This window comes from Clostridium carboxidivorans P7 (assembly GCF_001038625.1).
Taxonomy (GTDB): Bacteria; Bacillota; Clostridia; order Clostridiales; family Clostridiaceae; genus Clostridium_AM; species Clostridium_AM carboxidivorans.
On the sequence record NZ_CP011803.1, the window covers coordinates 5,418,924 to 5,534,266 of the forward strand.

The following is a 115,343-nucleotide window of genomic DNA, read 5'->3' on the forward strand; positions in this document are numbered from 1 at the left end:
CTCATGCGCTGCAGTAAATGCTTGACGTTCTCTTGTATTATTTGTGTTAATAAACACAAATTGCTCCATCTTACCGTTTACAGGCTTTTCTATATGACAACCACTACAACCATCATTTTCTTCACCTTCTAGCGGGTAGTACAAAACTATACAGTCTAATGCTTGCAATATTGAAAATACATCATCACGAATAATTTCATTTTTTATATTTTTTTCTTGTTTAATTTCTTGAACTAGCTGTTCAATACCATTAATGATATTTTCGCTTAACAATATACTACACCTCTCCATACAAAAAAATACCTAAAAATATATTACATATTTTTAGATATTTAAAATATATACTAATCAGCCAATGCTTCTTTAATATTGCAATACATATCGAATATATCAAGTATTTTTTCTCTATTCTCTGGTTGGTTAAATTTGCCCATACAATGCATAAAACCCTCACCTGTATATGCATTATCATCTCTATAAGTAAATAGTTCATCAGTAGTTACATTAAAATAATCAGCAATATCTTTTATATCCTCTTCTGTAGTTAAAAGCCTAGCATCACAAAGTTTTTGAACATCAAAACAAGAGTATCCTAATGCCTTGGCAAATGCTTCTTTAGAGATACCTTTTTGATTGAGTAATAAAGTAATGTTATTCCCCAAAACTCTTGCATTCTCCATAAAAATTCCTCCCCTTGCAATATTTTCAAGCCGATTACACATTATATCATATATCAATATTGTAGTCAACTCGAAATATCTATATTTATATTATACGTTTATTCTTCTATATTGACAAGAAAAATTATACTTAATATTACTAAAATTATGATTCAAATATGATAATATCCCAAATATAAAACTTGTATTATATATACAAATTTGAAAAAAATTTCATAAAATCCACTTCACTTTCTAAATTTTACGTGTATATTAGTAAGTGGGGGTGTTTTTGATGGATAAAAATCTTAAGGATACTATAAGTGCAGCAAAAAATTTACAGAAGGAAGGATTAATATATTTAAATGATAGTATAGATCTTGAGGTAGAGCCTAATTATCAGATACTTGCTATGATTATACATAACTTAAATGACATGATAGATAGAGAAAAATATGAATTAGTTAAGAATGATGAAAAAAAACTAATACATGAGCTTGCTTTATTGAATTTCAATGAAAACGATTTAATTTGTGATGATGATGTGGAGATTATGGAAAATATGACAAGAGAATATATTGATATTTTAGATCCAATACTATATGAAGATGTTTGTGTTTTTTTTCCTAAGGCGGGCAAATTAGCTGAAATTTATGGAAAAGCTTCCACGCAGATTGAAGAAGGGAAGTTTAAAAATATTATATTTTAGAAATTTACATAAAAAAATAATAAGTCTTAATGTTTCAAAAAAATTAACATAGATACTTGGCATTGGAAACTGCTTCCTATACAATAATGTTAACAGATATACAAACATGCTGTTTTATTTAGAAGGGGATTAAAATAAATGATATATTAGGTTTTGGAAAATTTATTGCAGATAAATAGAAAAGTTAAACACAAAGCAGCAGCAGCTTTAATTTTAAGCCAACTGCTGTTTTTTTACTAAAAGGGAATATCGCCATCATCAATAGGAACAGGTTCTGGAGCAACAGGATAAAAATCCTGAAGTGCTGCGATTTTAATATCATTAACTGCAATTTTAAATTGAGACTTAGCCATTGACGTTAGAATTCCAACATTTTTACAATTTAAAATTCTATCTTTTATGTAAGTGTCTTTAACATATACAACAAGAGTTTCACCACATTGTTTTGCAGTAGAATTTTCTAAAAGAGTACTTAATAAAGTATAGCCTTCAAGGAATAATGTAAATCCCATTGTATCCCAATCCTTAATATCTTCAGCAGTATTTGATGTGCCACTCAGGTTTTCTTCAAATTCCATTTTATTTAGTAGAGCTTCACGTGTTGGCTCCCAGTCATGCAGTAAATTGCTATTATAAAAAGTAGTTACGTTTCCACATTTAGGACAATACCTGGCATTACCAGGAGCTGTTGTGTGGCAGCCACCGCAATCATTTGTACATTCGTTAAATAAATATTGTCCACATATAGGGCAATATTCATCAGATTCCCCAATAACACTGTTAGCGCATTTAGGGCAAACAGAAACTTTCATAGTATTTTCACTTATTTTAAAACCGTCATCATATTTCATAGTAGTTACCCCCCTAGTACCATTTTTCAAAAACATTCCACAAATTTTACAATAGAAATCCTTTGGATTTATTTCTGCATTTTCACAGTTTTCACAAACTAAAAAGGTTTTAGAAAATCTTAAATGAGAACACTTAAGGTTACTTAACCTTTTTAATACAGCCCATTCTGAAACATTAAAATGTTCTGCCACATTTTCTAAAGATGTAAAATTGCAGGTAGATATTTTACTTTCAGGCATAAGTATTCTACCTGCAAATTCATCAGCTTCTAGTTCCTCTATATATAAATCATCTTCTGTTTTATACTCATCTGGAAGTTCATAATGTTTTAGATAAATATGAGCTATTTCATGAGCTAAAGTGAAATTAAGTCTTCGATGCTTGGACATTTCAAAAGGATAATGAATTTTATTTTTGTTAACAATTATTAAAAAATTGTCCAATTCCCTTGAATACACTGTTGCTGCATCTGTTTTATTAGATAAGTTTGGAATTGATTTTATATGAATAGGTAGACATTGCTCTTCCTGAATTTTTAATATAAGTTTAACACAATCTAAGGGCCAATATTTTAATTCAAAATCTTTTATAAAGTCTTTTACCCTTTTAGTAATATATTCAATCCTATGCTGGGGTATTTTATCTAATGTATAATAACTGTCTTTACTAGAATGACACATATAATCCCTCCACATCATAAAATAGAACAAATGTTCTGTAAGTTAATTATAATATGAAATTATTACCAAGTAAAGAAAAAACAAGAATAAATTTATTTATTCTTGTTTTTATTTAAATAAAAGTTTGCAAATTCTTTTATGGCGGTTATGTCTTCCTTAGGTAGTTCAGAAGTAACTCTATTCATAATAGTTAAAAGTTCAGAATCTTTATTATGAATATTTTTTGCCATTTTTAGAGTATCTGCAAATTCACCGTCTTCAGTTCTAAAAATGAGCTCAGTGTATTTTTCATGATCGATTGTTTCTTCAATATAACCTGCTTTAGTCATTAATTCACCATAGCTTATTTCAAGGTGGGGTGCTATTGCCTTTAGTATATTTGGAGATGGCTTTTGTCTTTCTCCAGATTCTATACGTGAAATTTCTGTATTGCTAATATTGCAAAGATCAGCAAGCTGTCTTTGAGACAGTCCTTTTTCTTTTCTAAGATTTTTTAAAAATTCACCAAATTTCATGATAGACAATCCCTCCTAAATTTAATTATATAATAAGTGTTGCCATTTGGCAATGAAAATATTTCAATATATTTGACAAACGGTTACACAATTTAGTACAATTTTATTGTAACCTAATGGAAACAATATGGAGGGATAAAAAGTGCAACCTAATAAAAAATATATCATAGATCTCATTCATAAAAGTAATTGGTCACAAAATAAATTTGCCATGAAGGCTGGAGTTTCAAAGACTACAATAAGTAGGTGGGTTAATGGAAAGAGGGGAGCAGGGGCAGAATTAATAGCTGGTATAATTAGGGCTTTTCCTAATGAACCAATAGATAAGCTATTTTTTTTATAAAGTATGTTGCTAAGTGGTGACACTGGTTGATAAATAGAAACAGAACTAAATATAGTCAACGGCAAAAAGGAGGACAAATCATATATGAAAGTTAGAAATGAAGTTTTAAAGGAAAAACTAAAGAAAAATTTATGGAGTCAAAATGAGCTGGCAATAAGAGTAGGTGTTACCAGGGGGACAATAAGTAGAGTTATGAATAACAAAAGAGGGGCTGGTAGAAAAGTTATAGAAGGACTTCTTAGAACTTTTCCAGAGGAAACAATGGATACTTTATTTTATACAAAGAAAAATTAAGAAAGAGGTGTTGTATATATGGATATTAATATAAACGTAAGGATTGATTCTCCAGACATTATGAATTCCTTATTGGCTTTATCAGAAGCATTAGCACAAATAAAAACAGCAGCTGAAATAAAAGGTCAAACTCAGATAAAGCCTGAAGAAGTACAAGCACCAAAAGAAAAAAACAAGGTAGTAACTTTAGAAGAAGTAAGAGGACTTCTTGCAAAGCTTTCACAAGCTGGAAAACAGCAGAAGGTAAAAGCACTTATAGAAAAATTTGGTGGTAAAAGATTATCAGATATTCCAAAGCAAAAATATGGTGAACTTTTAAAAGAGGCTGAGGCGATTTAGAAATGCTTGAACATATGCAGATTTTAAAAATTAGGAGGAACTATCTATGAAAGTTATAACGGGAAAAGTAAGATTCAGTTATGCAAATGTGTGGGAGCCTAAAAGCATTAATGGAGGTGACCCAAAATATTCAGTAAGCTTAATCATACCTAAAGCTGATAAAGTTACCATAAATAAAGTGAAAGAAGCAATTGAATCTGCTAAAAAAGAGGGAATATCTAAATTAGGGGGCAGTATACCAGATAACTTAAAAATGCCCCTTAGGGATGGGGATGTTGATAGAGCAGAGGAAGAAGCATATAAAGACAGCTATTTTATAAATGCAAACAGCAGTACAAAGCCTGGAATAGTGGATAAAAATGTACAAACCATAACAGATAAAAGTGAATTTTACAGCGGCTGCTATGGGAGAGCTAGTATTACATTTTATGCTTACAATGTTGATGGAAACAAAGGTATAGCCTGCGGACTTGAAAATCTTCAAAAGTTAGAGGATGGAGAGGCACTTGGCGGACACAGTAGGGCTGAAGATGATTTTGATGCAGCAGCAGACAACTTTTTAGATTGATTTTTAGTTCTTAGCTAAAATTGCCAATAATCTTTTTTCATAAGTAAGAGGTAAGAGTGAAGAACTAAGAGTTATGGATGATTTCCTTCCGCTGTGGCTCCCGAAAATCTAAAATATATTTAAAGATTTTTCTTTGAAAAATCCTCCTTAACTCTTACTTCTTAGTTTTTAGTTCTTACCTAAAAAGTTAACTTATAGGGAGATGATTATTTGCTATCCATTGATATAGAAACCTATTCAAGTGTTGACATCACAAAATCTGGAGTTTATGCATATACAGAGGCAGAGGATTTTGAAATATTATTATTTGCCTATGCTTATGAGGATAAAGAAATAAATATTATAGATTTAGCTTTTGGTGAAAAGTTACCACAAGGTATAATAGAAGATTTAACTAATCCAAAGCTTATAAAAACAGCTTTTAATGCTAACTTTGAAAGAACCTGTCTAGCAAAATATTTAAATAAACCTATGCCGCCAGAGCAGTGGAGATGCAGTGCTGTTCATGCATTAGCTTTAGGATTTGGAGGAAGCCTTGAAGGAGCTGCTAAAAGTTTAAATTTACAGCAGCAGAAAATGAAGGAAGGGAAGGCTCTTATAAGGTACTTTTCTATGCCCTGCAAACGTGGTGAAAGGAGCCGGAACTTACCCCAGCATAATATAGAAAAATGGAAGGTATTTAAAACTTATTGCAAGCAGGATGTGGAAGTTGAAAGAGCTGTAAGAAAGAAGTTAGAAAAATATCCAGTAACAAAAAAGGAATGGGAACTTTGGGCTCTGGATCAAAAAATAAATGATAGTGGAGTTAAGATAGATAAAGTATTGGTGCATAGTGCCATAGAATGTGATAAAACCTGTCAAAGTAAAAAAACAGAAGAAGCTGCAGCTTTAACAGGTCTTGAAAATCCTAATAGTCAGGTGCAGTTAAAAGGCTGGCTTGAAACTAAGGGTGTAAAAGCTGAAAGTTTATCAAAGGAAAAGGTAAGAGAATTATTAAAAGAAGTAGAAGATGAAAAGGTTAAAAGAGTACTTAAGCTTAGGCAGGAGTTATCTAAGACTTCTGTTAAAAAATATGAAGCTATAAAAAGAGCTGTGTGCAAAGATGAAAGAGTAAGGGGACTTTTGAAATTTTATGGAGCAAATCGTACTGGCAGATGGTCAGGAAAATTAGTTCAGACTCAAAATTTACCAAGAAACACTATGGATAATTTAGAAGCTGCACGTATGCTTCTTAAATCAGGAAATTATGAAATGCTGGAGGTTTTATTTTATAGTGTGCCGGAGGTTTTATCCCAGCTTATAAGAACAGCCTTTATTCCAGCTTTTAATTCAAGATTTATAGTATCAGATTTTAGTGCCATTGAAGCTAGAGTTATAGCTTGGCTTGCAGGAGAAAAATGGGTTATAGATACTTTTAAAGGCAGTGGAAAAGTTTATGAAATGGCAGCAAGTAGGATGTTTGGGGTGCCAATTGAAAAGATAGTTAAAGGTAATATGGAATACTCATTAAGGCAGAAAGGAAAAGTGGCAACCCTTGCTTGTGGTTATCAAGGAAGTACAGGTGCGCTTATAGCAATGGGAGCTGTAAAGATGGGATTGAAAGAAGAGGAACTTTCAGGCATTGTTGCAGCCTGGAGAAAATCAAATTCTAACATAGTAAAGCTGTGGAGAAAAATTGAGGATGCAGCAATAAAAGCAGTAAGAGAAAAGAAAGTAGTGAAAATGCAGTATGGACTTGAGTTTTTTGGAAGTGAAGAATTTTTATTTATCAAGCTTCCTTCAGGAAGAAGTCTTTCTTATGTGAGACCTAGAATTGAAAAGGATTTTAGGTTCAATAAACTAAAACTTACTTATGAAGGAATAGAGCAGGGAACTAAAGCATGGGGAAGACTTAATACTTATGGAGGAAAACTTACAGAAAATATAGTTCAAGCAATTGCCAGAGATTGTTTAGCTTATGCAATGCTAAGGCTGGATAGGGCGGGTTATAAAATAGTGTTTCATGTTCATGATGAAGTTATATTGGATGTGCCAAATGGATTTGGTTCTTTAAAGGAAGTAAATGAAATCATGGGTAAACCTATTGAATGGGCAAAAGGACTTCCATTAAAAGCTGATGGTTTTGAAACTGATTATTATAAGAAGGATTAACCAGACACTCAGTTATCTTCTACGAGAATTTTGGAGGTGGATCACATTGAAAAATGATGGTGTTATTACAATTGCGGTAGGTAGAAATCGTAGGGAAGTAAAGTGGAAAAATAAAGAGATGAAGTGGTCCGAATTTTTAGATAAGGTAAGTAAAACTGTAAGAACACCAGAAACTTATGAACAATACAATAAGCTGCCTAAAAATGATCAGGATGATATAAAAGATGTGGGTGGTTTTGTTGGTGGAGCTTTAAGATCTGGAAGGAGAAAAGGTGATGCTGTTTTAAGCAGAAGTATTCTTACTTTAGATGTTGATTATGGACAAGAAGGCTTATGGGATACTATAGAAATGCTATTTAACTTTGGCTGTTGTATGTATACAACCCATAAACACAGTAAAGATAAACCAAGGTTCAGATTAGTTATTCCATTAAGCAGGACTGTAACTTCTGAAGAATATGGAGCAGTAGCAAGGAAAGTTGCAGAGGATATAGGAATTGATTATTTTGATGATACAACTTATGAACCTTCAAGACTTATGTATTGGCCATCCACATCACAAGATGGAGAATTTATTTTTAAATATCAAGATGAAGCATGGTTAAATCCTGATTATATTTTAAGTAGATATGAAAATTGGCAGGAGGTTTCTTTGTGGCCTGAGTCTTCAAGAAACATAAAAATTAGAGAAAAGTCAGTAGATAAACAAGGAAATCCAAGGGAGAAAGATGGAATTGTAGGTGCATTTTGCAGAACTTATTCTGTAGTGGAGGTTATTGAAAAGTTTTTAAGTGATATATATGTACCTTGTGCTGATAAAAATAGATATACATATGCCAAGGGTTCAACAAGTGGAGGCTTAGTTATTTATGAAAAGGGTGATTTTGCTTATTCACATCATGGAACAGACCCAGTATCAGGTAAACTTTGCAATGCCTTTGACTTAGTAAGAATTCATAAGTTTGGACATTTAGATGAAGAGGTTAAAGAAGGAACAGCAGCTGGAAAGCTGCCTTCTTATGAAGCTATGATGGATTTTAGTAGAAGGGATGAAGAAGTAAAGCGCACCATTGGACAAGAAAGGTTAAAAGCAGCAAAAGAAGATTTTACAGACATGGAAGCTTTAGAATACATGGATACAGAGTGGTTGAAGCTTCTTGAGGTTGATAAAAGAGGCTTTTATAGACCAACCATAGATAATTTAGTTTTAATTCTTGAAAATGATCCATATTTAAAAGAAAAAATAGCTTTAAATGAGTTTTCACACAGAACAATGATAAGAGGGAATCTTCCATGGCATAAGCTAAATAATACAGAAGAGGGTGATCCTTGGAAAGATAGTGATGATGCTGCATTAAGGTATTACAGTGAAAAAGTATATGGAATAACTTCACCTACAAAAATAGATGATGCACTTTTAATTGTGGAAGAAAAAAATAAATATCATCCAATAAGGGATTATCTTAAAGAAACTGTATGGGATGGAACAAGGAGAGTTGAGACCTTGTTTATTGATTATCTTGGTGCAGAAGATAGTTCTTATACAAGAACGGTGACAAGAAAAGCTGTGGCTGCAGCAGTTGCCCGTGTGTTTGTACCTGGAATAAAGTTTGATTATATGCTTGTTTTAGTTGGCAGACAGGGAATAGGAAAAAGTCATATTATAAGCTTGCTAGGTAAAAATTGGTATTCAGATTCTTTTAGTACAGTGCAGGGAAAGGAAGCTTATGAACAGCTTCAAGATGCATGGATTATTGAAATGGCAGAGCTTTCTGCTACTAAAAGAGCAGAAACGGAAGCTGTAAAACATTTTATATCTAAAAGAGAGGATATTTACAGAGTTGCATATGGCAAGCGTGTAACAAAATTTCCAAGGCAGTGTGTATTTTTTGGAACTACTAATGATAATGATTTCTTAAGAGATAAGACAGGAAATAGACGTTACTGGCCTGTACTTGTAGGAATAAATAAAATTAATAAAAATTTGTGGAAAGAAATGAATCAATATGAAATAGATCAAATATGGGCAGAAGCTTTGAAGCTTTGGGAGGATGGGGAGGATTTATTCCTTGCACCTGATATAGAAAAAGAAGCTGTTAAGGTTCAAGCACAACATACGGAAGAAAGTTCTAAGGAAGGCTTAATTAGAGAATATCTTAATAGGCTGCTGCCTGAAAATTGGAAAGATCTCGATATTGGAGCACGCAGACTTTTTATTCATGGTACTGATTTTGGAGAAGCTAAAGAAGGTACTGTTCAAAGGGATAAGGTATGTGCGATGGAAATATGGGTAGAGCTTTTTCAAGCAGATCCAAAACAGATGACACCTGTTCAAGCAAGAGAAATTAATGATATTTTAAGAAAAATTGAAGGATGGAAACCTTATTGTAAAGGAACAGGAAAACTTAAATTTGGAAAAACCTACGGATTGCAAAGAGCATTTACAAGAACGTATCCATAAAGAAAAATATAGTATCCATAAAATGCAGCATGGATACGGTTAAGGATACGGCTGAAAGTTAGTAAATATAAGGGTTTGGGTTTATTGGTATCCTATATATCCTTATTATTATTATATAGAGATATGTGAAATATAGAAATAGGTATATACCTTATATCTATATAGGGGTAAGGGTAATAGGTAAGGAGTTTTATGGATATGTGGATACCATTTGGTAGAGGAAAGTATACAGAATACAGAGGACAGTGAAGGAGGATTTTTCTCCGCTTTGCTGCGAAAAATCTTTAATTAAATTTTTGAAGGCTCGTTTTGCTAGAGCAAAACATTGCTGATTTATATAAGTTTAAAGATTATTTTGCGTTAGCAAAACAAGCTTTAAAATAAATTAGTTTTCCGACGTAAGGAGGAAAACTTACCTTCATTGTCCTCTGAAAAGTTGCTTGGCAATATGAATATTATATGTATTAATCTATAAATCTAAATATATGAATGTTCTTTGAAAATGAAATAATGCGGTGTTTGAAAAAAAGAAGTACTTATTCCTTTATTGCAAACTGTTGTGTAATAATATTACAAATATGTTATAATTTCTATATACTTAGGTCAAAGTTGTAATCTAATGCGAAGTAACGGTACTTTTGGTATAATATAGATAAACGAGAATTTGCGGAGGTAATTATCATGAAACAGAAAAGAGTTTTGATTATAGAAGGGAGCCCACGTAAAAGAGGCAATTCACAGTTGCTTTGTGAAGCATTTAGAGACGGAGCAGAAAAGAGTGGTCATCACGTAGATTTGATTCGAATTCAAGATAAAAGAATTGGATTTTGTATGGCCTGTGATGGTTGTATGAGAAATGGTGGTACCTGTGTTCTGAAAGATGATATGGCGGATATCTTAAAGCTGTATCAGGAAGCAGATGTACTTGTGCTTGCTACACCGATTTATTTTTACGGCATTTCAGCACAAATGAAAACATTTATTGATCGAACATATCCTATATGGCAGAACCTCGGACAAAAAGAAGTTTATTATATTGTTTCGGCAGGACTGGGCGAAGACATTGTGAATCGTTCACTGAGTGATCTGGATGGTTTTGTAGAGCACCTGGAAAAATATGAAATCAAGAGAAGACTTTTTGCTACCAATGTAATGGGGGCAGGACTTGTAAAAGATACTGAATTGATGGTTAAAGCACATCAGATGGGCGAAAATATATAATAGATGAAGGTCAGAAATCATAGCATGAGAGTGACAAACTTCAATTTGTAAGGTAAATATGGTGAATAATTTTCATATTTACTGACTTAACTATAAAAATCAAATAATCTACTGGAACACCGCATTATTCATGCTTGAATTTTGGGGTGCTTTTAGTTATTTTTTAAAAATTATATTTTAATATCTATATATAAAAATAAATAGATAAAAGCGTATTACAAAAATAAAGTGTACTTATTGTAAATTTTAAATTTTCTTCCGATTAATTAATAGAGCTTAAAAAAAATTATATTATTGAGGTTTATTTATCAAAGTTAAGAAAGCTTTGGGCAAATTTATTAGCTGCAGTCATGGAGTATTCCTCCAGGGTCACATCCAATAAGATTGTCCAAAGCAAAAATAATAATTTGTTAAAAGACAATCCTTGTGTATTAAAGGCATTACTTAAAAAAATCAGTAGCTGGATGTGGTATAAATTATAGAAAGGCTATTAAGTTAGAAAATGCTTAAATAATTTATGAGTAATTTGAAAAACTGTGAAAGTTGCGTTAAAAAATAAAGTTAGAGATTGGGGGATGAGAGTGTGGAAACTAGAGAATATGTGGAGTATCTTTTGAAAAATTATAATGAAATATTGAAAGACATAGATCAATTAAAGTTTGAGTATGAAGCCTTTAAGGATTTTGAATCAGAGGAGGTTATAGAAGTTCTTAATTTTTCATCAGCAAGTGGTGATAGGGTTATAACAAGTAATATTTCAGATAAAACCTGTAAGATAGCTTTAGTATATAATGAGGTTACAAAGAGGATGAGTAAAGAAAGCAGGGAAGAAATTTCTAAGATGATGAAGGCTGCAGAGTTTGAGATTACAAGATTGAATTATTGTATAGAGAGATTAGAACCTAAGGTTAAAGAGGTTTTAAAGAAAATATTTATAGAAAAGCTTTCCTGGAATAGTGTTTGTGAAAAATGTTCAATTAGTGAAAAAACTTTAAACAAGTATAAAAATAAAGGTATTGATGAAATTACAGCTATGTTTAATTTGAGTAGGCTGGTGAGTTAATTACCAGCCTTTTTATTTTCTGTGAATTTTCTTTTAGACTAAAATCTACTTTGAAAGGTTTTTTATATTCAGGATTATTTACTGGATAAGCATTATAAATATAAGTCTTTTTAAACACATCTTTTGACATATGCTTTGACAATTCATCCCTTAACCGTATTATAGATATTAATAAAATTTCGTCAGATGAGATGTTATCTTTTATATGATCTATGATTGGATCTGTTGCTACAGAAATATCTATATTAATAACAATAAGAATGAACAATAAACAAATAGAACAGCAAAAGATACAATCAATTAGACCATATCATGACGCGTTAAAAAAGTCGCCTCCAAGTTATGACAGTATTATGACGTAATTTGACTATTTGGATGAAGAATATGATATAATTGTTTACATGTTTTTTAGTAATAGCTATTGATAGCTTTATAAAGGAGGATGCAAATTGAATACTCATCAATTGGAATGTTTTATTTTGTTGGCAAAGTCTTTGAATTTTACAAAAGCTTCTAAAGCAATGTATATTACACAACCAGCTTATAGTAGAATTATATCTAATCTGGAAGAGGATATTGGAGCAAAACTTTTTATAAGAGATAAACGATCTGTAAAGCTTACGGCAGCAGGAAAGACATTTTTAGAAGAAGCAGAGAAGATGATATATCACTACAATAATAGTCTAATAAAGGTAAGGCAATCAGAAGAAGGATACCTTGGTAGTTTGAAAATAGGTTTTTTAGAAGCTTCACTACATGATTTTTTACCAGATTTCGTTAATTTTTTTAGAAAAAAGTATCCTAATATAAGTTTAGTGATGGCAGACAATAGACATACTGCATTGTTAAATGAGCTTTATAATGATAAGGTTGATATAGCCTTTACAAATACAGCTGGATTTATTGAGACAAATGATTTGGTTTTTAAGACGATTTATGAAGATTATTATTGTGCTGTATTGCCAGTAGATCATCCAAAGGCAAAGGATGATACTATAGAATTATTAAATTTAAGGGACGATCATTTCATTTTAATGAATCCTAATGTCTCAGCACAAAGTAATAACCGTATAAAAAATATATGTTTAAGTCATGGATTTATACCTAAGGTTAGTGGTAATGCAAATACTGTTACAGCATTATTGACTCTGGTAAGTTGTGGAATGGGGGTTAGTGTTTTATTACATAGTCTGGAATATCTTGCTCAAAACAATATTAAGTTTTTGAGAATTAAAAGGAACAATGATCCTATACGAGTGGTAGCAGCTTATAAGAAAGTTAATGATAATCCCTGTATACCTATATTTACAAAGGCGTTAGATGAGTATAATTCTGTAAAAAATTTGTAATGGATTAAAGCTCATTCAATTCTACGTTCTTCCAACAGATATTAGATGGAAAGCCTTGCCCAAGGAGAAATTTGGAGCAGCCAGCTCAATACATCGGTATTTTATATATAGTATCAAATGAAATTAAAACTTTTAAGAGATATAGATATTTATTGTGATGAAAATAAGAATAGTAAAAGAAAGGGTATGCCAATTATGGTATACCCTAATTGTAATGCGGATTTTTATTATAGTAGTAAAAAAAAGAAGAGAAACATTCATATCTAACAGAAGATGATGACTGTATATATTTATCCGATGGCTACCATCCGTAACACTCCCATCACACTCTGTGAAAGCGACTATCACCAAATCACAGATTTGGGATATCTGCTTTTCTTAGGTGGGAGATAACGGCTGACACGCCCCTGGATAAGTTCTTCTAAGACTCAGATGGGTAAAATACCTAAATGGTATTTTACGAGCTTTGCTCCGGCAATAAATACCTAAATGGCATTTAACGGGCTTGCCCAGGTAAGAGGTATTCCTCTTAAGCAAACTCCACCTGAGTCTAAGAATCACTTGATAAATATACTTCTCAAAATGGGATTCTATATATTTCTATTATTTCATTTATAAAAAAGTAATAGAATTTTGTAATGACTGTAATACATTTTATGCATTTTACGGTTGAAAATTAGGATGTTATTATTAACGTGTAAGGACAAGCTGTGTATCTAATCGATTAATTACCAGTGTAAACGAAAAACATTTTAGCTAAAATTTCTATGGAGGAATGGAACTATGAAAACAATAAGCAAAGAAGAAATTAAAGCATTATTTCCAGAATTAGATTTGGTAAATAACAAAGAGCTGGTTGATAAAGCATGTGCAATATGGAAGGAGGCATTTGAGGCAGGAGCTTGGGATGATATTATGAAACCTCAATTTGCTACATTAGCACCAAATGTTTCTCTTGTGAATCATACAAGAACAATTATTAGAAACTCTGTTAATATGGCGGAGAATGTAAAAGAAGCATATGGATACAAAGTGGATATGGATGTATTAATTATCAGTATTCTTTTACATGATGTATGCAAAATAGTAGAAAATGATCCAGGAGAAGTTGAAGGCACATGTGTAAAGAATAATATGGGTAAAACATATCAACATGGATTTATGAGTGGGTACTATGCACAAAAATATGATTTTCCAGAAGAAATTGTTGCAACTGTAATAGCTCATGCAGGAGCATCAAAAGTTATACCAAGAACAATAGAAGGACTGATTTTATATTACAATGATGTGGCAGATGCAGATATACATTTCTTAATATCAGGGGCAAAACTTATATTAGATACTAGAAAATAAAGATTACATTAAATTTTTAAGTTAATTATATAGTTTGAGTAATATATTTACATTTAATTAAAAATGTATATAAAAAAGGAGAAACATTATGGATAAGAAAACGTTCTTAAGGCTTTTGCCAGTCATTTTTTTAGGCTTAATAGTTTGGATTATACCAACACCGCAAGGCTTAATAGATATAACCTTATCAAGTAAATTAGCTAAAAATCCAGCAGGGGCAGCTAAGTTCGCAGCAAATACATGGCATATGTTTGGTATTTATGCAGCAATACTTTGTGGTTTAATACTTAAACCTTTCGCTGAACCAATTATAGTAATGATTATTTTAGCTGTTGCGTCACTTTTCATGGATCCTACTAAAGTATATGCAGGCTATGGATCACCATCAGTAGTGTTTTTGCTATCAGTAGTACTTGCATGTGGAGCATTTACAAAGACAGGTCTAGGAAAACGTATAGCCTTTGTACTGTTGGAGAAATTAGGAAAGACTAAATTCGGTGGAACATCAATAGGATTAGCTTATATATTGTTAATTTGTGACTTGATTTTAAGTCCAGCAACTGGATCAAATACATCACGTTCAGCAATTGTATTTCCAATTTTTAAAGGTGTTTGTGAGTCTTTAGGTTCTACACCAACAGAAAATCCTAAAAAGCTAGGTGCTTATCTTGAATTGACATATCATATGATATCAATGGGTACAGCAGTTTTATTCTTAACAGGTATGGCTTCAAATGCAGTTATTGCCTCAACAATTCAAAGTTCAGGAGGAGCTGTTCTTTCTTGGATGTTTTGGTTTAAGGCAGCAATTGTTCCTGGAGCAATAGTATTATTTATCATACCACTTGTCATGTACAAATTGTATAAACCAGAAATAAAAGAATTAGGAGACATAGATCATCTAATTGTAAAGGCTAAATCAGAGATGGGTCCAATGAAAAGCAAAGAGAAGATTTTACTTGGAATATTTATATTTTCAATTTTAGGATGGATGTTTGGACCTCAAATAGCTATCGGACCAATCAAGGGTGTTGATATGCAAGTAGTAGCATTCTTATTCATAGGACTTGAATTATTATTTGGTATCATGAATTGGGATGATCTTTTAAAAGAAAAAATGGCTTGGAGCATGTATATGTGGTACGGTGGTTTCTTTGGAAGTGCAGCCATATTGGCAAATGGAAAATTCTATCCTTTTTTAGCATCACTTCTTAAGAAATACTTAAATTTAGCTCATGTTAATGGATGGCTAGTTATACTTATATTACTTATTATGGCGTTTGCTGTAAAATACTTCTTCGTATCAAATTCTGCTTATATTGGAGCAATATATCCTATAATACTTACACTAGCACTTACAACCCAAGCGAATATAACAGTACTATCTTTATTGTTGGCTTTCTTTGGTGGATATAGCTGCTGGTTAACAAACTACGGAAATGGTGCAAGTATATATATATATTCACAGGGTTATGTTGATCAAAAGGACTGGTATAGAGTAGGAACCATAATGGTAGGTATAGTTATGTTAATATACGTAGTAGTAGCTTTACCTTATTGGAAAATCCTTGGAATTTACTAGGATTTATAAGAATTGATTATAAATATTACAGCAGTGCAACTAGGTTCTGCAAAATATTTTATAAAATAAAGTATTAGATTAAAAAAAATTTAGGAGGAATAAAAATGGGATATAAAATATTATTACCACAAGAAATAACACAACCAGCAAGAGATTATCTTGAGAATTTAGGCTATGAATTAGTAGATGGAAGGGGAAAAGAAGTCGAAGATGTAATTAAAGATATACCTGACTGTGATGCAATAATTGTTAGATTGACTAAAATGACAGCTGATGTTTTCAATGCAGCACCTAAACTTAAAGCTGTTGCAAGGCATGGTGTTGGTTTTGATACTGTAGATCTTGAAGCTGCTAGAAAAAATGGTGTTCAAGTTGTATATGCACCAAAATCTAACTGTATGTCAGTTGCAGAGTGTGCAATTTTCTATATACTTTATTGTGCAAGAAACTTTACAAAGGTTAAAGAAAACATAAAAAAAGATTACTATTATGCAAAATTAAAAGTAAATAAAATTGAGCTAGATGGTAAAACATTAGGTATTATTGGATGTGGTAACATCGGTTCACTTGTTGCTAAGAAAGCAATGTATGGATTTAACATGAAGGTTATGGTTTATGATCCATATAAAACACAAGAACAGCTTCCAGAAGGTGTTGAGAAAGTTAAAGATAGAGATAGAATTTTTAAAGAATGTGATATTGTTTCAATGCATTGTCCAGCAAATACTGAAACAGTTGATTCAGTTGGAGAAAGAGAATTTGAAATGATGAAGGAAACAGCATTCTTCATTAATACAGCTAGAGGTAAACTTGTTGTTGAAGGAGATTTATATAAAGCTTTAACAACTGGAAAAATTGCAGCAGCAGGTCTAGACGTTCTTAGAGAAGAACCATGTAGCCCAGATCATCCATTATTATCATTAGAAAATTGTGTTGTTGGACCACATATTGGAGCAGCTACTAATGAAGCAACTAACAGAGCATCACTACACTCAGCACAAGGTATTCATGAAGTATTATCTGGTCAAAAGCCAACATGGCCAGTAGTTGAATTTGATTATACAAAAAAAGTAGATTAGTATTAGGAGGAAAATAATATGCCAGTAGGAAATAGAGTATTTTTAAAAAGGGAACTTCCAGATAAAGAATTAGTGAAAGCATTTAGTGAACTTCCAGCAGCAAATGTTGCAGATGCTATGGGACGTCTATGTGCACTTCATTCAGATATAAAGCTAATGTCAAGTCCAACAAAAAAGATGTGTGGAGTAGCTATAACTGTAAAGTCTCGTCCTGGTGATAACCTTACTTTACATAAAGCACTTAATATAGCTGAAGAAGGCGATGTAATAGTAGTTTCAAATGAAGGAGATAGAAGCCAATCAATAATGGGTGAAATCATGTATAAATATCTTTCTGAATACAAAAAGATTAAAGGTATTGTAATTGATGGGCCTATACGTGATATTGATGTAATATCTAAGTGTGAAATGCCAATATATGCAACTGGGACAACTCCTGGTGGTCCTTATAAAGAAGGTCCTGGTGAAGTAAATGTACCAATTGCTTGTGGACGTATAGCTGTTAACCCCGGAGATATAATTCTTGGAGATCATGATGGAGTAATCGTAATTCCTAAAAATGATGCAGCATTAATATTAGATAAAGCACAGACTATTGCAGCAGGAGATGCAGCAAAGGTTGCAGCTTCAGCATCAGGAACAGTTAATAGACAATGGGTAGATGATTTGCTTGAGAAAAAAGGTTATGAAGTCATAGATGATGTATATAGACCTTAATAGAATCTAAGCTAAGATAGATTTGAGTTTGTTTAAGCTCAAATCTATCTATTTTGATATTTAATTTTAAATAAGAGCAAAGTATTTTAATGATGAAAAGATGGATAGATTGTATGAAGAAAATAGGGATAATATTTTAGAACTAAAAATTAGACAAAGTGAAGAATTAGCTGAATCTCTTTTAGAACTCGCTCTGACCGAAAAAACAGAGATAAGCTTTGAAGAACTGGCTGATCCTTATTCTCGCCATCTTTGTGAGCATCTGAAGACTGCACCAAAGCAGGTGACGAGCAGAAGCAGCCAGTTTCTTGATGCCTGTACTAAATTTAGTAAAGGTGAGATCTTGCATGATGAACTAATCAGTGTTACGGTTGAAAAAGGGTTTAATAACGTTATTGATGCATTTCACGTTGAAGCCATAATATTGACCATTAAAGCTGACGAGGAGAAGTACCATAATACCGTTTAAAGGCCTTATAGAAATTGCTGCTATTGCTGTATCCGAGCATATCAGCAATTTTTTCAATGGAAAGATCCGTATGATCCAATAATAGCTTGGCTCTTCGCATACGTGATTCAGCTAGCAAAGCAGAAAAGGTCTTCCCTGTCTTTTCCGGCAAAAGACGGGAAATATAGACGGGGTGATATCCGAAATGGGATGCAATGTCATTCAATGTTACAGAATCAGAGTGTGATTCGATATATTCCATAATCCGGTCAATTAATGTCGTGCCAGTAGGTAGATGCTGACGCTTGTACTCATAGGAAAGATACATTGCAAGGGACATGACCATAGGTTTTAAAATTTTCTGTGAGTCCTCTGTTTTATGAGCATATTCAAGAATCATGACATTCAGCAGCTGCCAGATTGGTGAAGAAGCTGGAATTTCCAGATGAACGAACTCTTCTGCATATTTGTTTTTATGTGGTTCCAGAAAAAAATTAAGCATGGAGTTATCTGCTGAGAGCGCACTCAGGTATTCCCGGAAAAAGGTTTCTTTACGAATCAGTACTCCGAGAATAATAAATTCGTGATCAGAATCCCGCTTAACAGCATAGCCGCTGTAGGGCTGACCGATATAGCAGTCTCCTTCTTTTACCGTGATCCGATTGTTATAGTTGGCGCTTAATGCATCATAATCTCCGTGGTAAGCAAAATGAATGAAAAAAAAGTCCTGGCGGTGAAAATGCTCCTCAATTTTTTTCCCTTTAAATGCACACACCATAACTTCCTCGGATTTCTCTCCCAACCAATGCGAAATCAGTTCGTTATTTCCTGAGGACGGATCCGGGCTAAAGTCCCAATTGAGGTGCGGAAAGTCCTGACCGAGTTTTTCTAATGCGTGATCGATTTCGGTATCGCAATTCCAAGACATAACAACATTCCTTTCTTCAGATTTCTGAGCAATTCTTTCAAGCATTGCAACGTTTTTTGGTAAATCAGAAAATCTTATATCTAATTATAGGTTAAAATATGCCATGATTCAAGTTAATATTTAGCGCTGATTTGGAAGGTGAAAATCTATATGATGGAGTAGTAGCAAGAAAGTTCAAATTAAAAGGAATAGAACACATCAGGAAAACATATCGTTAAGAGCATAATGCATGGGATAACTGTAATTTATTACATAATTTAAGGAGGATAAATATGTCTAGAAAAAATATCGGAGCAAAGCCATACATCACACCGATGCCGGTTTTGATGATTTCATCTTATGATGAGGCTGAAAAGCCCACTGCCATGTTAGCAGTATGGGGAGGAATCACGAATGAGACAGAAATTACTATTACCGTAGCATCTAAGAGAAACACGTTAAAGGGAATTCTTGCCAGAGGTTCCTTTGTTGTAAGTATGGCGGATGTGGAAAATGAAGTTGCCTGTGATTACCTTGGTATAACAACAGGAAATAAAGTGGAAGATAAGTTTGAGAAGTCCGGATTCCATACAACAAAGTCCGAATTCGTAGATGCACCGATTATCGATGAGCTTCCTTTTGCCGTTGAGTGCAGAGTGAAGAGCTATGATGAGGAAACCTGGAGACTGGTAGGGGAAATCGTCAATGTAAGTCTGGATGAACGGATTCTTGGAGAAGATGGCAAGGTATCATTTGAAAAATTCCATCCGATCACTTTCGATTGGATGAATAAGTCATATCTGTCCGTTGGTGAAAAGGTCGGTGATGCTTATCGCGACGGACTTCAGTTAAGAGAGAAGAACTAAGAGGAGGTTGTTTATTATGATGAAAAATTTAGGTCCAAACGTTTTTTCGTATGGTTATCCAGTGCCGGTTTTAATGGTTGGCACTTATAATGATGATGGAACAGTCAACGTGATGAATTTGCATGAGTGTACAAGGACGAATGCCGGTGATCTCGCATTATGTATTGGTCCACGTAGTAAGACACATGAGAACATTGAAAAGAGACGAGCATTTACTGTTGCACTGGTTAATCAGAATTTGATAAAGGAAGTGGATTACTTTGGAATTGTAACCGGCCATAGAGTTCCTGATAAATTTGCAAAAACAGGCTTGAAGGCTGTAAAGAGTGAACGCGTCAATGCCCCTATCATCGAAGGCAGTCCACTAGTCATCGAATGCGAACTCATAGAGGTTGTAAGAGGAAATAATTTCACTACTGTACTTGCCAGGATTGTCAATGTAGCGGCAGATGAGTCAGTGTTAGATAAAACCGGCATAATTGATGCCAAGAAAACAGGAATGTTATTTTTTGATTCGTTCAGCAACAGCTATTTTTCATTAGGTGAGAAAGTCGGAAATGCATGGGGCGAAGGAAAAAAGTATATGTAAATTCTTGCCATACCTGCACACTGGTACACACACGGAATATAAGTCGATGTTAGATATAACAAAAAATCGATGCCAGGAAAATCAGTTTGTAGGGATATAATGGATATTGTTTTGATATGTTTCCTAAACGAGGAAATCTAAAAACATCAACGCTGTTATGTCGAGCCAAATAGTAATGAATTTTATGGTATTTTTGCGACATTCCCTGCAAAGGTATTGATGCAATCACATATATGTTTAATTTAAGTAGGTTGGTGAGTTAATTACTAGCCTTTTTATTTATATACAAATTTTAAAAATGAGCTCTGTTTTAAATAAGTGTTAATATTATGTATAATAAGAATATATGGTATTAAACAATCGTTTTAAATTGTAATATATAGGAGGTGCAATTGAAAAAGTGATAGGTAGATGGGATCAAAAACAAACAGATGAGAAAGTTCTGTATGTACTTAGCAGTATTTGTTCTATAAGCATAATAGTATTGGTATGTATGCAGATTTTAGGTGTTTGGAAAACTGCAATAAATGTATTTGAGCCATTGCTGGGTGTGTTAATGCTAATTCAAACTATTCAGAATTGGAAGAAAAATAAATCGGTTGCTAAAATTAGTTTATGTGCTGCAATAATTATTTTTGGATTTTCAATTTTTGTATTTGTGATAAGATAAAGTCAAGTACCCCTAGCTTGGCTGGTGGTACTTGACTTTAAGGCTATGTTAAAGAATAGTGTTCATAATAAAACATTTTTTAAGTGAACTTATTAAAAAATTCTCTTATTTCCATTTCGTGAATATTATTACCAATTAAAAATCTATCTTGTGATTTATGCCGGTTCATGTTTATCAATGATATACCATCCAGTTTCCGTTTTCTTAACAGTAAATGTTATTGGTACATTCCAGGAACCTCCGACTGCTTTATTTTGAGAATCCTTTATGCTAACTGAATATGTCATTTTCACATAAATTATATCTTTTTTTACACTTTGTGAATCTTCCTTTAGACTAAAGTCTACCTTGAAAGGCTTTTTATATTCAGGATTATTTACTGGATAAGCATTATAAATATTAGTCCTTTTAAAAACATCTTCTGACATATGCTTTGACAATTCATCAGAATATCCTTTATCAGTAAGAAATGCTTCCTTGACCGTATTATAGATGTCAATTTTTTTATTGCTGCTGCTTGTTTTGCTTATTCCGCAAGATGTAAGTATAAGCATGAATGCAATTAACATAATTAAATATCTTATACACGACTTTTTAATAACAATCACATCCTTTAACTTATGAATAAATATATTTGTAATTTTATACAAATTAATCATTTATTTAATTATACATAAAATGAATACAAAATTACAAACACTTTACATAAGTTAAACATAAATTGCCTTTCTAACACTATAATCCTTTAATTTTGTATCAATATGGGATGTGTGAGATCGTACCAAGAGGTTTTTGCTTTTTATAGTATCCTTTTCTATGTTAAAGATTTCAAGCCACTTAAACCAATATATTAAGTGTTACTAAAAACTGTAATCTAATGAACAATAGTAAATTATGACGACGTAACTAGATTACAGTATTAGAATTAAGAATGCTGAAATGTACCATAAGTAAATAATATTATTACTAAAGTTAGATAACAAAACACTTCATTTTACTATTAAAAATAATGTAGATATACTGATAGTGTGTTTATCTAGTTGAACTACCTAAATATAGAGTTTTATTTAGGTGGTTTTTTGTATATACTCAATAGTTTTTCTATTCTTTTTATAATCTCAACTCTAACATGCTCAGGTTCTAAGCATTCACATTTATCACCAAAGCGAAGAATTATATTATAAAAATAATCGTCTTCAACAAAAGGAAAATAAGCTATATATTTATTATCTTTATAAAGAGTAATATTATCTTTACCACAGAATTCAAGCATAATATCTAAAAGTGATTCGTGAATAAGAAGTTTAAGAGTAATAGTTTCTCTATCAGTTTTAAAATAGATGTCCTGTGAATCGTAATCAAACTCTCTGGGAATAAAGGTTTCTTCAAGAACTTTAAGTGAAGATATGTTAGAAACTTCAAAAATTCTAAAATCTTCTCTCAAGGTACAGTAGCCTTGTATATACCAGCTTGAATTTTTTAATACCAACCTATAGGGTTCTATTTTTCTTTCGCTCTTTTGTCCTAGACGATCAAAGTATTTAAAAGAAATAAAACTATTTTTATTGATGGCAGTTTTGATTTTTTTTAGGCTTAACTGTATTCTTTTATTGCCAAACCAAGGTGTATGATCAATTTTAATTCGATTTGTTTTTTTCTCAACTTGTTGAAGTTCATCTTTAGGAACTAATCCCTTAAGTTTTGCCATAGTATTAAGAAGCTCTTGATTAGAAATAGTTGAATGAATACTTTTAAGACCAATCAATAATTCAGTAATGTCTGAAAGAGTAAAAAGTTTTTTCTCTATTTTATATTTTTCCATTATACCAATACCACCATTTGCACCACGATAAGTAATTATAGGAATACCAGCTTGATTTATCGTGTCTATATCTCTATAAATTGTTCTAAGATTTACTTCAAACATTTTTGCTAGTTCAGGTGCACTAATTTTTTTTCGTTCAAGCAATATCATAATAATGGATACTAATCTATCTATTTTCAAAATTATTCACCTCAAAATTTATTTTATTTAATAATATAATCATGACATAATGTTGTCAACATTAGTGGGTTAAAATAAGTTTATAAAAAAGAAAGGAGAAATTTAAAATGATAGAAATAAGCAAAGATTTATATCAATCTTCTGCACATATTCCATTTATGCACTTTACACTTCATCAATATTTACTTTTAACAGAGGAGCCAGTACTAGTATCTACAGGTACTATGCAGCAGGCGGAACAAGTATTACCAGAAATTAAGAAATTATTAAATGGGAAAGAACTAAAATATATTCTTTTTCCACATATAGAATCTGATGAATGTGGTGGATTACCAGTATTTCTTAAGGAATATCCAAATGTAATCACAGTATGTTCAGAACTTAGTGCTCGTGAATTATCAGGATTTGGTTATAAAGGAGAAATTCAATCAAAAAAACACGGAGAATTATTAACTGGAAATGGTTTTTTATTTAAATTTATTGACTATCCATCTGAAGTACATCTTCAAAATGGTGTTGTTTTTTATGAAGAAACTAGGAAAATATTTTTCAGCAGTGATTTAATGTTGAGATTCGGTGATGCCATTGGTCAAACAATTGATAGTAGCTGGAAAGAAGAAGTAGGAGCAATAAACATTGAGCGAATTCCAAATGAAAATCAGTTAGAAACATTAAAAAATAGTTTATTAGAAATAGAACCTAAGTTTATAGCTGTAGGGCATGGATTTTGTGTAAACTGTAAATGATGTATAAAAAATTATAATAGATATGGATTTAGAAAGGGTATGTTATGGATAAAAATAGTTTTAAGTTTAGTGAACCTCTTGTAGAAGGTGTAATTGTAAAAAGAAAAGGTCAATTTACTATGATTTGTGAGATTAATGGGGAAATTAACAATTGCCATTGTCCAACAACAGGAAGAGTGGGTAATCTAGATCTAAGTGGTCTGCCATGTTTACTTTCAAAAAGCAGTGATCCTAAACGAAAAACACCATACACAGTGGAGGCAGTATCTTTGAATCGTCTAGAAGACTTTAATAAGTCATGGATTGGTATTAATCAAAATGCAGCAAATCGTTATGTAGAGCACTATCTTGTAAATGGAGGCTTTAAAGATATGGTTGGAGCAGGAAATGAGGTATTAAGAGAACAAGTTCTTGGTATATCTAAACTTGATTTTCTTGTAGGAAACACCTACCTTGAAGTAAAGACTCCTCTTCAACATTTGCAGGTTGAATATCCAGATTATATAAAAACAAAAAAAGCTACTCCATTTAGTTCAACTGATAGATTCGTAAAACACATAACAGAATTGGGAAAGAGCCTTCAAAACCACCAAAGAGCTATCCTTTTAACATGCTTTATTTATAATAATCCTGGTTTTGAGATAATTGAAAAAAGTACTAACTATGAAGAAGTAAGAGCAGCAGTAGATAAAAGTATTACATTAGGTGTTGAGATGTGGCAGGCTAATTTTGAAATTCAGCCAGAAGGTGTTCGATTAGTACGATATTTTAAGAGAGAAGTTTAAAATAAACAAAAAATAATTTTCTGTTTTTTTCATAAGACTGACTATTCTGTTGAAATGAAGTACTTTTTTATGTATCTAACCTGAAGCAAAGTTAATTCGGAATTTTCTTATATTGAGCATTATAGGTGTGCAATCCTATCTACAATTTTTTAGGTTATATTTCAACACTATATTAAAACAGAGCCTAAAAATAAAAAGTTAGTAGTGTGTAGGCAGCGGTTAGAAGAAAGACCGAGGTTGTCTATTGAATGTATCGTAAAAACAATGCTATAATGTAAACTGTAGAAAGTTATAAATAGAGAAAAACAGCCTTGAGAGATAAAACTCTCGAGGCTTTTTTAGTACAAAAAATTAAGGCTTCAGACTTATGTTCTGAGGCTTTTGCTATTGTTGGAGGAATTAAATACTCTTATTAATCTGATTTTTGACTATATGAAAAAACTTGCCGAAGTAAATTCTTTTGAAATTATAGAACAAAATACTTTTGTTAGTTTGTTAAATAATCTTTTTTCATAAAAAGTTATGGATTCTTATTCTAAATTGCACTCTCCCCATTCATACATACTTTGAAGGATTGGCACAAACTGCTGACCAAGATTTGTTAAAGAATATTCTACTCTTGGTGGAACCTCCTTATAAACTTCACGATGTAATAATCCATCACTTTCTAATTCCCTGAGTTGTTTTGTTAGCATGGACTGTGTAATATCCGGAAAAATACGTTTTATCTCTCCAAATCTTCTTGTTTCTGCGGAAATATACCATAAAAGTGACAATTTCCACTTTCCACCAACAATTCTTTGTACTTTGTTTAGTCCACAATTACACGAAAATTTCTTGCTTTGGTTCATATTTTTATCTCCTTAAATATATATTATGCTCTTAAAAGACTGTAAAACCCCATTAGTATTATTTTTGATAGTATGTTCTAAAAATAATAGTACTTGTTTAAAATAAGATATTCCAATAAACTAAGTATAGCAGATTTAGAAAGAACAATCATTACAAAATTTTGAAAAGGGAGATATAAAGATGAAAGAATTAATAATGAAATCATTAAATAAAATTAGACCAATGCTGCAAAGAGATGGTGGAGATGTTGAACTAGTTGATGTTAGCAGTGATGGAATTGTAAGTGTAAAAATGCAAGGTGCTTGTGGAAATTGTCCAGGAGCAATGATGACAATAAAAGGAGTTATAGAAGCAACATTAAAGGAAGAGGTTCCGGGGGTTAAGGAAGTTATAGGAGTTTAAAAATAAATAAATTTAATGCATTGGTATAAGTAAAAGAAAAGAATATTAATATAATTTTAAACAGTTATGTGAAGAAAAATAATAATAAAACTAAGAAAACAATATGAGAAGGAGATATTTAATTATGAAAGCAATTGCGATAAATGGCAGCCCTAGAAAGGGTTGGAATACGGAAAAATTATTAAAAGAGGCTTTGAGAGGTGCTGAATCTGTTGGTGCTGAAACTAAATTAGTGCAGTTATATGATTTAAAATACACTGGTTGTAAAAGTTGTTTTGGATGCAAAAGAAAGGGTATGGAATCTTTCCACTGCAGCTTAAAAGATGAACTTACTCCTGTATTAGAAGAAATCTTTGAGGCAGATGCAGTATTCTTAGGATCACCAATTTATTTTGGAGATCTCACAGGGCAAATGGTAAGTTTTTTAGAAAGACTGGAATTTCCACTTTGTTCGTATGATGATTACAGCAAACAATTATTTGATGGAAAAGTCAATGTTGCATTCTTCCATACAATGAATGCACCAAAAGAATATTATAAAAATGCCATGGAAAAACCTTTAGAAATGCGTTCTTCTGAACTGTTGAAGCGCCTTGGAGGAAGCGTAGAAGTTTATGCAAGCTGTGACACATATCAGTTTAATGATTATTCAAAATATCATTCTGGTATGTTTGATGAGGCACACAAGAGAAAAGTTAGAGAAAATCAGTTTCCTAAAGATATGGAAGCAGCATATGAAATTGGTCGTAAGCTTATGAGCAAATAGGAAGGTTTAAAATCCAGCAAAACGATTTAGGCATTTGATGAACAAGTTAACATTAAAATCATGGGTTAATAGCCTAAATTTGCAAGGAGAATTTTTAAGATGAAAGTATTAGTATTAACAGGTAGTCCACATAAGAAGGGAACGTCATCTTTGCTAGCTGATGAATTTATTCGTGGAGCAAAGGAAAGTGGAAATGAAGTGAGCAGATTTGATGCAGCATTTGAGGATGTACATCCTTGTATTGGCTGTGGGAAATGTGAGAATGGAAAGAATTCTTGTGTATTTAAGGATGATATTAACAAATTAAACCCGCTGCTTTTGGAAGCAGACAGAATTGTGTTTGTTTCGCCAGTCTATAGTTGGGGATTAACAGCGCAGTTAAAGGCTGTTATTGATCGAGCATTCATGCTAAATGCATTTTCTATTCAGAAGAATAAAAAAGCAATGTTGATGGTCACATGCGCATCAGGAGAAGAATGGATAACAGATCCCGTTGAGGCACAATATAACAATATTTTGAAGTTCATGGAATGGGAAGATGCCGGAAGAATTTTAGCAAGAGGTTGCGCTGCAAGACCAGATATTGAAGTTACAGATTTCCCAAGACTTGCTTATGAAGCAGGAAAAAATATTGCAAAGTAGATGGAGGTAAGGGCATATTTTAGCTTTAAATCAATGGATCTGAGTCAAAGTTAATTCGGAATTTTCTTATATTGAGCATTATAGCTGGACAATCCTATCTGTAATTTTTTAAGTTATATTTCAACACTATATTAAAACAGAGCCTAAAAATGAAAAGTCAGTAGTGTGTAAGGCAACGGTTAGAAGAAGGACTAAGGGTCTCCATTGAATGTATCATAAAAAACATGTTATAACGTAAACTGTAGAAAGTTATAAATAGAGAAAAACAGCCTTGAGAGATAAAACTCTTGGGGCTTTTTTAGTACAAAAAATTAAAGCTTCAGACTTATGTTCTGGGACTTTTGATTATTGTTGGAGGAAAACTCACCTTCATTGTCCTCTGTCAAATGTCCTCTCAAATAAGATTATATTATTACTTTTATAGTATGGATACACTTTATTTTTTATTGCAATAAAATAAAGTTTGATATTTTTAAGTATGTTATAATTTACTAAAAGATAAATAATAATTTGAAAGGAAAAAAAACATGAAAATAGTCGATGGAAGAATATATTTACCAGAAATCAAAGGTTTAATTGTTGAATATACAAAATCACTTAATCGAGATTTGACTTTTCAACATTTGAAAGAAGAATTAAATGATTTGGAAGCCAAATATACGAAGCCTAATGGAGAAGTTTTAGCAGCTATTTCTGATGAAGGAAATGTAGTTGGTTGTGTTGCATTTCATAAGCATACTAATAAGCGTTGCGAAATGAAAAGATTATATGTGAAACCAAATTATAGAAAATTAGAAATTGGTCGGGAGCTAATAAAAGATATAATTGAATTAGCTTCCAAAGATGGCTTTGAAGAAATGGTATTAGATACTCTAAAGCCCTTAAAGAGTGCTATTCATTTATATAAAAAATTCGGCTTTCAAGAAATTCCAGCATATTATGATAATCCAATGGATGATGTTATATATATGAGATTAGTTTTATAAATTCCAATTTAAAGTTAAGTATTATAAATAGTAAATTTAGTGGTAATGATTAAGGAAGCTTTGGACAAACTTATTAGATGTAGTCATGGAGTATTCCTCTAGGTTCACAGTCGATAATCTTTCCAAAGCAAAAATAATAATTGATTAAAAAGCAATTCTAGGGAAGTGGGGCGCATTATGCCAAAAAATGATAATATGCTAGCAATTTTATGGATGCTAAATTCAGGTGCAAAAATAACTGCAAAGCAAATATCCGAAAGGTTAGAAATAAACATAAGGTCAGTTTATCGTTATATGGATGCATTGTGTGCTAGTGGAGTGCCAATAATATCGGAGCCTGGTCATAACGGCGGATATAGTTTGCTTAACAATTTTATCCGAGCACCCCTGTTTTTTGATCTTGAAGAGAAGAAATCACTTTTGCATGCTGCCACTTTTGCAATGGAAGCAGGATATCCTTTTATGGAAGCACTAAATAGTGCAACATCAAAGTTAAAGATGTTCTCGAATCAAGAACAAGAAAAAGTTCTCAATCGTCATTTAGTCGGATTTGAAGTAGTGAGCCGTATTTGTGATCCAGCTGTCAAATCTATATTAATGGAAATTGAGCAAGCTGTTGCTAATGAATGTTCTGTGGAAATTGAATACTGTACAGGTTATGAAGGGCATCCTAAGCATAGGGTTGTTGCCCCCTATGGGATGCTTTACTGGAACGATAAATGGTATGCTATTGCATTTTGCCATCTTAGGAATGAAATTCGCAGCTTTAGGGTAGATAGAATAGTAAATATTATAAGCACTAAAAATACATTTAAGCGTCCTGAAGCTTTTTCGGCACGTGAGTTTTTTACAAAAAACTTATTATCCAATGTGGAAAGCAAAGTAGAACTTTGCACTTTAGTAATTGAGGGCAAGTCAGAAGCATTAAACGACCTTTGTGCACATTGGTTTTTAGGATATCACCTGATAGAACGAACTGAATGCAGAGCTAATTTTTTAATGGATGAAAACTCAATCCTCACCTATGTTCCTAATATTCTACTTCCATATGGTAAATCAATAAAGGTGCTTGAACCAAATAGTTTTAAAGATGCTATGGCAGCAATTCTTAAAGATTTGATGGACCATTATCTTCACTGACTGAGTTTGTCAGTGAAGATAATATATAATAGATCGAGATGGAATTTGAGACCATTCTGTAACAAATAGCAACAATCAAGTGAATGTGGAGGGTGAATAACAGTTAATAAAGCATTATAGAAGTTTATATAACATTTTTGGATTTATATAATGTTTATATCATAATAAATTCAAGAGGTGGTATAAATGAAATATTATTCAGTAGGAGAATTTGCAAAACTTATAGGTAAAAATTCTCAAACATTAAGAGAATGGGATAAAAAAGATATATTAAAAACACACCATGTTGCTCCAACAGGGTATAGATATTATTCTCAAGAACAACTTAATCATTTTTTAGGAATTAAAGGTATTGAAACTAAAACTAAAAAAGTAATAGGATATTGTAGAGTTAGTTCCCATAAACAAAAAGATGACCTTGAAAGGCAAGTAGAAAATGTTAAAACATATATGATTGCTAAAGGATATTCTTTTGATGTTATTACTGACATAGGAAGTGGAATTAACTATAACAAAAAGGGATTGAATCAATTAATCGACATGATAACTAATTCAGAAATTGAAAAGATAGTGATTTTATACAAAGATAGATTATTAAGATTTGGATTTGAAATTATAGAAAATCTATGTAATAAGTATGGAACTACTGTTGAAATTATAGATAATACTGAAAAGACAGAAGAACATGAGTTAGTTGAGGATTTAATTCAAATTGTTACAGTTTTTAGTTGTAGACTTCAAGGAAAAAGAGCAAATAAAGCTAAAAAGATGATTAAGGAGTTGTTAGAGAATGATACTGGCGAAGAAGATTAGAATTATACCTACTACAGAGCAAGAACAACAACTTTGGAAGTCTGCTGGAACTGCAAGATTTATCTATAATTGGACACTTGCAAGACAAGAAGAAAATTATAAAAATGGTGGTAAGTTTATTAATGATGGTGATTTGAGAAAAGAAATTACTTTAATGAAGCAAACAGAAGAATATAAATGGCTTAATGATGTATCTAACAATGTAGCCAAACAGGCTGTGAAAGATGGTTGTAATGCTTATAAAAGACTCTTTAAAGGATTAGCACATAAACCAAGGTTTAAAAGAAAAAGAAAAAGTAAGCCATCATTTTATAATGACAATATAAAATTTAAAGTTAAGTCTAACATGGTTTTAATTGAAAAAGTAGGTTGGATTAAAACATCAGAGCAAATACCAATTGATGTTAAGTACACCAATCCAAGAGTAAGTTTTGACGGAAAGTATTGGTATGTATCTGTAGGTGTTGAAAAAGAAAATCCAATAGTAAAACTAACTGATGAAAGTATAGGCATAGATGTTGGGATAAAAGACCTTGCCATATGCTCTAATGGAATGACTTTTAAAAATATGAATAAAACACGATTAGTTAAGAAATTAGAAAAAAGATTACGTAGGTTGCAACGTAAAATATCAAGAAAATATGATTTAAATAAAGAAGGGAGGAAGTTTGTCAAAACAAGCAATATTGTAAAACTTGAAAAGCAGATTAGATTACTTCATAGAAAGTTATCTAACATTCGGAATAACCATTTACATCAAGCAACTACAAAGATAGTGAAAACCAAGCCATCAAGAGTAGTTATGGAAACACTTAATATTAAAGGTATGATGAAGAATAAGCATTTATCCAAAGCTATAGCACAGCAAGGGTTATATGAGTTTAAAAGACAGCTTCAATACAAATGTGAATTTTATGGAATTGAATTTGTTGAAGCTGATAAATGGTATCCATCATCAAAAACCTGTAGTGAGTGTGGTCATGTAAAAACTAAATTATCACTATCAGAAAGAACTTATATCTGCGAAGAATGTGGTTGTGTTATAGATAGAGATTATAATGCTTCAATTAATTTAAGCAGATATTCAGCATAATTACATGAACAGTTATGTTTGAGGTGTAGGATTCGTTGTATCCGAAGTTAAGCCCTTGGAGTGTTATATCAAACGAAAGTAGTATATTCTTTTAGAATTACAAAATCGGACACATTGAACAGGGAATTAAACAAGCTTTATAGAGTTCTATAAGGTTTTGGCAACGGAATAGAAAATGAAGAATACAGTATATCTTTATGTATTTGATACAATGGCAGATTGGGAAATAGGTTATTTAACCGCTGAAATCAATTCAGGAAGGTACTACAAAAAGGGATTAATGCCGCTAAAAGTAGTAACTGTAGGAATTACTAAGACCCCTATTACTACAATGGGAGGTCTTACAATATTGCCAGAAATTGAGATTAAGGAATGTAATGCTCATGATGCTGCTGCTTTGATTCTAGCTGGTGGGAATACATGGACAGAAGCAATTCATGCTCCCATTATAAGAATGGCTGAAAAATATTTAGAGAAAGGTATTGTTGTAGGGGCAATTTGTGGTGCTACAATAGGACTTGCTATGGGGGGAGTACTGGATAAACGAGATCATACAAGCAATGACCTAGGGTATCTTAAAACGGTCTGTCCAAACTATGATGGAGAGATGTATTATAAGCAGGAATGTGTAGTAACTGATGGAAGTTTGATTACTGCTTCTGGAATAGCTCCTCTTGAATTTGCTTTGCATGTATTGAAAATTCTGGATGTATTCTTACCAGAAACCCTAGATTCCTGGTACAATCTTTATAAAACCCAAGAGCCAAAATATTTCTTTAAGCTTATGAACTCAATTCAATAAAATGGCTTAAAGTGGGTAAGATAGCTACTATATTAAAACAGAACCTAAAAATAAAAAGTTAGTAGTGCGTAAGGCAGCGGTTAGAAGAAAGACCGAGGGTGTCCATTGAATATATCGTAAAAACCATGTTATAATGTAAACTGTAGAAAGTTATAAATAGAGAAAAACAGCCTTGAGAGATAAAACTCTTGGGGCTTTTTTAGTACAAAAAATTATGCGATGTAAGGATGCAGTGGAAGTTTGAATTTTAACTTTCATTCCGTGATATATGATAAGGGTGTCATCACGGCTAAATGTTTTAATTATTCTAAAGCTCAAAATTTTTGAAAGCCTAAGAACTTTGTCAAACTCGGTTCCCTCAGACAGGACTAAAGTTCTAAGGCTTTCAAAAATTTTGAGCTAAGAATAATACTAAAACAATTTAGCTAATGTGATGACACCCTTATCATATATCACGGAATGAAAGTTAAAATTCAAACTAGCAACTTCCAAGTGTACACACCTAATTACATTGTTATAGGTAATTTTAGTAAGCCACAATTATATTTATAACTATAATTTATAACACTTAAAATTAAGGTCTAGCCTGATATTTGGCTAATATATTCAATGCGGACTTCACCTAAAAAGTTGTGTTGCAATATTCTTTCATTAAGTCAAAGTTTTGTATGTTCCTAATACTTTTTAAAAATATTATTTTTAGCCATGACCATTTTCTGAAGTAAGGTATATATATTAAGTGAAAGGGGTTGATATATATGGCTGCAAAATCAACAAAGCTTGAAAGTTCAATGGTTCTTAAGTACAAAGATGGAACAGACAAAAATGGAAAGGACAAAATTAAGAAACTAAATTTTTCAAAGGTTAAGACTTCAGCAGTGGATCAGGACGTTTTTGATGTGGCAAAATCAATTGAAACTCTTCTTGGCAAAACTTTGAATGAGCTTATAAGAGTTGATCAAAACGGAATAACAAACGCTTAAAAATCAAGTGCTGCAATTGAAAATTAAAAGGAGGGGATGTTTAAATGGCAAAATCATTATCAATGAGTTTTTTAACTGATGAAGGGAAGAAAGCTTCCATAACCGTAAATAATGTAAAGGAAGATTTAACAGATGCCGAGGTTAAAGCTGCTATGGGGGTAATAATAGCTAAGAATATATTTTTCTCATCAGGCGGAGATTTAAAAGCAATAGATTCTGCACATATAATTGACAAAAATAAAACTAGTTTATCAGTTAAATAGTTAGGGTTAATCGTAAAAATAACTAATCAGCAGGTTATTTTATATATACTTAAAACTTAAAGTTTGCTGTTGTAGATGGACAATTGATGTTGATTTTTATAATGAAAATCAACATTGATTGTCCATTGTATATTAAAGAATATGGAGGTAATAGTTTTGGGAGATTTGGTAAATTTAATTGGAAATGTGGGTTTTCCTATTGCAGTATCTATATACCTTCTAGTAAGAATTGAAGGTAAAATGGAAATACTTACCCAGAGTATAAATAATCTTTCTAATGTTATCAATGACGTTAAGAAGAATAGTAATAGTAAATAAAGGTGGTGTTTATCATAGAGGAACTTGTTAAAAAAGCTAAGAGTGGAGACAGAGCTGCAGTGGATGAAATCATAGGAAAGTTTAAGTATTTTGTAATTAAGCAGGCATCTAAGTACAGCATACCATCTTATGACTTTGAGGATTTAGTTCAGCATGGATATCTTTCTATAATAAAATCAGTACATCTTTATAATACTGGCAGAGGATCCTTTACTACATACTGCACAAATGCAGTTATAAATAATTTCAAGGCACTTTTAAAAGGACAGATAAAACACTATAGAGAAATTCAAGATGAAAATGCTATTAATCTCGAAGCCTATGATTTTACTCTTGAAGATGAAGTAATTGCATATGAGGAATCAGCAAAACTTAAAGAAGCTTTGTACAAGCTTCAAGGTACGGAGAAAAGTATTATTGAAAGTGTATATATAAAAGGTACTACTCTGAGGAAAGCTGCAGCAGACTATGGAATAAATTACAGGAGGGCTATTAAGCTGAGAAGAGAAGCACTTAGAAAGTTGAGAAAATACTTAAATAATTTATGATTAATTTTAAAATTTTACCACGTAACTGTTAAAACTGAAAATACGAATAATGTTCTTTGAAAATTGAATAACACGGTGTTAAAAAGTAAAAAAACATTTTATACTTATTATGAAATAAACAATCTGAAACGATGCAAATATGGTATAATTATCATTAATTTAGTCAAAATAATGATTTATTGTGTAGTGATAATATGTGTGTTATTATAATCTAATAAGTTATTTTGTTAATTATGAAAATTAAAGTTTATTGAGAGGAGCGTTAATATGTTAAAAGAATTTAAAGAATTTGCAGTAAAAGGCAATGTAGTAGATTTGGCTGTTGGTGTTGTTATCGGTGGTGCTTTTGGTAAAATAGTTACCTCTATGGTAAATGATATAATTATGCCACTAGTAGGTGCTTTAACAGGCGGAATTAATTTTACATATTTAAAATTTGTTATTAAAGGAGCTCATGGTAAAGTGCCTGAAGTTACTCTCAATTATGGAAATTTCATCCAAAATAGTATTGATTTTTTAATTGTTTCATTTTCTATTTTCTTGTTTATAAAATTAATAAATAAACTTAAAAGAGAAAAGAAAGCTGAAATTGTTGAAATAGAATTAAAATCATCTGAGGAAGTTTTATTGCTTCAGGAAATCAGAGACTTATTGAAGAAATAAAAAAAGAGTAAAATAAAACACCATATTATTCAACTTGATATGCTCCCCTTGAGGTAGATAGATTAAAAAATAAAAAAATCTATCACTAGAAGGGGGAGCATTTTCATGTCTAGAAGAACTAAATATACAGTAGAGGAAAAATACAAGATTTTAATAGAATATAAAAATGGAAGTAGATCAATATAAGAAATCTACGCTAAGTAGCTGAATGTGGTATAAGTTACAGAAAAGCTATTAAGCTGAGAAAAGAAGCACTTAGAAAGTTGGGAAAATACTTAAATAATTTATGAGTAATTTGAATAATTTGCAACATAACCTTTGAAATAGAAAATACAAACAATGATCTTTGAAAATTGAATAATGCGGTGAAAAAATAGTATGAAAACTTTTATTAACTTGTAGAATTAGTTAACTTCATATAGTATAATTACCCTTAATTTAGTCAAGACTGTAATTTGTTGTGAATTAGGAAATTTATATTTTTAGGAGGAGTAAGATGATTTGCAAGTTTGGAAAAGTAATGATTTATGTTAAAGACCCTAGAGCAGTTGCAGATTTTTGGATAGATAAGATAGGTTTTACTGAAATTAAAGTTGATACATATGAAACGGGTATTCTATCAGTTGAACTTACCTGCAACAACATGTCGGATGCCAGCATTGTTTTGTTTGATAGAAGTATTGTTGAAAAAATGTCACCAGAACTAAATTTGGGTGCACCATCTATTTTATTTTCTAGTTACGATGTAATGGATATGCGTAAGAGACTTATCAGTAATGGAGTAAATGTAGGCGAAATTGTGGAAATGGGAGATTCAATAACTTTCAATTTCTCGGACATTGAGGGCAACTACGTTGCAGTACAAGAAGTAAAAAGAAATTAAATCGTTGTTTGTATTTTGCACAAAATTCATATTTAATGTCATAATAATAAAAACCGAATATTCATTTGAAACACCTCATTATTCAGAATTGAATTTTGCGGATTTTTTCGTCACATTTCAAAGATAAAGTGTACTTATTGTAAATTTTAAATTTTCTTCCGATTAATTAGTAGAGCTTAAAAGAAATTATATTATTGAGGTTTATTTATCAAAGTTAAGGAAGCTTGGGACAAACTTATTAGCTGTAGTCATGGAGTATTCCTCTAGGGTCACAGCCGATAATCTTTCCAAAGCAAAAATAATAATTAATTAAAAAGCAATTTATCCAATATGTTATAATTGATATATGGAAATTCTTAGGTGAAAATTATCTGTATAGGAGATACGGATAAATGAAAATTTGGGGGTAAATTCTATGGATAAATTGCTTTTTATTGGATATGAATTTTTGACAGGGTTTGTTCCTTTTATTTAATAAATTTGGACTTGCAAAATTACTTTATGGATTTTAAATGATTAGACAAATTTATTTTTGTAGGTGAGGTATGAAGATGGAAGATTATAATGTTGTTAAAAATGATTTTAATGAAATTTCACAACTTGATGAGTTAAAATGGAATCATAACAACTGTTATTTCAAGCAGCTCATGAAACTTGTACCTAATACAGTTGAAACCTGCCTTGAAATAGGTTGTGGCAAAGGTGAACTTTCATTTATGTTGTCAAAGAAATCCCAAAAAGTAATTGCCGTTGACCTGTCAGATAAGATGATTGAAAGGGCAAGAGTTTTATATCCTAATAAGAATATTGATTATATTTGTGGAAATATTCTCGATATGAAATTTGAAAATAATAGTCTTGACGTTATTATAACAACAGCAACAGCACATCATTTGCCTTATGAGTGGCTTCTATGTTTTGCAAAAAATAAACTTAAAAAGGGTGGTAAACTTATTATATTAGATCTTGTAAAAGCAAAGTCATTCAGTGATTATATAATATGGGGGAGTGCTTTTATCCCCAATATAATAATGAACTTATTAAAAAATGGCAGGCTGCAAAAGGATGATGCCCATTCAAAAGAAGTTTGGGAGAGGCATGGTAAACATGACACGTACATGACAATGGATGAGATAAAAGCATTAGCACAAAAACATATCCATACAGCAAAAGTTAAACGTAAACTTTTCTGGAGATATTCATTAGTATGGCAAAAATAGTTGTAATCTGAAAATTGATTAAGTTGGAATGTTCTTGTTTAATCAAACAACTGAAGAAATTAACTATTTGCAAAAACACTGTATTATTCAAAGATAAAGTGTATCTATTGAGAATTTAAAATGGATACGCTTTATTTTTTATTGCAATAAAGTAAAGTTTGATATTTGTAAACTATGTTATAATTTAGTAAAAGATAAGTAGTAATTTGTAGGTAAATTTTATGGCAGGATAAAAATAATTAATCTTTTCAAGAAATAAATAAGAAAGGACTTATGCTCACATTTTAAAATTTACACTAGTGTTTAAGCACAGGCAAAATTACAATTTAAGTTTAGTAATATTTGTAGAGGTGATCTTATGGTGTATAGAAAAACTACTTTAGAGGATTGTAGAGCTGTTTATGATCTAATATGTAATATGGAAAATAAGAAACTTCCATATGACAAATTTGAAAAAATCTATCATAATCAAATTAATGACTTCAATTATTATTGCCTTGTCTGCGAACATGAGGATATGGTAATTGGTGCTTTGAACATGCGATTTGAAGATCAACTGCATCATTCAGAGAGGATAGCCGAAATTCTTGAATTTGCAGTTGCCACTGCATATAGAAACATGGGAATAGGAAAAGAAATGCTTTCTCAAAGTTGTCAGATTGCAAAAGATAACGGCTGTTCACAAATCGAAGTGGACTGCAATCAACTGCGCAAGGATACACATCGTTTTTATATTAGAGAAGGTATGCATAACTTTCATTTCAAGTTTTCAAAGCAGTTAATTGGTGATAATGTACAGGAAAATGCTTTATGCAGATAAATTCCAATTTAAAGTTAAGTAATGTAAAGAGTAAATTTATGAGGTGATGAATATGAAACTTACATTGGTTCCACTTAAATCAGAAAACATTGCAGTGTTTAAACGAGACATGCAAGAGGCATTTCAATATGGATATGAAACAGAATGTGGTCCATCCGATGAATTAATTTTGCCAGAAAAAGACATAGATGATTCGCTCAATGCCAATGGTGCTGAAGCGTATCAGGCAATTATTAACGGTGAGGTTTCTGGTGGAACAGTCATAAATGTTGATAAGGAAACACATCATAATCATTTAGATTTTCTTTTTATTAAAGTTGGTTGTCAAGGAACTGGCGTTGGACAGGCATTTTGGAAGGCAATAGAAAATTTACACCCTGAAACAAAGGTATGGGAAACATGTACACCATATTTTGAAAAAAGGAACATTCATTTTTATGTCAATAAATGTGGTTTTCACATTGTTGAGTTTTACAACCCACTCCACCGAGATCCCAATATGCCAGAGACTGTAGGCGGAATGCCAGCTGATGAAGGTGATTATTTTTTTAGATTTGAAAAAAATATGAACATAACGCTTCTATAATTTAAGTTTGAGTAATGTAAGTAATTTAAGGAGATCATTTAATGGAAAAAGTATATGAAACTGAAAGACTTATGTTAAATGTATTAACCAAGTCCTATGCGGAATTGGTTATAGATTATTATTTAAGAAATAAGTCTTTTTTAGAAGATTGGGAAGCAGTGAAGAGTGAAGAATTTTATACAAAGCAATATCAGCAAGAACAATTAGACAATGAGTTATCAAATATAAAAAATAAAAGGTCTTTCAGGTTATGGGTTTTCAAAAAGGAAGACAGTAATAGAATAATAGGTTCTGTTGGCTTTAATAACATTGTATGGGGAGCATTTCTATCTTGTCATCTTGGTTACAAATTAGACAAAGATGAAATCAATAAAGGTTATATAACCGAGGCAATTCAAAAGGGAATTGAAGTTATGTTTAATGAATTTGGATTACATAGAATTGAAGCTAATATTATGCCTAAAAATAAACGCTCATTAAGGGTAGTTGAGAAATTAGGATTTTATAAGGAAGGTTTAGCATATAAATATTTAAAAATAAATGATAAATGGGAAGACCATATACACATGGTTTTATTAAACGATAATGTATAGCAAAGATTCTTCGCATTATTCTTTTTAAGTGTCACATTAGTAAATAATAAATTACCAAGGATAATTTATCGTGAATGATTGCAATGTTACTTAATGTTTTATGCATACGGAAGCGAGGTTGTGTAAGGTGAATGGTAGAAAGTTAAAGACAAGAAGGGGTACTGTTTATTATTGGATTAGTCGCAACAAAAATCCAAACACAAAATGTATTGTTTTTACGCATGGGGTAACCGCCGACCACTCCATGTTTGAAAAACAGGTGGAATACTTTAAACAAGAATATACAGTAATTACATGGGATGTTCCTCTTCATGGTCTTTCACGCCCATATTCAAATTTTACATATGAGAATTGTGCACATGATTTGATGAGAATATTGGATCAAGAAAAAATTGATAAGGTAATATTGGTCGGTATGTCTATGGGTGGTTATCCTAGTCAGGAGTTCGCATTTCATTATGCTGAAAAAGTAGAAGGTTTTATAGCACTTGATACCACACCTTTTGGCATTAGTTATTACTCAGGATTAGATATTTGGTTGTTAAAATATGTTGATTTAATAGCAAAATGTTTTTCGGCAAATGCTTTGCGAAAAAGCATGGCAAAATCTGTTTCCAAGACGAAGTATTCATATGACAAGATGATAGAAATGCTTGCAACATTTACAAAATCCGAAATCATTGAACAAATGGATATTGCTTATGGTACCTTTATAAAGGAAAATAAAGATGTTAGCTTTTCTTTTCCAGTACTGATTTTGCTTGGTGAATTCGATAGAATTGGAAAAGTAAATCAATATTGTAAAGCATGGTCAAAGAAAGAGGGATATCCACTTCATATAATAAGCAATGCATCACATTTTTCAAACGGAGACAATCCAGAACAGGTAAATTCTGAGATACAGGAATTTATAAATGGATTAAGCAAGTATAATGTGTAGAACTGATAAGTTCCAATTTAAGATTGAGTAATGTAAATAGGAATTTATGGATGAGATTAAATATGGATAGTGTATATGTAAGTTGCCCCGAATTTGAAAATAAACGGTTCAATTTAAGATTAGTTGATTGGTCATGATGGGACGGAATATTCATCATATTATTTTAAAAAGAGGTAAATTCCAATTTAACATTGAGTATTACAAATAGTAATTTGTTTAAAAAGGGGGAAATGAAGTGACTGAACTAATAACGTTACAATTATTGTTTGAAATGGGAGAAATGAAATTTTATATTTATCCAGTTGTAATTAAAAACAATGATGATTTAATTTTAATTGACACAGGATTTCCTATGTTTTTGCCAATAATAGAAAAAGCTTTTGAGAAAAAAGGGTTAGATATCAGAAATCTTCAACAAGTTATTTTAACTCACCACGACCATGACCATATGGGAGCAGTAAAGGAACTTGTAAAAAAATATCCTTCTGTAAAGGTGAAGTGTTCTGCAGAGCAAATTCCATATATTTTAGGAAAAAAGAAATCACTTCGGTTAGAACAGGCAGAAAAATTAGGGGCAGAGGCTGGATTTATACAAATGATAAAAAGTGTAGAGCATTTGGATTCTGCTTTAGCAGTAACAGATAATGAAATTATCTGTAATGGAGTAAAAGTTATTGAAACATCAGGGCATATGCCAGGACATATTTCTATTTATATTGAACCAATGAAAACCTTAATAAGTGGAGACATGTTAATTTTAGAAGATGGTGTATTAGGTATTGCTGATGAACAATTTGTGTTAGATAAAGTGGCAGAAATAAATTCACTAAAGAAAATTGTTAATCTGGATATTGAAAAAATTATATGTTTCCATGGTGGAGAGTATAAAAGCAATAATTTAAAAGAAGATTTGAAAAAAATTATTGCAAAGGGGTATAAAAGCTAAGCAATAAATTCCAATTTAAAGTTAAGTATTACAAATAGTAATTTGTAGAACAACTAAACAGAGATTTAAGGCAACTAAGGGATAGGACAATAAGGCATAATTTACATTATATATTTAGGAGGATAATATGTTTCCAAGTAGGGAAATGGCTGAAAAGGAATTGGAAATAGCAGGACAATTAAACCATGGACTATGGACAGAACATTCTATCAATGTAGGGGTATCGGCTCAAATAATTGCTGAAAAATGTACTAATCTTAACCCAGACAAAGCATATGCGTTAGGACTTCTTCATGATATAGGTAGAAGATATGGTATAAGTGCAAGAAGACATGTTCTATATATGATATTCTTCCCAATATAAAAGAGACTACATTTATAGATGTACCACTGTAGAAATATTTCGTAGTAAATTATTAGATTTTTGGAGGATTATAATATGAATAATTTAAATGAAGACAAAGAATTATTGGAAAAGATATATTCTGAACTTGAGAGTGGTAAAACATTAACAGAAGAAAGAAAAGAAGAATTGATACAGATAATTGATAGTTCAGAGGATAGACTTAATAATGATGTAACAAAAAAGAATACACTTATTGAAACAAAGAATAAGTTAAAAAGTATAGATATTGGTAAAGATGAAATTAATATAAAGAAAGTTATTCTTGATTCAATAAAAGGAGTAATAAATCTGTTAACATCCTTTCCTTGGATTCAACTATAAGATTGAGAACTCAAAATAAAAGCTCTCTTAATTTTTTAAATTAAAACTAATATTTTTACATAGTGTGGAGGATGTAACTTGTAGAAAGTTTTACAAAAATTATATATAATTATAAAATAAGTTTTTAATATCCAATAAAATCAAATTGTTTTATTTTTTAACATCATATATGAAGAGAGGGATATGTATGGATAAAAGTAGACCTTTAGGAATGACACTAATAGGATATTGCTGTATTTTCAATGCAATTGTAACAATGTTAATGCCATTTAATACTGTTATGGAGCTATTTGGATTACAAAGTGTTCCAGAAAACTTAGTAAAAATATTAGTATCAATTACTATTTTTATAATTGCATATGGATACTTAAGTTTAAAAAAATGGAGTTATTGGCTTATGATAGCTTATAATGTATACTTTTTAACAGTAAATATTTTAGCATATCAACAATACCAAAATCAGCAATTTTGTGTAAGTGTTATATTTTCAATTATTGCATTGTCATATATTTTAATGAAAAAAAGATGCTTTTATAATAGAAGACTTTCCTTTTAAATTATGTCATAATTTTTTATTTAACAGAGCAATTGAAAACAGAAAAATTAATTCGACACCATATTATTCAAGCTTGAATTGTATGGTGTTTTTCATTGTATTACAAATATACAACATAACTATTAATATTGAAAATAAAAACGATACACTTTATTTTTTATTGTAATAAAGTAAAGTTTGATATTTGTAAACTATGTTATAATTTAGTAAAACGCAAGTAGTAATATTTGTAGAGGTGATTTTATGGTGTATAGGAAAAGTACTTTAGAGGATTGTAGAGCCGTTTATGATCTGATATGTGACATGGAAAATAAGAAACTTCCATATGACAAATTTGAAAAAATCTATCATAATCAAATTAATGACTTAAATTATTATTGCCTTGTCTTGGAACATGATGATATGGTAATTGGTGCTTTGAACATGCGATTTGAAGATCAACTACATCACTCAGAGAGGATAGCCGAAATTCTTGAATTTGCAGTTGCCACTACATATAGAAACATGGGAATTGGCAAAGAAATGCTTTCTCAAAGTTGCCAGATTGCAAAAGATAACGGCTGTTCACAAATCGAAGTGGACTGCAATCAACTGCGCAAGGATACACATCGTTTTTATATTAGAGAAGGTATGCATAACTTTCATTTCAAATTTTCAAAGCAGTTAATTGGTGATAATGTACAGGAAAATGCTTTAGGTAGATAAATTCCAATTTAAAGTTAAGTAATGTAAATAGTAAATTTATGAGGTGATGAATATGAAAATTACATTGGTTCCACTTAAATCAGAAAACATTGCAGTGTTTAAACGAGACATGCAAGAGGCATTTCAATATGGATATGAAACGGAATGTGGGCCATCCGATGAATTAATTTTGCCAGAAGAAGACATAGATGATTCACTCAATGCCAATGGTGCTGAAGCGTATCAGGCAATTATTAACGGTGAGGTTTCTGGTGGAACAGTCATAAATGTTGATAAGGAAACACATCATAATCATTTGGATTTTCTTTTTATTAAAGTTGGTTGTCAAGGAACTGGTGTTGGACAGGCACTTTGGAAGGCAATAGAAAATTTACATCCTGAAACAAAGGTATGGGAAACATGTACGCCATATTTTGAAAAGAGGAACATTCATTTCTATGTCAATAAATGTGGCTTTCACATTGTTGAGTTTTATAACCCACTCCACAGAGATCCAAATATGCCAGAAACCGTAGGCGGAATGCCAGCTGATGAAGGTGATTATTTCTTTAGATTTGAAAAAAATATGAACGGAACACTTATATAACATAATTTTAGATTCAGTTGTGCCATATCTTTCTTTTCAGACGAATCACGGACTTACTGATGAGTAGTAAGTCCATTTTTGCTAAGCTTATAATAATGGTAAAGGTAAAGTGTATCTATTGAGAATTTAAGATAGACACACTTTATTTTTGTTTATAATAAAGTAAAGTTTGATATTTGTAAGTATGTTATAATTTAGTAAAAGATAAATTAGTAATTTGAAGGAAGATATGAATATGACAAAAAATGAAGTTTTAGATATGCTGCGTTCAAAAGTTGGACATGATGATTTTGAATACATTCAAGAAGAAATGGTTTCAGAAATAGAACAATGTGAGAATCAATTTGATTTTATAGAACCTATTTTAAAATTAATGGAAGATAATCCAGATGCTGATTTTGGTGTGCCAGGTGCATTGACGCATTTTATTGAAAATTTTTCTCATAAAGGATATGAAGAATTACTTTTGCAATCTGTGAGGTGCAAGCCTACTGCACATAATGTATGGTTGTTACATCGTGCATGGAATGATGCTAATGATCCTATGCATGATGAATATGAAAATCTTGCAGAGTACCTTAAGTCAATGTCAAATTTGAGTGAAGATGTAAAAAGTCAGCTGGAAATGTTTTAATTGAAAATTCTAATTTAAGGTTAAGTATTATAAATTAGTGATTTAAAAGGTGGTCTGAAAATGGAATGTACAATACGTTCTTGGAAGATAGAGGATGCAGCCAATATTACAGAGATCTTGAATAACAAAAAAATTCTTGACAATTTAAGAGATGGGCTGCCATATCCATACACAGAAAAGGATGCAAAAAATTTTATTTCAGCAATGCTTAATGCTGATAAAAACACAACATATGCTTTTGCAATTACGATTAATAATAAGGTAGTGGGAAGTATCGGTGTCTTTCGAAAAGACAACATCCATTCCCAAACAGCGGAAATGGGTTACTACATTGAGGAAGCATATTGGGGAAAAGGAATTGGAACAAGTGCAGTAAAACAAGTATGTAAATATATTTTTCAAAATACTGATATTATTAGAATTTTTGCGGAACCTTTCGCTTACAACATTGGGTCATGCCGTGTACTTGAAAAGTCAGGATTTTTGTATGAAGGTACTTTGCGGAAAAATGCAGTGAAAAATGGAGTTGTTCTTGATATGAAATTATATTCAATAGTCAAGGAATAAAATAATACAAGTAATTGATTGATATGAGTATAGTGAGAAATCCATAAATTCCAGTTTAAAGTTGAGTATTACAAATAGTGAATTTATGGAGAAGAGGAGTTAAATAATGAACTTATTTACAATAAATTATGCTGAATTAGGAAAAAACGAAAAAAAGCAGATGTATTATGATTTTTCAGAGAATGCTCAAGAAAGTTTTAATAAATATTCTGATAAGACACAAATATTAGCACAACTTCTTTTCATTAATAGGGTGTTTAATTCATATAGTGAAGCAATGATGAAAGTTGGAAAAGAAATGTCTGTTCTGATGAAGGATGCACTAAACATGCTGTGGGATTATTTAGAAAACAAATGTGATATCAGTAATTTTGAGGTGTTTTCTAATGGAATTGATGCTGTTACTTTATTTCTTAATACAGGAGAGGAAATAGAAGTAGGGGAAAATCTAAATTTCTGGGAAAAATATTCGGATGAATGGCATTATACTACTAATTCAATATTATTGCTCAATGCTTTTGGTGCATTATTTTTTCAAATACATGAAAAAAGTATAGATTGGTATTCAATAAGTGAGGACTGCCTTTTAGGAGAGCTTAACGAAATTGTTGGAAGCTATTTTGAAGATGTTTATACAAATCCAACAGACGGATATAAATATGATGAGTTAGAACTTAGAATAGGTCAAATTTGCGAAAGTTCTACTTTTGTAAAGATTATGTCATATATAATAAAAGATATGAAAGAAGCAGTAAATTCTGAAGGAAAAGGTGTTAATGAAATTACAAGATTAAGAGCTGAATACAAAAATAAGTTTTTATTTTCACCAATAGAATGTGAAAGATTAGCTGAGTATTTTAAATAGTAATTTGTATCTGGATTAATGAATTATGGTTCGGAGGTGTATAATGAAGGGAATATTTATAGGAAATTTTTGTCATTGCATGCCAGCTAAGATGCCTGATAATGAGGGTAAAAGAGCAATAGTAAATTATTATTGTTTTGGGCCAATTGAGGTAGTTATATATGGTGTAACATCAACAAATGAGTATTATTTTGATTATACTTATCCAGAACTTTGGGGTGATGCTGAATTGGAACATGAGTATAATATAATCACTAAGGAAGAGATGCTAAAGGTTATTGATGGAGAAATAGAACTATGTGAACGTAATGGAGGCACTAATATTGCTGAAGCATTGAGAAGTGAGAAAAAATTGATTGAAAAATTTTAAATATAAAATATCTAAAACAATAATGGCATTGCGCTTTTTCTTTAAGGAATTAGAGATATAAATTTTCGATTTAAGTTTGAGTATTATAATAACAGCAAGTAAAATCAAGCAGTAATCTCTCTATTTCTTTATAATAAATGTAGGACGGTTGAAACGAGGTGAACAGACCAATGTATGAGTGGCAGAAGCAAATTCAAATAACCATTGATGAAATTGACAAATGTATTAAAAATTATAATGATGAAGCCTTGACACTAGGCTTTCTTTCTCGTAGGCTGGGTTATTCCGAATTTTATACAACGAGAAAATTCAAAGAAATATCGGGTATGCAATTTAGGGATTATCTGCAGCATAGAAAATTAGCCTTTGCACTAAAAGAGGTTCGTGATAGTGAAAAAAGTCTTTTGGATATTGCCTTTGATTATGGTTTTTCATCACATGAAGCTTTTACTAGAGCTTTCAAGAGAACATATGGTGTAACTCCAAGTGAATATAGAAAAAAGCCTAAGCCTGTGGTTCTTCGTACAAAAATAAACCCTTTCGACCGCTACTTTTTAGGATTTGGAGAGATTGGTATGATTAAATCTACAGATGATATTAAAATTTATTTTGTAACCATTCCTGCACACAAATTTTTGCACATTAAAAATTATGAGAGTAATGGATATTGGGATTTTTGGCAAAAGCAAAATCTTATTCCTGGACAGGATTACGAAACAATTTGCGGATTACTGGATAGTATCAAGGGCAAATTAGATGATGATGGTGGGAGCGAATGTAACAGTGGCAGCGGTCAGGTTATGGCGTACATTAATGACCCGGAAGGCAGACTCTGTGATTGGGGTATTCCACGTACAGAGTGTTATGGTGCACGTCTTCCTTTGGATTATAAAGGTGAAGTACCACCACAAATGCTTATGATTGATGTTCCCGAAGCTGAGTATATTGTTTTTGAACATGGGCCATTCGACTATGAGCAGGAAAATCGCAGTGTGGAGGAAAAGATTGAAAAGGCAATGTCCACTTTTGATTTTGAAGGCACTGGTTACTGCTTTGATACTACCCCCGGTAGAATAATTTACTTTTATTTTAATCCGGAACGGTTTTTTAAGTATATAAGACCGGTGCGGAAGTAAATAAAATCTACTGCCTATGCACTATTGTTTCTAACGAGAAAACCAAACTGCACAATTAAAATTTTATAGCAAAGCTAGGTACTATCATACCTGTGGATAACTTTTTAAATTTTATTTGATATTACGCTATATTCTTTAAGTCGTTAGACTTTTGCTTAACTGCAGTAGTTCCACTAATTAGAGCCATACAATTTAAAAGAGCAATTATTTTAGCGTTAGGTATACCTGATGAACGCAGATTATTTACATTTAAAAGTTCTTTTAATCTAGAGTTATACCTTTCGATTGAGGTTCTTTGATTATAAAGATTTTGTCAATCGTCAGTGTTTCTATAAGGATACCCAAAAAGTCTATTGTTTTTTTATAATTTCATCAAAGGATAAGCAGAAAAAATTATAAAAAACTAAAAGCATTAGGAGTTTAGCTCACTAATGCTTCTAATTTTTTAAAGTTCGTTATGGCTTGTTTTAAAATTACTTTAGATGATCTATACTACCGAACTTTTTGAAAGTTTCCTCATATTCTTTTTTAGAAACACTTTGTTCATTTATTTTATAAACAGCCTTAGCCTGTTCCGACTCACTGTATCTAGCTTCATTAGAAAAAGCTGTAAATACTTTCTCACAATGGCCATTCTCTAACTTATATCCTGTAATGTAATTAGAGCCACCTCTACCACCATAAGTAAATAGTACCTTTTCAGATTTACTATAGTCTGCACTATAGTTATGATCACTTGGTAAATGTTCTATTTTAATGTTTCCATTATTATATGTAATCACAGATATTGTTAAATTTGCCTCACAATTTCCATGATGTACTAACATTTCATATACTCCATCCTGATCTATATCTATAATCCAATGATTGTCTATAGTACTTTTACCATCACTATAAAATATAATTCCATTATTTCTCTGCCAATTTGTATCATTTAATAAATTATCATATACTTGTAATTCTTGGTGAACTTTATCTGCAGCAACAGTAGTATTATTATCACTGTTATTACTGTTACCTGTAATTCTTGCAACAACATCATTACTTAATACTCCAGTTCCTCCTAGTATAGTTAAGTTATTTACATTGTTGTTAGTAATGTAACTGTTTATGCTGCTTTGATTACTATCGCCAACTAGTATAATAGGATTTCCATTCTTACCTGCTAATACTGAACCCGAAAGAGCATCTGCAAAACCTTTATCAGAAGCCAAGTAAACTGTACTTAAATCTAATTGTCCCTTATAATTATTTATTAAAGCTAAATTTCTATCATATTTGGTTGATTGATTATAGGTTTTAGTAGGATTTAATGAACTTACTATATTATTAGATAATACATCCTGTCCACCTATAACATTTATTTCTGTATTATTAGTTTTTACTTGATTATTTATATAGTTTTTAACCATATCAGATACATAATTTTGATCTACTAATATTATAGGATATTGTAATTTAGCTGCAATTGGAGCTGCTGAGAGTGCATCTTCGTAATGCTCTCCATTTACAATAAATACCCCTTTAGAAGTACCTAATTCTTTTGCTACATTAACAGAAGTTTCATACCTATCTTGTCCACATATTCGTTTTACACTAATGTCCATACTTTTAAGTGTATTTTCTACCTGTGAGCTTACAACTCCTACCCCACCAATAATAAACACATTTTTAACACCTAAGCCTTGTAATTTTTCTTTAGTAGAATTAGTTAAACTGCTAGTATCAGTTAAAAGAATAGGTGCATTATATTTTTTAGCTAAAGGTGAAGCAGTTATTGCATCAGGAAAGTTCTGACTATTTACTAAAATTGCACAACTTGATTGTGTCCAGCCTTGTGAAACTATTGCATTACTTGTCCCATATCTGTCTTGTCCTGCTAACCTATTAACATTATTTTTTGCAAATACACTAGTTGAAGTAGTTAATAGACTTGTCCCTAAAACACATGACATGAATAGTAATTTAATTCTAATTTTCATTTTGTTTCCCCCTTATTATAGTATGATATAAATATTATCTTTAAATGAGTAAAAATGATAACAAAATATCTACAGAAAATAATATAACATATGGTAAATCAATTAACAATTTTATTATGGAATTAGTTGAGAAAATTGCACAATTAAAATTTTAAGATTGTGAATAAATTTTCTTAAAACACGTACTATCTTAGATATTTTCCTTTTTTTATTTCTATGTCATAATTATAGAAGAACTTTATAGGACATAGAGAATACATATAAAAAAGGAGGCACTATTAATTGGGGAAAATATACAAAGTATTATTAGGTATACTATTATCAATTGCAATTTTTGTAATATCAATATTCGGTACATATAAATATAATGAATCAAAAACTTTTAATAATTTAGCTAGTCAAGGAAAACAATATATGATTCAAAAAGATTATGATAAGGCTATTGAAGTATTTCAACAAGCATTAAGCTATAAAAATGATAGAGATATTCAAGGAAATTTGGCATTGGCTCAAAATTTAAAAAATGAGAATAATAAAAAAGAGAATATATCTAAAGATATTCAACTTGCTAATGACGCTGCTAAAAACAACAAATATGAAGAAGCTAATAAATACTTAGATGAAATATTGAAAATAGATCCTAATAATACAGATGCTAAAAACTTAAAAGATATATTTGCAAAGGCAGTTCAAGATCAGCAAGAAAAAGCTAAATATAAATTGGAAGCTGAAAATACAGCCAAGAAGAATGATAACGATAACAATAATACTCATAATGAAAAACACAGAGCAGTCAGTTATAAACAAGCGCTAGAAATTGTTGAAAATGCATATCCTGATTGTTATTTTCAACCTGCTCAAGAGGTTGTTAATATAAATATTTTAAAAAAACTTATATCTGATGATATGTTAAACGCAAGTTATGTTTTCTATGGATGTGAAAGTAATCCTTCTGGAGCTGCTCTTCAAGATCTCATATTAGTAACTAAAGAAAATGGTCATATATTGGAATTAAGTCCAGATGGTAAAATCCATCCACATTAATAAAGATAGTTATTATATTTAATGATTCACAGCATATATTTCAAATTTTAAATTAATACAGCATAAAAATTTCAAGAGAACTTATATAAATTTGAATTTTACACAAAGCTATTTACGGTTCCTTTTGTGGCCAAAAAGCCACGCATAATTTTATTTAACGAAACAATTTACAAAAACACTGTATTATTCGAAGAATTTTACAGTGTTTTTTTCGTCTCATCAAAATAAAAGCTAGTACATAGACATTAAACATAATGGAACAAATGAAAAAGCGAACAATCTACTAGAACATCATATTATTTAATCTGAATTTTACGATGTTTTGCGGTGCAATGCAATATAAAAGTTGGAAGTAATTCACATTTATTATTGACAAGCAAAAATGCGAGTGATATATTTGTAACATAAGTTATAAATATATCACTTGGAGGAGATTTTATGGAAAAAAGGATTAGCTTAAAAGCGTGGATGATTATAAAAATTATACCTGCATTATTATTAGTTGTATTCTATTGGATGTGTGTAAGCACAAAGTATAATCCAATATACACATATTTACAATATGCTGTATTAGCATGTATGTTTGTCAGTTTGTATATGGTAAAAAACAATCGAGATATATTTGATGAATATGCAAAAGAAGTTCTTAGTAAAACAGATACTATCTGCTTTAAGTTATCCTATGTTGTTTTTGGCATTTTACTTTTGCCTTGTGTACTGATTAATACAAGTTCAATCGTTATAGGATATGGTATAGTTGGTGGATTAGCTATTCTTACTATTTTAAGGAGTATTATATTTTGTGTACTTGATGCTAGGGGGATGTAAAAATGGCAAAATTAAAAACTAAAGTAAAAGAATATAGAGAAAATGCAGGGATGAAACAAAGTGAGCTAGCTGAATTAATAGGAGTAAGACGGGAAACCATAGTTCATTTAGAAAACGGCAGATATAATCCATCACTTAAAATGGGGATGGATATTGCAAAAGCATTTCATACAACGGTAGAAGAGTTATTTGAATTTGAAGATTGATATTTAGGGGAAGGATATGAAAATGATAGATAAGATTAATTATTTGAAGGAAAAACACACATTCACATTAAGTATATTGATAGTTGTTGTTTATTTAGCTGCGCTAAGAAGTGTAAAATGGATAGCTGCATTTCCAATAACCTTTAAGGGATATGAGTTACAACTAATATCAGAATGTATTGGAATTGCTGCGGCATTAATAATAATGCATTTAGTGAAAAAAAAATACATTATTAAAGAAAAAGGTATAGGCATATTGAGAGGACTTTTTGTAGGAGGATTTTTAGTTGTTATATGCTTATTAGGAGCAGCTTCTGCTTTGGCAAATGTTCTGCATAATGGAAAGGCTAATCAATTATTGCCCTTACCACAAATTGTAATATTTATTGCTACTATGGCTGGAGTAGGAATATCTGAAGAATTTATTTTTAGAGGAACTATATTGAATCTGTTTATAGATAAATTTAATAAAACACCAAAAGGGATTTATGCTTCAATTATTACATCCAGTGCAATATTTGGAATTGCACATATAACGAACATTTTTTCTGGAGTTTCTGTTAAAAGTGCATTCATACAAGCAGTGGGAGCTGCAGTGTTAGGATCATTACTTGCTGCTATTTATTTAAGGACAAGAAATATATGGGTAGTTGCTATTCTTCATGCTTTTATGGATTTTAGTGCCTTGATAGGTTCAGGATTTTTTGGAACTAATTCAATTGCTAGCGAAATAAACAGTTATACTTGGGTAAAGTTTATAGGTTGTCTTATATATTTAATACCCGTATTTGTTTTATTAAGAAAGAAAAAGTTAGCAGAAATATTAGAGAATGAAGAACTAAAGGAATATAATTAGGAAACAGTACATCAAAGTAAATATAAAAGTAGATAAAGTATTATGAGGGAAAAGTTAAATAAATTATCATTAACTACAGAAGGATTTGTTTAACAAAAAATTAAGTAAGGAGAAGAATCAATGAAAAAAGTTAAAAAGAAACATATAATTATAGGGACTATAGCATTTATTCTAATTCTTATTGGCATATTCTTTATTCAATTTACAAGCCTTGGATATAAAATGACAGTTCCACTTCGTGGATATACACAGGTTAAGGATAATATATATATCGACAAAGATTTTAATGGAGATAGTTCCAAGGTACTGTCAATTATAGATGAAGCACATAAGCGATTAGTGACGTTCTGGGGCAACACTGAAAGTAAGCCTACAATTATCATTAGCAATAATGAGAAGGAACTTAAAAAACTGGGTTGGACAGGAAATCCAGCATTAACTACTACTGCTGTATTCTTTGGAGCACATAGTTATGTTGTAATTTCCCCCAAGGGGTTAAATGTGGATGTTACTGCTCATGAATTAACTCATGCGGAACTTCATCATAGAGTATATAATGGAAAAATATTACCTAAAACGCTTATTCCAATTTGGTTTGATGAGGGGATTGCAACACAAAATGATTATCGAGAAAATTATAGTTATGACGCTTGGGTAAAAGTAACGAACAATGGTAAGAATATTACTGATTTTTCTAAGCTTAAAAATCAAAGTCAATTCTATAATCCTAATATTGATGTTCGTAGGTATAACTACATAATTAGTAAACATGAGGTTGGAGAATGGCTTAAAACTCATAGCATTAAAGATTTGATTGCATTAATAGATGCTGTAAATGAAGGAAAATCCTTTGACAAACTATACTACACAAAATGAGCATAATGTTTTAGATATTTGCGACACAACGTTCTTGTTTGACGCAACAACTGAAAAACTGAACAATTTGGAAAAACACTGCATTATTCAAAGTTGAATTATGTGGTGTTTTTGTGTCGCAATACAAAGATTGCGTTGATGTACTGTAAACTTGATATAAATAGACTTTTAGATAAAAAAGAGCTTACAGTTTAATTTACTGCAAACCCTTATATATCAATATTTTCAGTTTTCGAAGAAATCAATGAAAACGCAATTAGGTAAAGCATTTTTTAATGATTGTTTATCAGCATCACTTACTTGAGTATGCTTTAAATTAAGCTCTCGTAAGTTAATTAAGTATTTCAATGGACTTATATCACTTATTTGATTAATGCCTAAATAAAGTCCTTGTAAATTAATTAAGTCCTTCAATGGACTTATATCACTTATTTGATTAACATTCAAAAGAAGGTCTTGTAAATTAGTTAAGTATTTCAATGGGCTTACATCACTTACTTGATTATTATTCAAATCAAGTTTTTGTAAATTAGTTAAGTATTTCAATGGACTTATATCACTTACTTGATTACTACTCAAATCAAGTTCTTGTAAATTAGTTAAGTATTTCAATGGACTTATATTACTTACTTGATTATTATTCAAATTAAGCTTTTGCAAATTAGTTAAGTCCTTCAATCCACTTATATCACTTACTTGAGTACGATCTAAATTAAGTTGTTGTAAATTAGTTAAGTTCTCTAATCCATTTATATGACTTACTTGAGTATATTGTAAACTAAGTTGTTGTAAATTAGTTAAGTTCTTTAATGCACTTGTATCACTTATTTGAGGGATATGTAAATCAAGCTTTTGTAAATTAGTTAAGTCCTTTAATGGACTTATATCACTTACTTGAGCACACCATAAATTAAGATTTTGTAAATTAGTCAAGTATTTCAATGGGCTTATATCACTTACTTGAGCACAACGTAAATTAAGCTTTTGTAAATTAGTCAAGTTCTTCAATGGACTTAGATCACTTACTTCAGTATCAGTTAAAGCAAGTATTTGTAAATTAGTTAAGTTTTCAAGTCCACTAATATCTTTTATATCCGTATGTTCATTAATAATAGAAACATCTAATTCAGTAATTTGGTTAACATCGCTTTTTAAAAGTTCTCCTGTAGGTTTGTTTATCGTAGCTCTTATTGCTTTCTCTAAATTTTTATCCTTAAATGTTACTATATTATTTGTTGCACTCATATTCCCTATAACAACATTAACATCATGATCGCTTAATACTCCAGTTCCACCTAATACATTCACATTAGTTACATTATTATTACTAATAAAACTATTTACATTACTTTGGTTACTATCTCCAACTAATATAATAGGATTCCCATTTTGACCTGCTAATGCTGAACCACTTAATGCATCTGCAAAACCTTTGTCACTAGAAATGTATACTTTACTCAAATCTAATTGTCCCTTATAGTTATTGATTAAAGCTAAATTTCTATCGTATTTGCTAGATTGATTATAGATTTTAGTAGGGTTTAAACTGCTTACCGCAGCATTAGTTAACATATCTTCTCCACCTATAACTTCTACTGCTCCCCCATTATTTTTTATATTATTTACATAATTATTGACTATATCTGGAACACTATTTTTACTAATCAATATAATAGGATATTGTAATTTATCTGCAATTGGAGCTGCTGATAATGCATCTTCATAATGTTCACCATTTACAACAAACATACCTTTACTACTTCCTAATTCTTTAGCTACATTAATAGAAGTTTCATATCTATCTTGTCCCCATATTCTCTTTACACTAATACCCATACTTTCAAGTGTATTTTCTATATGTGAACTTACCACTCCCGTACCGCCTATTATAAAAATATTTTCAACTCCAAGGCTTTGTAATTTTTCTTTTGTAGAATCAGTTAAACTATTAGCATCAGTTAAAAGAATGGGTGCATTATATTTTTTAGCTAAAGGTGATGCAGTTATTGCATCGGGAAAGTTTTGACTGTTTACTAAAACTGCATAATTCGATTTAGTCCATCCTTTAGAAACTATTGCATTGCTTGTTCCATACCTATCCTGTCCGGATAACCTATTGATATTGATATTATTTTTTGCAAATACACTACTTGAAAACAGCAAACTTGTCCCTAAAACACATGATATAAACAATAATTTAATTTTCACTTTTTATCCCCCTATTTATACAAACTTTATCATATAGGTAATTAATTCTACAGTTTTCTATAAAATCCTCCTAATAGGTTTATGTATTTAGTCCTATTAAATTAAAATTTGGTGTTTATGATAGATACACTTTTTCTTGAAAATAAGTTGATTATATCTAAAAAATCTTCAAGTTTAGATAGGCTAAAAAGACTTTCCGAATATTATACGACATAACTTTTTAAATTAGAAATGCGAATGATGCTCTTTAAAAATGGAATAATGTGGTATGAAAAATAACTAGTGTACATTTACTGGAAAACTATCTTGTTGTATAATATATGTTATTATGGATTTAATTGGAGGAGTGAATTTGTATGAATAAAATATTGAAAACAATTACATTTACACTTTTAGTAAACTTTTTTATACCTTTTAATATTAGTGCTAAAGAGTTAACAAAAGAACTTAACGTATCATGTAATAGACCCTGGAGTATAGAATTTAATGAAAAGATTGATCCTAGTACATTAAATGGAAACATAATTATAACGGATAGCAAAGGAAAACAACTTAAGACCAGTATAAATCTAGATGATAGTAAAAGAATAGTTATAGTAACGCCAGAAGATAAATATGATACGCATTATATGTATACCCTGTCTGTAAATAAAAATGTTAAGTCAGATAGAGGACAATCTTTGCAAGAGGAAACCACTAAAAAATTTACAATAATGAATGTTAAGGATTATAATATTGATGCTATAAAAAATGAAGCTAATGAGAGTTTTAAAGGTGCTAATCAATGTATTGATTTTAGCAAGAGCGACTGGGGATTAGAAAGTTATGAAAAAGTAGCTGATATGTATATGGACAAGGGATTTGAATATTATCATTTTTCACCAGCAATTCTATATGAAGAAAATCCAAGCCTGGATAATATATATAATATTATTTATAGCACCAATCAAATTATTTTTTTTAATAAGATAAATGGAAAAAATATTTGCAGCGCAATTGTACAGTATTCTAGTGAAAATAAATGGGAAACAGTAAGTGTATCAAGTTCAAATTTTTATAACGATATAATCACTGCAGAAAAAAAGTACTCTTTGAAAGATGGCGATTTTAAATTAGTATATTATGAATTTGGACATATTATAGGTCTACTAGTTACTAATAGTACTGAGCCTTATTTTATTAACCTTGTAGATAACTGGGTAGTTAAGGCTAATAAGTTTGAAAAAGTCGATATAAAAAAAGTGGCAGAAGACTATAGGAAATATGTTAAGGATGAGCATTGATATAACTTGAATAAAATTACTTTAACAAGATTAAAAATGAAAGTAGAACAGATTAATGAAACACCGTATTATTCAATTGAATATAATGATATAATTACCAATAAATAGAATGATATATGGGGGGATAATTATGTTTGGTATGATGTCGATGATGATGCTTTTTATTAATCTAATAATTATTTTAACTTTATTAGGTATTGGAATTTATGGATTTATATTGTTTGTAAAACTTGCTAACAGAGGGATTAAAGCACTTGATATTTATATAAATGAAAAGACAAATAAGTAATATATTATGAATTTGAAGGGGAGATTTAATGAGTAAAAATGCAAAATTACTTTATTGCATTTTGGGGAGTGCTATACTTGCTTTATCATCTAATCCTATATTTGAATATGCTAAGCTTGGAATGTTCCCGGATGGTTATGGAAATCATTTATTTGCAGTGTTAATAGTTAGAATTACTAATATCATATCATTAGCTGGATTTATATTATTAATGGTATTTTCTATTATGTTAATTATAAGAAACATAAATTTCAAAGATAAATATAGAAACATATTAGTTAGCAATATTTTTTACTTAAAGTAAAAACAGAAAAAACGAATAATTTACATGAACACTGTATTATTCAAAGTTGAATTTTATGGTGTTTTTTATGTTGTAGTCAAATACCTATCTGAAGCTCTTGAAAAATATGATATAATTTTATAGTGTTTAATTTACTATAAAGTTATATATAAATCGATACTGTTAGGAGAAAAAATATATGATGAATTTTGGAAGGGTAAAAACTAGACATATTTATTAGGAGGAAATAGAAATGGAGTTTGTAAGAATAAATTCTAATGATAATAATTATTTTGATGATGTAATGAATATATATAAAGTAAGTTTTCCTATATTTGAGCAAAGAATTATAAAAAATCAAATAGATGTCTTAAAAGATGGTAAATATAATTTCATGGCTGTTTATGAAAATAATGAATTAGTTGGAATATTATTATATTGGGATTTAGATAACTGTAAATATATTGAGCACTTAGCAATATCCCCTAGTTTAAGAGGGAAAAGCTATGGCTCTAGAATTTTAAAAGATTTTTGTGAAAATAATGGAAATATAATTTTAGAAATAGACCCACCAGTAGATGATATATCAATTAAAAGATTAAAATTTTATTCTAACTTAGGATTTAAGTTACAAGAATTTGAACATATTCATCCACCATATAGAAAAGAGTATAAAGGTCATAAATTAAAGATTATGAGTTTTAATAGAAATCTAGCTGAGGATGAATATAATAAATTTAACGTATTCTTAAAAGAAAGAATTATGAAATATTCAGAGAATAATAATTAAATACTATTGCTTTATATTTATAAATTAGTTCATAATTTTCTTTTTTTAATGACTTAACCATAAAAACAAATAGATTACTGAAACACTGCATTATTCATAAATGAATTTTGGAGTGTTTTTTGCGTCGCAATACAAAGATAAAGTGTACTTATTATAAATTTTAAATTTTCTTGCGATTAATTAATAACTTAAAAGAAATTATATTATTGAGGTTTATTTATTAAAGTTAAGGAAGCAAGAAAAGGTAAAATCTTTACCAAAGAAGGTGCAAGAAACTATTCAAGATAAACACCGAATATAAGGTGGATGAGAATAAATATTAAGATGATAGATGATCACACTGCAAAGTGTAGTGTTTTTATAAAAAAAAATCAATGAATTACGGATATTAAGAATGCAAATGACATAGTACAATATATTTATAGATGCGAAATAAACACATAAATTTAAAGGAGGAGTACAAAATGCCAATTATTAACATTAAAACTTTGAAACTTCAGCAAGATAAAAAAAATCTTATAGCTGAAAGAATCTACGAAAGTACCTGTAATATCACTGCAATTCCAGATATAGAAATATATTTTAACGAATACGATACTTACTACATTCGCGGGAAGCTGTATGATAATGAAAATCCAGTGATAACTGTAGAAATTCAAGGACCTGCAATAGAAAAAGAAAAAATATCAGAACTCTCTAAAGCTATAAATGAAGTGATCCTTAATACTATAGAAAATCCAAATTTGAAAGTTAACTATTTTGCTTATCATTTTCTTGGAGCAGATAACTTTGCAATTAATGGTAAGTTGCTTTCAGAATTATTAAAAGAGTAAATGCCATAATACGTGCATTAACAGGGTATCTAACCCTGTTTTTTTTCTTGTCTAAAAATAGATTAAAGGGCTAATGTTTATGTTATCATAAAGCTTTCTAATTCATGATTTCTAAAGCAATCATAAGATATAGGCACTCGCGTGAATCTTCAAAATCAATGCCAATAAAGTTTTTAATTCTACTTAAGCGCTCTATGAAAGTTGTTCTGTGAATATATAATTTTTTTGCTGCATGTGTTACATTAAATTTCTGTTCAAAATAAGTTTTCAAGGTTAATACATATTGTGTATTATGTACTTTATCATATTCATTCATTTGAATAAGACCACTTGGGCATAGAGATTCTGGAATAAGATTTTGGTAAGAGTTTTTAAGCATATACTGTAAACAATAATCTTCAAAATTATAAAAATACAAGTTAGAATCTGCACTCTTACCAATTTCCAGCGCAGAAAAAGCTTGAATATAATAATTTCTCACATTATTTATATTGTTAAATTCTCGACTTTTCCCTCCCTTGAGGTTACTATTCTGTAAAAGTAACCTTAAGTTTGCTTCAGTAGTTTTAGGATCATCTATTAATGAAAGATTTATAACTGTAGTTATACTACTGTTATATTCAAATACAATTGCAGCAGAAGTAAATAAATTTTCTATCTGAGAGCATTGATATTTAACCATGTTATAACGAAGCTCCACTTCAGTTAGCTCAATATAGCAAACATAATAAGTGTGATCTATTTTCCAATTAAGTGACATAAGTGCTTTTTCAAAATCCCGATCAGAAATGTGTTGATTGTTTAGGTATTGTTTTATAAAGTACTCTAATGAAGAATAGGAGTTTTCGCTGCGCATTAAATTTTGATCATAACTAAGCAATACATAATTTGACATATATTGTAATAGAGCCGAGTCACTAGTTCGAAAATGGATATTAGATTCCATAATTGATATAAAGATAACAAATTTGCCCTGTGATTTAACTACAATGGAAAGATGTCTGTAATCATGATATGAAATAGTTGGTACACCACTTTGCCACATTTCTTCATAATCTTTATTACATTTTAAGTTGTTTATGCACCTTTCAGGAATATAGTTATATTTGATATTCAGTGGATTGTTATGTGATTCAGCTAGGATTAGGTAATTTGCGTCGCTAAAATAAATTGGATTTTGGAAAATTGCATCGGATACATCAATGATATCTTGTAAATCTGAATAAGAGTTAATACATTGCTGCATACGTTGATCCCATACATCATATCTATCATATATGTTTTGTACCATGTTAAAAAGTGAAAGAACATTGATGTTATCTGAAACACAAAGTATTGAAAAGTTCTGCATAAAATATTCTTCTGGAGGTTTTCCGACACAGATAAGGCAACTGGCTGATTCGGCTATAATCGAATCTGATAAAGTTAATGCCGAAGCAATATATAAATGGCTGCTTAGTAATACCTTTTGATCTATATAGTGTTCAGGACGATTTAAATTCAACTCATTAGAAAAATCATTACATTTGGAACAAGTAATATAATCTGAAAGTTGTTCCGAAAGTATACTAATGCCTAATTTCATAAGTTATATCACCTCTTTGATTATTTGCACTACAAAGTGTAGCATTTTTATATAAAAAAAACAATATTTTTCGGATATTAATGTTAAAAATATCATTAAACAACAGCCTAAAGTTGATCAACTCAAGTTAGAAGAGAACTCAAAGGAAGTTATCTATAGAGATGTGGTTATTTAATTACGTTAGAGGTTATAGTACATTCTTTTGTTGGACCAGTTAACACTGTTGGTGATGATAGAATTATGATTGAAATTTGATACGTAATTTGAAAACTATGCTACATAACTATAGAAATTACATGAACACTGTATTATTCAATTTTGAATTCTGCAGTGTTTTTTGTCGCAAGCAAAAATAATAATTGGTTAAGAGGCAATCCTTGTATATTAAAGGAACTACTTTAAAAAAACAGCAGTTGGATATGGTATAAATTACAGAAAGGCTATTAGCTTGAGAAAAGAAGCACTTAGAAAGTAGAGAAAATACTTTATGAGTAATTTGAAAGTTTTCAACACTTCTAGAAAAAATAGACCTGATAAAAGCTCTCCAAAAATGGGTTTAAATTAGAACTAAAAAGGTATTTTACTATTGGCAATTCTTATATTACTTAATATCTCTATTAGTAATACAAATAAGAAAAAAATGATGATTATGGTATAATTATTGATGAAAACAAAGGGAGGGGGATTAAAATGAAAAAATTACTATCATTAATAGCTTCTATAGTTTTAGTGTCTTCACTTGCATTAGTTGGATGCTCACAAAAGCAAGCTGCTGTATCACAAGAAAGTTCTAAACCTGCAGAAGGTGCTGCTAAATATGTTAATAATGATTTATTTGTTAGTGCAGATTGGGTGAAAGATAACATTGATAAAGGTATAGTAATACTTGATGCAAGGGATCCAAAAGCTTATATTATAAATCATATTCCAAATTCTATTAATGTAAAATGGCAACCGTTTACAGACATGGAGAATAAAAAACCTGGTGATAAAGGCTTTGGAAATTTACTTGAACCATCAAAACTTGCAGATGTTATAGGCAAATTAGGAATTGATGGCACAAAAACTGTAGTTGTTTACGGTGCACCTCCAACAGGGTGGGCAGAAGATGGAAGAATTGCCTGGACACTTAAGTCTGCTGGTATTAAAAATGTAAAAATGTTAAATGGCGGATGGAATGCTTGGAAGAGTAAAAAATATCCATCAGATAGAAAAGTACCAACACCTAAAGCTGTAGCATTTAAAATTTCAGCAATGGATGAAAGTATAAATGTTACAACTGACTACATAAATAAAAATATAGATAAAATAAAAATAATAGATGCTAGAGAAGTTGATGAGTATAATGGAGCTGTTAAATATGGCGAAGCTAGAGGCGGACATTTGCCTAAAGCTATAAATATAACTTGGACACAATTTTATAACAGTGATGGTACATTAAAAAGTCAAAAGGATATAGAAACATTGTTATCTTCAAAAGGAATCAATAAGGATGATGAAATAGTTTCATACTGTACAAAAGGAATAAGATCAGCAGATGTTACATTAATATTAAAAATAGCTGGATATGAAAAAGCAAAAAATTATGATGGATCATACTATGAATGGGCAGGAAATAAAGATTTATCTGTAGAAAAATAAGTTAATAATGAAACAGAATGAGGAGCTACCATATGGTAGCTCCTATTATTTTCTCCTACGGAGTAGTTAGTTCGAAATCTTTTACTTTAAGCTTTCTTTAGCTGTTTCAAATTCAAAGCCTGGTACAAGGTTCTTAACATCTTTTAATTTAGTATCTTTTGGTACTGTAGTAGGTATATTTAACTTTTTATATAATTCACCTATATCCATTTTTGAAGCTGTGGCAGCATCTTGAATGGTCATATAACCTTTAATTTCTTCTGGGTTAAGAGTTGTAGAAGAGGTTATAGGTGCTGGGGTTGTCTCATATACATTTGTCATCTTAGTAATTGCAATGCCGCCAAAGAATATTGAAACTACAATAATTATAACCACTAAAGGTGCAATTTTTTTACCTAAGAATTTAAATTTAAGTGTATCCTTTATTGGACAAGATAATATACAGCTTTGGCAATTTAGGCATTCAGCAGATTTAATTGTTTTCATCTCAGAAACCTTAATATTAGCAGGACAATTTTTAGTACATAATCCACAATTTACACAGGTATTTTCATCTCTAGTAATTTTTCCAGGGCTTACTTTTGATACTATTCCATAAAAGGCACCCATAGGGCAAAGGTATTTACAGAAAAATCTATCATATAATATTGAGCCAATAATAGTAACTAATAATAATATAGAGCCCATTGGGAATTCTTCTATAAGGGGAGTTAGGCCTTCACCTGCATGTCCATAAGCAGCCCATGGATCATAAGGAGACATCCATAATCCTGCAGTTTTCCATCCATAGTATACTGTTACAAAGAGAACAACATATTTTAAGTATCTTAGAGGATTGTCTATTTTTTTAGGTAATTCAAATCTTTTCTTAAAAAGCTTTTTACCGAGTTTGCCAAAAATTTCTTGAATGGTTCCAAATGGACAAATCAGACCGCAAAAGCTTCTTCTAAAGATAAGTGCAAGGATTAATGTTAGCCCAAGCAGGATGAAGGTACCAGAAAAAATTTTTTTAATAAAGGTGCCGCTAAAGAGTAAACTATACAAGGATTCTAATGCACCATAAGGACATAATGCATGGATTGAGGCGTAATCTTTACCACCAATATTAGCATGTAAGTAGGATTGTATAGTAACAAAAATAAGAACAGCAGCTAATATTACATAACGAAGGCTTTTAACTAAGTTATTTTTCATAATTTCACTCCTTTTTATAATTTGGATCATACTGCATATTAACTTCTTCCTCGTTTACAATTTCATTATAGCAACGCTATTATCTGAATTTGTGAAATAATTGTGGACTTTATATGTTTTCTAAATTATGATGGAAATTTGAAAATAATGTGACGTAACTACCGAGAAAGGAAATGCGGATAATGGTCTCTAAATACTGAACAATTCCTTGAAAAAATAGTATGAAACGATTGAAATGACTATAGGTCATATGGAGCAAGTTGGTTATACATGATATAATTACAAGTGATTAAAACAGAATAGCAAGGAAAGGTAAAACAAGTGTTATTAAGAGGACTACTAAATGATAAAGAGGAATATAGGTAAAAAAATAGTTATTGGTATACTATGTTTTATTTTATTTATTGTGGTGATAGCATTAGTATTATTTTCTAATGAGTTAAAAAGTCTGGCTTCATTAAAAGTTATTGATAATTATCCAATGTATGAAATGACTTACTATGGGGATTATGGGTTTGATGAATTTTTAAAAGTTGGAGCAAAAAGTGATAGGGACATTGAAAAATTTGTCACGAAGAGATTACTAAAAGGAATACCCATAAATATAAATGTAACTGGAGCTGGCTGCACGGCATTTGTTACAAAAGATGATAAGGGAGATACCATTTTTGCAAGAAATTTTGATTTTACATACTCACCATCGTTGCAATTATGGACAAAGCCTAAAAACGGGTATGCTTCTGTGTCAACTGTTAATTTATCTTTTGCAGGGTATTCAAAAGACAATTTGCCAACTCCTACAAAAATAAATAGTTTTTTAACATTGGCGGCACCATATCTGCCATTTGACGGTATGAATGAAAAGGGTGTTTCTATAGCACTGCTTGCGGTTCCTGAAGTTCATATGGGCAAAGATAAAAATAAAGTAACGTTAAATACCACCACTGCAATTAGACTTGTGCTGGATAAGGCTGCAACAGTGACTGAGGCAGTTGAACTATTACGTAAATATAATATATATTTCTCAGGAAATGTTAAATGCCATTACTTAATTGCAGATGCAACTGGCAAATCGGTTATTGTTGAGTATTGGGATGGAGGATTACAGGTTGTTAAAGCAGATAAATCGTATCAGATTGCATCAAATTTTATTGCATATAATAGACTAAATATTGGTGAAGGCTATAGTGAATTTGATAGATATAATGCAGCCAAAAATGTCATTGAAGAGAATAATGGAAAGTTGACAAGAGATCAAACTATAGACTTGCTTGCACAAATTGGCGTGCATGGGTCTAATGGGGAAGATAAATTGCAGTGGTCAGTTGTTTATAACCTAACTGATTTAAAAGGGTATAATTTTGTACATAGGAATAAGAAAAATGTAAAAGAATTTTCTATAAAAAAATGAAAGTAATCTATAATCATGATGATGTATAATTTTCTTATTTAACGCAATAACTAAAAAAATAATAAAGTAATCTTAAGAAGAAAATGAATAAAAAAATATTTAATAAATTATGGAGGCAGAGGTATGGCAAATATAAAATATGAAATAAAAGAAAATATAGGAGCTCTTTCAGAATCACCAAAAGGATGGAATAAAGAATTAAATCTTATAAGTTGGAATGATAAAGAACCTAAATTTGATATTAGAGATTGGTCACCTGAACATGAAAAGATGGGTAAGGGAGTAACTTTAACAAATGATGAATTAAAAAAATTAAGGGATATTTTGAATGATATGAAGCTATAGAATAATTAGGTAAATAAGATTATGTTACTGGGTAAAAAATACCAAAATAATATATTAGTTATGCATATGTAAAAATAATTTTTACATATGCATTTTTTTATTAAGCTGCGCTGTAGATTTTTACTTCTGGGTCTGCATTCCACAGAGGTTGTAATCCTACAAAGACATCATTTTTGAACATTTCACTTTCTAAGTAGGCCTTTGCGTGTTCAATGTTGTCGAAGCCATGAAGAACTTGAACATCTTCATCACGAATTAAAAGATCTTTTGTTAATGCACCTTCGATTGTTTCAAGAAATGGTTTTCTATAATCTGTATAGACCTTTGCAGCAGCTTGACGATTGTTGTTGTTGATTTTCATTGTGATTTCCAAATAAGCATTTACTTTCATGAAAATACCTCCTGAATAATTTTTAGTAGCTCTTATTGATGAGCTCCTATGAATTATAACAAGATGACTTGGAAAACAGAATATATTAGCAAGTTTATGAGTTACTAATAAATTTCATAGTAACTTTTATTCTAGAAAGAATTGTCATATACTATAGTTAAAAAATTAAGGAGAAAGCCAATGTATAAACCTAAATTAGAAAAAGATATTCGTTGTCCGCTGGAGTACGGATTAACTGTTTTTGGTGGTAAGTGGAAATCAAGAATAATATGCGTTTTAGCTGAAAGGGAAACTTTGAGATACAGTTCTATTCGGAGTGAAATGACAAATATAACAGATGCTGTACTAGCTGCAACATTGAAGGAATTGGTTACAGATGAAATCATAAAAAGACAGTCTTATGATGAAATACCTCCAAGAGTTGAGTATTCATTGACTTTGAAAGGTCAGTCTGTAGTTCCAATTCTGCAAAGTATTTGTAAATGGTCTGGTGCTTATCATATTGAGGATAACGAAAATACACTTGCTCAATGCCAAAAGTGTGATTATAATGTGAGCATGTAATTCAATGTAGAATGAGAACAAACTATAACTCTTCCTTCCATCAGAATAAAAGCTAGTCCATAGTATCATTTAAGTACCAAATATAATTGGAATGTAATGGCTTTAGGATATATAAAAATATAGTTTGATATAAAAAAGTATGCTATAATGATGTTAAGATATACACGTTGTATGTGGATACTATAAAAACACATATAGATAAAAGTTAGTAATGTCAATGGTTTAAAGCCCTTGGATGTACACACATTCGAGGGCCTTCGTGTGTGGGAACATATAAATAGAGGAGGATACATTATGAAAATTTCAAAGAAAGATGCGCTGCAGTGGTTTGAGTTTTTTTCCATGTTACCAGAGGATGAGGAACTTATGGTAAAACAACAAGAAATCATTTATGCTGCCTTTGCACAAATTGAGGAAGCAATTGAACATAGAAATAATATGTTAATGTCAGAAATTAAAGGTTTAAAAACTTTGGATAATAGAACTTTTTTCGTGGGAAACGAAAGCAAGTTCTCTCAAGGGTGTCGTTCTTGTCTTTTGGGAACTGGCTTGAGTGCAATTAGGAAAACCAACAAGTGTAATATAGAGTGTAAGTTCTGTTACAATTATGGAGATTTAGAAAATATTCCTCCTATTGGTGAAGGTATGTGGGAAATTGGAGATACAAAATTTTATGAGAAGGATATAGATTTACTTCTTTCCATACACAAAAAGCCTACTGGTATTTCATATGTTTATTTAGAGCCATTTATGGAGATTGAAAAATATTATTCCATCATAAGGAAATTTAGGGATGCACAAATTCATCAACATCTATATACAAATGGTATTTTGGCTACAGAAGAAACGTTGAAAGCATTAGCTGAAGCTGGTCTTGATGAGATACGTTTCAACCTTGGAGCATCTAATTGCTCAGACAAAGTTATTCAAAACATTGGAATAGCCAAAAAATATATTAAAACTGTAGGTATTGAAACTCCAATGACTCCTGAATTTTTTGAAGCATTTTTTAAGAAAAAGCAAGCAATCTTAGATACAAAGCTTGATTTTATAAACTGTGCAGAATTACATTTAAATCAGAATAACATAGACAATTATTATGGGGAAAACATGTACAGCTGTAGACATGGCTATATTTCTCCAATTTGGAGCAGGGAATTAACTCTTAAATTCATGAAAATAGCCGATGAAGAAAATTGGGATTTAGCAGTTCATGATTGCTCAAACCATACAAAGTTTGCTAGAGATTTGAATTTGAGTAGCAAAGAGGGTAAGTGGTTTGGAGCCAGTGATTATGCTTGTGAGTTTTCCAAAATTCCATATGAAGCATTTTTACCAATACTTCGTGACGACAATTTTAAATTTTTAAGTGAAGAAGAATTACCTGAAGGCTATAAGCCAGGAGAGTTGATTTTTTAGAGAATCCTAGAGCCCTTGAGTGTATACACTTGAGGGCTTTTAAGTATGTTTAGAATAGATCAGGAACAGATGATATTTACTGTTTTAAAGAAGCAGTTCTTTTATGTTGTCCTTAAAAACAGATAAAACTTCAAAGTTAGGGTATGGTATAATTTAGTAAAAGATAAGTAGTAAATTTATTAGGGAGAACATATAATATGAAGAAATCAGTCATTACAGCGACATTAAAAACAGATATAAAAAAAGTATGGGAAGTAGTCACAAATAACAATGAATATGAGTGGCGGAGCGATTTAAGTAAAATTGATGTTTCAGCAGATGGAAACTCTTTTATGGAATATACAAAAGATAATTTCACTACTGAATTTAATATTACTTTAAAAAAGCCTTATGAGCGATATGAATTTGATATGACTAATAAAAATATGAAGGGGCATTGGATTGGAGTTTTTACTCCTGTTAATAATGGTACGAAGATTGAATTTACAGAAGAAGTATCAGTAAATAATCCTCTAATGAACTTGTTTGCAGGCTTGTATATAAAAAAGCAGCAATTAGTCTACATAGCAGATTTAAGAAAAAAACTGGATGAAATATAAAAGTTTTCTGGTTCTAGCAGTAAGAAGTACTTTATATTTGGAATGTATGTATAATAAGTGGCAAATTATTCATGATAATTTTTCATTTAAACCTGAAGAATAGAATTATCAAGCGGATTAGAACATAGTTTCAGTATAATCTTGCCTAAGCAAATAGTAAATTTGTGTGGATCATAATTTATAGTAGAGTGATGGTGATAAAAGTGAGGAATATTCCAAATTTAATTACAACAACAAGAATACTAGGAACAATAGTTTTGGTGTTTATAAAACCATTTTCTCAAGCATTTTTTATCATATATTTTATATGCGGCATCAGCGATGTTTTAGATGGAATGATTGCACGAAAGATGAATTTAGTAAGTAAAAATGGGCAGATTCTTGATAGTATTGCAGACTTTTTTATGGTTATAGTTTTGTTGTTCATATTCATGTTTAATTTTAAATTTCCTTTATTGGTCGTATATTGGGTAGTTATTATTGCAGTTATTCGGTTGGCATCGCTGAGTGTTGGTTTTATACGATATAAACAAATCACCTTTTTACATACCTATGCTAATAAGTTAACAGGGATGGCTTTGTTTTGCTTACCATTTATATATATTGGATTAGGATTGCACACAGCAACTATTTTAGTTTGTTTTATTGCAAGCATTTCGGCCGTGGAAGAATTAATTATTAACATTGTCTCTAAAAAATTATGTAGAGATATCAAATCCATATTTTCATTATGAAAATGCACACAACTTACAAATTTCAATTTCTTTAAAAAGATTTTAGTTTTTAACTATTCAACTTCTCGCATAAAAATTAAGATGAAATAAACTTTAGAATATATTTGATTAAATTCATGTATATTTAAAATCTATCAGCATTTTCTTTTAATTTATCTTGAGAAAACCTATATATTGTCATAGTATCAACACTAACTGCACCAAGTTCCTTATAAAAATTAATGCTTGGCTCGTTCCAATCTAAACAACCCCACTCTACTCTTTTACAACCTCTTTCAAGTGCAAGCTTTGAAATAAAAGCCATCATAATTTTCCCAAGTCCTTTGGAACGTACACTTTTATCAATATAAAAGGCATCTATATAAAGACCTGCTTGTCCTATAAAAGCTGATGAATTATGACAAAAGTAAATAAAAGCAGCAGTTTCTCCATCATAATCACCAAAAATCGCTTCTCCCTTATTTTCTGATAAAAGCTTATGAACATTTTCTTTAGTTGCTGTAATTTTATCTGCCATTTTTTGATATGTACCCAATTTTATCATATATTCTACAACTAAGCTAGCATCTTCAGGTGTTGCAAATCTAATCGTAAACTTTGGATTTTTTGTTTCTATTATGTTCATGTTTTTCACCTCTTAAAATAGAATTATATAATAAATAGTAGACAAAAAATATTAATTTGTCAATAAAACAGCTAAAAAAAATTAAAATGTTAATTATAGTGTGCGTAATTTGATATTTTAGTTAAATCATAATATAAAAAATTATGCCAAATAATTTTTTTAAGAGGACAGAGGACAATTGACAGAGGACAGTGAAGGAGGATTTTTCTCCGTTACACTACGAAAAATCTTTAATTTAGCAAAGTTGAAATTACATTGAGCAGTGTAAATAATTAAAATAGTAGGCATTATATAGAGGTGATATTTTTTGATGTTACTATATAATTGTAGACTTAATTATAAAAAGTTTATTTATATATAGACATAAAACTAAAATAAGTATATAATTTAATATATAAATAAATGTAGAGGTGTCAGATAATATGAATAAAAGTAATAAAGAACTATTTTGGGATGCAAGTATTGAAGAGGTGAAAAAAGGTTATGTTGAGTTAGAAGAAAGTTATAAATGTATAATTTGTGAGGAAGAATTTACAAAGGGAAGAATATATGAAATAGATTCCATGCTCTATGATTCAAAAAAGGCCACTGAGCTTCATATATCAGAAAAACATGGATCTACTTTAGAATATTTATTAGATATGAATCCGTCCTTCATAGGAATATCACAGGTTCAAAGAGAGTTGTTAGTACTAATAGCATCAGGATTAACTGATAAGGAAATTGCAGTAAAGCTAGGGGTAGCACAGTCTACTATAAGAAATCATCGTTATAAATTACGTGAGAAAGAAAAGCAAGCAAGATTATTTTTATCGGTGATGGAATTAATATCATCAAACACAAAAAAGAAGGTAAACATATTAGACAAAGATATTTTATGTGATGCTCACAAAACAGCAACTACCATAGATGATAGATATAACATTACTGATAATGAAAGAGAGAGTACAATTAAAAATTATATAGATGAAAATGGAGCAATAAAAACATTCCCATCCAGGGAAAAGAAGAAAATAATAGTTTTATCGGAAATAGTTAAGAATTTTTCTAAAGGAAAGAAGTACTCCGAAAAAGAGATAAATAGAATTTTACAAAGAATAAATGAGGACTATGCTACTACCAGAAGGGCCTTAATTGAGTATGGTTTTATGGAACGTTCTAATGATTGTAGTAGTTACTGGGTAAAAGAATAATATTTAGGATGCAGCATAAAGGAGAGTTTAAATGGATAAGAGGGGTTTTACAATATCAGAAATAGGGCAAATAATAGAAAAAAATTATGATGTTGGGATTATTAAAAATATAAATCCTATTTTGGAAGGTGCCTCGTCAGAATGTTTTCATATAATTACAGAGAACGGAGATTATATATTTAAGGATATTGAGATGATATTTATGAATCATCCTGATAAAGAACCTTTAATAAATAATATGTTATCAGAAAATGAAGTTCCTGTATCAGAATTTTATAAAACTAGGAATGGTGAGTATTTATTAGAGTACCAGGGGCATATTTTTCATTTACAGAGTTTTATAAAAGGAAAAATATTAGAAGTAAATACAGCACCTGAATGGTTTATGAAAGAAAGTGCTGAAATGTTAGGAAAAATTCACAAGGCATTAGAAGGAATTTCTTCATTAAGTAGTGGAATAGGTAAAGAATTTTTTAACTTTATAACCCCAAAAGCAGCTAAAATATCTTATGAAAAATCCTTAAATATAGCATTAAAGCACGGTGAAAATCAGAATGTCATTGATTTGAAGTATAGAATTAGCTTATTAGATAAAATAAAAAGTATTAAACTTCAAATGGATAGATTTACTTATAAGAATACTCACGGTGATTATTTTATAAGTCAGATTATATGTGGAGAGAATTGTATTAATGCCATAATTGATTTTACTTCAGCCTGTGTTCATCCTGCTTGCTTCGAATTAATAAGATCATATTCTTATGCAGACCCTAAATGCATTGATGGAAAAATAGATTATGATAACCTGGTAAAATATATAAAGGATTATACGAAATATAGCAAGCTTAGTACTTATGATATAAAAATGATGGCATATTTATACTATTATCAACTTGCAGTGTGTGATTATTTTAGTCAGTATTATGAATCTAACAATTCAAATAAAAGTGTACTGTGTCATTATGCTCATTGGTCAACTATGCTTTGTAGGTGGTTTGAGGAAAATATTGAAGAGCTAACAGATAAGCTGAAAAAAGAATTTTGTTAATTTAAATAAGTTTTATAATAGAAAATTAAACTTTTGAAATTTTGATTGGATTAAGAAATAGGCTGAAAAAAAGAAGAAATTTTGATAATGACCAATGTAAATTTATTTTATTAGAAATGGGACTGCGGCACTAAGAATAAACATTATAACATATTGAGTTTGTCATTTATTTGCAAAGCAATATATTGTATATAAATTTCTTAATGTGGGCAGTCCCATTTGATTTTTAGTATTAGCCTATGCTAAATTTTTATCAACATCATGAAGATCTTTTTCTTCATTTTTCTTTTTTGATTTAAGTATATAGTAAATTACTCCAAGCATTATAAACCATACAGGTGTTACAAATAAGGCTACACGAGTTTCATTATTAAGTGCCAATGTAACTAAAACAAAAGCAAAGAATGCTAGAATCAAATAGTTTATAATTGGATAAAGTGGCATTTTGAATTTGTTTTTAGCTGCAAGTTCAGGCTTAGTTTTACGATATTTCATATGACATATAATTATAATTGCCCAAATGAAGATATAACAAAATGTTGATATACTTGTAATTAGTACAAATACCCCTTCAGGCATAATGTAGTTCAATATAACTGAAATCAATATAACAGTTGCAGAGAATACTGTAGCATTACAAGGTATGTGATTAGAAGTTAATTTTTTCATTGATTTAGGTGCATTATTTTCTTTAGCAAGAGAATAAACCATACGGCTTGTGCTGAAAATACCGCTGTTACAAGCAGATGCGGCTGATGTTAATACAACAAAATTTACAATGCTTGCTGCTGCTGCTACTCCCACTGCAGAAAATACTTGTACAAATGGGCTTTTAGCAGGATTAATTGAATTCCAAGGGTATATACCCATAATAACAGTAAGTGCTCCTACATAGAAAATAATAATTCTAATTGGAATATTGTTAATAGCCTTTGGAATAACATATTCTGGATTTTCAGTTTCACCAGCTGTAAGTCCTACTAATTCGATTCCAGTAAAAGCAAATACAACCATCTGGAAGGAAAGGATAAAACCACTTACTCCATTTGGTAACCAGCCACCGTGATTCCAAAGATTTGTAAAGCTAGATGCACCAGCATTTGTAGAAAATCCTTTTATAATCATAAATGTACCAACTATAATAAGTGCTAAAATTGCAACAACTTTAATTAAAGCAAACCAGAATTCCATTTCACCAAACAACTTTACTGCAGTAAGGTTCATAATTAGCAAAATTACAAGAACTATAAGGCTTGGAACCCACCTAGCTACATTTGGAAACCAGTACTGTATATAAAGTCCAGTGGCAGCTACATCAGCCATAGCAAGTGAAACCCAGCAAAACCAGTATGTCCATCCAGTGATGAAGGCTGCTCCTTCTCCTAGATAATCATATACGAATTCTACAAAAGAATGGTAGTTTAAATTAGAAAGTAATAATTCCCCAAGAGCACGCATTACAAAGAATAACATTATACCTGTTATCATATATGCAAATAAAATAGATGGACCAGCTAAATGAATAGATCTACCTGAACCAAGGAATAATCCAGTACCAATTGCGCCTCCAATTGCAAGTAACTGGACATGACGATTTTTTAATCCCCTCGATAAATTTTGATTTTCTGACATATATATTCCGCCTTTCTAAAATATCATTGTTTTTAAATTTGAGTAATATAATTGCGATTGTTTTAGTTATTATTTTGAAATAAATGAATAATTTTACATTGAAATGATACGCAAAAATATTATTGAGGTTTATGCTAATACAAAGCATAACTTCAATAGCCGCTGCTAGTGCAGTACATAATGCTGCAAAACTAGTAACATCACTTTTTCATTATAATTTTATTGATTTTTTTCAAAAATGAATTTTAGAGTAAGAAACAATTGAAGTAACCCTAGAAGTATGGTAATTTAGATTCCAGTTCTCATTAGTAGAATTAAAAGAGGAATCCTCCCATATGATAGAATTAATTTGAGTAAGTAGTTTTGTTAATTGATCCATTTTATCCCTCCATTCTAGTCAAAAGGCATGTACTAAAAAGTGCCTTTTCCTATAAGTATTTTGTAATTGGAGATACAAATGGGAATAGATAAGATCTAAATTAAGTAATTGATATATATTACTTTTGTAAGATATGTTACCTGTCCCCTGTCCTTTTACCTGAGAGTTTCGCCTTTAAGGCTTTCTCCTTCGGTGCTCTATTAAGAGTCTCTCCAAGGTTTCATCCAATAGCGGTCATCTCTAATTAATAAATTAGGTACCTGAAAGATTTACTTCTTCGGTGAATGGCAACAGCCATAACTCTCCCGCTATTTTCATCTGAGTTATTAAATTTATGTTTATATACTAATACATATTTAATGAAATTGCAACAATTTCTTCATTTTAAATTGGAATGAAAAGGTTATCTTGTCATTATTGCTAAAAATATTTATATAAATTTAGAAGTTTAAAACCATAATTTTCCTATAAATATAACTTATAAATGTGTATCGAACAATAACTAATAATGATTAGACCAATAGTATTTTAAATGCTAAAATTATTTAGTAGATATCAACAAAATAATTTAGAATTATCTATGAAATGACATAACACAAGAGATATTGTAAATTTATTTTTAAAATTACATGTTAATTATTTAACTTGTAATTAAAAGTGTTGATGAAGGAGGTTTGTATTGATTATTAATGTAAATATTATTTCTGGATTTTTAGGAGCTGGAAAAACTACATTTTTAAAAAAAATCCTTCCTAATATGAAAGGTAAAATTGCTTTAATTGAGAATGAATTTGGTGATATTGGCATTGATGGAGACTTGATTAATGACAAACTACCTATTAAAGAAATTTATGCTGGCTGTATTTGTTGCAGTTTGGTAAAAAACTTTAAAGATAGCATAGAGGAATTAGCGTTAGAATATAAACCTGAACATATATTTATAGAACCATCTGGTGTAGGAAATTTATCAGATATCATAAGAGTTTGTGATAAAATTTCTGAAAATTCAAATTCCAATATAAGAATAAATCATCTTATAACTATTGTAGATGTAAGTGCATTTGATGATTATTTAGAGAATTTTGGTGGATTTTATTTAGATCAAATTCGAAATGCTAATATTATATTTTTAAGCCATATAGATAGTATAGATGACGAAAAAGTTGAAGAAGTAATTTCTAAAATAAAACTAAATAATGAAAAAGCATATATCCTTAAGGATGATTGGTATTCTTATGAGGGTGAAAAAATAATTGAAATATTAGATACAATTGAAGACTTTCAAATTGATTTAAAAGAAGAAGTTGTATCAACACCTGCAGATAAAGTGTTCAGTACTTTATCTATAGACAATCCCAAAATTTTTCTAGAGAAGGATATAGATAAAATCTTAGCTTCTTTAAAGAGTAAGGAATATGGTTATATTTTGAGAGCTAAAGGAATTTTAGAACTTGATACAAAACAACTTGTTTATTTTGATTTTACTCCACACCATTTTTCTTGGGAATACATAAAAGAAGTTAAAGAAACAAAGGTAGCTTTTATTGGAAATCAGTTAAAAAAACAAAAAATATTACAATGTTTTACAAATAGGCATGTATCTAAAGTTTTAAGTAGGTATCCGAAATTTTAATCAGATATATAAAAATATACGATTTTGAGATGCTTACTTATATAATTTGCTAAGTTTTTGATATATTTGCTTACTTATTTTATAAAGGGAGGTTAAAGTCCTAAATGGACTTTAACGAGTAGTTCACGAGCGGGAGCGAGTAGGATTAACTACTCCGTGTTTCCGACTAAAAGGAGGAATTAACATGAGTAAAATTATTGACTTTAATTGTACGTATGATAATTCTGTAGGGATTAACGAAGAGGTTACAGAAAAAACAGGATTACATTTTCCAGAAGCCTATATGCATTGGGACAGCATGGCTACATTGGCAGAAGAATTAAAGAAATATGATAATGCAAATTTTTGTGGATTGCCATTCTGTCATACCGTTGAGGGCGAAGCTATGGGTGGAATAATCAATCTGGGAAATGAAAAAACAGGTCCAAGGGCAAAAGATTATATTTGCACAAAAGCAGAAGAGATATTAAATCTACCTGAAATCGATTACTCAAAAGGACGTATATCAGAGGTTCTAAAAGCTTGTAAATATTTAAGAGACAAAGGAGAAAATGTTCTTCTATATATTTCAGGACCATTTACAATTATGAATGTTTTAATTGATCCTCGTCATGTTTTTAAGTTATTTAGAAAAGAACCAGATACTATGAAGGCTATTTTCGATAAATTCCAAAAGGAAATATTACGTTTTGTTGAAGAAGCTAAAAAAGCAGGAGTTAACATGATTAGTTATGCTGATTCTTCTGGAGGATTAAATATTTTAGGACCCAAATATGCTGAGCAAACTGTAGAAATGTTTACTTATCCGTTATTAAAAAGTATTGAAAAAATGATTGATGATGAAATGATAGTAATGCTTTGTCCTAAGACTACTTTTGCATTATTAGGGACAGATAAAGCTGTGTGGAAGGATATTAATCTAGGAGGATCTATAAAATATTCTGAAGCTTGTGTAAAAGTTATGGGACAAGCAAAATTTGTTGGACAAATGTGCATTAAAAATAAAGATTTTGAATTAAAAGATGGAACAATCAAAACAATTGATTTACTTTAATTATTAATATAAATAAATTAAAAAAAGTGTGGAGGGTAAAACACATGCACAAGAATGATAAAATGACGCCAAATGAAAGATTAGCTGCATTTATGACAGGAAAACCTATGGACAGAATTTTAGCTATGCCAGTTGCTTGTTCTATGTCTGGATTAGCACTTGGAATGACTCATAAGGAAAAAAGAAGTAGTGCTTTAAATGAAGCTAAAGCGCAGATTGCCTGCTATGAAAGATTTGGCAATGACTTAACTATTGTTGAATATGGATTACACGGCGTAGGTGCAGCTTTAGGTAGTCAGATGAGTGATCCAGAAGATTCAGTACCAGCAATTATGAAATATGTTCTAGAAGATTTGAATGATGTAGATAAATTAGATATGTCAAAATTAGAACTAAAAAATGATAAAGCATTTCAATTACATTTAGAAGCTGCACGTATCATAATGGAGAAAATAGGAAATGAAGTTCCAACTGGAGTATTAATATCTGGACCTTTTACTGCTGCTGCAAGTATTTACAAAACAGAAAACTTGCTTAGAGCAACTAGAAAAAATCCTGAAAAGCTTCATCAACTAATTAAATTCTGTAATGATGCATTAAAAATGATTTGCAGGGAGTTTATAAAAGCAGGTATTCTTATTTTATTATGTGATCCTATTGCATCAGGAACTATTCTTAATAAGAAGCAATATTTAGAGTTTGTTTTACCATACACTCAAGAATTAATGAAAGAGATTCATGAGGCAAAGGGGATGGTTTGTTATCATATTTGTGGAGATACAACATCAATTGTAGGAGAAATGGTTAAATCAGGCTGCGATATGATGAGTATAGATAATAGAGTAGATTTAGCATATACAAAACAAGTAGTAGGAGATAAAGTACCTATACTTGGTAACGTAGATCCAGTGGAAGTATTGATTTTAGGAAATACCAATGATGTAGACTCAGCAGTAAAAAATTGTATGCAAAAGGCTTATGACAGTCCTTGTGGATATATTTTGGCATCAGGCTGCGATCTTTCAGGTGCAGTTCCACTAGAAAATATTGATCAGTTTATGGCTTCTGCTAGGAAATATGGAAAATGGCCACTAGATCCAAAAAATTTCTCTTAGAAAATAAATTTACAATTTAGGAAAAAATGGAGGGAAAACAATGACAGTATCAAAGGAAGAATTATTAAAAAGATTATCTGATGGTGTATTTGAAATGGAAGAGGAAGATACGATTGAAGCATCTAATGAATATGTAGAAGCAGGATATGATATACTTGATGGTATTATGGAAGGTCTTGTAGATGGTATGAATCGTGCAAGTAAATTGTATGAGGAAGAAGAATATTTTGTTACGGATTTATTATTATGTTCAGATGCAATGTATGAAGGTTTAGCAATTTTAAGACCTCATCTTCCAGCAGATGAAGCAAATAGAGAAAAACCAAAGGGAGTAATTGGAGTTGTAGAAGGAGATACTCACGATATAGGAAAGAATTTAGTAAAAATCATGTTAGAAACAGCTGGATTTGAGATGATTGACTTAGGTAGAGATGTTCCACTTCAGAGTTTTGTAGATAAAGCTAAAGAAGTTAATGCTTCATTTGTTTGTATGTCAACTTTGATGACAACAACAATGGGTGGAATGAAAACTGTTGTAGAGTTATTGAAAGAAGCTGGAATAAGAGAAAATCTTAAAGTTGTTATAGGAGGAGGCCCTATTTCAAAGAAGTTTTCTGATTTGATTGGTGCAGATGGATATTCTGCTAATGCAATTGAAGCAGTTAAACTAGTAAAAGGATTACTTAATATAGCATAGAAAGAAGTGAGGGATATGTTGTCACCAAAAGAACGATTAAATAAGGCTTTTAATGGAGAAAAGGTTGATAGACCACCATGTATTTGTCCTGGAGGCATGATGAATATGGTCACAACAGAGTTGATAGAAGAAGCTCAAATAAAGTTTCCTGAAGCACATACTAATGCAAAGATGATGGCAGGTTTAGCAGAAGCAGTGTATGAAAGAGGTTGTTTTGAGAATTATGGAGTTCCATTTTGCATGACCATTGAGGCAGAAAATTTTGGAGCAAAGGTTGACATGGGAACAAAGATTTATGAACCTCATGTTGTAGAATATGCAATTGATTCTGTTAAGGAATGGAAGAAGATTTCTCAAATTAATTTTACAGAGGGAAGAGCAAAGGTAGTTATTGATGCAATTAAATTATTGAAATCAAAAGGTACTGATGTTCCTATCATAGGTAATTTAACTGGACCTATCAGTACAGCAAGTTCTATAATGGAACCTTCTACCTTTTATAAAGAATTAAAAAAGAGCAATAAAGAAGCACATGAATTTCTTAATTTTGTCACAGATGAATTAATTACATTTGCAAAAAAACAAATAGAAGCAGGTGCTGATATAATAGCTATTTCTGATCCTAGTGGTACAGGTGAAATTTTAGGACCAAAGCTATTTGAAGAATTTGCTGTTAAATATATTAATAAAATTATTGAAAGTGTACAAAAAGAGAATAAATGTACAATTGTGCACATATGTGGACAAATGAAGAGGGTATATTCAGAAGTAAATAAGGTAAAAAGTAATGCTTTAAGTTTTGATTCTATAGTCAACATGAGTGATGCAAGAAAAAATTTAAAAGATAGAGTGTTAATGGGCAATGTAAGTACTTATGCAATTGAGTTTGGTGAAGCAAACAAAATTGCAGAACTAACTGAAAAGTGTGTAAAGGATGGATCAAATATTATATCTCCAGCTTGCGGACTTGGAATGAAATCTCCTTTAAAAAATGTAAAGGCAATGCTAGAATATTTATCAAAAGGGGATGGAGATACTAATGTCTAAGATTTCTATTAATCCGCAAAATAAAAGCTTTGAATATACACCTGATAAAAATTTGCTGGAAATTTTACTTGAAAATGATGTTTTTGTAGATAATCCATGTAATGGAAAAGGGTTATGTGGAAAATGCAAAATCAAACTTTTAGAAGGAAATTTGCCTGATATCGGAGAGACAGAAGAGAAACTTTTAAAAAAAGAAGAAATTGATTCAGGTATAAGACTTTCTTGCCTTGTAGTACCGCAGGGGGATATTGTAATTGAAATTTTACAAAAAGAAGGAAAACATGACATACTTACAACAGGTTATACACCTGACTTTGAGTTTAATCCTTTAATTCATAAAGAGGTTTTTGAAATCGAAAAACCTACATTAGAAAATCAAGGTTCCTTTGAAGAGCTTATACGTAAAACTTTTGATGTTGAAAAATTTGATTGGAGATTACTTCAGCAGCATGAATTTATAACTGGAAAAGTTACAGGGGTTTTTAATGGAAGAGAATTAATTGCAATTGAGTGCGGTGATACTACTGATATCCTTTATGGAGTTGCAGTTGATATTGGAACTACAACCGTTGTAACAGCACTAATTGACATGAAGACAGGTAAAGAATTAGCTGCAGCTTCAATGATTAATGCTCAAAAGAACTTTGGATTGGATGTTTTAACTAGAATAACTTATGAAGTGGAACATCCTGAAGATGGAAAAGAAAAACTGCAATATGCAATTGTAAATTCTATTAATGAGATGATTGGAGACATATGCAGTAAATCAAAAGTAGATAGAAAAAATATTTATGAGATTTCTATTGCAGCAAATTGTACAATGATGCATCTTCTTCTAGGAATTGATGCGACTTCTATTGGAATGTCTCCGTACTCACCAATATTTACAAAATCAAAAAATATATTGGCCAAGGATATTGGATTAAAGGCAGCACCAAGTGCTAGATTATATTGTCTTCCATCAGTTTCAGCTTATATAGGTGCAGATATTGTGGCTGGAGCATATGTTTGTCAGCTGCATAAAGCAAAGGAAAATGTTCTGTTTATAGATATTGGAACTAATGGAGAAATTGTTTTATCCAATCATGGAAAGTTGTTATCATGTTCTTGTGCAGCTGGTCCAGCTTTAGAAGGAATGAATATCAGTTCTGGAATGAGAGCAGCAGAAGGCGCAATTGAGGATGTAAGAATCACTGAAAGTGGAGTTGAAGTTCAGGTTATTGGAGATCAAAAGCCAATAGGAATATGTGGAAGTGGTATATTAGCTGTTGTAAAAGAGCTGCTTCGTACAGAACTTGTAAAAAAAGATGGAGCATTTATAAAGAAAGAAAAGTTAGAGGAATCAGATTACAGATATGATATGATTCAACTGGATGGCAGAAAACGACAGTTTATTTTAGAAAGCAGTCCAGACCAAATACTAATTACACAAGGAGATATTCGTCAAGTGCAATTAGCAAAAGGAGCTATTCTTTCAGGATTTTATGCTTTATTAAAAAAGGCTAATATTGATATGGATAATCTTGATAAAGTTGTTGTAGCAGGACAATTTGGAGCTCACTTATCAGCCGACAGTTTGGTGGGAATAGGAATCTTACCAGAAAAAGTTGAAGATAAGTTAGTATATGTAGGAAATTCATCTAAAACAGGTGCATATATGGCGCTTATGTCTGCTAAGGTAAAGGAAGAAATTGAACAATTAGCTCATCAAATAGACTATATGGAATTAGGTGCATCTGAAGGTTATGAAAAACTTTTTGCTGCATGCCTTATATTCCCTGGTTAGAGTATAAATATAAGTTCTCTCAAACTAAAAATTTGGGAGAACTATTTTTTTATATGTTATAATATGGCTAAATATGTAATATGATTTGGTAAAAAGGTATTTTTATCATTTAAGAGATACACATGGAAAGGTAAAAAATGAAAATATTAAAATCCATTTTTAAATTAGGAATTTCAATAATTGCAAATATAGCTATAATGAGATTAATTGGTAAAGTAGTTGAGAGTCCCTATAAATCAATTTCTATATTAAGTGATGTTTTACGTGGATCTGAATTTATGATTATATCATATATTGCACTTGTAGCTATTGCTTATCAATGTTTAACATTTATTGAAGATAAAATACATATTATGATTTCTCCAAAATACAAGTTGAAACAGCCTCTAAAAAATTATAAATATATAAAATATTTGTTAGTTTTAGCAGGGATAATAATCTTTATGCAGATTAGAAGTTTTAACATATTAACTCCTAATAAAATATATCATAGTTCTATAGCAACTTTATTTTTAACTAGGGAATATGATTATAGTGAAGTTAATAAGATAGTTTTTGAAAAAGGAAATTCTAAAAGTTATAATTACCTTGAATTCAAAATAAGTTTTGGTTGGTATAAGTTTGACCTACATGACGGAGGGTCAACAAAAAATGAACGTGCTTTGAAAGTAGAGAGATATGTATATAACCAAATTAAAAACAAATCAAAAAATGTAAAGATAATTAACAGAGTTAAACCAGATTCAGTAGTATATGATAATTATGAGTACATAGTTAACAGTGATATAGATGATAGTAAAGTACCATCAAGAAGATAACCCAAATATAAAAAAAGAGATTTTCAAAATCATGCGACGTAAGGATGCAGTGAAAGTTACTTCGCTTATGTTGCATTGTGCTTACATAAAGCCAAAATTTTCTATGTTATAACTTTCAATAACATAATTAATTACAAAAATAAGCATGTATATCAATAACTATGAATGGAGAAAATAGACTTGAGGTGATAACATATGAAAAAAGTTGGTGTAGAACAAGGATTGTCTAGAATTGCAGATTATTTGAGTTCTCAAGGATATTCAGTAGAAACTTTGAGTGGAAATTTTGAAAATAATACTTCAAAGTATGAAAACTTGGATGTAATTGTTACAGCTGATTATAATACAGATATGATGGGTTTTAGTGATACTTCTACAAAAGTTCCAGTTGTTAATGCTAGTGGTTTGACACAAGAAGAAGTGAAGAATATGATTGAACAGAAAGTCACAAGATAGTAGTTAATAAATGAGTGCATAATTATTCGCTAAAAAAGTTTATTTATAAAAAATATTTATGATTATACAGTCATTTATACAACTGACAAATATGTTTTGTCGGTTGTTTTTTTTATAAATTTTTATTAATGTATATTAATGCATAAATGCTACCAATTCCTTGGGGGAATATGTATAAAAATATTGAAATTTACAATTAGGAGTGTTATAGTAATATTATAAAAGAAAATCCGTACTAATGAGAAAAAGTGCGGATAAATTTATTATATGGTAGAAAATGTTATAAGATTATTTGGATTTAAGTAGAATTAAATATATTTTTTTAATTTATGTTTATGTTATAAGGTAAAAAGGGGAGGTTAAATTAATGGATAAGGGGCAAAAAAATATATTGGTAGTTGATGATTCTGCAACTATTAGAAGTTTTATAAGGCTTATTTTAGAAGAAGCGAATTATAAAGTATATGAAGCTTCTGATGGTGAAGAAGGAATTCAGGTATATAAGAAATCAGGTAATATTGATTTAATAATTACTGATATATATATGCCAAAGAAAAGTGGCCTTGAACTTGTAATAGAATTAAAGGGAGAATATGGAGATGCAAAAATAATTGTTCTTTCAGATGGTGGAGAAAAGAATTTTTCTAATGAGATGGGTATTTGTGAAAAACTTGGTGCTACCTATTTTATCAAAAAGGATTTAATAAAGGATGAGCTAGTTAAACTAGTAACTAAGGTGTTTTCAGAATAGATAATACATAAATTAATACGGAGATTATACTATGTTTATGAAAAGGTTGGAATGATGTTCCGGCCTTTTTGTATAGAAAATTTAATGTGTGTTAATAATTAAAAATTAATATAGTAACATAATTACGAGGAGGGATGTTATTGAAAAGCAAGTATGTAATAGGAATTGATTTGGGAGGTACAAAAATATCTGGCGCTATTGCTGATTTTAATGGAGATATCATTTCAAAGTATATTATTCCTACAAATTCACATGAAGGAGAAAAAGTTGTATTAGAAAGGATAACTACAGTTATAGAAAAAGTAATAGAAGAATCCAAGGTAGATAAAGATAAAATATTAGCTATAGGAATAGGATCTCCAGGGCCTTTAGATGCTAAAAAAGGTATAATTTTAACAACTCCTAATCTTCCTTTTAAAAATTTTAATATAGTTAAACCTTTAGAAGATAAGTTTAATATTCCAGTTCACTTAGATAATGATGCCAATGCAGCAGCTATAGGTGAGTATGTTTTTGGTGCTGGCCAGGGAACAAATAATATGGTATTTATAACAGTTTCTACTGGAATAGGTGGAGGTGCTATATTAAATGGAAAGATATACAGAGGAAACACTTGTAATGCATTAGAAATAGGACATACAACTATAGAAAAGGATGGACCAAAATGTAATTGTGGTAATTATGGTTGTGCGGAGGCTTTAGCATCAGGTACAGCTATAGGAAGATCAGCAAAAGAAGCAGTAGAAAGAGGGGAAAAGACATCACTTTCCTCTTATGAAAAAATAACAGCTTATGAGGTGTTCAAAGAAGCTGAAAAAGGAGATGCTGCAGCACAAAAGGTACGTGATAAAGCATTAAACTATTTGGGAATATGTGTAGCTAATGTTATTGCTTCTTTTGATCCTGAAATGGTCATAATTGGAGGAGGAGTTTCAAAAGGAGGAAATATAGTATTTCAGAAGGTAAAGGAAGTAGTTAGTAAGAGGTGCTTTAAAGCTATGAGCGAGAATACTAAAATAGTACCAGCGGCTTTGGGAACTGATGCGGGAGTTATAGGAGCCGTTGCTCTTGCAATAATGGAAAGCAGATAGTTAAATGAAATGTTGAATTAAAAAATTTATCTAAAGGATTTTCATAGGACAGTGAAGGAGGATTTTTTTGTGTTAGCGAAAAAATCTTTCTTCACTGTTAGTTTTTGTACAATTTTATGATGTAATTTTAAAAATAACAAAAATAAGGTTATTAAAAATGTTTTTAATAACAATAAATATAGTGATATGGTTAATGATGGTTGAAAAATGCTCAAAAAACGAACTATGCTCAAAAAACGAACAATACTTTTTCAACAATTCTGTGTAAAAAATGAGCAAAAAAAATAATAAATTAATTGAAAACTCAGTAAATTAGGCAAATTTAATTTGTGGCATGGATATTGCTAATATAATTAACAAGTAAGTAAAAATTTTTAATTGTTAAATAAAAATTAGGGAGGTACAGTATGTTAAAAAAGTATTTGATTGTTAATGGTGTTAAAAGAACTATTATAGCAGATCCGGAGACATCTTTGGCAGATGTTTTAAGAAAACAAACATTTCTTACTGGAACTAAAGTTGGATGTAGAAAAGGAGAATGCGGTGCTTGTTCCGTAATTTTAGATGGTAAAGTTGTAAGGTCTTGTATAACTAAAATTAAAAGAGTTCGTGATGAAGCAGAAATTACAACAATAGAAGGAGTTGGAGATCATAATCATCTTCATCCACTACAATTAGCTTGGATGATACATGGTGCAGCACAATGTGGTTACTGTACTCCAGGATTTATAGTTTCAGCTAAAGTATTACTTGAACACAATAGCAATCCAACAAGAGAAGATGTTAGAGCTTGGTTCCAAAAAAATAGAAATGTATGTAGATGTACAGGATACGTACCATTAGTTGATGCAGTTATGGAAGCAGCAAGATTAATGCGCGGTGAAGTAACAAAAGAAGAACTATGGTACAAACTTCCAAAGGGAGAAAGCTTATTAGGTTCAGATGCTATACGTCCTTCTGCTCTTGCAAAAGTAACAGGTACTTGGGACTTTGGAGCAGATTTAGGATTAAAGCTTCCAGAAGACACATTACACATTAAACTAGTACAAGCTACAGTATCTCATGCAAATATATTATCTATAGATACTTCAGAAGCGGAAAAAATGCCTGGAGTTTTCAAAGTTATAACATATAAAGATGTACCTGGTACAAATAGAATAAATGGATTGGCTTTCCCTACAAATAAAGGCGATGGATTAGAAAGACCTATATTATGTGATAAAAAGGTTTTCCAATTTGGTGATGCAATAGCTATGGTACTTGCAGATACACCATGTCAAGCAGAAGCAGCAGCAGCAAAAGTAAAAGTTGAAATAGAAGAACTTCCAGCATATATGAGTGCACCAGCAGCTATGGCTGAAGATGCAATGGAAATTCACCCTGGAACACCAAATATTTATTTTGAATGTGGTACTGTAAAAGGCGAAGATACAGCACCTTTAATGAAATCATTAGAATATGTAGTTGAAGATGATTCATATGTAGGAAGACAACCTCACCTTCCACTAGAACCAGACGTTGGATTTGCATATATTAATGAAAATGGAAAATTAATTGTACATTCAAAGAGTATAGGATTACACATTCACGCTGCAATGGTAGCAGATGGTATAGGTGTTCCACTAGATGATTTAAAGATAGTTCAAAATCCTACTGGAGGTACTTTCGGATATAAATTCAGTCCAACTATGGAAGGACTTCTTGGAGTAGCTGCATTGTTAACAAAGAGAACTGTATACTTAGAATTTAACATGTATCAACAAATTACTTATACTGGAAAGAGATCTCCTTTCTTTATGCATCTTAAATTAGGTGCTGATAAGAATGGTAAGTTTACTGCATTAGAAACTGATTGGTCTTGTGACCATGGTCCATATTGTGAATTCGGTGACCTTGTAACTACTAGAGGTTCGCAATTTATGGGTGCAGGATATAACATTCCAAATATAAGAGGAGAAGGAAGAACAGTTGCTACAAACCATGCTTGGGGTTCAGCATTTAGAGGATATGGTTCACCACAAAGTTTATTTGCTTCAGAAGTTTTAGTAGATAAATTAGCTAAGAAAATGGGAGTAGATCCTCTTGAACTAAGATACAAGAATGCTTATAGAGAAGGAGATAAGACTCCTACTGGTTGTGATCCAGATGTAATTGTATTACCAGATTTGATTGAAAAAATAATGCCACGCTATAAGGTTGCTAAAGAAAAAGCTGCAGAGAAAAATGCTAAGGGCGGAAATATGAAATATGGAGTAGGAACTTCCTTATTGATTTATGGCTGCGGTCTTGATGGTCCAGATACTTCAAATGCATGGGCAGAATTAACTAAAGAAGGAGTTACTATAGGAAACTCTTGGCAGGATCATGGTCAAGGAGCTGACATGGGAACTTTAACTATAGCTCATGAAACTTTAAGACCAATAGGAATAGCTCCAGAACAAATTAAATTACTTATGAATGATATGGAATTTACTCCAGACAGCGGTCCTTCAGGTGGAAGCCGTTCTAACGTTTTAACAGGAAATGCTACTAGAGTTGCATGTGAAAATTTATTAGCAGCTATGAAAAAGACTGATGGTACTTACATGACTTATGACGAAATGGTAGCTGCAGGTAAAGAGTTAAAATATGATGGAAAATGGACAGCACCTTGTACAGCTCCAGATCCAGCAACTGGTCAAGGAAATCCATTCCCAACTTATATGTATGGTGTTCTATTATCAGAAGTAGAAGTTGATACTACTACAGGAAAAGTTAAAGTAGAAAAACTTACTTTAGCAGCTGACGTAGGAACAATAGTAAATAAATTAGTAGTTGATGGTCAAATGTATGGTGGATTAGCTCAAGGTATAGGACTTGCTTTAAGCGAAGATTTTGAAGACTTAAAGAAACATACTACACTTACAGGTTGTGGAATACCACAAGTAAAAGATGTACCTGATGATATAGAAATAATTTACAAGGAAACTCCAAGACCACTTGGCCCATATGGTGCTTCAGGTAGTGGTGAAATGCCATTATCAGCTCCTCATGCTTCTATAGTTAATGCAATTTATGATGCTACTGGAGCGCAAATAACAAAATTACCTGCACGTCCAGAAAAAGTTTTAGCAGCACTTGAAGCATTAAAAAAATAGTAAAATATAATTAAAATTGTCTCCCTAAAGGAATCAGAAACGATTAATTTCTATGTTTTTTAGTGCCACATACCTCTTTAAAGTTTCTGATTCCTTTTTATTTAAAGGAGGGTAAAGAATTTTATGGATTTAAATAAATTATTGAGCAAGCAGGATTTATGTATTGAAGATAGACCTTCAGCTTGTATATCAGCTTGCCCCCTACACATGGATGTAAAAAACTTTATAGAGGAAATAGAAAAATCAGATTTTAAAAAAGCTTATAAGATTATGGCTAAAAAGGTTCCCTTTATGAGAATAATAGGTAATATATGTGATCATCCTTGTGAAAATGCTTGTGTAAGAAGCAAATTAGGTGGATCTATAAATATACATGAACTTGAAAAAGCCGTAGTAAAACTAGGCTTTTCTTCTAATAAAAGAGTTATTCCAATTCCTAAAAACGGGAAAAAAGTTGCAGTAGTAGGTGCAGGTATAAGCGGTATTACAGCTGCTTTTGATTTAGATAGAAAAGGTTATGAAGTTACTGTATATGAGAAAAATGATAAAATAGGTGGAAGGTTATGGAGTTTTCAAGGAGAGCAACTTTCAAAAGAAACCATAGAAGAAGAGTTGCAAGTGATAAATAAAGGAAATATAAAAATAAATTTAAATCATCCAGTAGATTCAATAGAAATAGATAAAATATTAGGTATGTATGATGCAGTTTATATAGGAACTGGTTCTTGGAAAAAAGATTTAAAGATAGATATGGAGACTTTTCAGGTAGAAGATACGCCTCTATTTGCAGGTGGTAGAATTGCAAATAAAAACGATTCAGTTATATTTTCTATAAGTTCTGCAAGAAGAGCTGTAGTATCCATTGATAGATATATACAAAAAATTTCTCTTACAGTATCAAGGGAAAATGAAGGTGCTTATGAAACCTCCTTGAGACTTAAATTAGATGATATAGAAAGTATAGAAGCAATTAAAAAAACTTCTTTAGAATATAATGAACAGGAAGCCATTAAAGAAGCAAGCAGATGTATAAAATGTCAATGTTCAGAGTGTGCAAAAGCTTGTACTCATTTAAAAAAATATGATATTAAGCCTAAAAGGTATATAAGGGTTATAAATCATAATGAATCCATAATATTAGGTGATCACTATGCCAACAAAATGATAAATTCCTGTACTCTTTGTGGACTTTGTAAAGAAGCTTGTCCTTCAAGTTTAAATGTAAAAGATATAATACAGGAGACTAGAGAAAGCATGGTGGAAAAGGAAAAGATGCCTGTATCTGCTCATGATTTTGCATTAAAAGATATGGAGTTTAGTAACAGTAATTATTTTTCTATGGTAAAAAACCAGCCAGGTTATGAAAAGGTAAAATATATGTTTTATCCAGGATGTCAGCTTCCTGCTTCATCTCCTGAATACATTGATAAAATATATAAATATCTTATGAGCAATATAGAAGAAGGCGTTGGCATTATGTTAGGCTGCTGTGGTGCACCAGCTGATTGGGCAGGAAGACAGGATTTAATGCAGAAAAATATAGAGGACATAAGAGAAAAGTGGAACAGCATGGGTAAACCAACTTTTATCTTAGCTTGCTCCAGCTGCTGCAGTATATTTGAAAAATATATGCCAGATATAAGTTTTATTTCTCTATGGGAAGTTATGCAGGAAAAAGGAATTCCAGCTGATAATAAAGAAAAAGAAAATTTAGTATTAAATGTTCACGATGCATGTACTACTAGATATAATAAAAAAATTCAAGACAGCATAAGAAACATAGCAGATTCCTTAGGACATAAAGTAGAAGAATTAAAATTTTCAAAGGAAAAGACTAAATGCTGTGGCTATGGAGGACTTGTGTACTTTGCTAATAAAGAACAAGCTAAAGAATTTGCTAAAGATAGAATAGAAGAAGGAAATTTAGATTACTTAGTTTATTGTTCTATGTGTAAAGATTTATTTATAGATGAAGGTAAGAGAACTTTTCATATTTTAGATTTAATTTATAGTGATGATTTAGAAAAAGCTGCTTTAAGAAAAATGCCAACTCTTTCAAGCAGGCATGAAAATAGAATGCTAGTTAAAAGAAAGCTTTTAAAAGAAATATGGAATGAAGAAGTAAATGATTTAACAAAAGACTATAATTTAAAATTAACTATACCTGACGATGTGCAAAATCAAATGGAAGATAGATTAATTTTGATTGAGGATGTAAAGAAAGCAGTGGACAATGCTGAAAGAAATAAGGAAAGATTTTTTAATCCACAGAATTCACATTATTTATGCAGATTTAGAATTACTAATGTGACTTATTGGGTAGAATATGAAAAGAATGAAGATGAAATTTTAGTTAAAAGTGTTTATAGTCACAGAATGGAAGTAGTGGAGGAATAATTATGAAGATTAATAAAGACGAAAAAACTCCATGGATTTGTGATAAGTGCAATAAGGAATTAGAACTTAAACAAGTAAAGGTTCGCTATCTTGGAGGAAATTTTGAAGTGGAGCTTATGCAGTGTCCTGAATGTAAAATGGTAATTATAAATGAAGATTTAGCCTTAGGAAAAATGCTTGAAGTTGAAAAGGGGCTGGAGGATAAATGACAAATTGCTGTAATGCATATGAAAGTGAACATATGAGGAATATTACAGGTGCAACCTTAAGGCCAGGTGGATTTACACTTACAGATAAAGCAGTAGAATTTTGTAAATTTTCTACAGAAGATTTCATAATGGATCTAGGCTGCGGCATGGGAGCTACATTAAATTACCTTTATGAAAAATATAATATAAAGGCCGTAGGAATAGATCCTTCTGAAAAATTAATAGATATAGGGAAAAAAAATTATGGACATTTAAATTTTGTAAGGGGAAGAGGGGAGCAAATTCCTTTTGAAAATGAAAAGTTTCATGGAGTTTTTGCAGAATGTACACTTTCTCTTATGGAAAATTTAGATAGTGTCATAAGTGAAGTGTTTAGGGTATTAAAAATTGGAGGATGGTTTATTGCCACAGATGTATATGCTAAAAAACCTGAATTCATTGATGAACTTCAAGGAATTTCAGTTAACAGCTGTATGAGAAGTTTGCATAATTTAAAATTACTTAGAGAAAGGATAGAAAAAGCTGGATTTGAAATAATGCTTTTGGAAGATTGCAGCGATATGTTAAAAGCACTTATGGTTAAAACCATATTTTCCTACGGTTCCATGAGTATTTTCTGGAATAAGGCTGCACAGTGTTCTATAGATGGACAAGAATTTCAAAGTTTATTAAAGAATTGTAAACCAGGATATTTTATAATGATAGCAAGAAAGGTGGATGAATGTTATGAATGATACTGCTTTTCGTATATATAAATTGGCTTCCAGTGGATTTTGCTGTACTCAAATAATGCTTAAATTAGCTTTAGAGGATGAAGAAAAAGAAAATCCAGATTTAATAAGAGCTTTAAATGGTCTTTGTGGAGGCATAGGAGCTGATAACAAAACCTGCGGCGTTTTAACTGGAGCTATAGCTGTTATAGGACTTTATGCTGGAAAAGGAGAGGCTGCAGAATATCGCAAAGAAAATTTTCAATCCATGTTAAGTGAATATATAGACTGGTTTCAAGAGGAATTTGAAAGTACAGAATGTAGAGACATAATAGGAATACAAAAAATAACTGATGACAGCGGAAACGTAAGTTATCCTGTAAAATGTGGGGACATATTGATGAAAAGTTATGAAAAAGTTCAACAGATAATATTTAAATATGGTTATGAATTTGGGGATCGAGAAGATATATGAAAAATATAATTTCTAGAACAGAAAGTTTATGTCCCATTTGTTTAAAAAAAATACAAGCAGAAAAGGTTTTAGAGGATAATAAAGTTTACATGGAAAAGTACTGCTCAGACCATGGTAGTTTTAAAACTATTTTGTGGAAGGGAAGTATTCCAATGGAAAGCTGGATTAGAAATAAAGAAAGAGCTTATATAAAAAAGCCTTATACTAATGTTGAAAAAGGATGCCCTTTTGATTGTGGCCTCTGCAGTGAACATAGGCAGCATACTTGCACAGCTTTAATAGAGGTAACTGAAAGGTGTAATTTAAAATGCAAATTTTGTTTTGCAGATTCTTATAGAGATAAGAAAAAAGATGTGCCTATAGAAAAAATAAGATTTATGTATGAAAGAATATTAGAAGCTTCAGGTGCATGCAATATACAGATATCAGGGGGAGAACCTACATTAAGGGATGATTTGCCTCAAATAATAGAGTTAGGAATAAATTTAGGTTTTAAATTCATACAAGTAAATACTAATGGAATACGTATAGCACAAGATGAGGATTATGTTAAGAAGTTGAAAGAATCGGGACTTAGTTCAATATTTTTGCAGTTTGATGGTACAAATAATTTAATATATAAGAAATTGAGAGGATCAGAACTTTTAGATATAAAAATAAAAGCAATAGAAAACTGTAAAAAGTATGATATAGGTGTAGTATTGGTACCTACCATAGTTCCTGAAGTAAATGTAGATAACATAGGAGAAATTATAAATTTTGCTTTGAATAATATACCTACAGTAAGAGGGGTGCATTTTCAACCCGTTAGTTATTTTGGAAGGGTACCAGCTATTCCTAAAGATGAACAGAGGATTACACTTCCTGAAATTATGGAAAATATAGAAAAGCAGACAGAAGGTAAGTTTAAACTTGATAGTATGAAACCACCTGGATGCGAAAATGCATTATGTTCTTTTCATGGTAATTATATATATAAAAATAAAAATGAATTAATAAATGTTACAAATAATAAAAGCAGCTGCTGCTGTACAAGTGAAAAAGCAGAAGAAGGTGCAAAAAAGGCAAAGGAATTTGTTTCACGAAGTTGGTCTTTTAGAAAAGCATCTGATTCAAATATAAAAATAAAATCTAATAAGGTAAGTAGTTGGGATGAAATATTGTATAGTATAAGAAATTATTCTTTTAGTATATCTGGTATGGCTTTTCAAGATGTGTGGAATGTGGATTTAGAAAGAGTTAAAGATTGTTGTATCCATGTAGTGAATAGTGAAGGAAAACTTATACCATTTTGTATGTATAATATTACGGATGCAAAAGGAAATTACATTTATAGAAATTGCAAGGTTAATATGGAGGATGCAAAATGAAGCTGACACCACTTGAAGCATGGATATTAAATGAAACAGGAATAAAAGAAAGAAATAGAGAGGATTTGGAAGAATATCAGCTGAGCAAAATAAGAGAAGCTGTAAAATATGTAAAAAAGCATAGTGAATTTTATAGTGAACATTTGAAAGATATTGATGAAGCTGATATAAAATCATTTAAAGATTTTGAAAAAATTCCTTTTACACTACCTGAATATATAAGAGAATTTTCTAATAAGTTTTTATGTGTACCTCAAAGAGATATTTCTAGAATAGTGACATTAAAAAGTTCAGGAACAAGTGGAGAAGAAAAAAGAATATATTTTACTGAAAATGATTTAAAGCTTACAGTTGAATTTTTTAAGTATGGCATGAGATCTCTAGTAGATGGAAATGATAGAGTACTTGTTCTTTTGCCTGGTAATAGTTATGGCAGTATAGGTGATTTGCTAAAAAAGGCTTTAAATGAAATAAATATAGGGTGTTATGTATATGGAATGCTCTCAGATCTAAAAGATGCTGCAGAGTTTATAAAGAATAAAAAAATAACTTGTATAGTGGGAATCCCAATACAGGTTCTCCATTTTTCAAGGATGGAAAGTGAAGTCTTTAAAGATAATATAAGAAAAATTCTCTTAAGTACTGACTATGTACCAGAAACTTTAATAAGAGAAATTACAAATAAGTTTCAATGTAAAGTTTTTACACATTATGGAATGACAGAAATGGGCTATGGTGGTGGAGTAGAGTGTGAAGCTTTAAATGGATATCATATGAGAGAGAATGATTTATATTTCGAAATAGTAGATCCTTATACAGGTGAGGTTGTAAAAGATGGAGAATGTGGTGAGATAGTATTTACTACACTTACAAGAGAAGGTATGCCTTTAATAAGATATAAAACTGGAGATATAGCACGTTTTAATATAGAAAGCTGTACTTGTGGTACTTTTTTAAAAACTATGAGCAGATCTCTTGGGAGAATAGAAAATAGAATTAAAATAGGTGAGAATGAATTTATATACATGAAGGATTTAGATGAAATAATCTTATCTTTCGAAGAGGTAATAAATTATAAAGCATGTATTGAAAAGGAAGACTTAATATGTATAGATATTGCTGCAAAAAAAGAAGAAGATTTTTATAAAATAGAAAGTTTGCTTAAAGAAAGTATAAAAAGACTGGTGGCAGCAAATAAAAAGAATTTAGATGTTTCTATAAGACACTTTAAGGAAACAACTGAGATTAAGAATAGTATGGTAAAACGGAAAATATGTGATTGCAGGAGGGATGGATAACTATGAAAGACATATATGAAACTATGATTGAGCTCATAGATAATAAAGAAGATTTTGTATTAGCTACTATTTTAGAAAAGCATGGCTCTGCACCTAGAGAAGAAGGTGCAAAGATGATTATAAAAAGAGATTTTTCAATTGTAGGTACTATAGGTGGAGGTATATTTGAGGCTATGGCCATAAAACTATCTTCAAAGGTTTTTCAAGATGGAGTTTCCATGGTTAAAAGTTTTTCTTTAACTAATGAAGGAGCTGCAGCATTGGGGGCAGCTTGTGGAGGAAGTGTTAAACTGCTTTTAGAGTATGTAGATTATAATGATAGTAAAATGATGGATATATATAAAAATGCATTTCAGCTTAAAATGAAGGGTGATAATTTTGCAATTATAACTAAAATACCTGAAGAAGACAACAGTGTAAGAGAAATAGACAAATGGATTTGCAGTGAAGCATCATTTTATGGAGAAGAAGATGATACAGTTCAGTTGATATGCAGGGAATTAAGAGAAAATTTTAAAAATATTGTTATGAAAAATGTCAATTTAGAAGGAAAACAATATTTAATAGAGCCTGTTTTAAACAATGAAATTGTATATATAATAGGAGCTGGACATGTATCCCAAAAAATTGCACAGATAACTAATATGCTGGATTTCAAAACTGTTGTTATAGATGATAGAGATGAATTTGCAAATAGAGAAAGATTTAAAACTGTTGAAGAAGTGAAGGTTATTTCTTCATTTGAAAATCTTTTAGAGCATATAAAAGTGAATAATAATAGTTATATTATAATAGTTACAAGAGGACATGCATATGATAAAGATGTGTTAGCACAAGTATTAAAAACTGATGCTAAATATATAGGGATGATAGGAAGTAAGAAAAAGAGAGAATTTGTTTATAACAGCCTTTTAAGCGAAGGATATACTTCAGAGGATTTAAAAAAGGTATATAGTCCTATAGGTGTTTCCATATTTGCCCAAACTCCTGAAGAAATAGCAGTAAGTATTGTTGCAGAATTAATTAAAGTTAAAAGAGGGCCACTAAATGAAAAAAGATAATTTTGGAGCTATAGTTATATCTGCAGGATATTCTTCCAGAATGAAGGGGTTTAAACCCCTTTTAAAGTTTGGAGAATATACTGCAGTAGAAAATGTTGTTAATACTCTTAAAGCATCAGGAATTAATAATATTATAGTAGTAGTAGGCCATAGAGCAAATGAAATAATAGAAACCTTAAAGGATTCAGGAGTTAAATGTGTAAAAAATGAAAATTATTCAGAAGGCATGTTTTCTTCCATAGTAACAGGAGTAAAAGCTTTAGATGATACAATTGATGGATTTTTTATGCTTCCTGTTGATATACCGCTTGTAAAAAAACACACCATAGAAAAGTTGAAACGTGAGTATTTGAAATGTAATAAGGGAATTATATATCCTAGTTTTAAATTTGAATTAGGACATCCTCCTCTTATACACCCCAAATATAAGAATGAGATAATAAATAGTAATGGAGAGGGAGGACTTAAGAGAGTATTAGAAAAGTATAAAAGAGATTCTATAAATATTCCCGTTTGTGACAAAAGTATATTAATGGATATGGATACTAGACAGGATTATGACAAATTATTAGAATATTATCATTTTAATTCGCCAACTATAGAAGAATGTTATTGCATTTTAGGCTTATATGATGTACCTTATAATATAATAAGACATTGTGAAGAAGTAGCAAAAATTGCTTTGGAAATTTTAAAAAAGTTAAATGAAAGAGGATGTAATTTTAACAAAAATGTCATGAGAGCTTCAGCACTTTTACATGATTTAGCTAGAAACCAAAAAGATCATGCAGAAGTAGGAGCAAAAATATTAAAGGATTTAGGGTATGAAAAGGTTGGAAAGATAATATCAACTCATATGGATATTGAAGTACATGAAAATAGTCCAATTACGGAAAATGAGATATTATACTTAGCAGATAAGCTTGTAAAAGAGGATAAATATGTGGAACTTCAAGAAAGATTTTCTGAATATTCAATGAAGTTTTGCGAGGATAACCTGACTTTAAAAAAGGTGGAAAAAAGATTTGAGGATGCCGAAAAAATTCAAGAAAAGATAGTAAAGTTAACAGGGGAAAAATTTGATTTATATCCCGAAGAGTTATTAAGTTATGAGTAGAAAAATTTATTTAGTAAGGCATGGAAAAATAGATATAGGTGATAAGAAACGCTATATCGGAATCTCAGATGTACCACTAAATAAAGATGGTATATTGCAAGCAAAAAAACTTAAAGAAATTCTTTATAGCATAGAGCTGGAAAAAGCATATTTAAGTCCATTAGTAAGGTGTGTTGAAACAGCAAATATAATTTTGCAAAACAGGAATGTTGAAAAAGTTTTGCTTAAAGAATTAATGGAAATAAATATGGGTAAGTGGGAAGGCAAAACCTTTGATTATATAAAAAGTTATTTTCCAGAGCAATTTAAAGAAAGGGGGAAAAATATAGATAGTTTTGTACCTGAAGGCGGAGAAAGTTTTAATAATGTTAGAGAAAGGGTTAAACCTGTTTTGGAATCCATTATAAAAAATACACATGGAAATATACTTATAATTGCTCATGCAGGAGTGAATAGAGTAATAATAAGCACGATTTTATCATTACCGCTGAAATGTATGTTTGATATAGAGCAAAACTATGGCTGCATAAATGAATTTTCTTGGGATATAGAAAATGAAAAGTGGAAATGGAGAAAGTTATTATAGTTATAATGGAGGGATTATAATGAATATACTTACTTCTAAGTCAGATATAGAACTTTCACATGAGAGATGTGAAAGATTTAGCATTGATTTACATCAAGTTTATAGTAGAAAAATTATATCTGAAGGAGAGCTGCAAAGAAGATTTACAGATAATAGGAATTTAATAGTAACTGCAGCACCATACATGGAACAATTAATTAATTTTGTAAAAGGATTTAATTTTTTTATGCTGCTTACAGATGGGGAAGGATGTATACTAAATGCTATAGGTGATGAAAAGATACTTTCACAAGCATTTTCTTTAAAAATGATACCTGGAGCTTTTATGGATGAAAAAAATATTGGGACTAATGCTATGAGTATGGTTATAGATAGTAAAGGGCCAATTCAAGTATCAGGAAGAGATCATTTTATAGAAGCATATCATAAATGGACTTGTTCAGCAGCACCTATAAAAGATAGTCACGGAAAACTTATAGGTGTTTTAAATCTTACTGGATATATTGAATGTGTACATTCGCATACATTAGGAATGGTTATAGCTGCTTCTAATGCTATAGAAGAGATGCTTAGGGTAAAAGAATATAATAAAATACAAAATATAAACAATAAGCATATAAAAAACTTATTTAATTCTATTCCTGTTGCTATAATAACATCCGATATGAATGGAAAAATAAAGGTTTGTAATAATAAGGCATTAGATATGTTTGGAAGTAACAGTATCAATAAATTAAAGGCATACGAAATGAATGAACTTGTGGAAAATTGGGATGAAATAAGAAATGCTATATATTTAGGTGAAAGTTTTTCACGAGAGGTAAATATAAGGACATTAAGAAATAATTTTAGATGTAATTTAATGGTTAGTTCAATATATAATTGTGAAGAGGATGATATTGAAGTAGTCTATGTTTTTGAAGAAGTTAAAAAAATAAAGAGGAAAAATCATGGCCAGGCCTATTATACTTTTGATAAGGTAATTGGACAGGATGAGAATTTTATAAAAGTTGTAGAATATGCTAAGAAAATTTCAGATAGTAAATCAACTATACTTATAATGGGGGAGAGTGGAACTGGGAAAGAGGTATTTGCACAATCTATCCATAATTATAGCAGCAGAGTTGATGGCCCATTTATAGCTTTAAATTGTGGAGCAATTCCAAAGCAGCTTATAGAATCTGAGCTTTTTGGATATGAGGAAGGGGCTTTTACAGGTGCCAAGAAAGGCGGTAATCGTGGAAAGTTTGAATTGGCAGATGGTGGAACTATAATGCTGGATGAAATAGGAGAAATGCCTCTTGATATGCAAACAAAACTTTTAAGAGTTGTACAAGAAGGTGTGATAACAAAGATTGGAAGTTCAAAATCTATACCTGTAGATGTAAGAATAATAGCTGCTACAAACAGAGATTTAAAAAAAGAAGTGGAACTTGGAAGGTTTAGAAAGGATTTATATTATAGGCTTAATGTATTACCATTATTTTTACCCCCTTTAAGAGAAAGAAAAGGGGATATACCGCTTATTATTAGATATTTGATTAAGAATATATCAAAAAGATTAGAAAAGAAAGAACCTTCTATATCAGAGGAATGGTTAAAAGAAATTAATAGTTATGATTGGCCAGGCAATATAAGAGAGTTAGAAAATGTTGTTGAATTAATTATAAATACCGAATCTATACCTTCAGGTTATTTCCAAAATGGAAACTGCTATAATGAGGTATTGATAAATATCAGTGAGGATTCACTTAAATTGGATTTTGCAGAAAAGGAACATTTAGTTAAAGTATTAAAAAAGTTTAAAGGAAATATTACTCGCTCAGCAGAAGCACTAGGGATAAGAAGGAATACTTTATATAGTAAAATAAAAAAATATAATATAGAAATAAAACAGTAATTTTATACAATTTGTAAAGTAAAAGAGATATATGTCGTTTATATCTCTTTTACTTTTTGTATGTTTTTGATTATTAAGGAAATAGGATAACATAGGTGTTCTAAAATGGAACACTGTATTATTTTTGAGCACTAATAATGTAGGATAATGGCTCTTTTTTGAACGTTCTTTCTTATTTTATTTAATATTATCAGAATTGTCAGAACTTAGGTAAAATATATGGAACACATATAGAAAACTTTAGAGAGGTTTATTTATCTAAGGTGATATGAGGAAGATTGCTAAAAAGTATAGCATTAATTACAATTAAAGTATATTATTGGAATGGATTTTGCTAATCATATATATAGGATGTATTAATAACATTTTGTTTTGGTGATTTTTATATATCATTGAAGTTCAAAGTTATTAAAAACAAGCTAAATAAATTATATTAGGGGGTATAAAAATGTCAAGATTCACATTGCCAAGAGATATTTATTTTGGAGAAAATTCTTTAGAAGTTTTAAAAACGTTAAAGGGTAAAAAAGCTGTTGTTGTTGTTGGTGGAGGGTCAATGAAAAAGTTTGGTTTTCTTCAAAAAGTTGAAGAGTACTTAAAAGAAGCAGGAATAAAAATTAAATTAATAGAAGGCGTTGAACCAGACCCATCAGTTGAAACCGTTATGAATGGTGCAAAAGTTATGAGAGAATTTCAACCAGATTTGATAGTAGCTATAGGTGGAGGATCACCAATAGATGCAGCTAAAGCTATGTGGATATTCTACGAGTATCCTGATTTTACTTTTGAGAAGGCTGTTATTCCTTTTGGAATACCAGATTTAAGGCAAAAAGCTAAATTTGTAGCAATAGCATCCACAAGCGGAACAGCTACAGAAGTTACTGCTTTTTCAGTAATAACTGATTATAAAGCTAAGATAAAATATCCTTTAGCTGATTTTAACTTGACACCAGATATAGCTATAGTAGATCCAGCTCTTGCACAAACAATGCCACCAAAATTAACAGCTCATACAGGTATGGATGCTTTAACTCATGCTATAGAAGCGTATGTAGCAAGCTCAAGATCTTATATTTCAGATCCACTTGCCATACAAGCAATAACTATGATACAAGAATTTTTAATAAAATCCTATGAAGGAGATAAAGAAGCAAGAGGTGAAATGCATGTGGCTCAGTGTTTAGCTGGAATGGCATTTTCAAATGCATTACTTGGAATAGCACATAGTATGGCGCATAAAACAGGTGCAGTATTCCACATACCACACGGATGTGCAAATGCTATATTCCTTCCTTATGTAATTGATTTTAATAAAAAGTCATGTGGAGATAGATATGCAAATATAGCTAAAGCTTTAGGATTTAATGGGAAAACAAAAGACGAGTTAATAGATGATTTAACTGATTTTGTAAAAACTTTAAATAAGAAAATGAATATACCTCAAACATTAAAGGATTATGGAATAAAGGAAGCAGATTTCAATGCAAATCTGGACTTTATAGCACATAATGCTATGGGAGATGCATGTACTGGATCAAATCCAAGAGCCATAACTGAAGCAGAGATGAAGAAATTATTCCAGTGCACATTTACTGGAGAGAAAGTAGAATTCTAAGCAGACAAGCGAAGAATGCAAATCTATGATTTTCATATGGTTGCTTACTTTGGGAGTATTACTATGATGATATAAAGAGGAATTTCATAATAAATATACAATATTATAAAATTAAATCTCAAAAATGAAATATCAATTATATCATTTTTGAGATTTTTTTATCATTATCAAGTAAACATTTGAAATATTATTTAAAAGAACAAGAAAGTTTTAGTACAAAGATGATGTATGGAATGGGTGATCAAGAATAAATTGAGAGGTGTAGATGAAGTGATAAGTGATATGAGAAAATTTAATAAAGATGAACAAAAAAAAATTATATTAGAATCTCATAAAAGATGTGAAGCTCTTGGAATAAAAAAAAATAGAGTTCTCAGTAGAAAAATAATTACATCTCAAGAATTACAAAAAAAATTGAAACAAAACAAGGAATTAGTTGTAAATACATCACTTTTTATGAATGGAATGTGTGACTTTACCAAAAACACAAAATGCCTCTGGATATTAACAGATATGGAAGGATGCATATTAAATGTAATAGGAGATGAAGATATACTTAGGGAGGCATTTAAATTAAAAGTGTTCCCAGGAGCATATATGAATGAGCAAAGCATAGGAACTAATGCCATGAGTATAGCGCTTATGAATAATCTACCTGTTCAAGTATCTGGAGAAGATCATTTTTTAAATTCTTACCATAGATGGACGTGTTCCGCAGCGCCAATAAGAAATGGAATAGGGGAAATCATAGGGGTATTGGATTTGACTGGATATAGTGAATGTGTTAATTCACACACGCTTGGGATGGTGGTTGCATCAGCTAATGCTATTGAAAAAATACTTGAATTTAAAAATTATAATGCTATAAAAAAGGAGCGAAAACTTGCTAAAAGGTTACTAAATAATCAAGCCATATATACTTTTGATAAAATTATAGGTAAAAGTAAAAAGATTACAAATGCTGTTGAATATGCTAAAAAAATATCAGATAGTAATTCAACAATACTTATTACTGGGGAAAGTGGTACAGGAAAAGAAATTTTTGCCCAAGCTATACACAATTATAGTCAGAGAAAAGATATGCCTTTTATTGCAATAAATTGTGGAGCGTTACCATCTAATCTCATTGAATTAGAATTATTTGGATATGAAGATGGAGCATTTACTGGCGCTAAAAAAGGAGGTAATGCAGGTAAGTTTGAAATGGCAGAAGGGGGAACTATATTTCTTGATGAGATTGGTGAGATGCCATTAGATATGCAAGTAAGTCTTCTAAGAGTTATGGAAGAAGGTGTAATTAACAGAATTGGAGGTTGTAAGCAAATTCTTCTAAATGTAAGAATCATTGCAGCAACTAATAAAGATCTTAAAGAGGAAGTATCGAAAGGGAGATTTAGAAAAGATTTATTTTATAGACTTAATGTGCTACCACTCCACGTACCATCACTGAGAGATAGGAAAGAAGATGTGCCTCTTTTGGTGGAATACTATATGAAAAAAGCTAGTAAAAGACTTAATAAGAGAATAGTTGATATTGATGAAAATTCTATGGAAAATTTGAAACAATACGAATGGACAGGAAATGTAAGAGAATTAGAAAATGTTATTGAGCTTACTGTAAATACGGAAAAATTACCTGAAGAATTTTGTTATTCTAAGGTTTACGAAATAAATATAGAAAACACAGTTTTTAAACAGAATACTCAGATTGGAAATATGAACCTTGAACTTTTAGAGAAAAATCATATAATCAATGTGCTTCATAATTTTAAGGGAAATATAACCTTAGCAGCTAAAGTTATGGGAATTGGAAGAAATACTTTGTATAGGAAAATCCAAAAATACCATATAATGTGTTCTGAAATAGAGAATTATATTGTTTTAAAACGGTAACATAATAATTGAACAATTTTTACATTAAGAGTATAATAAATCGGATACTTTCTATAAGGAAGGTATCCTTTATTATGCAAAAATAAACTAATATATAACAGAATACGTGTATAGATATTATGTATGACAATGTTCTAATGACGTTGTTAAAACAAAAATGCTGTTGTATAATAAGTCAATATATGAATTTTGTAAAACAAATAAGAACATTTGTTTTTATTTTGAGTTTTTGATAAAATGTATACTATTAAGAATAAAATTATGGAGGATACGAATGGAACAGAGAGAGGAAAAAGTACAGGTTTATGATGTCACTGCATTGACTTCTCTAGAAAAATTAGAACCAGTTAGGGTTAGACCTGGTATGTATATAGGTTCTACGGGAAGTAAAGGACTTCATCATTGTATATGGGAAATTTTAGATAATTCTATAGATGAAATATCCAATGGCTTTGGAGACAAGGCTATAGTAATTTTAAATAAAGATAAAAGTGTAACTATTATAGATAATGGTAGAGGAATACCTACAGGAATACATCCAGTAAAGAAGAAATCCGGTGTAGAAATGGTATTTACAGAGCTTCATACTGGCGGTAAGTTTAATAATGATGTTTATAAAACTTCTGGAGGACTTCATGGTGTTGGTGCTGCAGTAGTTAATGCACTTTCAAAATGGGTAGTAGTTGAGATAAAGCAAAATGGCCATATATATACTCAAAGATTTGAATATGCCTATGATAAGTCTTTAAAAAGAGATATGCCAGGTACTCCAGTAACTGCACTAAAGATAGCAGGCAATACAAAAGAAACTGGAACGAAGGTAACCTTTTTACCAGATAAAGATGTATTTTCTAATACAGAATTTAAGTTTGATGTAATAGATGAAAGACTTCAGGAATTGGCTTTCCAAAATAAAGGTATAACACTAAAAATTATTGATAAAAGAGAAGATGAAGTGGTAGAAAAGGAATACCATTCGGAAAGAGGTCTTTTAGATTTTATAGAATATTTAAATGAGAGTAAGACAGCGCTGCACACTCCACCAATACTTTTTGAAGGAGAAAGAGAAGTAAACGGTATAAGTATGTACAGCGAAGTCTGTGTTCAATTTACAGATTCTACAACAGAGTATATAGCAAGTTATGTAAATAACATTCCAACTACAGAATCAGGAACCCATGAAAGTGGATTTAAAGCCGGGATGACAAGAGCTTTTAAAGAGTGGACTAAAAAACTAAATCTATTAAAAGAAAAGGATAAGGAATTTGAAGGAGACGATTTAAGAGAAGGAATGACAGCTATAGTCAGAATAAAAATAACTAATCCTATATTTGAAGGACAAACAAAAACAAAGCTTGGTAATACTGAAGCTTATACAATGATGAATGATTTGGCTTATACCAAGTTTTCTGAATGGATAGAGGATAACAAGGACACAGCTAGTTCAATTATTAATAATGCTATAGATGCAGCTGCAAGGCGTGAAAAAATAAAAAAAATAAATGAAGCTGAAAAGAAAAAAATAGGTAAGGGAACTGCTCCGCTTGCTGGAAAAATAGCAGTTTGTACACTAAAGGACCCTTCTTTTAGTGAATTCATAGTTGTGGAGGGAGATTCAGCTGGTGGATCTGCCAAACAAGCTAGAGATAGAAGATTTCAAACTATAATGCCTTCTAAAGGTAAGATAATGAATACTGAAAAACAAAAGTTAGAAAATGTACTTGGAAGTGAAGAGTTAAAAATATTCAATACAGCAATAGGTACAGGAGTTCTACAAAATTATAAGGAACAAGATCTTAAATATAATAAAATAATAATAATGTCAGATGCTGATGTAGATGGATATCATATAAGAACTTTATGGATGACCTATATATATAGATATATGAGACAGATAATATCTAATGGTCATCTTTATATAGCACTTCCGCCTCTCTATAAGGTATATAAACAGAATAAGAACAAGGAAATAGTTAGATATGCTTATAGTGATGAAGAATTGGAGAAAGAAAAAAAGCAAGTAGGAAAAGGTGCTTTAATACAGAGATACAAAGGTCTTGGAGAAATGAATCCAGATCAGCTTTGGGAAACAACATTAAATCCTGAAACTAGAACTCTTCAGCAGATTACCATAGAAGATGCTGCAAAAGCAGAAAAAATGGTATCACTGCTTATGGGGGATGTGGTTGCTCCTAGAAAAAATTATATGTACAAGTATGCTGTATTTAACGATTAAACTATACTAAAAACTCACATTAGGAGGTAATTGATGTCGAAGAAAACAACAATTCCAGTAGATAATAATATAATAAAAGTTTCTATAGAAGAAGCTATGCCAGAGAACTATCTGCCCTATGCTGTAGAAGTAGCTAAGGATAGGGCTCTTCCTGATGTACGTGATGGACTTAAACCTGTACATAGAAGAATACTATATGGTTCATATATGCTTAAGGCTTTTCCAGATAAGCCTTATTATAAATCAGCTAGAATAGTAGGAGACATACTTGGTAAATATCATCCTCATGGTGATACCTCCGTGTATGATGCTATGGTAATACTGGCTCAAAATTTTACTACCAGAAAACCACTTATAGATGGGCATGGTAATTGGGGAAGCCAGGATGGAGATAATGCTGCTGCTATGCGTTATACTGAGGCAAGACTTACTCCAATTGCTATGGAGCTAATAAGGGATATAGATAAGGGTGTAGTGGATATGGTGGATAACTATTCTGCTTCTGAAAAAGAACCAGAAGTACTTCCAGCTAAATATCCAAATCTTTTGGTAAATGGAGCCTTTGGTATAGCTGTAGGACTTGCTACAAATATACCACCACATAATTTAAAAGAAGTAATAGATGCAACTATTGCATACATTGATAAATCAGATATAGATACAAAAGAACTTATGGAATACATAAAAGGACCTGATTTGCCTACAGGTGGAATCATAATAGGAAAGAAATCTCTTTTATCTGCTTATGAAACAGGAGAAGGTAGAGTTACATTAAGAGCTAAAACTTCTATAGAAAGGTTAGAAAGTGGAAGGCTAGGTATTGTTATAACAGAATTTCCTTATAGAAGAAGTAAAGCAAAATTGCTTCAAACTATATCTGAAATGACAGCAGATAAAAAGCATGCAAAAGCCTTAGAGTCTATTTCTGATATAAGAGATGAGTCAGATAGAACAGGAGTTAGAGCTGTAATAGAATTTAAAAAGTCTTCTGATGAAGAAACGGTAGATAAAGTATTGAAATATCTTTTCAAGAGAACAGATATGCAGTGTAATATTTCCTTTAATATGGTAGCTTTAGCAAAGGGAAAACCTCAAACTATGGGGTTAAAAACTATACTTTATCACTACATAGAACATCAAAAAGATGTAGTAAGAAGAAGAACTGAAAGAGAAATGGAAATAGCATCTAAAAGATTTCATATAGTTGAAGGTTTTATAAAAGCTATAGGAATAATGGATGAGATTATTAAAGTTATAAGAAGTTCTAAATCAAAAAAGGATGCAGGAAAAAACTTAATAGAAGGTTTTGGGTTTACAGAAGTTCAGTCTGAAGCTATATTAGAGCTTATGCTTTATAGACTTACAGGACTTGAAATTGTAGCCTTTGAAAAAGAACATAAAGAACTTGAAAAAGAAATAAAAAGATTAAATAAAATACTTTCCAGCGAAAAGGAGCTTTTGAAGATAATAAAAAAAGAGCTTACAGAAATAAGAGAAAAATACGGGGATAATAGAAAAACTACAATAGTTGAAAATGATGATGAAGCAAAAATAAATTTAGAAGAACTTATAGTAGAAGAAGACATAGTTATAACTATGTCTAACGAAGGATTTATTAAAAGAATACCATTAAAAACTTACAACAGAATAAATGCTGAAGTAGGAGATATAGAGTATAGAGAAGGAGATTTTAATAAATTCCTAATTAACTCAAATACTAAAAGTACTTTAATGTTTTTTACTGATAAAGGAAATATGTATCAAAGTAAAGGTATAAATATTCCAGAGTTTAAGTGGAAGGATAAAGGAGAAAGAATAGAAAGTATAATAAAAACGCTAGATGTAAGTCAAGAAAGTATTGTGGCAGTTTATTCTGCAAATGATTTTATGGAGTCTCAGAATTTAATTTTCTTTACCGACAGGGGAATTGTAAAAAAGACAGGTATAGATAAATTTAATACTAATTACACTAAAATTATGGCGTTAAAGTTAAAAAATGAGGAAAGAGTTATAAAAGTTATTATTGCACCAAAGGATAGGAAAGAGACCTTTATAAACATTGAAACAGAAAAAGGACTTAAATTTGTAGTTGAAGAACCTAAAATAGAAGAATCAGATAGAAATATAATGGGGCTGCAATTAGTAAATTTGAGTCCTAAAGATAGGATAATAAGTATAGATTTTACTGCGGAATTTGTATTTAAAACATTTACTTTAAGTATAAATAGATTTGGAATAATTAAGACCAGTGATAGAAATAGAATGAGTAGTAAGCCTTTAAGTGTAAGTACAGATTCAAAAAGTAAAATTTTGATTTTTTCAAAGGATGGAAATGTATTTTCTACACCAGCCTTCATGTTACAGAATGTTGGAGAACAGGGAATAAGCATAAAGGATATATGGGATGACATAGATAAAGATAATATTGTTAACATTATATCTGTGAAAGATTTTGATGATGGCAATATATACTTTTTTACAAAGAAGGGTATGGTTAAGAAGACATCTTTGAAGGAATTTGAAGGAGATTATTTTTCTACTATAGCTTATAAATTTAAAAGTGATAAAGATATTTTAATAAATGTTCAGTTATCAAAGAATACTGAAGAAGAGATAATTATGGTAACAAAAAGGGCTATGTGCATAAGATTCCAGAGTGATACTATAAACCCAATGGGAAAAGTGGCTTCTGGTGTTACTGGTATAAGTTTAAAAGAAGATGATGAAGTTATTTATTCAGAAATTTTAAGCTGCAAAAAATGTTTAAATAATAAATTTGTATTAAAATCTTCACAAAGTATTGCAATTGATGTAGCTATTGATGATATTAAAATCCAAAATAGAGCGGGAAGAGGAAAGTGCATAACAATACTGGAAATGGAAGATTACATAAAAGAAGTTAAAACTCAATAAAACTTATTTTAAGTTTTATTATAGAAAAATAATGCAAGAAAAGAAACATAACATATGTAGAAATAGTGAAAAAATTATCAATATGCAGATAAATTTATCTAATTTGAACTTTTAAAAAATATTGATATATTTATATATATGTGATATCATTAATACAAGCTATTTTATAAAATAATGATTGTGGCAGAGATTTAGAGAGCCGCTTTTTGAGAAGTCTATGTGAGACTTGTCTTAAAGTCGGCTCTTTTTATTTTCATGCATTTTGACATTTATTTTATAAAATGGAGGATTTATTCAAACTAATTTGTAACCGGTTACAACAAGAACAAAAAAATTTAATTAGGGGGTAGGATGTTATGTCAAAGATGATGGCCGAATTTCTAGGAACAATGATTTTAGTTTACTTAGGAGATGGAGTTTGTGCTAACTGTACATTAGCTAAAAGTAAAGCTCAAGGTGGAGGATGGATAGTTATAACAGCAGCATGGGCTATAGCAGTTGGACTTCCTGCATATATATTTGGGGGAATAAGTGGAGCTCACTTAAATCCAGCACTTACTATAGGACTAGCTGTTGTAGGTAAATTCCCAGCAGCAGAAGTACCAGGATATGTGATTGCTCAAATGTTAGGTGGATTTGTAGGAGCTGTTTTAGTATGGTTAACTTTCTTGCCACATTGGAAGGAAACAGAAGGTCAAGCTGATAAGCTTGGAATATTCTGTACAGCTCCAGCTATAAGAAATTTGAAGGCAAACTTTTTAACTGAGTTTTTAGCTACAGCTACATTAGTATTTGGTATTCTTGGTATAGGCGCTACAAAAGCTGCTGATGGATTTGGAACTCTTTTTGTAGCATTATTAATCTTTGTTTTAGGTGCATCTTTAGGTGGACCTACAGGATATGCTATGAACCCAGCCAGAGATTTATCACCAAGAATAGCACACGCTGTACTTCCTATAGCAGGAAAAGGTGATTCAGATTGGTCTTACGCTTGGGTGCCAGTTTTTGGACCTATAGTAGGAGCAATTGCAGGAGCTTTATTATTCGTCGCTGTATTTTAAATTTTGAAAACTTTGGACTCTTTTGGTTTTATAACTTGCAAGAAAATTGAAAAGTGATAAAATTAAAATATGGAAAAAATAGAAAGTTAACAAAGGAGTCTTAAGGTAATATGAAATTAAGAGAAACATTAATAGCAAACCCGATAATAGTAGCAATAAGAAATGATCATGATTTAGATAAGGCTTTATTAAGCAAGGCTTCAATTGTATTCGTATTATATGGAGATATTTTAACTATATCTAATATATGCTCTAGATTAAAAGAAAAAAATAAAATGGTTTTTGTACATGTAGATTTAATTGAAGGGCTTAGAGGAGATTCTGCTGGTATAAGATATATAAAGGAAAATGTGCATCCTCAAGGTATTATAAGTACAAAAACATCAAATATAAAATATGGCAACCAACTAGGACTATATACAATACTGAGAGTGTTTATAATGGATTCACTTTCCATAAAAACAGGAATAAAAAATATTCATGAGAATAAACCAAATGCAGTAGAGGTTATGCCTGGGGTTGCAAGTAAAATAATAAGTGTTATACAACAAGAAACTAATAGTTGTATAATAGCAGGCGGACTTATAAAAACTAAAAAAGATGTTATAGAATCATTATCTGCAGGTGCAGTAGCTATATCGACTACTGCATCCCAGTTATGGAATTTATGATGCTTTTAAAATTTTAAATTTCATATTAAAATAAAAAAATTTATAAAAAACCGTAGTATTTTATATAAATTTGAGGAGGAATGGATTATGGCAAAGTATGTAATGGCATTGGATCAAGGAACTACAAGTTCAAGGTGTATATTATTTAATGAAAAAGGCTTAATTGTAAGCGTGTCTCAAAAAGAATTTAAACAAATATATCCAGAAGCAGGTTGGGTTGAGCATGATCCAATGGAAATATGGGCTACTCAATTTAGTGTAGCTTCAGAAGCTTTACTAAAGGCTAATATAAGTGCAGAGGATGTAGCTGCTATAGGTATTACAAATCAAAGAGAAACTACAGTAGTATGGGATAAGAGAACTGGATTGCCTATATATAATGCAATAGTTTGGCAGTGCAGAAGAACTTCCTCATATTGTGATGAATTAAAAGCTAAAGGTTTAGATAAAATTATAAAGGAAAAAACTGGTCTTATTTTAGATGCATATTTTTCAGGAACAAAAGTAAAATGGATACTTGATAATGTACCAGGCGCTAGAAAAGAAGCAGAAGCAGGAAATTTAGCTTTTGGTAATATAGATACTTGGCTTATGTGGAATTTAACAAAAGGTAAAATTCATGTAACCGATTATACAAATGCATCTAGAACTATGCTATTTAACATACATGAATTAAAATGGGATAAAGAATTATTAGAAATTTTAGACATACCAGAATCCATGCTTCCAGAAGTAAAACCATCTAGCTGTGTATATGGTGAAACTGATGAAAAATTATTTGGAGCACCAATTAAGATAGCAGGTGATGCAGGAGATCAGCAAGCTGCATTATTTGGACAAACATGCTTTAAACCAGGAACAGCTAAAAATACTTATGGTACAGGATGTTTCTTACTTATGAATACAGGAGAAAAAGCTGTTGAGTCTAAAAATGGATTATTAACAACTATAGCAGTTGGTATAGATGGAAAAGTTGAATATGCTTTAGAAGGAAGCATATTTATAGGAGGAGCTGCTATACAATGGCTTAGAGATGAGCTTAGAATGATTAAATCTGCTCCAGAATCAGAAAAATATTGTACAGCAGTAGAAGATACTAATGGAGTATACTTAGTTCCTGCTTTTGTAGGAATAGGTGCACCATATTGGGATCAATATGCTAGAGGTACAATGGTTGGATTAACTAGAGGTGCTAAAAAAGAGCATTTTATAAGAGCTACAGTAGAGTCTCTTGCATATCAAACTTATGATGTACTTAAAGCTATGCAAGAAGATTCAGGTATAGAACTTAAAGCTTTAAAAGTAGATGGAGGAGCATGTGCTAATAATTTCTTAATGCAATTCCAGTCAGATATATTAGGTGTACAGGTTGATAGACCTGAAGTAATTGAAACTACAGCACTTGGAGCAGCTTACCTTGCTGGTATTGCTGTAGGATATTGGAAAAATAGAGATGATGTAGTTCAAAACTGGGCTTTATCAAGAAGTTTTGAACCTAATATGGAAGAAGACAAAAAAGGAAAATTATTAGAAGGATGGCATGAAGCTGTAAAGAGATCTATGGGATGGGCTAAATAACAGCCTTTGAAGCAAAGACCTGCTAAGGGTTCCTTTAGGAAGCCTTAGCAGGTCTTTATTAATATTGAAAATAGGGGTGATGGTTTTGAAAAGTACGTGGACAAGCAGTATTTTTATTGCAATAACTATTGCTTTCTTTAACTTAATTATATGTTTTTTACTAAATCCAGGATTTAAATATATTATGATAGTAACATTAGTTGACATTATAATTGTAATATTAATGCTTAATATATTAGATACCAGTAAAAAAACAACAAAAACATCATTAAAAGAAGATAATGTACATGATGAAGATAAAAATTTAGAGAAATTATTTTCTTGTTGGCAAACTTTAGGGTTTGATATTCATCAATTATTGTGGCTTTGTAAAGATAGTGTAGATACTCTATTAAAAGTAGTTAATGTTTCTCACGAAATTCAAAAATATAGTGAACAAAATAGCGCTAGCACACAAGAAATAAATGCTGGAATTAATGAATTTGTAGAAATATCACAAAAACTTAATAATGATGTTATAGCAATAGAAGAGAACTCAAAAAAATCTTTTAATGTATTAGAAAATAACAAAGGAAATGTTAAAAATATAGGTGATTATTTAACAAAGTTAGTTGAAGGTATAGAAAATTTATCAAAGAACAATTTAAAATTTCAAGATTCTTCTAAAAAGATAAATAACTTTATAAGTTATATAAAAGAAATATCTGATCAGACAAACTTATTAGCATTGAATGCTTCAATTGAAGCAGCTAGGGCAGGAGAAGCTGGAAAAGGATTTGCAGTAGTAGCTGAAGAAATAAGAAAATTATCTGATGAAACAGAAAAAGCAGTTGTAAGTATAGATGAAATTGTTAAAGAAATAGTTGAAGATATTAATCAATCGGATACGTCTATGAATAAATTTAAAGGTGAAATAGATGGTCTTCAAGATGTTGTTATGAATTCATTTCAATTACTATCTAAGGTACAAGATACAGTGAAGTATAATGTACAATCTGTAAAAAATCTCAAGGATATGTCTACAGAACAAATGAATACCTCAAATAATATACAAACAGCAGTTGATATGGTAGCTACTGCTATAGAAAAAACCTATTCTTCAACCTGTGGTTCTATAGAAATGATAGATGCACAGGAAGGTAAGAGTAGAGAGTTACTAAATTATTGTAATGAGTTAAGTAATACGTCAGACTACATTCAAAATTTAGTTGTTAAGATGAAAAAAGATAATGAAATAATTTTTGGAATAAATCCCTTCACGTCGCCTAAAAATATAAAAACTATGTATATTCCTATATTAGAAAGGGTATGTAAAAATGTAGGATTAAAAGCTAAGGCTATTATTGTAAAAGATTATGATGCGCTTGGAACTGGTATAGAGAATAATACTATAGATGTTGGATGGTTTTCGCCTTTTGCTTATGTAAGCGCTCATAAGAAAAATAATGTAATTCCTATGGTTACACCTAAGATTAATGGAAAAACTTCTTATAATGGATATATAATAACAAGAAAAGATAGTGGTATAAAAACTATTAAAGATTTACAAGATAAAAAGTTTGGTTATGTAGATAAAGAAAGTGCATCAGGATATTTATATGCTAAACATATATTAAAAACTAATGGATTAAACCCAAAACAGTTATTTAAAAAGGTCAATTTTATGGGCAGTCATGATAATGTTATAAAAGGAGTTTTAGCAGGAGAAATAGATGCTGGTGCAACATACAGTGAAGCTCTGGAAAATGCAAAAAATAGTGGAGTTGATATAAGTAAGATTAATATAATTAGTAAAACAGATGATATTCCAAAGGACGCTATAGCTGTAAATCCTAGATTAAATAAAGAAATTGTAGAAAGATTAAAAAATGCATTTATAGAATTCAAGGAATTTGATGGAATTAATTCTAATGTAGATGGATTTGTAAGTAGTAGTGATAACAATTATAATGTTATCAGGGAAGTAGTGAAAGGTTAGAAGGGATTGATAGATTTATGAAAAAAGCAATAGTTTTATTAGCAAAAGGATTTGAGGAAGTAGAGGCGTTAACAGTAGTGGATGTACTAAGAAGGGGTGGTGTACACTGTATAACATGTTCTATAGATGGTGAAGAGGAAGTTCTTGGATCACACAGCATACATGTAAAAGCTAATAACCTCCTAGAAAAGGTAGATGTGGATAAATATGATGCAGTGGTTATTCCAGGAGGAATGCCTGGAGCTTCTAATTTAAGAGATGATGAAAAGGTAATAGAACTTGTAAAAAAATTCAATAAAGAAAACAAAATTGTAGCAGCTATATGTGCAGGACCTATAGTTCTTGGAAGAGCAGGAGTACTTGATGGTAAAAAAGGTACATCTTATCCAGGCTTTGAAGAACAATTGGGAGAAGTTGTTTATAGTGAAGATATAGTTGTGCAGGATGGTAATGTTATAACCAGCAGGGGACCAGCTACAGCTATACATTTTGCATTTAAGATACTTGAAAATTTGGAAGATGTGAAAGTTGTGGAAAACTTAAAGGAAGCTATGCTTTTAAATTTAGTAGAAAATAGGTAATAAAATTTATCTTATGTGATAAGGTACCTGAAAGAAAATTATGTATAAAATGTAATTTATTAAATTTAAAAAAAGTTAACAAATTTAAGTGTTGAAATGATAAAAAAGAAAATATAATAATTTTAAAAAATGAAACTAAATTTATATTAAAATTCATATAAATTTAGTTTCATTTTTTTTATAAAAAGTATTTTAACGTTGGAAGTAGTCTGCTTGATCTTTATTTTATAATTTTAGTAGATATATGATATTTATGATTTATAACAAATAAATAATGATTAAATGAAAAATAAATATTCAATGGACTTATAATTACGAATATTAAAATAATTTTCAATATACTAATATTCATTCTAGGACTAGCATTAATTAAAAAACAAACGCAATAGAAATTTTATGTGAATAAAACTACCAAATTTAAAATAAAATAAACCAAAAATGCAAGAATAAGAGCTATGACAAAAAGATAGAATGATATATAATCATTCCATAATTTAAAAAAGATTAAAATATAACTTTGTAGAGGTGTAGAAATGGAGTTAAAGTTAGGTAAATTCCTTATAGGAAAAACTTTAAAAACAGATGAATTGAAAAATGAAAAGTTTAATGTATTTTGGGGACTGCCTATCTTGTCTAGTGATGCTATATCATCTGTGGCATATGCTGGAGAGGCAATTTTGCTCATTTTAATATCTACTATGGGAGCTGCGTCATATAAGTATATGTTTTATGCAACTTTGTGCATAGTAACTTTAATGTTTATACTTGTATTTTCTTATAGACAAACTATAGATAGTTATCCAGATGGTGGTGGGTCATATATAGTAGCTAAAGATAATCTTGGAACTGTACCAGGTCTTGTGGCAGGAGCAGCATTGTCTATTGATTATGTTCTTACTGTTGCAGTTAGTACCTGTGCAGGAACTGCAGCAATAACTTCCGCAGTACCTTCACTAATTCAACATAAGGTTCCAATAACAATATTTCTTATAATAATTATGACAATAGGAAACCTTAGAGGAATAAGAGAATCTTCCAGAATTTTTGGAGTGCCTACGTATATATTTATATTTGCAGTTATTGGAATGATATTATATGGAATAATCAAAGTTCACGTGTTTGGATACACTCCAGTTGCTCAATACGCGATTCCACAAGGGACAGGCCATATGAGTATAGGATTGTTTTTAACTGCCTTTGCTTCTGGATGTACAGCTTTAACAGGTATAGAAGCAGTTAGTAATGGTATTCCTAATTTTAAGGAGCCTTCACAAAAAAATGCAAAAGTAGTACTTGAATTATTGGCATTAACTATCTTTTTCGTATTTGGAGGTTTATCTTATTTAGCAACATTGTATCATGCAGTACCTAGAGCTGATGTTACAGTGGTAGCACAAATATCTGCTCAAGTTTTTGGAAAAAACTTTTTCTTCTATTTAATTCAAATAACAACAGCAATCATACTTATTATGGCTGCTAATACTGCTTATAGCGGATTGCCATTATTATTAGCTCTTATGGCAAAGGACGGATTTGTGCCAAGACAATTTGCAAAACGAGGAAAAAGATTAGGATTTTCCAATGGTATAATATTAATATCTGTATTTTCATGTATTCTTGTTATAGCATTTAAAGGAGATACTAACTTGTTATTACCTTTATATGCAGTAGGAGTATTTATATCTTTTACTTTGTCTCAATCAGGAATGTTTCTTAAATGGGTAAGAAGTAAAGAGGGTGCATGGAGACATAAAGCTTTTATAAATGGATTAGGAGTTATAGTTTCTTTTGGTACAGCATTAATAATTGGAGTAACCAGATTTAGACATGGTGCTTGGATAGTATGTATTGTAGTGCCAGCTCTTGTGCTTTTAATGATAAAAATAAAACATCATTATACAGTAGTTGCTGAGCAGCTAAAATTGAATGTAGATCAAAGACCAAAGGAAATAAATTTTGAAGAACAAAAAAGATATGTGATACTACCAATTGATACATTAAATAAAGCTTTTTTAAAGGCATTAAATTATGCAAGAACTATATCAGATGAAATAATAGTTTTTCACGTTTCAGTAGATGATGCTGCAACGGCAAAACTTCTTAAAAGATGGGAAGAATATAATGTAGGTATTCCTATAATTATAAAGAAATCACCTTATAGAAATATAGTAACGCCGCTAGTTAAATTTATAGAATCAGAAGAATATGCAGCAGGGCCTAGGGATACTGTAACTGTAATAATGCCTCAGTTTGTAGTTGGAAAGTGGTGGGGGAATATACTTCACAATCAAACAGCATTATTTATAAAAACTATGCTTTTAAAAAGAAGAAATATAGCAATGATTACGGTACCATATATAATTCAAGAATAGTAAAATAAAGAGAGAGGATATCTCTCTTTTTATTTTTGCAAAGAAAATAAAATTATGCGACACAAGGGTGCAGTTGAAGTTTGGATTTTAACTTTTACTCCGTGATATATGATAAGTGTGTCATCACGGCTAAATGTTTTAAT

The 115,343-nt window shown here is 30.5% G+C and carries 115 protein-coding genes and 1 riboswitch (1 of these 116 only partly in view); of the genes, 100 read left to right on the forward strand and 15 right to left on the reverse strand.

The window, feature by feature from the left end:
• Nucleotides 1-273: the beginning of an ImmA/IrrE family metallo-endopeptidase gene (locus Ccar_RS24315; RefSeq protein WP_007061574.1), read on the reverse strand. Its footprint begins 519 nt before the window's first position; 273 of the gene's 792 nt are visible here — the first part of the coding sequence; its start codon is at nucleotides 271-273; the stop codon falls past the left edge of the window.
• A gap of 71 nt (nucleotides 274-344) precedes the next feature.
• On the reverse strand, nucleotides 345-680 hold the full coding sequence (locus Ccar_RS24320; RefSeq protein ID WP_007061573.1) for a helix-turn-helix transcriptional regulator: 336 nt from the start codon (nucleotides 678-680) through the stop codon (nucleotides 345-347).
• Between the two features lie 274 nt (nucleotides 681-954).
• On the opposite strand from Ccar_RS24320, the gene Ccar_RS24325 reads away from it, so the two are divergent.
• A complete protein-coding gene (locus tag Ccar_RS24325) occupies nucleotides 955-1,368 on the forward strand; it encodes a hypothetical protein (RefSeq protein WP_007061572.1) in 414 nt (137 codons plus the stop codon).
• Nucleotides 1,369-1,604: 236 nt separating this feature from the next.
• On the opposite strand, the gene Ccar_RS24330 is transcribed toward Ccar_RS24325, so the two are convergent.
• Together Ccar_RS24330 and Ccar_RS24335 are read right to left on the reverse strand one after the other, a co-directional pair.
• Nucleotides 1,605-2,900, reverse strand: coding sequence for an ImmA/IrrE family metallo-endopeptidase (locus tag Ccar_RS24330; protein ID WP_007061571.1), 1,296 nt, complete (start codon nucleotides 2,898-2,900; stop codon nucleotides 1,605-1,607).
• A 92-nt stretch (nucleotides 2,901-2,992) separates the two neighbouring features.
• Nucleotides 2,993-3,415: a helix-turn-helix domain-containing protein gene (locus tag Ccar_RS24335; RefSeq protein ID WP_007061570.1), complete on the reverse strand. Its 423-nt coding sequence runs from the start codon at nucleotides 3,413-3,415 to the stop codon at nucleotides 2,993-2,995.
• A gap of 142 nt (nucleotides 3,416-3,557) precedes the next feature.
• On the opposite strand from Ccar_RS24335, the gene Ccar_RS24340 reads away from it, so the two are divergent.
• From Ccar_RS24340 to Ccar_RS24405, 14 genes are all read left to right on the forward strand, one after another.
• Nucleotides 3,558-3,758: a helix-turn-helix domain-containing protein gene (locus Ccar_RS24340; RefSeq protein WP_007061569.1), complete on the forward strand. Its 201-nt coding sequence runs from the start codon at nucleotides 3,558-3,560 to the stop codon at nucleotides 3,756-3,758.
• Between the two features lie 84 nt (nucleotides 3,759-3,842).
• A complete protein-coding gene (locus tag Ccar_RS24345) occupies nucleotides 3,843-4,052 on the forward strand; it encodes a helix-turn-helix domain-containing protein (protein ID WP_007061568.1) in 210 nt (69 codons plus the stop codon).
• Between the two features lie 18 nt (nucleotides 4,053-4,070).
• The gene (locus Ccar_RS24350; protein ID WP_007061567.1) at nucleotides 4,071-4,391 is read left to right on the forward strand and encodes a hypothetical protein; all 321 of its coding nucleotides are present in this window, start codon (nucleotides 4,071-4,073) and stop codon (nucleotides 4,389-4,391) included.
• A gap of 46 nt (nucleotides 4,392-4,437) precedes the next feature.
• Complete coding sequence (locus tag Ccar_RS24355; RefSeq protein WP_007061566.1) at nucleotides 4,438-4,959, forward strand: DUF2815 family protein; 522 nt, start codon at nucleotides 4,438-4,440, stop codon at nucleotides 4,957-4,959.
• Between the two features lie 210 nt (nucleotides 4,960-5,169).
• Nucleotides 5,170-7,110 carry a DNA polymerase gene (locus Ccar_RS24360; RefSeq protein ID WP_007061565.1) on the forward strand — a complete coding sequence of 647 codons (1,941 nt, stop codon included), beginning with the start codon at nucleotides 5,170-5,172 and terminating at the stop codon, nucleotides 7,108-7,110.
• A 46-nt stretch (nucleotides 7,111-7,156) separates the two neighbouring features.
• Nucleotides 7,157-9,571, forward strand: coding sequence for a virulence-associated E family protein (locus Ccar_RS24365; protein ID WP_007061564.1), 2,415 nt, complete (start codon nucleotides 7,157-7,159; stop codon nucleotides 9,569-9,571).
• 681 nt (nucleotides 9,572-10,252) lie between these two features.
• Nucleotides 10,253-10,792: a flavodoxin family protein gene (locus tag Ccar_RS24370; protein ID WP_007061563.1), complete on the forward strand. Its 540-nt coding sequence runs from the start codon at nucleotides 10,253-10,255 to the stop codon at nucleotides 10,790-10,792.
• A 583-nt stretch (nucleotides 10,793-11,375) separates the two neighbouring features.
• On the forward strand, nucleotides 11,376-11,855 hold the full coding sequence (locus Ccar_RS24375; RefSeq protein ID WP_007061562.1) for a hypothetical protein: 480 nt from the start codon (nucleotides 11,376-11,378) through the stop codon (nucleotides 11,853-11,855).
• A gap of 449 nt (nucleotides 11,856-12,304) precedes the next feature.
• Nucleotides 12,305-13,204, forward strand: a complete 900-nt coding sequence (locus Ccar_RS24380) for a LysR family transcriptional regulator (RefSeq protein ID WP_007061560.1) — start codon at nucleotides 12,305-12,307, stop codon at nucleotides 13,202-13,204.
• A gap of 783 nt (nucleotides 13,205-13,987) precedes the next feature.
• Complete coding sequence (locus Ccar_RS24385; RefSeq protein ID WP_007061559.1) at nucleotides 13,988-14,557, forward strand: HD domain-containing protein; 570 nt, start codon at nucleotides 13,988-13,990, stop codon at nucleotides 14,555-14,557.
• 88 nt (nucleotides 14,558-14,645) lie between these two features.
• A complete protein-coding gene (locus Ccar_RS24390; protein ID WP_007061558.1) occupies nucleotides 14,646-16,139 on the forward strand; it encodes a DASS family sodium-coupled anion symporter in 1,494 nt (497 codons plus the stop codon).
• Nucleotides 16,140-16,243: 104 nt separating this feature from the next.
• Nucleotides 16,244-17,218: a hydroxyacid dehydrogenase gene (locus tag Ccar_RS24395; protein WP_007061557.1), complete on the forward strand. Its 975-nt coding sequence runs from the start codon at nucleotides 16,244-16,246 to the stop codon at nucleotides 17,216-17,218.
• Nucleotides 17,219-17,236: 18 nt separating this feature from the next.
• Complete coding sequence (locus Ccar_RS24400) at nucleotides 17,237-17,935, forward strand: RraA family protein (RefSeq protein ID WP_007061556.1); 699 nt, start codon at nucleotides 17,237-17,239, stop codon at nucleotides 17,933-17,935.
• Between the two features lie 109 nt (nucleotides 17,936-18,044).
• A complete protein-coding gene (locus Ccar_RS24405; protein WP_035774812.1) occupies nucleotides 18,045-18,404 on the forward strand; it encodes a hypothetical protein in 360 nt (119 codons plus the stop codon).
• Here Ccar_RS24405 and Ccar_RS24410 read toward each other — a convergent pair.
• Entirely contained in the window at nucleotides 18,367-19,356 is a 990-nt protein-coding gene (locus Ccar_RS24410; RefSeq protein WP_242655096.1) for a helix-turn-helix transcriptional regulator, read from the reverse strand. The two genes, Ccar_RS24405 and Ccar_RS24410, sit on opposite strands and share 38 nt — an antisense overlap.
• A gap of 227 nt (nucleotides 19,357-19,583) precedes the next feature.
• Here Ccar_RS24410 and Ccar_RS24415 point away from each other — a divergent pair, with 227 nt between their 5' ends.
• From Ccar_RS24415 to Ccar_RS24425, 3 genes are all read left to right on the forward strand, one after another.
• A complete protein-coding gene (locus Ccar_RS24415) occupies nucleotides 19,584-20,156 on the forward strand; it encodes a flavin reductase family protein (protein WP_007061553.1) in 573 nt (190 codons plus the stop codon).
• 16 nt (nucleotides 20,157-20,172) lie between these two features.
• Entirely contained in the window at nucleotides 20,173-20,745 is a 573-nt protein-coding gene (locus Ccar_RS24420) for a flavin reductase family protein (RefSeq protein WP_007061552.1), read from the forward strand.
• 400 nt (nucleotides 20,746-21,145) lie between these two features.
• Entirely contained in the window at nucleotides 21,146-21,415 is a 270-nt protein-coding gene (locus Ccar_RS24425) for a hypothetical protein (RefSeq protein ID WP_007061551.1), read from the forward strand.
• A 155-nt stretch (nucleotides 21,416-21,570) separates the two neighbouring features.
• Here the strand turns inward: Ccar_RS24425 and Ccar_RS24430 are convergent, their stop codons facing one another.
• Both Ccar_RS24430 and Ccar_RS24435 read right to left on the reverse strand, forming a co-directional pair.
• Entirely contained in the window at nucleotides 21,571-21,984 is a 414-nt protein-coding gene (locus Ccar_RS24430) for a hypothetical protein (protein WP_007065063.1), read from the reverse strand.
• A gap of 494 nt (nucleotides 21,985-22,478) precedes the next feature.
• Nucleotides 22,479-23,420 (reverse strand): helix-turn-helix transcriptional regulator, encoded by a 942-nt coding sequence (locus Ccar_RS24435; protein ID WP_007061549.1) that lies wholly within the window; start codon nucleotides 23,418-23,420, stop codon nucleotides 22,479-22,481.
• A gap of 107 nt (nucleotides 23,421-23,527) precedes the next feature.
• Here Ccar_RS24435 and Ccar_RS24440 point away from each other — a divergent pair, with 107 nt between their 5' ends.
• Together Ccar_RS24440 and Ccar_RS24445 are read left to right on the forward strand one after the other, a co-directional pair.
• Nucleotides 23,528-24,166, forward strand: a complete 639-nt coding sequence (locus Ccar_RS24440) for an MBL fold metallo-hydrolase (RefSeq protein WP_007061548.1) — start codon at nucleotides 23,528-23,530, stop codon at nucleotides 24,164-24,166.
• A 44-nt stretch (nucleotides 24,167-24,210) separates the two neighbouring features.
• Nucleotides 24,211-24,951, forward strand: coding sequence for a DNA/RNA nuclease SfsA (locus tag Ccar_RS24445; protein ID WP_007061547.1), 741 nt, complete (start codon nucleotides 24,211-24,213; stop codon nucleotides 24,949-24,951).
• A 530-nt stretch (nucleotides 24,952-25,481) separates the two neighbouring features.
• On the opposite strand, the gene Ccar_RS24450 is transcribed toward Ccar_RS24445, so the two are convergent.
• Nucleotides 25,482-25,802 carry a winged helix-turn-helix transcriptional regulator gene (locus tag Ccar_RS24450; RefSeq protein WP_007061545.1) on the reverse strand — a complete coding sequence of 107 codons (321 nt, stop codon included), beginning with the start codon at nucleotides 25,800-25,802 and terminating at the stop codon, nucleotides 25,482-25,484.
• Between the two features lie 181 nt (nucleotides 25,803-25,983).
• Between Ccar_RS24450 and Ccar_RS24455 the strand changes: the two genes are divergently transcribed.
• The 30 genes from Ccar_RS24455 (at nucleotide 25,984) to Ccar_RS24595 (ending at nucleotide 47,356) form a co-directional block, all read left to right on the forward strand.
• A complete protein-coding gene (locus Ccar_RS24455) occupies nucleotides 25,984-26,205 on the forward strand; it encodes a NifU family protein (protein WP_007061544.1) in 222 nt (73 codons plus the stop codon).
• A 124-nt stretch (nucleotides 26,206-26,329) separates the two neighbouring features.
• A complete protein-coding gene (locus tag Ccar_RS24460; protein ID WP_007061543.1) occupies nucleotides 26,330-26,971 on the forward strand; it encodes a flavodoxin family protein in 642 nt (213 codons plus the stop codon).
• 99 nt (nucleotides 26,972-27,070) lie between these two features.
• Nucleotides 27,071-27,613, forward strand: a complete 543-nt coding sequence (locus Ccar_RS24465) for a flavodoxin family protein (RefSeq protein ID WP_007061542.1) — start codon at nucleotides 27,071-27,073, stop codon at nucleotides 27,611-27,613.
• Between the two features lie 527 nt (nucleotides 27,614-28,140).
• A complete protein-coding gene (locus Ccar_RS24470) occupies nucleotides 28,141-28,599 on the forward strand; it encodes a GNAT family N-acetyltransferase (RefSeq protein ID WP_007061541.1) in 459 nt (152 codons plus the stop codon).
• Nucleotides 28,600-28,776: 177 nt separating this feature from the next.
• Nucleotides 28,777-29,739, forward strand: a complete 963-nt coding sequence (locus Ccar_RS24475) for a helix-turn-helix transcriptional regulator (RefSeq protein ID WP_007065061.1) — start codon at nucleotides 28,777-28,779, stop codon at nucleotides 29,737-29,739.
• A gap of 186 nt (nucleotides 29,740-29,925) precedes the next feature.
• Entirely contained in the window at nucleotides 29,926-30,552 is a 627-nt protein-coding gene (locus Ccar_RS24480) for an IS607 family transposase (protein WP_007061539.1), read from the forward strand.
• On the forward strand, nucleotides 30,530-31,645 hold the full coding sequence (locus Ccar_RS24485; protein ID WP_007061538.1) for an RNA-guided endonuclease InsQ/TnpB family protein: 1,116 nt from the start codon (nucleotides 30,530-30,532) through the stop codon (nucleotides 31,643-31,645). Before Ccar_RS24480 ends, Ccar_RS24485 begins: the two co-directional genes overlap by 23 nt.
• A 175-nt stretch (nucleotides 31,646-31,820) precedes the next feature.
• Nucleotides 31,821-32,447, forward strand: coding sequence for a type 1 glutamine amidotransferase family protein (locus tag Ccar_RS24490; RefSeq protein ID WP_007061537.1), 627 nt, complete (start codon nucleotides 31,821-31,823; stop codon nucleotides 32,445-32,447).
• 758 nt (nucleotides 32,448-33,205) lie between these two features.
• Nucleotides 33,206-33,430 (forward strand): DUF1659 domain-containing protein, encoded by a 225-nt coding sequence (locus Ccar_RS24495; protein ID WP_007061219.1) that lies wholly within the window; start codon nucleotides 33,206-33,208, stop codon nucleotides 33,428-33,430.
• Between the two features lie 44 nt (nucleotides 33,431-33,474).
• Entirely contained in the window at nucleotides 33,475-33,693 is a 219-nt protein-coding gene (locus Ccar_RS24500; protein WP_007061218.1) for a DUF2922 domain-containing protein, read from the forward strand.
• 156 nt (nucleotides 33,694-33,849) lie between these two features.
• Nucleotides 33,850-34,011 carry a YvrJ family protein gene (locus Ccar_RS26590; protein WP_007061217.1) on the forward strand — a complete coding sequence of 54 codons (162 nt, stop codon included), beginning with the start codon at nucleotides 33,850-33,852 and terminating at the stop codon, nucleotides 34,009-34,011.
• 59 nt (nucleotides 34,012-34,070) lie between these two features.
• The gene (locus tag Ccar_RS24505; protein ID WP_237737367.1) at nucleotides 34,071-34,559 is read left to right on the forward strand and encodes a sigma-70 family RNA polymerase sigma factor; all 489 of its coding nucleotides are present in this window, start codon (nucleotides 34,071-34,073) and stop codon (nucleotides 34,557-34,559) included.
• Between the two features lie 267 nt (nucleotides 34,560-34,826).
• Nucleotides 34,827-35,222 (forward strand): large-conductance mechanosensitive channel protein MscL, encoded by a 396-nt coding sequence (gene mscL / locus Ccar_RS24510; RefSeq protein ID WP_007061215.1) that lies wholly within the window; start codon nucleotides 34,827-34,829, stop codon nucleotides 35,220-35,222.
• 496 nt (nucleotides 35,223-35,718) lie between these two features.
• Complete coding sequence (locus tag Ccar_RS24515; RefSeq protein WP_007061214.1) at nucleotides 35,719-36,105, forward strand: VOC family protein; 387 nt, start codon at nucleotides 35,719-35,721, stop codon at nucleotides 36,103-36,105.
• Nucleotides 36,106-36,656: 551 nt separating this feature from the next.
• Nucleotides 36,657-37,325, forward strand: a complete 669-nt coding sequence (locus Ccar_RS24520; RefSeq protein WP_007061213.1) for a class I SAM-dependent methyltransferase — start codon at nucleotides 36,657-36,659, stop codon at nucleotides 37,323-37,325.
• A 358-nt stretch (nucleotides 37,326-37,683) separates the two neighbouring features.
• Nucleotides 37,684-38,145, forward strand: coding sequence for a GNAT family N-acetyltransferase (locus Ccar_RS24525; protein ID WP_007061212.1), 462 nt, complete (start codon nucleotides 37,684-37,686; stop codon nucleotides 38,143-38,145).
• A gap of 52 nt (nucleotides 38,146-38,197) precedes the next feature.
• Entirely contained in the window at nucleotides 38,198-38,731 is a 534-nt protein-coding gene (locus Ccar_RS24530) for a GNAT family N-acetyltransferase (protein WP_007061211.1), read from the forward strand.
• A gap of 41 nt (nucleotides 38,732-38,772) precedes the next feature.
• Nucleotides 38,773-39,324, forward strand: coding sequence for a GNAT family N-acetyltransferase (locus tag Ccar_RS24535; protein WP_007061210.1), 552 nt, complete (start codon nucleotides 38,773-38,775; stop codon nucleotides 39,322-39,324).
• A 127-nt stretch (nucleotides 39,325-39,451) separates the two neighbouring features.
• Nucleotides 39,452-40,264, forward strand: coding sequence for an alpha/beta fold hydrolase (locus Ccar_RS24540; RefSeq protein ID WP_007061209.1), 813 nt, complete (start codon nucleotides 39,452-39,454; stop codon nucleotides 40,262-40,264).
• A 235-nt stretch (nucleotides 40,265-40,499) separates the two neighbouring features.
• Nucleotides 40,500-41,210: an MBL fold metallo-hydrolase gene (locus tag Ccar_RS24545; RefSeq protein ID WP_007061208.1), complete on the forward strand. Its 711-nt coding sequence runs from the start codon at nucleotides 40,500-40,502 to the stop codon at nucleotides 41,208-41,210.
• A 127-nt stretch (nucleotides 41,211-41,337) separates the two neighbouring features.
• Nucleotides 41,338-41,574, forward strand: a complete 237-nt coding sequence (locus Ccar_RS24550) for an HDOD domain-containing protein (protein WP_007061207.1) — start codon at nucleotides 41,338-41,340, stop codon at nucleotides 41,572-41,574.
• A gap of 75 nt (nucleotides 41,575-41,649) precedes the next feature.
• Nucleotides 41,650-41,937 carry a hypothetical protein gene (locus Ccar_RS24555; RefSeq protein ID WP_007061206.1) on the forward strand — a complete coding sequence of 96 codons (288 nt, stop codon included), beginning with the start codon at nucleotides 41,650-41,652 and terminating at the stop codon, nucleotides 41,935-41,937.
• A 187-nt stretch (nucleotides 41,938-42,124) separates the two neighbouring features.
• The gene (locus Ccar_RS24560; RefSeq protein ID WP_007061205.1) at nucleotides 42,125-42,493 is read left to right on the forward strand and encodes a hypothetical protein; all 369 of its coding nucleotides are present in this window, start codon (nucleotides 42,125-42,127) and stop codon (nucleotides 42,491-42,493) included.
• 243 nt (nucleotides 42,494-42,736) lie between these two features.
• Complete coding sequence (locus Ccar_RS24565) at nucleotides 42,737-43,198, forward strand: GNAT family N-acetyltransferase (RefSeq protein ID WP_007061204.1); 462 nt, start codon at nucleotides 42,737-42,739, stop codon at nucleotides 43,196-43,198.
• A gap of 52 nt (nucleotides 43,199-43,250) precedes the next feature.
• Nucleotides 43,251-43,784 (forward strand): GNAT family N-acetyltransferase, encoded by a 534-nt coding sequence (locus Ccar_RS24570; RefSeq protein ID WP_007061203.1) that lies wholly within the window; start codon nucleotides 43,251-43,253, stop codon nucleotides 43,782-43,784.
• A 235-nt stretch (nucleotides 43,785-44,019) separates the two neighbouring features.
• Nucleotides 44,020-44,418 carry a hypothetical protein gene (locus tag Ccar_RS24575; RefSeq protein ID WP_007061202.1) on the forward strand — a complete coding sequence of 133 codons (399 nt, stop codon included), beginning with the start codon at nucleotides 44,020-44,022 and terminating at the stop codon, nucleotides 44,416-44,418.
• Between the two features lie 60 nt (nucleotides 44,419-44,478).
• Nucleotides 44,479-44,985 (forward strand): GNAT family N-acetyltransferase, encoded by a 507-nt coding sequence (locus tag Ccar_RS24580; RefSeq protein WP_007061201.1) that lies wholly within the window; start codon nucleotides 44,479-44,481, stop codon nucleotides 44,983-44,985.
• 106 nt (nucleotides 44,986-45,091) lie between these two features.
• The gene (locus Ccar_RS24585; RefSeq protein WP_007061200.1) at nucleotides 45,092-45,850 is read left to right on the forward strand and encodes a hypothetical protein; all 759 of its coding nucleotides are present in this window, start codon (nucleotides 45,092-45,094) and stop codon (nucleotides 45,848-45,850) included.
• A 43-nt stretch (nucleotides 45,851-45,893) separates the two neighbouring features.
• Nucleotides 45,894-46,220, forward strand: coding sequence for a hypothetical protein (locus tag Ccar_RS24590; RefSeq protein WP_007061199.1), 327 nt, complete (start codon nucleotides 45,894-45,896; stop codon nucleotides 46,218-46,220).
• Between the two features lie 170 nt (nucleotides 46,221-46,390).
• Nucleotides 46,391-47,356, forward strand: coding sequence for a helix-turn-helix transcriptional regulator (locus Ccar_RS24595; RefSeq protein WP_007061198.1), 966 nt, complete (start codon nucleotides 46,391-46,393; stop codon nucleotides 47,354-47,356).
• A gap of 473 nt (nucleotides 47,357-47,829) precedes the next feature.
• Here the strand turns inward: Ccar_RS24595 and Ccar_RS24600 are convergent, their stop codons facing one another.
• Nucleotides 47,830-49,338 (reverse strand): cell wall-binding repeat-containing protein, encoded by a 1,509-nt coding sequence (locus tag Ccar_RS24600; RefSeq protein WP_007061197.1) that lies wholly within the window; start codon nucleotides 49,336-49,338, stop codon nucleotides 47,830-47,832.
• Nucleotides 49,339-49,620: 282 nt separating this feature from the next.
• On the opposite strand from Ccar_RS24600, the gene Ccar_RS24605 reads away from it, so the two are divergent.
• The 5 genes from Ccar_RS24605 to Ccar_RS24625 all read left to right on the forward strand — a co-directional run bounded on the left by Ccar_RS24605 (nucleotide 49,621) and on the right by Ccar_RS24625 (nucleotide 53,148).
• Entirely contained in the window at nucleotides 49,621-50,382 is a 762-nt protein-coding gene (locus tag Ccar_RS24605) for a tetratricopeptide repeat protein (protein WP_007061196.1), read from the forward strand.
• 438 nt (nucleotides 50,383-50,820) lie between these two features.
• Nucleotides 50,821-51,210, forward strand: coding sequence for a hypothetical protein (locus Ccar_RS24610; RefSeq protein WP_007061195.1), 390 nt, complete (start codon nucleotides 50,821-50,823; stop codon nucleotides 51,208-51,210).
• 2 nt (nucleotides 51,211-51,212) lie between these two features.
• A complete protein-coding gene (locus tag Ccar_RS24615) occupies nucleotides 51,213-51,416 on the forward strand; it encodes a helix-turn-helix transcriptional regulator (RefSeq protein WP_007061194.1) in 204 nt (67 codons plus the stop codon).
• 22 nt (nucleotides 51,417-51,438) lie between these two features.
• Entirely contained in the window at nucleotides 51,439-52,272 is an 834-nt protein-coding gene (locus Ccar_RS24620) for a CPBP family intramembrane glutamic endopeptidase (protein ID WP_007061193.1), read from the forward strand.
• A 120-nt stretch (nucleotides 52,273-52,392) separates the two neighbouring features.
• Nucleotides 52,393-53,148 (forward strand): hypothetical protein, encoded by a 756-nt coding sequence (locus tag Ccar_RS24625; protein WP_007061192.1) that lies wholly within the window; start codon nucleotides 52,393-52,395, stop codon nucleotides 53,146-53,148.
• A 225-nt stretch (nucleotides 53,149-53,373) separates the two neighbouring features.
• Here the strand turns inward: Ccar_RS24625 and Ccar_RS24630 are convergent, their stop codons facing one another.
• The gene (locus tag Ccar_RS24630) at nucleotides 53,374-55,356 is read right to left on the reverse strand and encodes a leucine-rich repeat domain-containing protein (protein WP_007061191.1); all 1,983 of its coding nucleotides are present in this window, start codon (nucleotides 55,354-55,356) and stop codon (nucleotides 53,374-53,376) included.
• Between the two features lie 356 nt (nucleotides 55,357-55,712).
• Here Ccar_RS24630 and Ccar_RS24635 point away from each other — a divergent pair, with 356 nt between their 5' ends.
• The 5 genes from Ccar_RS24635 (at nucleotide 55,713) to Ccar_RS24650 (ending at nucleotide 58,834) form a co-directional block, all read left to right on the forward strand.
• On the forward strand, nucleotides 55,713-56,639 hold the full coding sequence (locus Ccar_RS24635; protein WP_007061190.1) for an Ig-like domain-containing domain: 927 nt from the start codon (nucleotides 55,713-55,715) through the stop codon (nucleotides 56,637-56,639).
• A gap of 130 nt (nucleotides 56,640-56,769) precedes the next feature.
• The gene (locus tag Ccar_RS27180) at nucleotides 56,770-56,928 is read left to right on the forward strand and encodes a hypothetical protein (protein ID WP_007061189.1); all 159 of its coding nucleotides are present in this window, start codon (nucleotides 56,770-56,772) and stop codon (nucleotides 56,926-56,928) included.
• A 28-nt stretch (nucleotides 56,929-56,956) separates the two neighbouring features.
• The gene (locus Ccar_RS24640) at nucleotides 56,957-57,232 is read left to right on the forward strand and encodes a hypothetical protein (RefSeq protein WP_007061188.1); all 276 of its coding nucleotides are present in this window, start codon (nucleotides 56,957-56,959) and stop codon (nucleotides 57,230-57,232) included.
• 232 nt (nucleotides 57,233-57,464) lie between these two features.
• Nucleotides 57,465-58,001, forward strand: a complete 537-nt coding sequence (locus tag Ccar_RS24645) for a GNAT family N-acetyltransferase (RefSeq protein ID WP_007061187.1) — start codon at nucleotides 57,465-57,467, stop codon at nucleotides 57,999-58,001.
• 464 nt (nucleotides 58,002-58,465) lie between these two features.
• Complete coding sequence (locus Ccar_RS24650) at nucleotides 58,466-58,834, forward strand: hypothetical protein (protein WP_007061186.1); 369 nt, start codon at nucleotides 58,466-58,468, stop codon at nucleotides 58,832-58,834.
• A 97-nt stretch (nucleotides 58,835-58,931) separates the two neighbouring features.
• Here the strand turns inward: Ccar_RS24650 and Ccar_RS24655 are convergent, their stop codons facing one another.
• On the reverse strand, nucleotides 58,932-60,419 hold the full coding sequence (locus Ccar_RS24655; protein WP_007061185.1) for a PucR family transcriptional regulator: 1,488 nt from the start codon (nucleotides 60,417-60,419) through the stop codon (nucleotides 58,932-58,934).
• Between the two features lie 690 nt (nucleotides 60,420-61,109).
• Between Ccar_RS24655 and Ccar_RS24660 the strand changes: the two genes are divergently transcribed.
• Nucleotides 61,110-62,060 (forward strand): sulfurtransferase, encoded by a 951-nt coding sequence (locus tag Ccar_RS24660; protein WP_007061184.1) that lies wholly within the window; start codon nucleotides 61,110-61,112, stop codon nucleotides 62,058-62,060.
• Nucleotides 62,061-62,141: 81 nt separating this feature from the next.
• Here Ccar_RS24660 and Ccar_RS24665 read toward each other — a convergent pair whose 3' ends face one another.
• Nucleotides 62,142-63,254 (reverse strand): 4Fe-4S binding protein, encoded by a 1,113-nt coding sequence (locus tag Ccar_RS24665; protein ID WP_007061183.1) that lies wholly within the window; start codon nucleotides 63,252-63,254, stop codon nucleotides 62,142-62,144.
• A 343-nt stretch (nucleotides 63,255-63,597) separates the two neighbouring features.
• On the opposite strand from Ccar_RS24665, the gene Ccar_RS24670 reads away from it, so the two are divergent.
• Both Ccar_RS24670 and Ccar_RS24675 read left to right on the forward strand, forming a co-directional pair.
• On the forward strand, nucleotides 63,598-64,665 hold the full coding sequence (locus Ccar_RS24670) for a linear amide C-N hydrolase (protein ID WP_007061182.1): 1,068 nt from the start codon (nucleotides 63,598-63,600) through the stop codon (nucleotides 64,663-64,665).
• Between the two features lie 123 nt (nucleotides 64,666-64,788).
• The gene (locus tag Ccar_RS24675) at nucleotides 64,789-65,010 is read left to right on the forward strand and encodes a YdbC family protein (RefSeq protein WP_007061181.1); all 222 of its coding nucleotides are present in this window, start codon (nucleotides 64,789-64,791) and stop codon (nucleotides 65,008-65,010) included.
• Nucleotides 65,011-65,110: 100 nt separating this feature from the next.
• Here the strand turns inward: Ccar_RS24675 and Ccar_RS24680 are convergent, their stop codons facing one another.
• On the reverse strand, nucleotides 65,111-65,401 hold the full coding sequence (locus Ccar_RS24680; protein WP_007061180.1) for a hypothetical protein: 291 nt from the start codon (nucleotides 65,399-65,401) through the stop codon (nucleotides 65,111-65,113).
• 180 nt (nucleotides 65,402-65,581) lie between these two features.
• Here Ccar_RS24680 and Ccar_RS24685 point away from each other — a divergent pair, with 180 nt between their 5' ends.
• The 4 genes from Ccar_RS24685 (at nucleotide 65,582) to Ccar_RS24700 (ending at nucleotide 68,717) form a co-directional block, all read left to right on the forward strand.
• Nucleotides 65,582-65,965: a winged helix-turn-helix transcriptional regulator gene (locus Ccar_RS24685; RefSeq protein WP_007061179.1), complete on the forward strand. Its 384-nt coding sequence runs from the start codon at nucleotides 65,582-65,584 to the stop codon at nucleotides 65,963-65,965.
• A gap of 294 nt (nucleotides 65,966-66,259) precedes the next feature.
• Entirely contained in the window at nucleotides 66,260-67,384 is a 1,125-nt protein-coding gene (locus tag Ccar_RS24690) for a radical SAM protein (RefSeq protein WP_007061178.1), read from the forward strand.
• A gap of 197 nt (nucleotides 67,385-67,581) precedes the next feature.
• Nucleotides 67,582-67,983 carry an SRPBCC family protein gene (locus tag Ccar_RS24695; protein WP_007061177.1) on the forward strand — a complete coding sequence of 134 codons (402 nt, stop codon included), beginning with the start codon at nucleotides 67,582-67,584 and terminating at the stop codon, nucleotides 67,981-67,983.
• 203 nt (nucleotides 67,984-68,186) lie between these two features.
• Nucleotides 68,187-68,717: a CDP-alcohol phosphatidyltransferase family protein gene (locus Ccar_RS24700; RefSeq protein ID WP_034826659.1), complete on the forward strand. Its 531-nt coding sequence runs from the start codon at nucleotides 68,187-68,189 to the stop codon at nucleotides 68,715-68,717.
• Nucleotides 68,718-68,841: 124 nt separating this feature from the next.
• Here the strand turns inward: Ccar_RS24700 and Ccar_RS24705 are convergent, their stop codons facing one another.
• A complete protein-coding gene (locus Ccar_RS24705; RefSeq protein ID WP_007061175.1) occupies nucleotides 68,842-69,342 on the reverse strand; it encodes a GNAT family N-acetyltransferase in 501 nt (166 codons plus the stop codon).
• Nucleotides 69,343-69,764: 422 nt separating this feature from the next.
• Here Ccar_RS24705 and Ccar_RS24710 point away from each other — a divergent pair, with 422 nt between their 5' ends.
• Entirely contained in the window at nucleotides 69,765-70,535 is a 771-nt protein-coding gene (locus Ccar_RS24710; protein WP_048030470.1) for a DUF2087 domain-containing protein, read from the forward strand.
• Between the two features lie 31 nt (nucleotides 70,536-70,566).
• Nucleotides 70,567-71,583: a phosphotransferase gene (locus Ccar_RS24715; RefSeq protein ID WP_007061173.1), complete on the forward strand. Its 1,017-nt coding sequence runs from the start codon at nucleotides 70,567-70,569 to the stop codon at nucleotides 71,581-71,583.
• Between the two features lie 237 nt (nucleotides 71,584-71,820).
• Here Ccar_RS24715 and Ccar_RS24720 read toward each other — a convergent pair whose 3' ends face one another.
• Nucleotides 71,821-73,215, reverse strand: a complete 1,395-nt coding sequence (locus Ccar_RS24720; RefSeq protein WP_007061172.1) for an amino acid permease — start codon at nucleotides 73,213-73,215, stop codon at nucleotides 71,821-71,823.
• 516 nt (nucleotides 73,216-73,731) lie between these two features.
• A riboswitch (glycine riboswitch) is annotated at nucleotides 73,732-73,820 on the reverse strand.
• A gap of 453 nt (nucleotides 73,821-74,273) precedes the next feature.
• Here Ccar_RS24720 and Ccar_RS24725 point away from each other — a divergent pair.
• From Ccar_RS24725 to Ccar_RS24875, 31 genes are all read left to right on the forward strand, one after another.
• Nucleotides 74,274-75,227: a CobW family GTP-binding protein gene (locus Ccar_RS24725; RefSeq protein ID WP_007061171.1), complete on the forward strand. Its 954-nt coding sequence runs from the start codon at nucleotides 74,274-74,276 to the stop codon at nucleotides 75,225-75,227.
• Nucleotides 75,228-75,411: 184 nt separating this feature from the next.
• Nucleotides 75,412-76,281 carry a methylcobalamin--coenzyme M methyltransferase gene (locus tag Ccar_RS24730; RefSeq protein ID WP_007061170.1) on the forward strand — a complete coding sequence of 290 codons (870 nt, stop codon included), beginning with the start codon at nucleotides 75,412-75,414 and terminating at the stop codon, nucleotides 76,279-76,281.
• A 44-nt stretch (nucleotides 76,282-76,325) separates the two neighbouring features.
• Nucleotides 76,326-77,396 carry a uroporphyrinogen decarboxylase family protein gene (locus Ccar_RS24735; protein WP_007061169.1) on the forward strand — a complete coding sequence of 357 codons (1,071 nt, stop codon included), beginning with the start codon at nucleotides 76,326-76,328 and terminating at the stop codon, nucleotides 77,394-77,396.
• A 40-nt stretch (nucleotides 77,397-77,436) separates the two neighbouring features.
• Complete coding sequence (locus Ccar_RS24740; RefSeq protein ID WP_007061168.1) at nucleotides 77,437-78,093, forward strand: corrinoid protein; 657 nt, start codon at nucleotides 77,437-77,439, stop codon at nucleotides 78,091-78,093.
• A 15-nt stretch (nucleotides 78,094-78,108) separates the two neighbouring features.
• Nucleotides 78,109-79,140: a methylcobamide:CoM methyltransferase MtbA gene (locus Ccar_RS24745; protein ID WP_007065056.1), complete on the forward strand. Its 1,032-nt coding sequence runs from the start codon at nucleotides 78,109-78,111 to the stop codon at nucleotides 79,138-79,140.
• A complete protein-coding gene (locus Ccar_RS24750; RefSeq protein ID WP_007061166.1) occupies nucleotides 79,133-80,926 on the forward strand; it encodes an ASKHA domain-containing protein in 1,794 nt (597 codons plus the stop codon). The genes Ccar_RS24745 and Ccar_RS24750 overlap by 8 nt, the downstream gene beginning before the upstream one ends.
• A gap of 137 nt (nucleotides 80,927-81,063) precedes the next feature.
• On the forward strand, nucleotides 81,064-81,744 hold the full coding sequence (locus Ccar_RS24755) for a hypothetical protein (RefSeq protein WP_007065055.1): 681 nt from the start codon (nucleotides 81,064-81,066) through the stop codon (nucleotides 81,742-81,744).
• Between the two features lie 195 nt (nucleotides 81,745-81,939).
• Nucleotides 81,940-82,200 (forward strand): YkuS family protein, encoded by a 261-nt coding sequence (locus Ccar_RS24760; RefSeq protein WP_007062584.1) that lies wholly within the window; start codon nucleotides 81,940-81,942, stop codon nucleotides 82,198-82,200.
• A 367-nt stretch (nucleotides 82,201-82,567) separates the two neighbouring features.
• Nucleotides 82,568-82,951: a response regulator gene (locus Ccar_RS24765; RefSeq protein ID WP_007065054.1), complete on the forward strand. Its 384-nt coding sequence runs from the start codon at nucleotides 82,568-82,570 to the stop codon at nucleotides 82,949-82,951.
• 140 nt (nucleotides 82,952-83,091) lie between these two features.
• Complete coding sequence (locus tag Ccar_RS24770) at nucleotides 83,092-84,042, forward strand: ROK family protein (RefSeq protein WP_007062582.1); 951 nt, start codon at nucleotides 83,092-83,094, stop codon at nucleotides 84,040-84,042.
• A 407-nt stretch (nucleotides 84,043-84,449) separates the two neighbouring features.
• On the forward strand, nucleotides 84,450-87,179 hold the full coding sequence (locus Ccar_RS24775) for a molybdopterin-dependent aldehyde oxidoreductase (protein ID WP_007062581.1): 2,730 nt from the start codon (nucleotides 84,450-84,452) through the stop codon (nucleotides 87,177-87,179).
• 123 nt (nucleotides 87,180-87,302) lie between these two features.
• Nucleotides 87,303-89,576, forward strand: coding sequence for a pyridine nucleotide-disulfide oxidoreductase/dicluster-binding protein (locus tag Ccar_RS24780; protein WP_007065053.1), 2,274 nt, complete (start codon nucleotides 87,303-87,305; stop codon nucleotides 89,574-89,576).
• A 2-nt stretch (nucleotides 89,577-89,578) separates the two neighbouring features.
• Entirely contained in the window at nucleotides 89,579-89,785 is a 207-nt protein-coding gene (locus Ccar_RS24785; RefSeq protein ID WP_007062578.1) for a DVU_1557 family redox protein, read from the forward strand.
• The gene (gene trsM, locus Ccar_RS24790) at nucleotides 89,782-90,519 is read left to right on the forward strand and encodes a DVU_1556 family methyltransferase (protein ID WP_007065052.1); all 738 of its coding nucleotides are present in this window, start codon (nucleotides 89,782-89,784) and stop codon (nucleotides 90,517-90,519) included. The genes Ccar_RS24785 and trsM overlap by 4 nt, the downstream gene beginning before the upstream one ends.
• Nucleotides 90,512-90,970, forward strand: coding sequence for a DVU_1555 family C-GCAxxG-C-C protein (locus Ccar_RS24795; protein WP_007062575.1), 459 nt, complete (start codon nucleotides 90,512-90,514; stop codon nucleotides 90,968-90,970). Before trsM ends, Ccar_RS24795 begins: the two co-directional genes overlap by 8 nt.
• Nucleotides 90,967-92,340 (forward strand): radical SAM (seleno)protein TrsS, encoded by a 1,374-nt coding sequence (gene trsS / locus Ccar_RS24800; RefSeq protein WP_007062574.1) that lies wholly within the window; start codon nucleotides 90,967-90,969, stop codon nucleotides 92,338-92,340. Before Ccar_RS24795 ends, trsS begins: the two co-directional genes overlap by 4 nt.
• A complete protein-coding gene (locus tag Ccar_RS24805; RefSeq protein WP_007062573.1) occupies nucleotides 92,337-93,638 on the forward strand; it encodes a DVU_1553 family AMP-dependent CoA ligase in 1,302 nt (433 codons plus the stop codon). Before trsS ends, Ccar_RS24805 begins: the two co-directional genes overlap by 4 nt.
• 2 nt (nucleotides 93,639-93,640) lie before the next feature.
• Complete coding sequence (locus Ccar_RS24810) at nucleotides 93,641-94,699, forward strand: XdhC family aldehyde oxidoreductase maturation factor (protein WP_007062572.1); 1,059 nt, start codon at nucleotides 93,641-93,643, stop codon at nucleotides 94,697-94,699.
• Nucleotides 94,686-95,816: a DVU_1551 family NTP transferase gene (locus tag Ccar_RS24815; RefSeq protein WP_007062571.1), complete on the forward strand. Its 1,131-nt coding sequence runs from the start codon at nucleotides 94,686-94,688 to the stop codon at nucleotides 95,814-95,816. Before Ccar_RS24810 ends, Ccar_RS24815 begins: the two co-directional genes overlap by 14 nt.
• Nucleotides 95,809-96,402, forward strand: a complete 594-nt coding sequence (gene cobC / locus Ccar_RS24820; RefSeq protein WP_007062570.1) for an alpha-ribazole phosphatase — start codon at nucleotides 95,809-95,811, stop codon at nucleotides 96,400-96,402. Before Ccar_RS24815 ends, cobC begins: the two co-directional genes overlap by 8 nt.
• Before the next feature lie 19 nt (nucleotides 96,403-96,421).
• The gene (locus tag Ccar_RS24825) at nucleotides 96,422-98,302 is read left to right on the forward strand and encodes a sigma-54-dependent Fis family transcriptional regulator (protein WP_007065051.1); all 1,881 of its coding nucleotides are present in this window, start codon (nucleotides 96,422-96,424) and stop codon (nucleotides 98,300-98,302) included.
• A gap of 448 nt (nucleotides 98,303-98,750) precedes the next feature.
• Nucleotides 98,751-99,917 (forward strand): iron-containing alcohol dehydrogenase, encoded by a 1,167-nt coding sequence (locus Ccar_RS24830; protein WP_007062568.1) that lies wholly within the window; start codon nucleotides 98,751-98,753, stop codon nucleotides 99,915-99,917.
• A 228-nt stretch (nucleotides 99,918-100,145) separates the two neighbouring features.
• Complete coding sequence (locus Ccar_RS24835) at nucleotides 100,146-101,810, forward strand: sigma-54-dependent Fis family transcriptional regulator (protein WP_007062567.1); 1,665 nt, start codon at nucleotides 100,146-100,148, stop codon at nucleotides 101,808-101,810.
• A 274-nt stretch (nucleotides 101,811-102,084) separates the two neighbouring features.
• On the forward strand, nucleotides 102,085-104,046 hold the full coding sequence (locus Ccar_RS24840) for a DNA gyrase/topoisomerase IV subunit B (RefSeq protein ID WP_007062566.1): 1,962 nt from the start codon (nucleotides 102,085-102,087) through the stop codon (nucleotides 104,044-104,046).
• A 33-nt stretch (nucleotides 104,047-104,079) separates the two neighbouring features.
• A complete protein-coding gene (locus Ccar_RS24845; RefSeq protein WP_007062565.1) occupies nucleotides 104,080-106,959 on the forward strand; it encodes a DNA topoisomerase IV subunit A in 2,880 nt (959 codons plus the stop codon).
• Nucleotides 106,960-107,315: 356 nt separating this feature from the next.
• Entirely contained in the window at nucleotides 107,316-108,020 is a 705-nt protein-coding gene (locus Ccar_RS24850; protein WP_007065046.1) for an MIP/aquaporin family protein, read from the forward strand.
• A gap of 110 nt (nucleotides 108,021-108,130) precedes the next feature.
• Nucleotides 108,131-108,691 (forward strand): glycerol-3-phosphate responsive antiterminator, encoded by a 561-nt coding sequence (locus Ccar_RS24855; RefSeq protein WP_007064270.1) that lies wholly within the window; start codon nucleotides 108,131-108,133, stop codon nucleotides 108,689-108,691.
• 87 nt (nucleotides 108,692-108,778) lie between these two features.
• Nucleotides 108,779-110,269, forward strand: coding sequence for a glycerol kinase GlpK (glpK, locus tag Ccar_RS24860; protein ID WP_007064269.1), 1,491 nt, complete (start codon nucleotides 108,779-108,781; stop codon nucleotides 110,267-110,269).
• 85 nt (nucleotides 110,270-110,354) lie between these two features.
• Nucleotides 110,355-112,247 carry a phosphate/phosphite/phosphonate ABC transporter substrate-binding protein gene (gene phnD, locus Ccar_RS24865; protein WP_169823850.1) on the forward strand — a complete coding sequence of 631 codons (1,893 nt, stop codon included), beginning with the start codon at nucleotides 110,355-110,357 and terminating at the stop codon, nucleotides 112,245-112,247.
• Nucleotides 112,248-112,264: 17 nt separating this feature from the next.
• On the forward strand, nucleotides 112,265-112,828 hold the full coding sequence (locus tag Ccar_RS24870; RefSeq protein ID WP_007063291.1) for a DJ-1 family glyoxalase III: 564 nt from the start codon (nucleotides 112,265-112,267) through the stop codon (nucleotides 112,826-112,828).
• Nucleotides 112,829-113,361: 533 nt separating this feature from the next.
• Nucleotides 113,362-115,200: an APC family permease gene (locus Ccar_RS24875; protein WP_007063290.1), complete on the forward strand. Its 1,839-nt coding sequence runs from the start codon at nucleotides 113,362-113,364 to the stop codon at nucleotides 115,198-115,200.
• Nucleotides 115,201-115,343 lie beyond the last annotated feature (143 nt).

Bases quoted from the DNA above. Each gene is read 5' to 3' on its own strand.
- Ccar_RS24490 (WP_007061537.1), top strand. From the start codon at position 31,821: ATGAAGAATACAGTATATCTTTATGTATTTGATACAATGGCAGATTGG.
- Ccar_RS24350 (WP_007061567.1), top strand. From the start codon at position 4,071: ATGGATATTAATATAAACGTAAGGATTGATTCTCCAGACATTATGAAT.
- Ccar_RS24495 (WP_007061219.1), top strand. From the start codon at position 33,206: ATGGCTGCAAAATCAACAAAGCTTGAAAGTTCAATGGTTCTTAAGTAC.
- Ccar_RS24635 (WP_007061190.1), top strand. From the start codon at position 55,713: ATGAATAAAATATTGAAAACAATTACATTTACACTTTTAGTAAACTTT.
- Ccar_RS24530 (WP_007061211.1), top strand. From the start codon at position 38,198: ATGAAACTTACATTGGTTCCACTTAAATCAGAAAACATTGCAGTGTTT.
- Ccar_RS24335 (WP_007061570.1), bottom strand. From the start codon at position 3,415: ATGAAATTTGGTGAATTTTTAAAAAATCTTAGAAAAGAAAAAGGACTG.
- trsM (WP_007065052.1), top strand. From the start codon at position 89,782: ATGACAAATTGCTGTAATGCATATGAAAGTGAACATATGAGGAATATT.
- Ccar_RS24665 (WP_007061183.1), bottom strand. From the start codon at position 63,254: ATGAAAAATAACTTAGTTAAAAGCCTTCGTTATGTAATATTAGCTGCT.
- Ccar_RS24555 (WP_007061206.1), top strand. From the start codon at position 41,650: ATGAATAATTTAAATGAAGACAAAGAATTATTGGAAAAGATATATTCT.
- Ccar_RS24650 (WP_007061186.1), top strand. From the start codon at position 58,466: ATGCCAATTATTAACATTAAAACTTTGAAACTTCAGCAAGATAAAAAA.
- Ccar_RS24595 (WP_007061198.1), top strand. From the start codon at position 46,391: ATGTATGAGTGGCAGAAGCAAATTCAAATAACCATTGATGAAATTGAC.
- Ccar_RS24395 (WP_007061557.1), top strand. From the start codon at position 16,244: ATGGGATATAAAATATTATTACCACAAGAAATAACACAACCAGCAAGA.
- Ccar_RS24745 (WP_007065056.1), top strand. From the start codon at position 78,109: ATGTTGTCACCAAAAGAACGATTAAATAAGGCTTTTAATGGAGAAAAG.
- Ccar_RS24710 (WP_048030470.1), top strand. From the start codon at position 69,765: ATGAATAAAAGTAATAAAGAACTATTTTGGGATGCAAGTATTGAAGAG.
- Ccar_RS24850 (WP_007065046.1), top strand. From the start codon at position 107,316: ATGTCAAAGATGATGGCCGAATTTCTAGGAACAATGATTTTAGTTTAC.
- Ccar_RS24330 (WP_007061571.1), bottom strand. From the start codon at position 2,900: ATGTGTCATTCTAGTAAAGACAGTTATTATACATTAGATAAAATACCC.
- Ccar_RS24520 (WP_007061213.1), top strand. From the start codon at position 36,657: ATGGAAGATTATAATGTTGTTAAAAATGATTTTAATGAAATTTCACAA.
- Ccar_RS24445 (WP_007061547.1), top strand. From the start codon at position 24,211: ATGGATAAAAATAGTTTTAAGTTTAGTGAACCTCTTGTAGAAGGTGTA.
- Ccar_RS24645 (WP_007061187.1), top strand. From the start codon at position 57,465: ATGGAGTTTGTAAGAATAAATTCTAATGATAATAATTATTTTGATGAT.
- mscL (WP_007061215.1), top strand. From the start codon at position 34,827: ATGTTAAAAGAATTTAAAGAATTTGCAGTAAAAGGCAATGTAGTAGAT.
- Ccar_RS24805 (WP_007062573.1), top strand. From the start codon at position 92,337: ATGAAGCTGACACCACTTGAAGCATGGATATTAAATGAAACAGGAATA.
- Ccar_RS24760 (WP_007062584.1), top strand. From the start codon at position 81,940: ATGAAAAAAGTTGGTGTAGAACAAGGATTGTCTAGAATTGCAGATTAT.
- Ccar_RS24420 (WP_007061552.1), top strand. From the start codon at position 20,173: ATGATGAAAAATTTAGGTCCAAACGTTTTTTCGTATGGTTATCCAGTG.
- Ccar_RS24590 (WP_007061199.1), top strand. From the start codon at position 45,894: ATGAAGGGAATATTTATAGGAAATTTTTGTCATTGCATGCCAGCTAAG.
- Ccar_RS24415 (WP_007061553.1), top strand. From the start codon at position 19,584: ATGTCTAGAAAAAATATCGGAGCAAAGCCATACATCACACCGATGCCG.
- Ccar_RS24455 (WP_007061544.1), top strand. From the start codon at position 25,984: ATGAAAGAATTAATAATGAAATCATTAAATAAAATTAGACCAATGCTG.
- Ccar_RS24815 (WP_007062571.1), top strand. From the start codon at position 94,686: ATGAAAAAAGATAATTTTGGAGCTATAGTTATATCTGCAGGATATTCT.
- Ccar_RS24720 (WP_007061172.1), bottom strand. From the start codon at position 73,215: ATGTCAGAAAATCAAAATTTATCGAGGGGATTAAAAAATCGTCATGTC.
- Ccar_RS24570 (WP_007061203.1), top strand. From the start codon at position 43,251: ATGAAAATTACATTGGTTCCACTTAAATCAGAAAACATTGCAGTGTTT.
- Ccar_RS24475 (WP_007065061.1), top strand. From the start codon at position 28,777: ATGCCAAAAAATGATAATATGCTAGCAATTTTATGGATGCTAAATTCA.
- Ccar_RS24465 (WP_007061542.1), top strand. From the start codon at position 27,071: ATGAAAGTATTAGTATTAACAGGTAGTCCACATAAGAAGGGAACGTCA.
- Ccar_RS24795 (WP_007062575.1), top strand. From the start codon at position 90,512: ATGAATGATACTGCTTTTCGTATATATAAATTGGCTTCCAGTGGATTT.
- Ccar_RS24580 (WP_007061201.1), top strand. From the start codon at position 44,479: ATGGAATGTACAATACGTTCTTGGAAGATAGAGGATGCAGCCAATATT.
- Ccar_RS24835 (WP_007062567.1), top strand. From the start codon at position 100,146: ATGGAATGGGTGATCAAGAATAAATTGAGAGGTGTAGATGAAGTGATA.
- Ccar_RS24765 (WP_007065054.1), top strand. From the start codon at position 82,568: ATGGATAAGGGGCAAAAAAATATATTGGTAGTTGATGATTCTGCAACT.
- Ccar_RS24430 (WP_007065063.1), bottom strand. From the start codon at position 21,984: ATGTTAATTGCATTCATGCTTATACTTACATCTTGCGGAATAAGCAAA.
- Ccar_RS24875 (WP_007063290.1), top strand. From the start codon at position 113,362: ATGGAGTTAAAGTTAGGTAAATTCCTTATAGGAAAAACTTTAAAAACA.
- Ccar_RS24680 (WP_007061180.1), bottom strand. From the start codon at position 65,401: ATGAAAGTAAATGCTTATTTGGAAATCACAATGAAAATCAACAACAAC.
- Ccar_RS24500 (WP_007061218.1), top strand. From the start codon at position 33,475: ATGGCAAAATCATTATCAATGAGTTTTTTAACTGATGAAGGGAAGAAA.
- Ccar_RS24825 (WP_007065051.1), top strand. From the start codon at position 96,422: ATGAATATACTTACTTCTAAGTCAGATATAGAACTTTCACATGAGAGA.
- Ccar_RS24640 (WP_007061188.1), top strand. From the start codon at position 56,957: ATGAGTAAAAATGCAAAATTACTTTATTGCATTTTGGGGAGTGCTATA.
- Ccar_RS24320 (WP_007061573.1), bottom strand. From the start codon at position 680: ATGGAGAATGCAAGAGTTTTGGGGAATAACATTACTTTATTACTCAAT.
- Ccar_RS24780 (WP_007065053.1), top strand. From the start codon at position 87,303: ATGGATTTAAATAAATTATTGAGCAAGCAGGATTTATGTATTGAAGAT.
- Ccar_RS24355 (WP_007061566.1), top strand. From the start codon at position 4,438: ATGAAAGTTATAACGGGAAAAGTAAGATTCAGTTATGCAAATGTGTGG.
- trsS (WP_007062574.1), top strand. From the start codon at position 90,967: ATGAAAAATATAATTTCTAGAACAGAAAGTTTATGTCCCATTTGTTTA.
- Ccar_RS24460 (WP_007061543.1), top strand. From the start codon at position 26,330: ATGAAAGCAATTGCGATAAATGGCAGCCCTAGAAAGGGTTGGAATACG.
- Ccar_RS24440 (WP_007061548.1), top strand. From the start codon at position 23,528: ATGATAGAAATAAGCAAAGATTTATATCAATCTTCTGCACATATTCCA.
- Ccar_RS24695 (WP_007061177.1), top strand. From the start codon at position 67,582: ATGAAGAAATCAGTCATTACAGCGACATTAAAAACAGATATAAAAAAA.
- Ccar_RS24610 (WP_007061195.1), top strand. From the start codon at position 50,821: ATGGAAAAAAGGATTAGCTTAAAAGCGTGGATGATTATAAAAATTATA.
- Ccar_RS24715 (WP_007061173.1), top strand. From the start codon at position 70,567: ATGGATAAGAGGGGTTTTACAATATCAGAAATAGGGCAAATAATAGAA.
- Ccar_RS24560 (WP_007061205.1), top strand. From the start codon at position 42,125: ATGGATAAAAGTAGACCTTTAGGAATGACACTAATAGGATATTGCTGT.
- Ccar_RS24450 (WP_007061545.1), bottom strand. From the start codon at position 25,802: ATGAACCAAAGCAAGAAATTTTCGTGTAATTGTGGACTAAACAAAGTA.
- Ccar_RS24690 (WP_007061178.1), top strand. From the start codon at position 66,260: ATGAAAATTTCAAAGAAAGATGCGCTGCAGTGGTTTGAGTTTTTTTCC.
- Ccar_RS24830 (WP_007062568.1), top strand. From the start codon at position 98,751: ATGTCAAGATTCACATTGCCAAGAGATATTTATTTTGGAGAAAATTCT.
- Ccar_RS24390 (WP_007061558.1), top strand. From the start codon at position 14,646: ATGGATAAGAAAACGTTCTTAAGGCTTTTGCCAGTCATTTTTTTAGGC.
- Ccar_RS24575 (WP_007061202.1), top strand. From the start codon at position 44,020: ATGACAAAAAATGAAGTTTTAGATATGCTGCGTTCAAAAGTTGGACAT.
- Ccar_RS24410 (WP_242655096.1), bottom strand. From the start codon at position 19,356: ATGCTTGAAAGAATTGCTCAGAAATCTGAAGAAAGGAATGTTGTTATG.
- Ccar_RS24855 (WP_007064270.1), top strand. From the start codon at position 108,131: ATGAAATTAAGAGAAACATTAATAGCAAACCCGATAATAGTAGCAATA.
- Ccar_RS27180 (WP_007061189.1), top strand. From the start codon at position 56,770: ATGTTTGGTATGATGTCGATGATGATGCTTTTTATTAATCTAATAATT.
- Ccar_RS24750 (WP_007061166.1), top strand. From the start codon at position 79,133: ATGTCTAAGATTTCTATTAATCCGCAAAATAAAAGCTTTGAATATACA.
- Ccar_RS24600 (WP_007061197.1), bottom strand. From the start codon at position 49,338: ATGAAAATTAGAATTAAATTACTATTCATGTCATGTGTTTTAGGGACA.
- Ccar_RS24810 (WP_007062572.1), top strand. From the start codon at position 93,641: ATGAAAGACATATATGAAACTATGATTGAGCTCATAGATAATAAAGAA.
- Ccar_RS24625 (WP_007061192.1), top strand. From the start codon at position 52,393: ATGAAAAAAGTTAAAAAGAAACATATAATTATAGGGACTATAGCATTT.
- Ccar_RS24735 (WP_007061169.1), top strand. From the start codon at position 76,326: ATGCACAAGAATGATAAAATGACGCCAAATGAAAGATTAGCTGCATTT.
- Ccar_RS24400 (WP_007061556.1), top strand. From the start codon at position 17,237: ATGCCAGTAGGAAATAGAGTATTTTTAAAAAGGGAACTTCCAGATAAA.
- Ccar_RS24675 (WP_007061181.1), top strand. From the start codon at position 64,789: ATGGCAAATATAAAATATGAAATAAAAGAAAATATAGGAGCTCTTTCA.
- Ccar_RS24385 (WP_007061559.1), top strand. From the start codon at position 13,988: ATGAAAACAATAAGCAAAGAAGAAATTAAAGCATTATTTCCAGAATTA.
- Ccar_RS24620 (WP_007061193.1), top strand. From the start codon at position 51,439: ATGATAGATAAGATTAATTATTTGAAGGAAAAACACACATTCACATTA.
- Ccar_RS24480 (WP_007061539.1), top strand. From the start codon at position 29,926: ATGAAATATTATTCAGTAGGAGAATTTGCAAAACTTATAGGTAAAAAT.
- Ccar_RS24525 (WP_007061212.1), top strand. From the start codon at position 37,684: ATGGTGTATAGAAAAACTACTTTAGAGGATTGTAGAGCTGTTTATGAT.
- Ccar_RS24615 (WP_007061194.1), top strand. From the start codon at position 51,213: ATGGCAAAATTAAAAACTAAAGTAAAAGAATATAGAGAAAATGCAGGG.
- Ccar_RS24585 (WP_007061200.1), top strand. From the start codon at position 45,092: ATGAACTTATTTACAATAAATTATGCTGAATTAGGAAAAAACGAAAAA.
- Ccar_RS24840 (WP_007062566.1), top strand. From the start codon at position 102,085: ATGGAACAGAGAGAGGAAAAAGTACAGGTTTATGATGTCACTGCATTG.
- Ccar_RS24740 (WP_007061168.1), top strand. From the start codon at position 77,437: ATGACAGTATCAAAGGAAGAATTATTAAAAAGATTATCTGATGGTGTA.
- Ccar_RS24345 (WP_007061568.1), top strand. From the start codon at position 3,843: ATGAAAGTTAGAAATGAAGTTTTAAAGGAAAAACTAAAGAAAAATTTA.
- Ccar_RS24550 (WP_007061207.1), top strand. From the start codon at position 41,338: ATGTTTCCAAGTAGGGAAATGGCTGAAAAGGAATTGGAAATAGCAGGA.
- cobC (WP_007062570.1), top strand. From the start codon at position 95,809: ATGAGTAGAAAAATTTATTTAGTAAGGCATGGAAAAATAGATATAGGT.
- Ccar_RS24485 (WP_007061538.1), top strand. From the start codon at position 30,530: ATGATACTGGCGAAGAAGATTAGAATTATACCTACTACAGAGCAAGAA.
- Ccar_RS24670 (WP_007061182.1), top strand. From the start codon at position 63,598: ATGATAAAGAGGAATATAGGTAAAAAAATAGTTATTGGTATACTATGT.
- Ccar_RS24370 (WP_007061563.1), top strand. From the start codon at position 10,253: ATGAAACAGAAAAGAGTTTTGATTATAGAAGGGAGCCCACGTAAAAGA.
- Ccar_RS24870 (WP_007063291.1), top strand. From the start codon at position 112,265: ATGAAAAAAGCAATAGTTTTATTAGCAAAAGGATTTGAGGAAGTAGAG.
- Ccar_RS24515 (WP_007061214.1), top strand. From the start codon at position 35,719: ATGATTTGCAAGTTTGGAAAAGTAATGATTTATGTTAAAGACCCTAGA.
- glpK (WP_007064269.1), top strand. From the start codon at position 108,779: ATGGCAAAGTATGTAATGGCATTGGATCAAGGAACTACAAGTTCAAGG.
- Ccar_RS24325 (WP_007061572.1), top strand. From the start codon at position 955: ATGGATAAAAATCTTAAGGATACTATAAGTGCAGCAAAAAATTTACAG.
- Ccar_RS24730 (WP_007061170.1), top strand. From the start codon at position 75,412: ATGAGTAAAATTATTGACTTTAATTGTACGTATGATAATTCTGTAGGG.
- Ccar_RS24655 (WP_007061185.1), bottom strand. From the start codon at position 60,419: ATGAAATTAGGCATTAGTATACTTTCGGAACAACTTTCAGATTATATT.
- Ccar_RS24775 (WP_007062581.1), top strand. From the start codon at position 84,450: ATGTTAAAAAAGTATTTGATTGTTAATGGTGTTAAAAGAACTATTATA.
- Ccar_RS24755 (WP_007065055.1), top strand. From the start codon at position 81,064: ATGAAAATATTAAAATCCATTTTTAAATTAGGAATTTCAATAATTGCA.
- Ccar_RS24845 (WP_007062565.1), top strand. From the start codon at position 104,080: ATGTCGAAGAAAACAACAATTCCAGTAGATAATAATATAATAAAAGTT.
- Ccar_RS24685 (WP_007061179.1), top strand. From the start codon at position 65,582: ATGTATAAACCTAAATTAGAAAAAGATATTCGTTGTCCGCTGGAGTAC.
- Ccar_RS24535 (WP_007061210.1), top strand. From the start codon at position 38,773: ATGGAAAAAGTATATGAAACTGAAAGACTTATGTTAAATGTATTAACC.
- Ccar_RS24470 (WP_007061541.1), top strand. From the start codon at position 28,141: ATGAAAATAGTCGATGGAAGAATATATTTACCAGAAATCAAAGGTTTA.
- Ccar_RS24705 (WP_007061175.1), bottom strand. From the start codon at position 69,342: ATGAACATAATAGAAACAAAAAATCCAAAGTTTACGATTAGATTTGCA.
- Ccar_RS24660 (WP_007061184.1), top strand. From the start codon at position 61,110: ATGAAAAAATTACTATCATTAATAGCTTCTATAGTTTTAGTGTCTTCA.
- Ccar_RS24565 (WP_007061204.1), top strand. From the start codon at position 42,737: ATGGTGTATAGGAAAAGTACTTTAGAGGATTGTAGAGCCGTTTATGAT.
- Ccar_RS24785 (WP_007062578.1), top strand. From the start codon at position 89,579: ATGAAGATTAATAAAGACGAAAAAACTCCATGGATTTGTGATAAGTGC.